At 64.8% G+C, this 111,863-nt stretch carries 109 protein-coding genes, 2 tRNA genes, 1 pseudogene and 1 riboswitch (2 of these 113 only partly in view); of the genes and pseudogenes, 50 read left to right on the plus strand and 62 right to left on the minus strand.

What is annotated here, in order from left to right:
• Positions 1–388, minus strand: partial view of a penicillin-binding protein activator gene (locus J4G43_RS01020; RefSeq protein ID WP_208083804.1) — the 5' end (the start) only. The gene continues 848 nt to the left of window position 1, outside the view; only the first 388 of its 1,236 coding nucleotides appear in the window; the start codon lies at positions 386–388; its stop codon lies beyond the left edge, outside the window.
• Positions 389–727: 339 nt separating this feature from the next.
• Here J4G43_RS01020 and rsmI point away from each other — a divergent pair, with 339 nt between their 5' ends.
• The 7 genes from rsmI to J4G43_RS01055 all read left to right on the plus strand — a co-directional run bounded on the left by rsmI (position 728) and on the right by J4G43_RS01055 (position 7,855).
• Positions 728–1,678 (plus strand): 16S rRNA (cytidine(1402)-2'-O)-methyltransferase, encoded by a 951-nt coding sequence (rsmI, locus tag J4G43_RS01025; RefSeq protein ID WP_208083805.1) that lies wholly within the window; start codon positions 728–730, stop codon positions 1,676–1,678.
• Positions 1,665–2,063, plus strand: coding sequence for a YraN family protein (locus tag J4G43_RS01030; RefSeq protein ID WP_071908793.1), 399 nt, complete (start codon positions 1,665–1,667; stop codon positions 2,061–2,063). The genes rsmI and J4G43_RS01030 overlap by 14 nt, the downstream gene beginning before the upstream one ends.
• Before the next feature lie 10 nt (positions 2,064–2,073).
• Entirely contained in the window at positions 2,074–3,018 is a 945-nt protein-coding gene (gene gshB / locus J4G43_RS01035; RefSeq protein ID WP_208083806.1) for a glutathione synthase, read from the plus strand.
• Between the two features lie 414 nt (positions 3,019–3,432).
• Positions 3,433–4,248 carry a Flp pilus assembly protein CpaB gene (gene cpaB, locus J4G43_RS01040; protein ID WP_014490823.1) on the plus strand — a complete coding sequence of 272 codons (816 nt, stop codon included), beginning with the start codon at positions 3,433–3,435 and terminating at the stop codon, positions 4,246–4,248.
• 13 nt (positions 4,249–4,261) lie between these two features.
• The gene (locus tag J4G43_RS01045) at positions 4,262–5,779 is read left to right on the plus strand and encodes a type II and III secretion system protein family protein (protein ID WP_208083807.1); all 1,518 of its coding nucleotides are present in this window, start codon (positions 4,262–4,264) and stop codon (positions 5,777–5,779) included.
• A gap of 52 nt (positions 5,780–5,831) precedes the next feature.
• On the plus strand, positions 5,832–6,566 hold the full coding sequence (locus tag J4G43_RS01050; RefSeq protein ID WP_208083808.1) for a CpaD family pilus assembly protein: 735 nt from the start codon (positions 5,832–5,834) through the stop codon (positions 6,564–6,566).
• Complete coding sequence (locus J4G43_RS01055) at positions 6,563–7,855, plus strand: CpaE/TadZ family protein (RefSeq protein ID WP_208083809.1); 1,293 nt, start codon at positions 6,563–6,565, stop codon at positions 7,853–7,855. The genes J4G43_RS01050 and J4G43_RS01055 overlap by 4 nt, the downstream gene beginning before the upstream one ends.
• Before the next feature lie 30 nt (positions 7,856–7,885).
• Here J4G43_RS01055 and J4G43_RS01060 read toward each other — a convergent pair whose 3' ends face one another.
• Positions 7,886–8,659, minus strand: a complete 774-nt coding sequence (locus J4G43_RS01060; protein ID WP_085404965.1) for a tetratricopeptide repeat protein — start codon at positions 8,657–8,659, stop codon at positions 7,886–7,888.
• Positions 8,660–8,738: 79 nt separating this feature from the next.
• Complete coding sequence (locus J4G43_RS01065; protein ID WP_027534981.1) at positions 8,739–8,984, minus strand: PilZ domain-containing protein; 246 nt, start codon at positions 8,982–8,984, stop codon at positions 8,739–8,741.
• 226 nt (positions 8,985–9,210) lie between these two features.
• On the opposite strand from J4G43_RS01065, the gene J4G43_RS01070 reads away from it, so the two are divergent.
• The 3 genes from J4G43_RS01070 (at position 9,211) to J4G43_RS01080 (ending at position 13,687) form a co-directional block, all read left to right on the plus strand.
• Positions 9,211–10,749, plus strand: coding sequence for a YifB family Mg chelatase-like AAA ATPase (locus tag J4G43_RS01070; RefSeq protein WP_208083810.1), 1,539 nt, complete (start codon positions 9,211–9,213; stop codon positions 10,747–10,749).
• Between the two features lie 110 nt (positions 10,750–10,859).
• Entirely contained in the window at positions 10,860–11,333 is a 474-nt protein-coding gene (locus J4G43_RS01075) for a hypothetical protein (RefSeq protein ID WP_208083811.1), read from the plus strand.
• Positions 11,334–11,452: 119 nt separating this feature from the next.
• The gene (locus J4G43_RS01080) at positions 11,453–13,687 is read left to right on the plus strand and encodes a PAS domain-containing hybrid sensor histidine kinase/response regulator (RefSeq protein ID WP_225004569.1); all 2,235 of its coding nucleotides are present in this window, start codon (positions 11,453–11,455) and stop codon (positions 13,685–13,687) included.
• 272 nt (positions 13,688–13,959) lie between these two features.
• Here the strand turns inward: J4G43_RS01080 and coaA are convergent, their stop codons facing one another.
• The 7 genes from coaA to hisB all read right to left on the minus strand — a co-directional run bounded on the left by coaA (position 13,960) and on the right by hisB (position 18,694).
• Positions 13,960–14,916, minus strand: coding sequence for a type I pantothenate kinase (gene coaA, locus J4G43_RS01085; protein WP_028150152.1), 957 nt, complete (start codon positions 14,914–14,916; stop codon positions 13,960–13,962).
• A 24-nt stretch (positions 14,917–14,940) separates the two neighbouring features.
• Entirely contained in the window at positions 14,941–15,261 is a 321-nt protein-coding gene (locus J4G43_RS01090; protein ID WP_028150153.1) for a phosphoribosyl-ATP diphosphatase, read from the minus strand.
• A gap of 78 nt (positions 15,262–15,339) precedes the next feature.
• The gene (hisF, locus tag J4G43_RS01095) at positions 15,340–16,113 is read right to left on the minus strand and encodes an imidazole glycerol phosphate synthase subunit HisF (RefSeq protein WP_028150154.1); all 774 of its coding nucleotides are present in this window, start codon (positions 16,111–16,113) and stop codon (positions 15,340–15,342) included.
• Positions 16,114–16,123: 10 nt separating this feature from the next.
• Positions 16,124–16,861, minus strand: a complete 738-nt coding sequence (hisA, locus tag J4G43_RS01100; RefSeq protein ID WP_208089223.1) for a 1-(5-phosphoribosyl)-5-[(5-phosphoribosylamino)methylideneamino]imidazole-4-carboxamide isomerase — start codon at positions 16,859–16,861, stop codon at positions 16,124–16,126.
• Entirely contained in the window at positions 16,858–17,508 is a 651-nt protein-coding gene (hisH, locus tag J4G43_RS01105; protein WP_208083812.1) for an imidazole glycerol phosphate synthase subunit HisH, read from the minus strand. The genes hisA and hisH overlap by 4 nt, the downstream gene beginning before the upstream one ends.
• Positions 17,505–18,035: a DUF2628 domain-containing protein gene (locus tag J4G43_RS01110; protein WP_028150157.1), complete on the minus strand. Its 531-nt coding sequence runs from the start codon at positions 18,033–18,035 to the stop codon at positions 17,505–17,507. The genes hisH and J4G43_RS01110 overlap by 4 nt, the downstream gene beginning before the upstream one ends.
• 65 nt (positions 18,036–18,100) lie before the next feature.
• On the minus strand, positions 18,101–18,694 hold the full coding sequence (hisB, locus tag J4G43_RS01115; RefSeq protein ID WP_208083813.1) for an imidazoleglycerol-phosphate dehydratase HisB: 594 nt from the start codon (positions 18,692–18,694) through the stop codon (positions 18,101–18,103).
• 190 nt (positions 18,695–18,884) lie between these two features.
• On the opposite strand from hisB, the gene hslV reads away from it, so the two are divergent.
• From hslV to J4G43_RS01140, 5 genes are all read left to right on the plus strand, one after another.
• On the plus strand, positions 18,885–19,445 hold the full coding sequence (hslV, locus tag J4G43_RS01120; RefSeq protein WP_028150159.1) for an ATP-dependent protease subunit HslV: 561 nt from the start codon (positions 18,885–18,887) through the stop codon (positions 19,443–19,445).
• Between the two features lie 17 nt (positions 19,446–19,462).
• Complete coding sequence (locus J4G43_RS01125) at positions 19,463–19,948, plus strand: GNAT family N-acetyltransferase (RefSeq protein ID WP_208083814.1); 486 nt, start codon at positions 19,463–19,465, stop codon at positions 19,946–19,948.
• Positions 19,945–20,562: a DUF2585 domain-containing protein gene (locus J4G43_RS01130; protein WP_208083815.1), complete on the plus strand. Its 618-nt coding sequence runs from the start codon at positions 19,945–19,947 to the stop codon at positions 20,560–20,562. Before J4G43_RS01125 ends, J4G43_RS01130 begins: the two co-directional genes overlap by 4 nt.
• A gap of 49 nt (positions 20,563–20,611) precedes the next feature.
• On the plus strand, positions 20,612–21,916 hold the full coding sequence (gene hslU, locus J4G43_RS01135) for an ATP-dependent protease ATPase subunit HslU (protein ID WP_208083816.1): 1,305 nt from the start codon (positions 20,612–20,614) through the stop codon (positions 21,914–21,916).
• Between the two features lie 189 nt (positions 21,917–22,105).
• Complete coding sequence (locus J4G43_RS01140) at positions 22,106–23,230, plus strand: hypothetical protein (protein WP_208083817.1); 1,125 nt, start codon at positions 22,106–22,108, stop codon at positions 23,228–23,230.
• Here J4G43_RS01140 and J4G43_RS01145 read toward each other — a convergent pair.
• Genes J4G43_RS01145 through J4G43_RS01155 form a run of 3 tightly spaced genes read right to left on the minus strand, consistent with a single transcriptional unit; the run spans position 23,227 to position 26,052 of the window.
• A complete protein-coding gene (locus J4G43_RS01145; protein WP_208083818.1) occupies positions 23,227–23,817 on the minus strand; it encodes a Smr/MutS family protein in 591 nt (196 codons plus the stop codon). The two genes, J4G43_RS01140 and J4G43_RS01145, sit on opposite strands and share 4 nt — an antisense overlap.
• On the minus strand, positions 23,814–25,367 hold the full coding sequence (mltA, locus tag J4G43_RS01150; protein ID WP_208083819.1) for a murein transglycosylase A: 1,554 nt from the start codon (positions 25,365–25,367) through the stop codon (positions 23,814–23,816). The genes J4G43_RS01145 and mltA overlap by 4 nt, the downstream gene beginning before the upstream one ends.
• Entirely contained in the window at positions 25,345–26,052 is a 708-nt protein-coding gene (locus J4G43_RS01155) for a Tim44/TimA family putative adaptor protein (RefSeq protein WP_063980275.1), read from the minus strand. Before J4G43_RS01155 ends, mltA begins: the two co-directional genes overlap by 23 nt.
• A gap of 413 nt (positions 26,053–26,465) precedes the next feature.
• On the opposite strand from J4G43_RS01155, the gene secB reads away from it, so the two are divergent.
• Entirely contained in the window at positions 26,466–26,951 is a 486-nt protein-coding gene (secB, locus tag J4G43_RS01160) for a protein-export chaperone SecB (RefSeq protein WP_028150166.1), read from the plus strand.
• Here secB and dnaQ read toward each other — a convergent pair.
• From dnaQ to J4G43_RS01180, 4 genes are read right to left on the minus strand one after another with little or no spacing between them, the layout of a single operon-like run.
• Positions 26,942–27,664, minus strand: coding sequence for a DNA polymerase III subunit epsilon (gene dnaQ, locus J4G43_RS01165; protein WP_208083820.1), 723 nt, complete (start codon positions 27,662–27,664; stop codon positions 26,942–26,944). The genes secB and dnaQ overlap by 10 nt on opposite strands.
• Positions 27,665–27,691: 27 nt before the next feature.
• Positions 27,692–28,291 carry a dephospho-CoA kinase gene (gene coaE / locus J4G43_RS01170; RefSeq protein ID WP_028150168.1) on the minus strand — a complete coding sequence of 200 codons (600 nt, stop codon included), beginning with the start codon at positions 28,289–28,291 and terminating at the stop codon, positions 27,692–27,694.
• A 23-nt stretch (positions 28,292–28,314) separates the two neighbouring features.
• Positions 28,315–28,923 (minus strand): Maf family protein, encoded by a 609-nt coding sequence (locus J4G43_RS01175; protein ID WP_208083821.1) that lies wholly within the window; start codon positions 28,921–28,923, stop codon positions 28,315–28,317.
• A gap of 8 nt (positions 28,924–28,931) precedes the next feature.
• Complete coding sequence (locus J4G43_RS01180) at positions 28,932–29,771, minus strand: pyruvate, water dikinase regulatory protein (protein WP_028150170.1); 840 nt, start codon at positions 29,769–29,771, stop codon at positions 28,932–28,934.
• 459 nt (positions 29,772–30,230) lie between these two features.
• Here J4G43_RS01180 and hemJ point away from each other — a divergent pair, with 459 nt between their 5' ends.
• The 7 genes from hemJ to J4G43_RS01215 all read left to right on the plus strand — a co-directional run bounded on the left by hemJ (position 30,231) and on the right by J4G43_RS01215 (position 39,123).
• Positions 30,231–30,665 (plus strand): protoporphyrinogen oxidase HemJ, encoded by a 435-nt coding sequence (gene hemJ, locus J4G43_RS01185; protein ID WP_028150172.1) that lies wholly within the window; start codon positions 30,231–30,233, stop codon positions 30,663–30,665.
• 247 nt (positions 30,666–30,912) lie between these two features.
• Positions 30,913–32,178 (plus strand): transcription termination factor Rho, encoded by a 1,266-nt coding sequence (gene rho / locus J4G43_RS01190; protein WP_045004625.1) that lies wholly within the window; start codon positions 30,913–30,915, stop codon positions 32,176–32,178.
• Between the two features lie 317 nt (positions 32,179–32,495).
• Positions 32,496–33,854 (plus strand): tRNA uridine-5-carboxymethylaminomethyl(34) synthesis GTPase MnmE, encoded by a 1,359-nt coding sequence (mnmE, locus tag J4G43_RS01195; RefSeq protein WP_208083822.1) that lies wholly within the window; start codon positions 32,496–32,498, stop codon positions 33,852–33,854.
• A 699-nt stretch (positions 33,855–34,553) separates the two neighbouring features.
• Positions 34,554–36,434: a tRNA uridine-5-carboxymethylaminomethyl(34) synthesis enzyme MnmG gene (mnmG, locus tag J4G43_RS01200; protein ID WP_208083823.1), complete on the plus strand. Its 1,881-nt coding sequence runs from the start codon at positions 34,554–34,556 to the stop codon at positions 36,432–36,434.
• 9 nt (positions 36,435–36,443) lie between these two features.
• A complete protein-coding gene (rsmG, locus tag J4G43_RS01205) occupies positions 36,444–37,214 on the plus strand; it encodes a 16S rRNA (guanine(527)-N(7))-methyltransferase RsmG (RefSeq protein WP_225004571.1) in 771 nt (256 codons plus the stop codon).
• A 30-nt stretch (positions 37,215–37,244) separates the two neighbouring features.
• A complete protein-coding gene (locus J4G43_RS01210; RefSeq protein WP_071908759.1) occupies positions 37,245–38,099 on the plus strand; it encodes a ParA family protein in 855 nt (284 codons plus the stop codon).
• Positions 38,100–38,235: 136 nt separating this feature from the next.
• The gene (locus J4G43_RS01215) at positions 38,236–39,123 is read left to right on the plus strand and encodes a ParB/RepB/Spo0J family partition protein (protein ID WP_208083824.1); all 888 of its coding nucleotides are present in this window, start codon (positions 38,236–38,238) and stop codon (positions 39,121–39,123) included.
• A 175-nt stretch (positions 39,124–39,298) separates the two neighbouring features.
• Here J4G43_RS01215 and holA read toward each other — a convergent pair whose 3' ends face one another.
• From holA to leuS, 3 genes are all read right to left on the minus strand, one after another.
• Positions 39,299–40,327 carry a DNA polymerase III subunit delta gene (gene holA, locus J4G43_RS01220; RefSeq protein ID WP_071908756.1) on the minus strand — a complete coding sequence of 343 codons (1,029 nt, stop codon included), beginning with the start codon at positions 40,325–40,327 and terminating at the stop codon, positions 39,299–39,301.
• 130 nt (positions 40,328–40,457) lie between these two features.
• A complete protein-coding gene (lptE, locus tag J4G43_RS01225) occupies positions 40,458–41,009 on the minus strand; it encodes an LPS assembly lipoprotein LptE (RefSeq protein WP_028150179.1) in 552 nt (183 codons plus the stop codon).
• Positions 40,996–43,620, minus strand: a complete 2,625-nt coding sequence (gene leuS, locus J4G43_RS01230; protein ID WP_208083825.1) for a leucine--tRNA ligase — start codon at positions 43,618–43,620, stop codon at positions 40,996–40,998. Before leuS ends, lptE begins: the two co-directional genes overlap by 14 nt.
• Before the next feature lie 192 nt (positions 43,621–43,812).
• Here leuS and J4G43_RS01235 point away from each other — a divergent pair, with 192 nt between their 5' ends.
• The gene (locus tag J4G43_RS01235) at positions 43,813–44,859 is read left to right on the plus strand and encodes a GGDEF domain-containing protein (RefSeq protein WP_208083826.1); all 1,047 of its coding nucleotides are present in this window, start codon (positions 43,813–43,815) and stop codon (positions 44,857–44,859) included.
• On the opposite strand, the gene J4G43_RS01240 is transcribed toward J4G43_RS01235, so the two are convergent.
• Positions 44,856–46,559: a diguanylate cyclase domain-containing protein gene (locus J4G43_RS01240; protein WP_208083827.1), complete on the minus strand. Its 1,704-nt coding sequence runs from the start codon at positions 46,557–46,559 to the stop codon at positions 44,856–44,858. The genes J4G43_RS01235 and J4G43_RS01240 overlap by 4 nt on opposite strands.
• A 109-nt stretch (positions 46,560–46,668) precedes the next feature.
• Here J4G43_RS01240 and J4G43_RS01245 point away from each other — a divergent pair, with 109 nt between their 5' ends.
• A complete protein-coding gene (locus J4G43_RS01245; protein WP_208083828.1) occupies positions 46,669–47,358 on the plus strand; it encodes a YggS family pyridoxal phosphate-dependent enzyme in 690 nt (229 codons plus the stop codon).
• A 182-nt stretch (positions 47,359–47,540) separates the two neighbouring features.
• Here J4G43_RS01245 and J4G43_RS01250 read toward each other — a convergent pair whose 3' ends face one another.
• Entirely contained in the window at positions 47,541–48,326 is a 786-nt protein-coding gene (locus J4G43_RS01250; protein WP_208083829.1) for a 2-keto-4-pentenoate hydratase, read from the minus strand.
• A 6-nt stretch (positions 48,327–48,332) separates the two neighbouring features.
• Complete coding sequence (locus J4G43_RS01255; RefSeq protein ID WP_208083830.1) at positions 48,333–48,902, minus strand: L,D-transpeptidase family protein; 570 nt, start codon at positions 48,900–48,902, stop codon at positions 48,333–48,335.
• Positions 48,903–49,106: 204 nt separating this feature from the next.
• Here J4G43_RS01255 and J4G43_RS01260 point away from each other — a divergent pair, with 204 nt between their 5' ends.
• Positions 49,107–49,793: a response regulator transcription factor gene (locus tag J4G43_RS01260; protein WP_007598630.1), complete on the plus strand. Its 687-nt coding sequence runs from the start codon at positions 49,107–49,109 to the stop codon at positions 49,791–49,793.
• A gap of 59 nt (positions 49,794–49,852) precedes the next feature.
• Positions 49,853–50,299: a cyclic nucleotide-binding domain-containing protein gene (locus J4G43_RS01265; protein WP_208083831.1), complete on the plus strand. Its 447-nt coding sequence runs from the start codon at positions 49,853–49,855 to the stop codon at positions 50,297–50,299.
• A gap of 14 nt (positions 50,300–50,313) precedes the next feature.
• On the opposite strand, the gene xth is transcribed toward J4G43_RS01265, so the two are convergent.
• The 14 genes from xth to J4G43_RS01335 all read right to left on the minus strand — a co-directional run bounded on the left by xth (position 50,314) and on the right by J4G43_RS01335 (position 64,009).
• Positions 50,314–51,129 (minus strand): exodeoxyribonuclease III, encoded by an 816-nt coding sequence (gene xth / locus J4G43_RS01270; protein ID WP_014490778.1) that lies wholly within the window; start codon positions 51,127–51,129, stop codon positions 50,314–50,316.
• Positions 51,130–51,330: 201 nt separating this feature from the next.
• Entirely contained in the window at positions 51,331–52,074 is a 744-nt protein-coding gene (locus J4G43_RS01275) for an outer membrane lipoprotein carrier protein LolA (RefSeq protein WP_028150187.1), read from the minus strand.
• A gap of 150 nt (positions 52,075–52,224) precedes the next feature.
• Positions 52,225–54,705, minus strand: a complete 2,481-nt coding sequence (locus tag J4G43_RS01280) for a DNA translocase FtsK (protein WP_208083832.1) — start codon at positions 54,703–54,705, stop codon at positions 52,225–52,227.
• Positions 54,706–54,714: 9 nt separating this feature from the next.
• Positions 54,715–55,929: an aminotransferase class I/II-fold pyridoxal phosphate-dependent enzyme gene (locus tag J4G43_RS01285; protein WP_208083833.1), complete on the minus strand. Its 1,215-nt coding sequence runs from the start codon at positions 55,927–55,929 to the stop codon at positions 54,715–54,717.
• 360 nt (positions 55,930–56,289) lie between these two features.
• Positions 56,290–56,694, minus strand: a complete 405-nt coding sequence (locus J4G43_RS01290; protein ID WP_208083834.1) for a GFA family protein — start codon at positions 56,692–56,694, stop codon at positions 56,290–56,292.
• A gap of 136 nt (positions 56,695–56,830) precedes the next feature.
• Positions 56,831–57,703 carry a hypothetical protein gene (locus J4G43_RS01295; protein ID WP_225004573.1) on the minus strand — a complete coding sequence of 291 codons (873 nt, stop codon included), beginning with the start codon at positions 57,701–57,703 and terminating at the stop codon, positions 56,831–56,833.
• Positions 57,627–58,430, minus strand: a complete 804-nt coding sequence (locus J4G43_RS01300; RefSeq protein ID WP_225004576.1) for a caspase family protein — start codon at positions 58,428–58,430, stop codon at positions 57,627–57,629. Before J4G43_RS01300 ends, J4G43_RS01295 begins: the two co-directional genes overlap by 77 nt.
• A gap of 217 nt (positions 58,431–58,647) precedes the next feature.
• Positions 58,648–60,096 (minus strand): ammonium transporter, encoded by a 1,449-nt coding sequence (locus J4G43_RS01305; RefSeq protein ID WP_208083835.1) that lies wholly within the window; start codon positions 60,094–60,096, stop codon positions 58,648–58,650.
• A gap of 37 nt (positions 60,097–60,133) precedes the next feature.
• Entirely contained in the window at positions 60,134–60,472 is a 339-nt protein-coding gene (locus J4G43_RS01310) for a P-II family nitrogen regulator (protein WP_008142813.1), read from the minus strand.
• A gap of 392 nt (positions 60,473–60,864) precedes the next feature.
• Complete coding sequence (locus tag J4G43_RS01315; protein ID WP_208083836.1) at positions 60,865–61,467, minus strand: ATP-dependent Clp protease proteolytic subunit; 603 nt, start codon at positions 61,465–61,467, stop codon at positions 60,865–60,867.
• Between the two features lie 42 nt (positions 61,468–61,509).
• Entirely contained in the window at positions 61,510–61,866 is a 357-nt protein-coding gene (locus J4G43_RS01320) for an SRPBCC family protein (protein ID WP_028150192.1), read from the minus strand.
• Between the two features lie 12 nt (positions 61,867–61,878).
• Complete coding sequence (locus J4G43_RS01325; RefSeq protein ID WP_014490770.1) at positions 61,879–62,193, minus strand: ArsR/SmtB family transcription factor; 315 nt, start codon at positions 62,191–62,193, stop codon at positions 61,879–61,881.
• 42 nt (positions 62,194–62,235) lie between these two features.
• Complete coding sequence (locus J4G43_RS01330) at positions 62,236–63,537, minus strand: ammonium transporter (RefSeq protein ID WP_208083837.1); 1,302 nt, start codon at positions 63,535–63,537, stop codon at positions 62,236–62,238.
• Positions 63,538–63,670: 133 nt separating this feature from the next.
• A complete protein-coding gene (locus tag J4G43_RS01335) occupies positions 63,671–64,009 on the minus strand; it encodes a P-II family nitrogen regulator (RefSeq protein WP_008142802.1) in 339 nt (112 codons plus the stop codon).
• A gap of 239 nt (positions 64,010–64,248) precedes the next feature.
• On the opposite strand from J4G43_RS01335, the gene J4G43_RS01340 reads away from it, so the two are divergent.
• Positions 64,249–65,160: a DUF4339 domain-containing protein gene (locus J4G43_RS01340; protein ID WP_208083838.1), complete on the plus strand. Its 912-nt coding sequence runs from the start codon at positions 64,249–64,251 to the stop codon at positions 65,158–65,160.
• 37 nt (positions 65,161–65,197) lie between these two features.
• Here the strand turns inward: J4G43_RS01340 and tesB are convergent, their stop codons facing one another.
• Positions 65,198–66,061, minus strand: coding sequence for an acyl-CoA thioesterase II (tesB, locus tag J4G43_RS01345; RefSeq protein ID WP_208083839.1), 864 nt, complete (start codon positions 66,059–66,061; stop codon positions 65,198–65,200).
• A gap of 216 nt (positions 66,062–66,277) precedes the next feature.
• On the opposite strand from tesB, the gene J4G43_RS01350 reads away from it, so the two are divergent.
• Positions 66,278–67,498: a ubiquinone biosynthesis hydroxylase gene (locus J4G43_RS01350; protein ID WP_208083840.1), complete on the plus strand. Its 1,221-nt coding sequence runs from the start codon at positions 66,278–66,280 to the stop codon at positions 67,496–67,498.
• Between the two features lie 138 nt (positions 67,499–67,636).
• Here the strand turns inward: J4G43_RS01350 and J4G43_RS01355 are convergent, their stop codons facing one another.
• Both J4G43_RS01355 and J4G43_RS01360 read right to left on the minus strand, forming a co-directional pair.
• Positions 67,637–67,834 carry a Trm112 family protein gene (locus J4G43_RS01355; RefSeq protein WP_011083431.1) on the minus strand — a complete coding sequence of 66 codons (198 nt, stop codon included), beginning with the start codon at positions 67,832–67,834 and terminating at the stop codon, positions 67,637–67,639.
• Between the two features lie 122 nt (positions 67,835–67,956).
• Positions 67,957–68,487, minus strand: a complete 531-nt coding sequence (locus tag J4G43_RS01360) for a TetR/AcrR family transcriptional regulator (RefSeq protein ID WP_208083841.1) — start codon at positions 68,485–68,487, stop codon at positions 67,957–67,959.
• A gap of 107 nt (positions 68,488–68,594) precedes the next feature.
• Here J4G43_RS01360 and J4G43_RS01365 point away from each other — a divergent pair, with 107 nt between their 5' ends.
• The 3 genes from J4G43_RS01365 (at position 68,595) to J4G43_RS01375 (ending at position 70,078) form a co-directional block, all read left to right on the plus strand.
• Positions 68,595–68,945, plus strand: a complete 351-nt coding sequence (locus tag J4G43_RS01365) for a hypothetical protein (protein ID WP_071908737.1) — start codon at positions 68,595–68,597, stop codon at positions 68,943–68,945.
• 216 nt (positions 68,946–69,161) lie between these two features.
• Positions 69,162–69,440, plus strand: coding sequence for a PepSY domain-containing protein (locus J4G43_RS01370; RefSeq protein WP_028150199.1), 279 nt, complete (start codon positions 69,162–69,164; stop codon positions 69,438–69,440).
• A gap of 44 nt (positions 69,441–69,484) precedes the next feature.
• Positions 69,485–70,078 (plus strand): cytochrome b/b6 domain-containing protein, encoded by a 594-nt coding sequence (locus tag J4G43_RS01375; protein WP_208083842.1) that lies wholly within the window; start codon positions 69,485–69,487, stop codon positions 70,076–70,078.
• A gap of 167 nt (positions 70,079–70,245) precedes the next feature.
• Here the strand turns inward: J4G43_RS01375 and J4G43_RS01380 are convergent, their stop codons facing one another.
• Complete coding sequence (locus J4G43_RS01380; RefSeq protein WP_063980301.1) at positions 70,246–70,923, minus strand: LON peptidase substrate-binding domain-containing protein; 678 nt, start codon at positions 70,921–70,923, stop codon at positions 70,246–70,248.
• A 104-nt stretch (positions 70,924–71,027) separates the two neighbouring features.
• Positions 71,028–71,951, minus strand: coding sequence for a thioredoxin (gene trxA, locus J4G43_RS01385; RefSeq protein WP_014490757.1), 924 nt, complete (start codon positions 71,949–71,951; stop codon positions 71,028–71,030).
• Positions 71,952–72,226: 275 nt separating this feature from the next.
• On the opposite strand from trxA, the gene J4G43_RS01390 reads away from it, so the two are divergent.
• The 4 genes from J4G43_RS01390 to J4G43_RS01405 all read left to right on the plus strand — a co-directional run bounded on the left by J4G43_RS01390 (position 72,227) and on the right by J4G43_RS01405 (position 75,820).
• Positions 72,227–72,301, plus strand: a tRNA-Gly gene (locus J4G43_RS01390).
• Between the two features lie 76 nt (positions 72,302–72,377).
• Positions 72,378–73,364 (plus strand): NAD-dependent epimerase/dehydratase family protein, encoded by a 987-nt coding sequence (locus J4G43_RS01395; protein ID WP_208083843.1) that lies wholly within the window; start codon positions 72,378–72,380, stop codon positions 73,362–73,364.
• A gap of 379 nt (positions 73,365–73,743) precedes the next feature.
• Entirely contained in the window at positions 73,744–75,024 is a 1,281-nt protein-coding gene (locus J4G43_RS01400; RefSeq protein WP_166104978.1) for a PQQ-dependent sugar dehydrogenase, read from the plus strand.
• Positions 75,025–75,226: 202 nt separating this feature from the next.
• Positions 75,227–75,820 carry a c-type cytochrome gene (locus J4G43_RS01405; protein WP_166104981.1) on the plus strand — a complete coding sequence of 198 codons (594 nt, stop codon included), beginning with the start codon at positions 75,227–75,229 and terminating at the stop codon, positions 75,818–75,820.
• Positions 75,821–76,029: 209 nt separating this feature from the next.
• On the opposite strand, the gene panE is transcribed toward J4G43_RS01405, so the two are convergent.
• From panE to J4G43_RS01425, 4 genes are all read right to left on the minus strand, one after another.
• A complete protein-coding gene (gene panE / locus J4G43_RS01410) occupies positions 76,030–76,953 on the minus strand; it encodes a 2-dehydropantoate 2-reductase (RefSeq protein ID WP_208083844.1) in 924 nt (307 codons plus the stop codon).
• A gap of 123 nt (positions 76,954–77,076) precedes the next feature.
• The gene (locus J4G43_RS01415; RefSeq protein ID WP_208083845.1) at positions 77,077–77,685 is read right to left on the minus strand and encodes a 2-hydroxychromene-2-carboxylate isomerase; all 609 of its coding nucleotides are present in this window, start codon (positions 77,683–77,685) and stop codon (positions 77,077–77,079) included.
• A 107-nt stretch (positions 77,686–77,792) separates the two neighbouring features.
• Positions 77,793–79,142, minus strand: coding sequence for an MATE family efflux transporter (locus tag J4G43_RS01420; protein ID WP_208083846.1), 1,350 nt, complete (start codon positions 79,140–79,142; stop codon positions 77,793–77,795).
• 88 nt (positions 79,143–79,230) lie between these two features.
• Positions 79,231–79,827 (minus strand): DUF2239 family protein, encoded by a 597-nt coding sequence (locus J4G43_RS01425; protein WP_208083847.1) that lies wholly within the window; start codon positions 79,825–79,827, stop codon positions 79,231–79,233.
• A 150-nt stretch (positions 79,828–79,977) separates the two neighbouring features.
• Here J4G43_RS01425 and J4G43_RS01430 point away from each other — a divergent pair, with 150 nt between their 5' ends.
• Positions 79,978–80,643 carry a glutathione S-transferase family protein gene (locus J4G43_RS01430; protein ID WP_028151097.1) on the plus strand — a complete coding sequence of 222 codons (666 nt, stop codon included), beginning with the start codon at positions 79,978–79,980 and terminating at the stop codon, positions 80,641–80,643.
• Between the two features lie 46 nt (positions 80,644–80,689).
• Here the strand turns inward: J4G43_RS01430 and J4G43_RS01435 are convergent, their stop codons facing one another.
• The 3 genes from J4G43_RS01435 to ggt all read right to left on the minus strand — a co-directional run bounded on the left by J4G43_RS01435 (position 80,690) and on the right by ggt (position 84,941).
• Complete coding sequence (locus tag J4G43_RS01435) at positions 80,690–81,754, minus strand: IS630-like element ISRj1 family transposase (protein ID WP_026192128.1); 1,065 nt, start codon at positions 81,752–81,754, stop codon at positions 80,690–80,692.
• A 42-nt stretch (positions 81,755–81,796) separates the two neighbouring features.
• Complete coding sequence (locus J4G43_RS01440; RefSeq protein WP_063980311.1) at positions 81,797–83,092, minus strand: MFS transporter; 1,296 nt, start codon at positions 83,090–83,092, stop codon at positions 81,797–81,799.
• Positions 83,093–83,189: 97 nt separating this feature from the next.
• On the minus strand, positions 83,190–84,941 hold the full coding sequence (gene ggt / locus J4G43_RS01445) for a gamma-glutamyltransferase (RefSeq protein WP_208083848.1): 1,752 nt from the start codon (positions 84,939–84,941) through the stop codon (positions 83,190–83,192).
• A gap of 100 nt (positions 84,942–85,041) precedes the next feature.
• Between ggt and J4G43_RS01450 the strand changes: the two genes are divergently transcribed.
• Positions 85,042–86,427 (plus strand): MFS transporter, encoded by a 1,386-nt coding sequence (locus J4G43_RS01450; protein WP_208083849.1) that lies wholly within the window; start codon positions 85,042–85,044, stop codon positions 86,425–86,427.
• A gap of 101 nt (positions 86,428–86,528) precedes the next feature.
• Here the strand turns inward: J4G43_RS01450 and purH are convergent, their stop codons facing one another.
• From purH to J4G43_RS01465, 3 genes are all read right to left on the minus strand, one after another.
• A complete protein-coding gene (purH, locus tag J4G43_RS01455; RefSeq protein WP_208083850.1) occupies positions 86,529–88,121 on the minus strand; it encodes a bifunctional phosphoribosylaminoimidazolecarboxamide formyltransferase/IMP cyclohydrolase in 1,593 nt (530 codons plus the stop codon).
• A 25-nt stretch (positions 88,122–88,146) separates the two neighbouring features.
• Positions 88,147–88,228, minus strand: a riboswitch (ZMP/ZTP riboswitch).
• A 59-nt stretch (positions 88,229–88,287) separates the two neighbouring features.
• Positions 88,288–90,006: a heparinase II/III family protein gene (locus J4G43_RS01460; RefSeq protein ID WP_208089225.1), complete on the minus strand. Its 1,719-nt coding sequence runs from the start codon at positions 90,004–90,006 to the stop codon at positions 88,288–88,290.
• Between the two features lie 155 nt (positions 90,007–90,161).
• The gene (locus J4G43_RS01465; RefSeq protein ID WP_208083851.1) at positions 90,162–91,508 is read right to left on the minus strand and encodes an RsmB/NOP family class I SAM-dependent RNA methyltransferase; all 1,347 of its coding nucleotides are present in this window, start codon (positions 91,506–91,508) and stop codon (positions 90,162–90,164) included.
• Between the two features lie 187 nt (positions 91,509–91,695).
• Between J4G43_RS01465 and J4G43_RS01470 the strand changes: the two genes are divergently transcribed.
• Complete coding sequence (locus J4G43_RS01470) at positions 91,696–91,893, plus strand: DUF1674 domain-containing protein (protein WP_208083852.1); 198 nt, start codon at positions 91,696–91,698, stop codon at positions 91,891–91,893.
• 56 nt (positions 91,894–91,949) lie between these two features.
• Positions 91,950–92,537, plus strand: coding sequence for a thermonuclease family protein (locus tag J4G43_RS01475; protein ID WP_208083853.1), 588 nt, complete (start codon positions 91,950–91,952; stop codon positions 92,535–92,537).
• 54 nt (positions 92,538–92,591) lie between these two features.
• Here the strand turns inward: J4G43_RS01475 and J4G43_RS01480 are convergent, their stop codons facing one another.
• The gene (locus J4G43_RS01480) at positions 92,592–93,107 is read right to left on the minus strand and encodes a L,D-transpeptidase (RefSeq protein ID WP_071917016.1); all 516 of its coding nucleotides are present in this window, start codon (positions 93,105–93,107) and stop codon (positions 92,592–92,594) included.
• Between the two features lie 412 nt (positions 93,108–93,519).
• Positions 93,520–95,466, minus strand: coding sequence for an acetate--CoA ligase (gene acs, locus J4G43_RS01485; protein ID WP_208083854.1), 1,947 nt, complete (start codon positions 95,464–95,466; stop codon positions 93,520–93,522).
• A 410-nt stretch (positions 95,467–95,876) separates the two neighbouring features.
• Between acs and J4G43_RS01490 the strand changes: the two genes are divergently transcribed.
• Positions 95,877–97,046: a DNA topoisomerase IB gene (locus J4G43_RS01490; RefSeq protein WP_063980320.1), complete on the plus strand. Its 1,170-nt coding sequence runs from the start codon at positions 95,877–95,879 to the stop codon at positions 97,044–97,046.
• A gap of 109 nt (positions 97,047–97,155) precedes the next feature.
• On the opposite strand, the gene J4G43_RS01495 is transcribed toward J4G43_RS01490, so the two are convergent.
• Positions 97,156–97,611 carry an SRPBCC family protein gene (locus J4G43_RS01495; RefSeq protein WP_208083855.1) on the minus strand — a complete coding sequence of 152 codons (456 nt, stop codon included), beginning with the start codon at positions 97,609–97,611 and terminating at the stop codon, positions 97,156–97,158.
• Between the two features lie 102 nt (positions 97,612–97,713).
• Here J4G43_RS01495 and J4G43_RS01500 point away from each other — a divergent pair, with 102 nt between their 5' ends.
• Complete coding sequence (locus J4G43_RS01500) at positions 97,714–98,808, plus strand: adenylate/guanylate cyclase domain-containing protein (protein WP_208089226.1); 1,095 nt, start codon at positions 97,714–97,716, stop codon at positions 98,806–98,808.
• A 115-nt stretch (positions 98,809–98,923) separates the two neighbouring features.
• Here J4G43_RS01500 and J4G43_RS01505 read toward each other — a convergent pair whose 3' ends face one another.
• The 3 genes from J4G43_RS01505 to tsaD form a co-directional block, all read right to left on the minus strand.
• Positions 98,924–99,337 (minus strand): EVE domain-containing protein, encoded by a 414-nt coding sequence (locus tag J4G43_RS01505; RefSeq protein ID WP_208089227.1) that lies wholly within the window; start codon positions 99,335–99,337, stop codon positions 98,924–98,926.
• Positions 99,338–99,453: 116 nt separating this feature from the next.
• Positions 99,454–100,434, minus strand: coding sequence for an NAD(P)H-dependent glycerol-3-phosphate dehydrogenase (locus J4G43_RS01510; RefSeq protein ID WP_208083856.1), 981 nt, complete (start codon positions 100,432–100,434; stop codon positions 99,454–99,456).
• 2 nt (positions 100,435–100,436) lie between these two features.
• Positions 100,437–101,510 (minus strand): tRNA (adenosine(37)-N6)-threonylcarbamoyltransferase complex transferase subunit TsaD, encoded by a 1,074-nt coding sequence (gene tsaD, locus J4G43_RS01515; RefSeq protein WP_208083857.1) that lies wholly within the window; start codon positions 101,508–101,510, stop codon positions 100,437–100,439.
• Positions 101,511–101,661: 151 nt separating this feature from the next.
• Between tsaD and J4G43_RS01520 the strand changes: the two genes are divergently transcribed.
• From J4G43_RS01520 to J4G43_RS01535, 4 genes are all read left to right on the plus strand, one after another.
• Positions 101,662–102,423: a uroporphyrinogen-III synthase gene (locus J4G43_RS01520; RefSeq protein WP_208083858.1), complete on the plus strand. Its 762-nt coding sequence runs from the start codon at positions 101,662–101,664 to the stop codon at positions 102,421–102,423.
• Positions 102,424–102,488: 65 nt separating this feature from the next.
• Complete coding sequence (locus tag J4G43_RS01525; protein ID WP_208083859.1) at positions 102,489–103,724, plus strand: COG4223 family protein; 1,236 nt, start codon at positions 102,489–102,491, stop codon at positions 103,722–103,724.
• A gap of 37 nt (positions 103,725–103,761) precedes the next feature.
• Positions 103,762–105,537 carry a heme biosynthesis protein HemY gene (locus J4G43_RS01530; RefSeq protein ID WP_208083860.1) on the plus strand — a complete coding sequence of 592 codons (1,776 nt, stop codon included), beginning with the start codon at positions 103,762–103,764 and terminating at the stop codon, positions 105,535–105,537.
• A gap of 100 nt (positions 105,538–105,637) precedes the next feature.
• Positions 105,638–105,713 (plus strand) — tRNA-Thr (locus J4G43_RS01535).
• Positions 105,714–105,797: 84 nt separating this feature from the next.
• On the opposite strand, the gene J4G43_RS01540 is transcribed toward J4G43_RS01535, so the two are convergent.
• Together J4G43_RS01540 and J4G43_RS01545 are read right to left on the minus strand one after the other, a co-directional pair.
• The gene (locus tag J4G43_RS01540) at positions 105,798–106,532 is read right to left on the minus strand and encodes a class I SAM-dependent methyltransferase (RefSeq protein WP_144030808.1); all 735 of its coding nucleotides are present in this window, start codon (positions 106,530–106,532) and stop codon (positions 105,798–105,800) included.
• A 22-nt stretch (positions 106,533–106,554) separates the two neighbouring features.
• Positions 106,555–107,211 carry a methyltransferase domain-containing protein gene (locus J4G43_RS01545; protein ID WP_208083861.1) on the minus strand — a complete coding sequence of 219 codons (657 nt, stop codon included), beginning with the start codon at positions 107,209–107,211 and terminating at the stop codon, positions 106,555–106,557.
• Between the two features lie 220 nt (positions 107,212–107,431).
• Between J4G43_RS01545 and J4G43_RS01550 the strand changes: the two are divergent.
• Positions 107,432–107,796: pseudogene (locus J4G43_RS01550) on the plus strand (hypothetical protein).
• A gap of 74 nt (positions 107,797–107,870) precedes the next feature.
• Here the strand turns inward: J4G43_RS01550 and J4G43_RS01555 are convergent.
• Positions 107,871–108,926 carry a polysaccharide deacetylase family protein gene (locus J4G43_RS01555; protein ID WP_208083862.1) on the minus strand — a complete coding sequence of 352 codons (1,056 nt, stop codon included), beginning with the start codon at positions 108,924–108,926 and terminating at the stop codon, positions 107,871–107,873.
• Positions 108,927–109,179: 253 nt separating this feature from the next.
• Between J4G43_RS01555 and J4G43_RS01560 the strand changes: the two genes are divergently transcribed.
• Positions 109,180–109,488: a hypothetical protein gene (locus J4G43_RS01560; RefSeq protein WP_208083863.1), complete on the plus strand. Its 309-nt coding sequence runs from the start codon at positions 109,180–109,182 to the stop codon at positions 109,486–109,488.
• Between the two features lie 162 nt (positions 109,489–109,650).
• Positions 109,651–109,866: a hypothetical protein gene (locus J4G43_RS01565; RefSeq protein WP_063980334.1), complete on the plus strand. Its 216-nt coding sequence runs from the start codon at positions 109,651–109,653 to the stop codon at positions 109,864–109,866.
• Between the two features lie 103 nt (positions 109,867–109,969).
• On the opposite strand, the gene J4G43_RS01570 is transcribed toward J4G43_RS01565, so the two are convergent.
• Complete coding sequence (locus J4G43_RS01570; RefSeq protein WP_208083864.1) at positions 109,970–111,643, minus strand: MFS transporter; 1,674 nt, start codon at positions 111,641–111,643, stop codon at positions 109,970–109,972.
• Positions 111,644–111,791: 148 nt separating this feature from the next.
• Here J4G43_RS01570 and J4G43_RS01575 point away from each other — a divergent pair, with 148 nt between their 5' ends.
• A protein-coding gene (locus J4G43_RS01575) for a hydrolase (protein ID WP_208083865.1) crosses the window boundary here: on the plus strand, positions 111,792–111,863 show its beginning. Its footprint extends 1,299 nt past the window's final position; only the first 72 of its 1,371 coding nucleotides appear in the window; it begins with the start codon at positions 111,792–111,794; its stop codon lies off the right edge, out of view.

The following is a 111,863-nucleotide window of genomic DNA, read 5'->3' on the forward strand; positions in this document are numbered from 1 at the left end:
CCGCCTGCGCGCCTTGCGGGCTGCCGTTGTCGTCCTTGATCAGGAGCTGGATGTTGGGATTCTGGAATTCGGCCAGCGCCATCTCGGCGGCGTTGCGCATCGACTGCGCGGCGAGGCCGGCATTGCCGGCGGCCGAGAGCGGCAGGATCACGGCAACCTTCACGCCGCCGCTGCCGGCGGTGGTGGCCTGTTGCGGCGGTCCGGCCGGCTGAGCCGGGGCCGGGGAGGAGCTGCTGAACGGGTTGGAGAACTGGCTGAGACTCTGCTGCACGCCGGCGCAGGCCGACAGCAAGGGGGCGCCGAGTAACAGGCCGAGTGCGCTCCGCCGGGTCGCCCCCGATAATCGGGAGCCCTGAACGGGAGATTTTGGATCGCGCGGGCCCAGCATCACAACTTCTCTTCTGACCGGCCGTCGGCCGGCTGGTCACAACATTCTTTCCACGACACAAGCCGCGGATTCAGGCATATTGTCGGCAAATAGTTAACTAAAACAAAAGGATAATAACCACTTAACGCGGCCACACCTCAAGCCCTGGCTAGCTGTCCACCATCCGTCACCCGCATCAAGGTGGTGTTTTCGCCGCGAATGTGGCGCCGACGCTTCATTCCCTCTGCAATGTGATGCCGGATGGATCACATTCCAGTCCTTCCTCACCCCTGACCTGGCGCGATCTTTTTCCGAGGACCGGTTCCCAGCCCCCGGGATCATGCCTAAGTTCGATTCATTATGCGCGTAAAGCCGAGCCCGATAAATACACCTGAAGCGACGGATCCCGCCTCGCGCGGTTTCTCCATCGACGCCCATCGGCTGACGGCGCCGAAGGCGGCGCCGGGCCTCCATCTGGTCGCCACCCCCATCGGCAATCTCGGCGACATCACGCTGCGCGCGCTTCAGACGCTCGCCGGCGTCGACGTCATCGCCTGCGAGGACACCCGCATCACGCGGCGCCTGACCGAGCGCTACGCGATCACGGCGCAGCTCAGGCAATATCACGAGCACAACGCGGAAGCGGCGCGTCCGAGGATCCTGGAGGCGCTGGGGCAGGGCGGCTCGATCGCGCTGGTGTCGGATGCCGGCACGCCGCTGATCTCCGACCCCGGTTTCAAGCTGGTGCGCGAGGTCTGCGCAGCCGGCCATGCGGTCTACGCGCTGCCCGGCCCGTCCTCGGTGCTGGCCGCGCTGTCGGTCGCCGCATTGCCGACCGACCGCTTCTTCTTCGAGGGCTTTCTGCCGGCGAAATCCGCCGCGCGAAAGTCGCGCCTTGCGGAGCTCGCCCGCATCGATGCGACGCTGGTGATGTTCGACTCCGGCAACCGCGTCCAGGACACGCTCGCCGAGCTTGCCGAGATCATGGGGACGCGCGAAGCCGCGATCTGCCGCGAATTGACGAAACTGCACGAGGAGATTTCGCGCGCGCCGCTGCAGGAGCTGGCACGCGGGGCGGACACGCTGGAGACGCGTGGCGAATTCGTGCTGGTGATCGCGCCGCCCGCGGCGGACGCGGAGCTGCTGACCTCGGATGCGCTCGACGGTCTGCTGCGCGAGCAGCTCGCCGCGCACAGCGTCAAGGATGCCGTCGCGCATGCGGTCGCACTCTCGGGCCGGCCGCGCCGCGAGGTCTATGCCCGCGCGCTCGAGCTCGCAAAGGACCTGAGGGACGGCGATGGCGAAGACTGAGGGCGCGGAACCGAAGGTCGCCTCGCCCGAGCGCGTCGCCGCGTTCCGCACCGGCATCTCCGCGGAGAGCCGCGCCGCCGCCTATCTCATGGCCAAGGGCTACCGCATCCTCGCCAAGCGCTACCGCACCCCACATGGCGAGATCGACATCGTGGCGCGCCGCCGCAACCTGATCGCCTTCGTCGAGGTCAAGGCCCGCGCGACGCTGGATGACGCCGCCTTCGCCGTGACCCCGCGCCAGCAGCAGCGCATCATCGACGCCGCGCAAGGCTGGCTCGTGGCGCATCCCGAGCATGCCGAATTCGAACTGCGATTCGACGCCATGCTGATTGCGCCGCGCTCACTTCCGCGCCATGTGTTGGCGGCATTCGACGCCTCGACCTGAAAGGCAGACCATGAAACTGAACGTCGCCGTCCAGATGGACCCCATCGCCCGTATCAACATCAAGGGCGATTCCACCTTTGCACTGCTCCTGGAGGCGCAGAAGCGCGGCCACGGCCTGTCCTATTACACGCCCGACAAGCTCTCGATGGTCGGCGAAGAGATCGTCGCGCCCATCCAGCTCCTGACCGTGCGCGACGAGCCCGGCGATCACTTCACGCTGGGCGAGCCCAGGCGCGAAGCGCTCAACGGCTTCGACGTCGTGCTGCTGCGCCAGGATCCGCCGTTCGATCTCGCCTACATCACCTCGACGCATTTCCTGGAGCGCATCCATCCGAAGACGCTGGTCGTCAACAACCCCGCCTCGGTGCGCAACGCGCCGGAAAAACTGTTCGTGATGAACTTTCCGCAGCTGATGCCGCCGACGCTGATCTCGCGCGACCTCGACGAGATCAATGCGTTCCGGGATAAGCACGGCGCCGTCGTCATGAAGCCGCTGCACGGTCATGGCGGCGCGGCGGTGTTCCGCGTGATGCCGCAGGACATGAATTTCGGCTCGCTGTTCGACATGTTCTCGGTGACCTTCAAGGAGCCGTGGGTGATCCAGCAGTTCATCCCCGAGGTGAAGCACGGCGACAAGCGCATCATCCTGGTCAACGGCGAGTTCGCCGGCGCGGTCAACCGCGTGCCGGCCGCCGACGACCTCCGCTCCAACATGGTGCGTGGCGGCGCCGCGCAGGAAACCGAGCTCACGCCACGCGAGCGCGAGATCTGCGCGACCGTCGGCCCGGCGCTGCGCGAGCACGGCCTGCTGTTCGTCGGCATCGACGTCATCAACGGCAACCTCACCGAGATCAACGTGACATCGCCGACGGGCATCCGCGCCATCGCGCGGCTCGGCGGCCCTGATGTCGCGGCGAAGGTCTGGGACACGATCGAGCAGAAGCGGGCGAACTAGGGCGCTCACTCGTAGCCCGGATGGAGCGCAGCGAAATCCGGGATCTCACAACGCGCTGCACGAGCCCGGATTGCGCTTCGCTCCATCCGGGCTACGGACATCAATTGAAACACGAGGAAGTACGCTCCTCACCCTGAGGAGCGACTACCGCGCACGCTGCGCGAAGCGCCGATGACTAACCACCCATTCACCATGACGTCGCGCGCATCGTTCGAACGAACGTCCCGCCCTGCGTGAATCTACGGGGCCATTGGCCGAGCGGATAACGCGACGTTCACCATCTGCCCAGAACGCGCATCGTCACGGGCCATCACACTCGGCCTCGCAACACCCCTTATACTTTTACTCCCTACTCATCGACGCAGGGGAACCCGCCACGTGCGGTTCGAGTGCCCCGCGTAAGAGTAGAAGCGTATGAACACCGCACGCATTGTCGTTCTCGTCATCGCGCTGGGCGCCGGCGGCGTCGCTGCGTATCTGGCGAGCGGCTTTGACAACAAGCCCGCGCCCGCCCTTCCCGTCGCCGAGAAGCTGCCGACGGTCGAGGTGCTGATCGCGAAGAACGACATTCAGCTCGGCCAGGCCGTCAAGCCCGAGGATCTGCAATGGCAGTCCTGGCCGGCGGCAACCGCGAGCAGCGCCTTCATCCGCCGCGACAGCAGGCCCGACGCCCAGACCCAGATCGCAGGCTCGATCGCGCGCGTGCCGTTGATGCAGGGCGAGCCGATCCGCGAGCAGAAGCTGGTGCGGGCCGAGGGCTCGGGCTTCATGGCCGCGATCCTGCCCTCCGGCATGCGGGCCGTCTCCACCGAGATTTCAGCCGAGACCGGCGCCGGCGGCTTCATCCTGCCGAACGACCGCGTAGACATCGTTCTGACGCGGCGCCTGAAGAATCCCGATGGCGCCAACGGCGCGACCGGCGGCAACGACCTGATCCTGTCCGAGGTCATCCTGAGCAACATCCGCGTGCTCGCGATCGACCAGGCGCCGAAAGAAAAAGACGGCCAGAACGCCGTGCTCGGCAAGACCGTCACGCTCGAGCTCAAGCCGGACCAGGTTGCGACGCTGTCGGCCTCGCGCCAGGGCGGCACGCTGACGCTCGCGTTGCGAAGCATCGCCGATGCCAACGCGTCGGAGATTTCGATCGAAGACCTGGCGGCCAAGCGGCCCGGCGGCGTGAACGTGATCCGCTACGGGGTGCAGGCACGGCAACTGACGTCACAGAAGTGATGATGGGGACACCATGAACTACGGGGATGATCGGACGGGCCTGCGCATTCGGGGGAAGCGCGCGCGCTCGTTCTGGACGGGGGCGGTGCTGATGCTGGGGCTGATCGCAGCCCCCGACGTCGTCAACGCGGCGGATGCGCCGGTCGGCGACCAGGCGCCGATGCAGGCGCCGGATCTCGGCGTGTCGCCGGTTTCGACCATCGCGCCTGCGCGCACGCGCTCGCTGTCGCTCGGCGTCGGCAAGTCCGTCGTCATCGATCTGCCGCGCGAGGTCAAGGACGTGCTGGTGGCCGATCCCAAGATCGCCAATGCAGTGATCCGCTCGTCGCAGCGCGCCTATATCATCGGCGGCCAGGTCGGCCAGACCAACGTCGTGTTCTTCACCGCCGACGGCCAGCAGGTTGCCGCCTACGACATCGCCGTGAAGCGCGATCTCAACGGCATGCGCACGGCGCTGCGCCAATCTCTGCCGGGCGTGCAGATCGAAGGCGTCGGCGACAGCGTGATGCTGACCGGCTCGGTGTCGAGCCCGATCGAGGCCCAGCAGGCCGGCGACGTCGCCGCAAAACTCGTTGGCGGCGCGGACAAGGTCGTCAACAACATCGTCGTGCGCGGCCGCGACCAGGTGATGCTCAAGGTCGTCGTCGGCGAAGTCCGCCGCGACATCGTCAAGCAGCTGGGCGTCGACCTCAGCGCCAGCCTGAATGCCGGCACCGCGGTCGTGAACTTCAACAATTCCAACCCGTTCTCGGTCAGCGGCGGACCGATCGTCGGCAGCAACGGGCTCGGCGTGGCCGGCCTCGCCAAGGGTGTCGCCACCGTCAGCGCCACGATGCGCGCAATGGAAAGCGCCGGCGTCATGCGCACGCTGGCCGAACCGAGCCTGACCGCGATCTCGGGCGAATCCGCCACCTTCATCGCCGGCGGCGAATTCCCGATCCCTGCAGGCTATTCCTGCGATCCGGTCACCCACGTCTGTACCACCCAGGTCACCTACAAGAAGTTCGGCATCTCGCTGAACTTCACCCCGCTCGTGCTCAGCGAAGGCCGTATCAGCCTGCGCGTGATGACCGAGGTCTCGGAGCTGTCGAACACCAACGCGATCACGCTGACGCAGGCGGTGTCCTCGACCTCGAGCAACTCGATCACGATCCCCTCGGTCCAGACCCGCCGCGCCGAGACCACGCTGGAAATTCCCTCCGGGGGCTCGATGGCGATGGCCGGCCTGATCCAGCAGAAGACCAAGCAGGCGATCAACGGCCTGCCCGGCGTCGACCAGGTGCCCATCATCGGTGCGCTGTTCCGCAGCCAGGACTTCGTCAACAACGAGACCGAGCTGATGGTGATCGTGACGCCCTATGTGGTGCGCGCGGTCGCCCAGAAGGAATTATCGCGGCCCGACGACGGCTTTGCGCCGGCCTCGGACGCGCAGACGGCGCTGCTCGGCCGCATGAACCGGCTCTACGGCATCGCGCGCAGCGTCGATCCGATCGAAAGCAGCCGCGGCGATTTCGGCTTCATCATCGACTGAGACGGACGGTTTGGGGACCGGGGCAAGAAACGGGGCAAGAGGGGACAAAGCGATGACGAAGACGATCGCCGATCGACGTCGCAAGCTGCGGATCGCGCTGGCGCTGACGGGGCTTTCCGTCATGCTCGGCGCCTGCAACACCACCGGTGACATCGTCACCCAGACGGTGCCGACCGACTATCGCCAGCGCCACCCGATCGCGGTGCAGGAAGCCAAGAAGTCGATCGTGATCTTCGTCGGCAAGGCGCGCGGCGGCCTCTCCACCGCGCAGCACGCGGACGTCGCGGGCATTGCGAGGGACTGGGTGCGCGAAGGCACCGGTTCCGTCGTCGTCGACGTGCCGAGCGACGCTGCGAATTCACGCGCCGCGGCGGCGAGCTACCACGAAATCCGGTCGGTGCTCGCATCCGGCGGCGTGCCGTCGCGCGCCATCGTCCAGCATCCCTATCGCCCCGAGGATCCCGGACTGCTGCCGACCATCCGCCTGAGCTATTCGAAGATCGCCGCGGTCGCCGGCCCCTGCGGGCTGTGGCCGGAAGACGTCGGTCCGAACATCCTCGACCCCGGCTACAACGAGAACCGGCCGTACTTCAATCTGGGCTGCGCCGGCCAGCGCAACCTCGCGGCCATGATCGACAACCCCGCCGACCTCGAGCAGCCGAGGGCGGAGACGCCTGCCTACACCGCACGGCGCGAGATCGCCTTCGAGCGCTACCGCAAGGGCATGGCGACCACGACCATGTATCCCGAGGCCGAAAAGGCCAAACTCAGCGACACCGGCAAATGACAAGTTTTCACGACGACGAAGAAGCGGACGACCCGCGGCACCCCGAGGACCACATTGCGCCGGTTCCTCGCATCTCGGTGCAGGCCTTTTGCGAGACCGAGCAGACGCTCGCCGCGATCACCGCGGCCGGGCAGGATCGCCGTCTCGCCAAGGCGCATCTCACCGCCAAGGGCGGCGGCCTTGCCGCGGCCATCGAAGTCTATGACACGATGCCGACGCCGAACGTCATCGTGATCGAATCCGACGGCACACGCGATATCCTCGAGGGCCTCGACGATCTCGCCGGCGTCTGCGATCCCGGCACCCGCGTGGTCGTGATCGGCAACCCGAACGACACCGCGCCCTATCGCGAGCTGGTCCGCCGCGGCGTCAACGACTACGTGGTGGGACCGGTCGAAACCCTCGACGTCGTCCGCTCGATCTGCAGCCTGTTCTCGGCGTCGGAAGCCATCATCACCGGCCGCGTCATCGCGGTGGTCGGCGCCAAGGGCGGCGTCGGTGCGTCCACGGTCGCGCACAACGTGGCCTGGACCATCGCGCGCGACCTCGCGCTCGATTCCGTCGTGATCGATCTCGACCTCGCCTTCGGCACCGCCGGCCTCGACTACAACCAGGACCCGGCGCAGGGCATCGCCAACGCGGTGCTCTCGCAGGACCGGCCGGACACGGCGCTGATGGAGCGCCTGCTCGCCAAATGCACCGAGCGCCTCAGTCTCCTCGCCGCGCCCGCAACGCTCGACCGCGTCTACGATTTCGGCGCCGAAGCCTTTGATGCGATCTTCGACACGCTGCGCATGACCACGCCCTGCATCGTGCTCGACGTTCCCCACCAATGGTCGGGCTGGACGCGCCGCGCGCTCGTCAATGCCGACGACATCGTGATCGTGGCCGAGCCAGATCTCGCCAATTTGCGCAACACCAGGAACATGCTGAGCGTGCTCAAGGCGGCACGGCCGAACGACCGTCCGCCGCTGTACTGCATCAACCAGGTCGGCATGCACAAGCGCGCGGAGATCGAGGTCAAGGCGTTCGCCAAGACCATGGAGAGCCAGCCGATCGCGGCGATCCCGTTCGACTCGAAACTGTTCTCGACCGCGGCCAATAACGGTCAGATGATCGCAGAGGTCTCCAAGAACCACCGCACCACCCTTCTGTTCCAGAACATGGCGAACCGCCTCGCCGGGCGTGGCGAGGTGAAGAAGCCGAAGCGCTCGCTGCTCGGGCCGCTCCTGAAAAGGCTCAAGGGCAGGGCGGGTCGCGGGTCAGCCCCACATCGCAAGGTGTCGTAAGCACCAACGCGAACGAGAAACGAGGGCGGGTTACTTGTCCGCCCGCTGCTGCTTCTTCGCCAGCAACTGCCGCAGCGCCGTGACCTTTGCCGCGGCCTGATCCGGCGGCAGGTCGGCCTTCACGATGGTCTCGGCCTCGGCCTGCTTCCCCTGCAGTCCCACGACGAGCGCCAGATTGGCGCGCACGCGGGAATCGGCGCGATTGCGCTCATAGGCGCGGCGCAGCGTTTCCTCGGCCCGCGGCAGATTGTTCTGGAGCATGTAGGACAGGCCGAGATTGGACAGAACCTGCGGCTCCTCGGGCACGATCTTCAGCGCTGCCGAATAATATTGCTGCGCCTCTTCGTTGCGGCCGAGCTGATCGAGCGCCGCGCCTTGCGCCGACAGGATGCGCCAGTCCGGATCCTCAGGCGTATGCGCGCGGCTGAGCACATCGAAAGCCTGCTGGAAATTGCCGCTGTCGGCGAGCGCGCGGCCGTAGCCGGCGAGCAGCGCCTTGTTGCTGGGATGGGCGAGCACGGCCTGCTCCATCACCGCAACGGCCTGGGCGCGCTGGCCGGTCTCGCGCAGCGCCATGCCATATTCGAGCGCGACGTTGGGATCGGAAGGCTTGGCGCGATAGCGCTCGCGAAGCGCGTCCATGTCCGGCTTCGGATCGGCCCTGCCGGCCGTTTCCGACTTGCCACCGAGCGCGCCGGTGATGTCCTCCAGACTCGTGGTCTGGCAGCCGCCGAGGGCAAGCATCACGAGCGCGGAAAGCAGGAATCTCGCCGGCGGAGAGGCAAGGGACGAACGCTTGGGCATACTCTGATCACTCGGCGACTGATCAGTGATGCTTACCGATTAACCCTAAAGTCCAGTTAAGGAACCTGGCCCGTCCGGCTCAATCGGTGAACTCGGCGCCGAATTCGCAGCCGATGCGCCAGCGCAGGCGGCATTGGCGGGAATAATCGGGCGCGAAGATGATGGTGAATTGCGGCGGCACTTCCAGAAACTCCGCCACCACTTTCACGCCCCCATCCGAGATATCCGTGATCGTGCAATCCCTCGGCAGCGAGCCCGCGCCAAAGTGAATCTTGGCGAGCCGAGTGCACACCCGTCGTTCGCTTCTGCGGCGATTTGCAAGCATTTGAATTGTTCCCCCGTTAGATCACGGCCCATCCCGCAGCTCTAGGAGTAGCGAACATTCGTTGGGATGTGCTGATGAGAGCCGCTCGCATTCGAGGCGTAGTGTCTGCGTGATGTTTACGACCGGTTAGGGTTTTCCGGGCCCTCGGGCTGTTCTCGTATTGTTCTTGCAAGAAAGATCGGGCTCTGCCACCCCTAATTGTACGAGAGGGCAGGCTGGTTCGAGCATGGTTCAGCGGGTTTCTACCGTCGCCTTTGAGGGGATCGAGGCCCGCGCGGTCGACGTGCAGGTGCAGGTCGCGCCCGGCCTGCCGGCTTTCGCGATCGTCGGCCTGCCGGACAAGGCGGTGTCGGAGGCACGGGAGCGCGTTCGTTCGGCGCTGATTGCCTCGGGGCTGGCGCTGCCGGCGCGGCGGATCATCGTCAATCTGGCGCCCGCCGACCTGCCCAAGGAGGGCAGCCATTACGACCTGCCGATCGCGCTCGGGCTGATGGCCGCGATCGGCGCGATCCCGCCCGATGCGCTGACCGGTTTTACCGTTCTCGGCGAGCTCGGTCTCGACGGCTCGATCGCGCCGGTGGCCGGCGTGCTTCCCGCCGCGATCGGCGCCAATGTGCGCGAGGAAGGCTTGATCTGTCCGGCAGCCTGCGGCTCGGAAGCGGCGTGGGCGAGCCCGGACATCCAGATCATCGCGGCACAATCGCTGATCCAGATCGCCAACCATTTCAAGGGCACGCAGGTGCTGTCGCGGCCCACGCCGCGCGTGCACGAGGTCGCCACCTCCCCGCTCGACCTGCGCGACATCAAGGGCCAGGAGAGCGCCAAGCGCGCGCTGGAGATCGCGGCCGCCGGCGGACATCACCTGCTCATGATCGGCGCGCCCGGCGCCGGCAAGTCGATGCTGGCGGCGCGCCTGCCCTCGATCCTGCCGCCGCTGTCACCGGGCGAATTGCTCGAAGTCTCCATGATCGCCTCCGTCGCCGGCGAGATCGAGGGCGGCGCGCTGACCGCGCGACGGCCGTTCCGCTCGCCGCATCATTCCGCCAGCATTGCCGCGCTCACCGGCGGCGGCATCCGCGCAAAGCCCGGCGAGATCTCGCTTGCGCATCAGGGCGTGCTGTTCCTCGACGAGCTGCCCGAATTCGATCCGCGCGTGCTGGATTCGCTGCGCCAGCCGCTGGAGAACGGCGAGGTCTCCGTCTCCCGCGCCAATCATCGCGTGACTTATCCTGCGCGCTTCATGCTGGTCGCGGCGATGAATCCGTGCCGCTGCGGCCATGCGTTCGAGCCCGGCTATGCCTGCAAGCGCGGCCGCATCGATCGCTGCACCGGCGACTACCAGGCGCGCATCTCCGGTCCGCTGATGGACCGCATCGATTTGCGCATCGAGGTTCCCGCGGTGACCGCCGCGGATCTGATCCTGCCGCCGCCGGCCGAGGGCTCGGCGGAAGTCGCCGCGCGCGTGGCAGCCGCGCGCGACATCCAGCTCGCGCGTTACGCGGATGCGGGCCTGCCGCATGTTCGCACCAATGCCGAGGCGCCGGCCTCGGTGTTGGAAGACGTCGCCAAGCCGGATGCGCAAGGCGCCAAATTGCTGCGCGATGCCGCCGAGACCATGCGGCTGTCGGCGCGCGGCTATCACCGCGTGCTGCGGGTGGCGCGCACGCTCGCCGATCTCGACGGCGCCGAGAAGATCGGCCGGCTGCATCTCGCCGAGGCGCTGTCCTACCGCGCACTCGCGGAGGATGTGCGGCAGATGGCCTGATCCTTCCGCGCATCAACCCGGCGGTAACGAGTTTCCTTTACGCTCTGCAAACCATAAGGCCCAAGCGTTCCCCTATGAGTTCCACACAGGGCCCGGGCGAGTAGCGTGTCATGTTGCGTTTCAAGATCCTGGCCTCGGTTGTTCCCCTGCTGGCGGCCGCGGTGTTCGCCCGCGGCGAGATCGGATCGGTCTCGCACCCCTGCATCGCGCTTGGCGAGACTTCAGTCGAGCTGACATCCCTGTTCTGGACGGCCGGCGTCCATGTCGCCTTCACCGACGATCTGTCGCGGGCCACGGTGCGGGTTCAGATCACCGACGATCCGGACGCGGCGGACTTCGCGGTCGTGGACGACGGTCTCGGCTCCGAACCGGATTCCTGTCAGGTCAATCCGGCGACGCGCCTCGTCACGATTGCCACGGAGCCGGTCGACGGCGGCCCGGTGATTTACCTGTCCACCGACGGGCCGGCCGATTACCGCATCTATGTGCGCTCGAAGTCCTTTTCGCAGCGCGAGGCCGCGGCGCTGATCGTCGGTGCCAATGGCGGCCACCGCCCGCTCCCGCTCCAGGCCGCCTCGCTCTGAAGCGTTAACACCTCGTCAACCCTGTTTGGAGGCCGAACCAAAGCCTCAAGCTGTTCGCAAGGTCGGCGAGACATCGTCGCAATTGGCGACGCGGGGTTTCGGAGCAAGAGTCGGGGTCGATGGCGATGGATCGGACGTTCCGGATCAAGGTGCGCATGCGCCGCTTCAGGCGACAGCATCCTCGCATCGCGTTCGCGATCCGCTCCTTCATGATCTTCTCGGCGACGTTCGGCGGCGCCTATGGCTTCGTCTCCGGCAGCCGCTCCGAGAACTCCGGCTACGATCCCAATACGTTTGCGGTCGGAGCAAGCTTCCTGTTCGCGCTCGCCTGCCTCGGCCTCGCCACGCTCAGCATGCGGCTGCGCTTCGTCAACAAGCGGATGCGGAAGCTGGCCGCCCACAACGAGACGCTGATCGACCGCAATTGGGAACTGAAGGAAGCGGAAGAGCGCGCGCGCAGCCTGTTCGAACAGCAGGGTGACCTGATCGTGCTGCGCGACCATCAGGGCCGCATCACCTTCGCCAACGACGCCTATTGCGCGCTCGCAGGACAGGCGCGCAACGTGCTGGTCGGCACGCGTTTCGATTTCGACGTCCTCGAGCAGGGCGACAGCGCCCGCGAAAGCAACGGCACGCGCATTCACGACCAGAGGATCACCACCCCGCACGGCGCGCGCTGGATCGCCTGGCGCGAGGGCTATGTCCGTCTCGATGCCGGCCAGCCCGCCGAATTGCAGAGCGTCGGACGCGACGTCACCGACCGCACCGAGACCGAGCGCGCGCTGTCGGACGCACGCGACCAGGCCGATGCCGCCAACCGCGCCAAGTCGCGCTTCCTGGCGATGGCCTCGCATGAGATCCGCACGCCACTCAACGGCATCATCGGCATGGGCGGCCTGTTGCTCGACACCGCGCTGACGCCGGAGCAGACGACCTATGCCAGGGCGGTGAAAACCTCCGGCGAAGCCTTGATGGCGCTGATCGAGGAACTGCTCGACTATTCCAAGATCGAGGCCGGCAAGCTCGATCTCGACCAGCGCCCGTTCGCGCTCTCGACCATGATCGAGGAGATCACCGAGCTGCTCGCACCGCGCGCGCAGGCAAAGACGCTCGAGATCGCCGCCTATGTCGACGAGCGCCTGCCGCTCGAGGTCGTCGGCGATGCCGCGCGGTTGCGCCAGGTGCTGCTCAACCTCGCCGGCAACGCCATCAAGTTCACCGCGACCGGCGGCGTCGCGCTGATCGTCGAACCCGGCATCTGGCCGAACGAGATCAGCTTTCTGGTGCGCGACACCGGCATCGGCATCGCACCCGAGGCGCGAACGCGCATCTTCCGCGAGTTCGAGCAGGCCGACGAGCGCGTCGCCCGCACCTATGGCGGCACCGGGCTCGGCCTTGCCATCAGCGAACGCATCGTCAAGCGCATGGGCGGCCGCATCACCCTGGAGAGCGAGCCGGGCAAGGGCTCGACCTTCGAGGTCGCGATCCCGCTTCCGCCATCGCAATCCGGCGCGGGACAGACGGCGTTCCCGAGCCCTGATCTCACCGGCAAGTCGATCCTCCTGATCGCCGACGGCATCGAGGCCTCGCTGATCGCGCGGCGGCTGGAGCGCTGGGGCGGACAGATCTGCCTCGTCTCGGATGGCGCCGTCGCAGAGGCGCTGCTGCCGGAGCGCTCATGGCATGCGGTGCTGGTCGATCGTGCGATCGGCGCCGCCATCGCCGACCATCTCGGCGAGGTCGCGCGCAAGCATGCGACGCAGCGGCTGGTGCTGCTGACGTCGAGCTCGCGTCACGAGAAATTTTCAGCTTCTTTCACCGGCTTCCTGATCAAGCCGTTGCGCGCCGCTTCGCTCGCGGCACGTCTCGCGCTGACGCCGGAGGTCGCCTCGCCCGAACTGGCGCCGGAGCCGCCGGCCGCCTCCCCCGCCGGCGTCGTAACGGCAAAGGGCCTGTCGATCCTCGTCGCCGAGGACAACGAGATCAACGCGCTGCTGATGCGCTCGCTACTGACCAAGCTCGGCCACCGCGTCGTCATCGCCGTGCATGGCGAGGCGGCGCTGGAATCCTGGCTCGCGGCGTCATCGGCCGGCACGCCCTACGATCTCGTGCTGATGGACATCCAGATGCCGCAGCTCGACGGCATCGAGGCGACGAAACGCATCCGCACGCATGAGGCCGCCAAGGGCGGCCACCACACGCCGATCCTCGCGCTCACCGCCAATACGCTGGTGGAGGATCGCTATGCCTGTTTCGAGGCGGGCATGAACGGATTTCTGATCAAGCCGCTCGACCGCGACAAGCTGGACGAGGCGCTGGCCGGGCTGGCGGCGGCGCGGCATCTGATGGTGTAGGAAGGTCTCTCCTCCGTCATTGCGAGGAGCCCTTGCGACGAAGCAATCCAGAATCCCTCCGCGGAAAGATTCTGGATTGCTTCGCTGCGCTCGCAATGACGCTGTGGCTGCAGGCGTGCGCCAAACACCGATGCCGTAGGGTGGGCAAAGCCAACGGGTCGCGCGAATGCGCGCCCGATGACAGGCTCCGCGTGCCCACCATTCACGTTCAAAATGGAGATAGACGGTGGGCACGGCGCTTCGCGCCTTTGCCCACCCTACGGCACCGCGGCCTATAGCCGTCGCAGCGCCACACTCGCAACCGTGTGGTCGGCGCCCTTCTTCAGGATCAGCGTCGCGCGGGGGCGGGTCGGCAGGATATTGTCCTCGAGATTGGCGAGGTTGGTGCGTTCCCAGATCGCGATCGCGGTGGCGGTGGCTTCCTCGTCCGACAACAGCGCGTAGCGGTTGAAGTAGGATTTTGGATTGGTGAACGCGGTGTCACGCAGCGCCAGGAAGCGCTTGATGTACCATTGCCGCAGCGCCGCCTCGTCGGCGTCGATATAGACCGAGAAATCGAAGAAGTCGGAGACCACGGGCACCGCCTTGCCGTCGCGTGGCAGCTTGCCGGTCTGCAGCACGTTGACGCCCTCGACGATCAGGATGTCGGGCTGGTCGATCTCGGCCCACTGGTTCGGCACGATGTCGTAGGTCAGATGCGAATAGACCGGCGCGCGCACGTGGCGGCGGCCGGCCTTGATGTCGGAGAGGAAGCTGAGCAGCAGCGGCAGGTCGTAGCTCTCCGGAAAACCCTTCTTCTGCATGATGCCCTGCCGCTCCAGCACGGCGTTGGGATACAGAAATCCGTCGGTGGTGATCAGTTCGACCTTTGGACGCGGCGACCAGCGCGCCAGCAGTGCCTGAAGCACGCGGGCCGTGGTGGATTTTCCGACCGCGACCGAACCGGCGACGCCGATGATGTAGGGCATCTTGCGGTCGCGGATGTTGAGGAACTGGCGCTCCGCGTAATACAGGCGCTGCATCGCATCGACATAGATCGACAGGAGGCGCGACAGCGGCAGGTAGATGTCCTCGACCTCCTGCAAGTCCAGGCGATCGTGCAGCGAGCGCAGCCGGTCGAACTCGCCGGGCTCCAGCGTCATCGGCGTGTCGTCGCGCAGTCGCGACCACTGCTCGCGCGTATAGACGCGGTACGGATTATACTGCTGCTCGGGTGCGCGGATATCCATGACGCGACCTTTCCGTTGGATCTACTAACCCTTGCGGGACGCCTTTTCTTCCAATCCGGACATATTCGTCCGCTTGTCCAGCGCGGCCTCGACCTCCTCCAGCTTTACGCCGCGGGCCTTGAGCAGCACAAGGAAGTGATAGAGCAGGTCGGCACTTTCAGCGATCAGATGCGCGCGATCGTTTTCGACTGCTGCGATTACGGTTTCGACTGCCTCCTCGCCGAACTTCTTGGCGCAATGCTCGGCGCCCTTGTCCAGGAGCTTGCGGGTATAGGACGCCTCGCCGCCGGCCGCCGCGCGGGCGTCGATGGTGTCGGCCAGATCGTGGATCGTGAAACGCGACATCGGAATTACTCAGAAACACACAAGGCTACGGAGGCCATTCCCCGCAGGCCTATGTAGCATTTTTATGATCGGGAGTCGTCAGGCATCGAGGCGCATGGCCAGCCCGCGCCGGGCCATGTGCTCCTTGGCTTCGCGAATGGTGAATTCCCCGAAATGGAAGATCGAGGCGGCCAGCACGGCCGTGGCGTGGCCGTCGCGGATCCCGTCGACGAGATGATCGAGATTGCCGACACCGCCCGAGGCGATCACGGGAACGGGAACGCTGTCGGCGATCGCCCGGGTCAGCGGGATGTCGAAGCCCTGCCGGGTGCCGTCGCGGTCCATGGAGGTGAGCAGGATTTCACCAGCACCGAGCGAGACCACTTCCTGGGCATATTCGATGGCATCGATGCCGGTCGAGTTGCGGCCACCATGGGTGAAGATCTCCCAGCGGTCGCCGCCCGGACGCTTGACCCGCTTGGCGTCGATCGCGACCACCACGCATTGTTCGCCGAATTTCTCGGCAGCTTCCTTGACGAACTCGCGCCGCGACACCGCGGCGCTGTTGATCGAGACCTTGTCGGCGCCGGCGCGCAGGAGCGTCTTGATGTCGTCAACCTTGCGCACGCCGCCACCGACAGTCACGGGCATGAAGCAGGCCTCCGCCGTACGCCGGACCACGTCCAGCATGATGCCGCGGTTCTCGTGGGTCGCGGTGATGTCGAGGAAGGTGAGCTCGTCGGCACCGGCGGCGTCATAGGCGATCGCGGCTTCGACAGGATCGCCGGCATCGCGCAGGTCGACGAAGTTGACGCCCTTGACGACCCGGCCGTCCTTGACGTCGAGGCAGGGGATCACGCGCACCTTGAACATGTGTCAGCTCCTAGGCGGTGCGCGCATTGCGGATCAAGGTGAGGGCGGCGGCGGGATCGAGCCGGCCGTCGTAAAGCGCGCGGCCGGCGATCGCGCCGGCGAGCTTCCTGGCGCGCGGCGTCAGCATCGCCTTGACGTCCTCGATCGAGGCGAGGCCGCCGGAGGCGATCACGGGAATCGAGATCGCATCTGCCAGCGCAATGGTCGCATCGTGGTTGAGGCCCTTGAGCAGGCCATCGCGCGCGATGTCGGTGAAGATGATGGCGGCGACGCCGGCATCCTCGAAACGCTGCGCGATTTCCAGCACCGTCACCTGCGAGGTCTCGGCCCAGCCTTCGACGGCGACCTTGCCGTCACGGGCATCGAGCCCGACCGCAACGCGGCCGGGGAATTTCCTTGCAGCCGCCTTCACCAGTTCAGGGTCGCGCACCGCGGCGGTGCCGATGATGACGCGGGTGATGCCCTTGTCGAGCCAGGCTTCGACGGTCGCGAGATCGCGAATGCCGCCGCCGAGCTGCACCGGGATCTTGATCGTCTTGAGCATCGCCTCGACCGCCTGCGCATTCACCGGCTTGCCGGCAAAGGCGCCGTCGAGATCGACGACGTGGAGATACTCGAAGCCCTGTTCGACAAAGCTCTGCGCCTGCGCCGCGGGATTGAGGTTGAACACGGTCGCGCGCGCCATGTCGCCTTGCTCGAGGCGCACGCACTGGCCGTTCTTGAGGTCAACAGCGGGAAAGAGAATCACGGTTTCCATCGCAAAAAGTTCGAGATCAGGGCCAAGCCGAAACGCTGGCTCTTCTCGGGGTGGAATTGGGTGCCGATGGCGGTGTCCTTCGCGACGATCGCGGTGACGGGTCCACCGTAATCGGCGCGCGCGAGCACGTCCGCCTCGTTGGCGGCGTTGAGGTGGTAGGAGTGCACGAAATAGGCGTGCTGGCCCTTGGGGCCGAGCGGCAGCCTGTCCAGCACCGGATGCTCCTGCAGCAGGTCGAGCGTGTTCCAGCCCATGTGCGGGATCTTCAGGCTCTCGTCGCGCGGCATGATCTTCTCGACGTCGCCGCCGACCCAGTTCAGGCCGTCGGTGATGACGTGTTCCTTGCCGCGGCTCGCCATCAGCTGCATGCCGACGCAAATACCAAAGAAGGGCCGCGCCTTGACGCGGACCGCTTCGGTGATCGCCTCGACCATGCCGTTGACGGCATCGAGCCCGCGCCGGCAATCGGCGAAGGCGCCGACACCCGGCAGCACCAGACGGTCGGCGCCGTAGGCCTGATCCGGATCGCTGGTGACGAAGACCTTTTGCGGAATCTCCAGGCTGCGCGCGGCGCGCTCGAACGCCTTGGCGGCGGAATGCAGATTGCCTGAACCGTAATCGATGATCGCGACGCTCATCTTGACCCTCCCGGTTCTGGAAACAATCCAATGATGCCGCCCGACGGCAGCGGTGGCGGATTCGAGAATTGCTGACCCGGCACGTTGCGGGTTGGCGGCGGGCCGCCGCGATCGACGGCCCATTGATCGTTGACGATGCCGCGCTGCTTCTGGCTCCAGCGCTCGAAGAACCGCCGCTCGGCGGTGTCCTCGTCGTCGGAGATGACGACGTCGAGCTGGCGCCACTTGCCGCGCGACAGCGTCCAGCGGCGCAGGCTCGAGGCCTCGAAACCCATCAGCACCGCGATGATCATATTGGCCAAGAAGATCGAGCTGCGGCCAACGCCGAGGCTATGCAGCCCTGCATCGAATGCAGCCAGGAAAATCACCCAGCCGATCAGCGCCAGCCAGAGCCTGTTCCAGAGCAGCCAGAACGGACCCAAAACCATCGCCCAGAAATGAAAACCGTCGCGCACGAACACGAACTTGTCGGTCGCGCGCAGATCGGCTCCGGCAGGGGAGGGAGCATGAACTGTGTAGACAGGCATGGTGATGCCCCGTTCCTAGGAATTCAGTGATACCGCAAGCGGCGCGTGCCGCGGGCCGAAAGACGTCAGCCGCCGAGCGAACCCTTGGTGGACGGGATTTCGCCCACGGCCTTCGGATCGATCGCGACGGCAGTGCGCAGCGCCCGCGCCAGGCCCTTGAAGCAGGACTCGGCGATATGGTGGCTGTTATCGCCATATAGGGTCTCGACGTGGAGAGTCACGCCGGCGTTCATGGCGAAGGCCTGGAACCACTCGCGCACCAGCTCGGTATCGAACTCGCCGATCTTGTCGCGGGAGAAGTCGGCCTTGAACACCAGGAACGGACGGCCCGAGATGTCGATGACCACGCGCGACAGCGTCTCGTCCATGGGCATGTGCACGCCGGCATAGCGGGTGATGCCCGCCATGTTGCCGAGCGCCTGCTTGACCGCCTGGCCGAGCGCGATGCCGGTGTCTTCGGTGGTATGGTGATGATCAATGTGCAAATCGCCGACCGCCTTGACCGTGAGGTCGATGCGGGAATGGCGGGCGAGGAGATCGAGCATATGGTCGAAAAAGCCGATGCCGGTCGCGATATTGGACACGCCGGTGCCATCGAGGTTCACGGTGACCTCGATGTCGGTTTCCTTGGTCTTGCGCTTGATCGTCGCGGTGCGCATTGAAAAGCGGTTTCCATTCTGGTTTTGGACCGAAAACGGCGGTCTTTTAACAGTCAAATGACGCCTTCGCTACTGCGGGAACGGCTGGCCGGGCCTCTACTTCTGCCTATGGTGAGCGAAATGGGCCCGGAGCGGCCCGTTGTATGGTCGGTCCCGACCGCCTAAATCAGGTCCGACAACGAGGTATTTGATGCAGGACTCCCAGAACAGCGCACCGGGCTGGCACGGCACCACGATTTTGACGGTCCGCAAGGGCGGCAAGGTGGTGATCGGCGGCGACGGCCAGGTCTCGATCGGCCAGACCGTGATCAAGTCCAACGCCAAAAAGGTGCGAAAACTCGGCAAGGGCGACGTCATCGGCGGCTTTGCCGGCGCCACGGCTGACGCCTTCACGCTGTTTGAGCGGCTGGAATCCAAGCTCGAGCAGTATCCGGGGCAGCTGACCCGGGCCGCGGTGGAGCTCGCCAAGGACTGGCGGACCGACCGCTATCTGCGCCGCCTGGAGGCCATGATGATCGTGGCCGACAAGGACGTCTCCCTGGTGCTAACAGGCACCGGCGACGTGCTGGAGCCCGAGGCCGGGGTCATGGCGATCGGCTCCGGCGGCAATTACGCCCTGGCCGCCGCGCGGGCCTTGATCGACACCGACAAGGATGCCGAGACCATCGTCCGCCGCTCCCTCGATATCGCCGCCGACATCTGCGTCTACACCAACCGCAATCTGACCATCGAAAGCCTGGCGACCGGCTAGGCCAGACCGAACAGGACATGGCGCCCGCCTACACCTTCCGCCCGATGAGCACGGCCGATTTGCCGCTGATCCGGCGGTGGCTGGGCGAGGCGCATGTGCGGGAATGGTGGGGCGATCCGGACGAGCAGTTTGCGCTCGTGGGCGGCGATCTCGATGAGCCGGCGATGGACCAGTTCATCGTGTTGGCTGGCACCCACCCGTTCGGCTATCTTCAATGCTATCGCCTGACAGCCTGGAATACCGGCTTCGGGCCGCAACCGGAGGGCACCCGTGGGATCGACCAGTTCATCGGCGAAAGCGACATGATCGCGCGCGGCCACGGCTCCGCGTTCATCCGCCAGTTCGTCGACGGCCAGTTGCGGCAGGGCCTGTCACGCATCGTCACCGATCCCGATCCGCTCAACGCACGTGCCGTGCGCGCCTATGAGAAGGCCGGCTTCGTCCGCGACCGCATGGTCGAGACGCCGGACGGGACGGCGCTGCTGATGGTGCGCGAGCCGTGACGCTGACCAGCACGCACGTGAGCAAGGTCGCCGTACCGCCATTGGCCTGGGTCGGCATCGCAATGCTGCTGCTGGCGCTGCAGGCCTCGATCCTGTTCGCGATGGGGCGGGTGCCGATCTGCACCTGCGGCTATGTAAAGCTCTGGCATGGCGTGGTGAACAGCTCCGAAAATTCGCAGCACATCACGGACTGGTACACCTTCTCTCACATCCTGCATGGCTTCCTGTTCTACGGCTTGACCTGGCTGCTGTTCGCGCGCCTGCCCTTCCTGCAACTGTCCTGGCCGGCACGGCTGATCGTCGCCATGCTGATCGAAGGCACCTGGGAGATCGTCGAGAACTCGCCCTTCATCATCGAGCGCTACCGTGCCGGCACGATCTCGCTGGATTATTTCGGCGACAGCATCGTCAATTCGATTTCTGACAATCTGGCCATGATGCTGGGGTTCCTCGCCGCGCGCGTGCTGCCAGTCTCGGTGACCGTCCTGCTCGGGCTCGCCTTCGAGATCATGCTGGCGCTTCACATTCGCGACAATCTGACGCTCAATATCCTGATGCTGATCCATCCGATCGACGCCGTGAAACAGTGGCAATCGGGCCCGCCCATCATCTGACGTAAAATGCGGCTTGTCCCGACCCGCATCTGATCCTAGCTAAGGTCCCATGACAGACTTCTCTCCCCGCGAAATCGTCTCCGAACTCGACCGTTTCATCGTCGGCCAGGCCGATGCCAAGCGCGCGGTCTCGATCGCGCTGCGCAACCGCTGGCGGCGGCAGCAGCTCTCCGGCTCATTGCGCGAAGAGGTACTCCCGAAGAACATCTTGATGATCGGCCCCACCGGCGTCGGCAAGACGGAGATCGCGCGACGGCTCGCCAAGCTCGCGAACGCGCCGTTCCTGAAGGTGGAAGCGACGAAATTCACCGAGGTCGGCTATGTCGGCCGCGACGTCGAGCAGATCGTGCGCGATCTCGTCGAGGTCGCGATCGCCCAGGTGCGTGAGCGCAAGCGCAAGGACGTGCAGGCACGCGCGCAACTCGCCGCCGAGGAGCGCGTGCTCGACGCGCTGGTCGGCGCCAATTCCAGCCAGGCAACGCGCGAATCGTTCCGCAAGAAGCTGCGCGCCGGCGAGCTCAACGACAAGGAAATCGAGATCGAGACGCAGTCCTCGGGCGGCGGCATGCCGATGTTCGAGATCCCGGGCATGCCCGGCGCGCAGATGGGCGCGGTGTCGCTCGGCGACATCTTCGGCAAGCTGGGTGGCCGCAGCAAGACGCGGCGCCTGACGGTGGAGAACTCGCACGAGATCCTCGTCAACGAAGAGTCCGACAAGCTGCTGGACACCGACCAATTGACGCAGGAAGCGATCAGCGCGGTCGAGAATAACGGCATCGTGTTCCTGGACGAGATCGACAAGATCTGCGCACGCGACGGCCGGGTCGGCGGCGACGTCTCGCGCGAGGGCGTGCAGCGTGACCTGCTGCCGTTGATCGAGGGCACCACGGTCTCGACCAAGCACGGCGCGGTGAAGACCGATCACATCCTGTTCATTGCGTCCGGCGCCTTCCACGTCGCGAAGCCGTCCGACCTGTTGCCGGAATTGCAGGGCCGCCTGCCGATCCGCGTCGAACTGCAGGCGCTGACCCGCGACGACATGCGCCGCATCCTGACCGAGCCCGAGGCGTCGCTGATCAAGCAATATGTCGCGCTGCTGCAGACCGAGGGCGTGACGCTCGACATCACCGCCGACGCCATCGACGCGCTCGCCGACGTCGCGGTCGCCGTCAATTCCACAGTCGAGAACATCGGCGCGCGGCGGCTCCAGACGGTGATGGAACGGGTGCTGGACGAAATCTCCTTCACCGCCCCCGACCGCAGCGGCGAGACCGTCAAGGTCGATGCGGATTTCGTCCAGAAGCACGTCGGCGACCTCGCCAAGAACGCGGATCTGAGCCGGTTCATTTTGTAATTCGGCTGCGGTCAGCTATCTATCCTGCCGTCGTCCCCGCGAAAGCGGGGACCCATACTCCCCGGCGGTTCTTGTTGGAAAAGATAGCGGCTCCAGCCTTGGTTCAAACGACATCCTGTGGTTATGGGTCCCGGGTCGCGCTTCGCTTGCCCGGGACGACAGCGGAGTTTGACGTGCCGCGGGTGCCACGTGCCCGCTAGTCTTTGGCAAAATCCCTGGCGTCTCCTGCTCGCGATCAACGCGGCGGTCATCGTCGGCGTGTTCGTCCACAAGATCCAGCTGCCGCCTTACGTCCCCTACATCCACCTCCTCGTCGACTATCATTTCGGCTTCATCAAGCGAGCGCTGATCGGCGCCATCGTCGCGCTGTTCACGGACAAGGTGCCGGTGTGGCTGGTGTTTGCGCTCGGCGGCGCGACGTGGCTGGTGACGCTGGGACTGTACGCCAGATTATTTCAGAAAACGTTCGGCTTCACCGCGAAGACGCTGCCGCTGTTCGTCTTCATCGCGGGCTCGCCGTTCTTTCTGAAGAACTTCATGCACACGCTCGGCCATTTCGACATCTATGGCTGCGCACTGGCGATCATCCTGCTGCTGATGCCAGCTGGCTCCTTGCTGTTCGTCGCAACGGCCGCGCTGTTCTCGATCATCCTCGTGCTGATCCACCACATTCATCTGCTGATGTATGTGCCGACGATCATCGCCATCGTCGTGATCAGGCACTACCTCATGCATGGCGTCACCAGAGCGAATGTCGTGTTCGGTTTGGTCGCGCTGCTTTGCGTGAGCGCGCTGTTCTTCGCGGCGCAATTCCTGGGAACGATGCCGATCCCGGAAGCGGATTTCGTCGCGTATCTGAAGACCCGGATGGCCGATCCGGCGCGGACCGACCTGCTGCAATTCGCCTACATCTGGTATCAGCCGCTGGCGAAGGAGGTTTCGGATACCTGGGGCCGCCTGCCGCACAACATCCTCGGCGTGCCGGTGTTTGCCCTGCTGATCTGGCTGCACACGCCACTCTGGCGCTATTTTGCCGGCGTGATCGGCGCGCTCGCGAACGACCTGCACCGGCGCCTCGTCATCGCGGCGCTGATCGGCATCAGCCTCGCCTATCTCGTGATGTTCGCGATGGTGTTCGACTATTCGCGCTGGATCTCGAACTGGGCGGTCTGCCTGTTCCTGATCCTGCATGCGGTGAAGATGCTGCCGGCCAAATACAATGCACCGCTGATCGCGTCGGAGGATCGGAAGACAAACATCTTCGGCCTGATCCTCACACTGATCCCGCGCGTCGGAATCGTCCGGCCGTTCTAATACCTCGCCCGGCGTATCCGTACATAGAGCGCGCCCTCGCCGCCGTGGCCGATATGCGCCTCCTCGAAGCCGACGACGAGGGCGCGGAATTCCGGAAGGCTCAGCCATTCCGGCACCTGGCGGCGGAGCACGCCGCTTTCGCCGCCGCTCCGTCCCTTGCCGGTGATGACGAGCACGAAGGTCAGGCCGTCGTGATGGGCGCGGTGCAGGAAGCCGGTCAGGGCCCGGTGGGCGCGTATCTGGGTCATGCCGTGCAGATCGAGCCGCGCCTCGATCTCGCTGCGGCCGCGCGACAATTTTGTGCGCTCGCGCTTGCCCAGCGGTGCCAGCGGCGGCATGGCCGGCTTTGCCACGCGCACAGCCGGCGCGGCAGCGATCGGCCGTGGCGACGGCGCAGATCGCGTGGCCGGCGCTGCCGGTGAAGGCTCGGTGCGCGGCGGGGCATGCGCCTTTGCCACGCGATGCTTCCGCAGCGGCTTGACCTGTTTTGCGACCGCATCCCACAGCGCGCGCTCCTCCTCGCTCAGCGCACGGCGGCGCGGCGAGGGACGAGGCTCCAGCACGGGCGGACGGGACGATCGCTTCATTGCTGTCGATGGGGACGATTCTTGACCGGCCGCCGCGGCTCCTGAACGGGCTCTATCACGGGACGCGGCACCGGCAACGGGACCGGATTGGCAACGGCGACTGTCTCACCCTTACCTTGTGCCACGGCTGCGGCCGGAGCCGCCGGCTTGGTCTGATCCTTGGGCGAATCCTTGGCAGGATCGGTCTGCGGAAACAGCTTTGCGATCTTCTCCGAGGGACGCGGGTCCGGCACCGGCAATTTCGCGGCGCGCACCGTGGGATCGAGGCCCTTCGGTACCAACATGACGAAGTGCATGGGATGGCGCAGCCGTCCCGAGACACGGCCGGCGTCCGCGCCGGCGCCGAAATAGAGATCGGCGCGCGCGGGGCCGATGATGGCCGAGCCGGTGTCCTGCGCGATCATAAGCCGGTGGAACGGCGTCTTGGAGCGTTCGGAATCGATCGGCAGCTCGCCCTCGATGAAGAACGGCGTGCCGTAGACGTGCAGCGCCTTGTCGACCGCGATCGAGCGGCCGGCGGTCAGCGGAATGCCCTGCGCACCCACCGCTTCTTCCTTGTCGGACAGATTGACCTCCCGGAAGAAGATGTAGGAGCGGTTCTGGCGGCGTAGATCCTTGGCGCCATCGGGGTTCTGCGCCATCCACTCCCTGATCTTCTGCATCGACATCTCCTCCTTCGGAATGATGCCGCGCTCGATCAGGACACGGCCGACGGCCGTGTAGGGATAGCCGTTATAGGCGTCGTAATTCAGCCGGACCGTGCCGCCGTCGTCGAACTTGATCCGCGCCGAGCCCTGGATCTGGGTGAACAGCAGATCGGTCGGGTCCTTCAGCCAGGCGATCTCCAACCCGCGGCCGGCGATCTTGCCGTCCTCGATCTCGCCGCGATCGTAATAGGGCACCAGCTTGCGGCGGCCGATCTTGCGATAGACCGGGCCCTTGTTGGGCAGGCTGACCGAGTCCTGCTTGTAGCCGCGCACGAACAGGTTCGACGGGCGACGATAGACCGGCACGTTGAAGATTTCGGTCTGCGTCCGCGATCCCTCCAACACCGGTTCGTAATAGCCGGTGACGAAGCCGTCGGGCTCGCCGAGGCGCGAGATCCGGAGCGGCGCAAAATTCTCCTCAAAGAACGTCCTGGCTTTGGCGTCGTCGGTAAGCTCGAGCGACTTGACGGCCCGGCAGGGCTCGCTCAGCGAGCCGCCAAGCGCCTTCGGTTCAGCCGCACCGGTCTGCGCGTTGATCGTCCGGCAGCTCGCGCGGAACGTCTTGTAGGCGGCCAGATGGTCGTCGTCGCTCCAGCCTTTCACGTCCGCCCAGGTCAGCGGCAGATATTGCGCACCGGGGATTTCGAACGGCAAAGGGAGCTGCGGATAGGGCAACGCGCGCGGTGGGGCGGCGGGCAGTGCCGGGAGATGATGGTGATGGCTGCGATAGTGACGCCGCGCCGCCTCGGCGCCGAGCGAAAACGACGACAGCACGACGGCACCTGCGCAAAGCGCCGTCGCGCTGTTCTTCAGGAAATTCTTAATTCGCGCTTCCGGTGCCAACCAGCTTCCAGTTTGGATCGCGAGAGGTGATATCGCGGGCGAAGGTCCAGATGTCGGTGATGTCGGCGACCGTGTCCGCACTACCGTCGACGATATTGCCACTCTTGTCGCGGGTGGCCGAGATCATCTGCGAGACGAATCGTATGGTGAGCTGAGCCGTGCGGTCGCGCAGCTCGGCGCCGACGAGCTCGGCCTTGTCGATCGAGACGAAACGCGTCTCGGTCTTCTGCTCATACTTCTCGCGTTCCTTGATGGCGGCGTCGAAGCTGTCATAGACCTCCGACGACAGCAGGTCGCGCAACGCGCGGCGGTCGCCATTGGCAAAGGCCAGCACGATCATCTCATAAGCGCCGCGGGCGCCCGAGATGAAATGGCGCGGATCGAAGGTGGAATCCTTGTCGACGATGGCGTCGAGACCCTGGGCGAGCGCGGTGCCCGGCTCGGTCAGGCCCTTCCAGCGATCGGAGGGCGGGGCCGGCTCGGCGGTCGGCGCCAGCGGGGCCTGGTCGATCACCTTGCCCGGCATGGTCACGACGTTCTTGTCCTGGGCACCCCCCAGCGCATTGCGGGCGGCGGTGCGGTCGAACGGCGGCCGCTCGTTACCCGTCCGCTGTCCCAGCACGCTGCGCAGCCTCAGAAAGATGAAGACCGCCAGCGCCAGGAAGATGATGGTGTAGATGTCCACGTCGTATTCGCTTTCTGGTCTTCGCTGAAAGGGGCCGTCTCGGGTCGTCGCCGGGAAAATCAATCCGGCCAGTAGACCGTTCCATACGGGAACGGCAAGTCTACATCACCATTTTAGGTCCGCGCGTCTGGTCCTCGGGATGTAGGCACGAAATCTTGCCCGGCCAATGGCGCCTTTTGGCACAGCGCCGAGTGTAGCGCGTTTTATGCTTAAGGGGAAACCCGATCCTGCCCGGAAATCGCGCATCTTCAATCGTTTAACGCGCGATTTCGTCAGGAGCGCCGGGTGAACGTCACAATTGCGGGGGCGGCGCGGATACCCGATCCGGGGCCGTTCGTCCTTGTGGAGTGAGGCGGCCCTATGTTAGCCAACCGCCGCGAAATTCAGCCCAAATCGGGTAAGGAGAGACTCTCATGACCAACGGCAACGGCACCCCTCCCGAGGCGGCCCAGGCTGCCCAGCTCAACGTTCTGGCGCAGTATATCAAGGACCTTTCGTTCGAGAATCCGAACGCACCGACCTCGCTCCAGCAGCAGGGCCAGCCGCCCCAGATCAACATCCAGATCAATGTCAGCGCCATCAATCTCAGCGAAACCGAGTTCGAGGTGACGCTGTCGGTCGAGGGCAAGGCCGAGACCGCCGGTAAGATCATGTTCTCGTTCGAGCTCGCCTATGCCGGCGTGTTCCGCATCACCAACGTGCCGAAGGAGAATTTGCATCCGCTGGTCATGATCGAATGCCCGCGCCTGCTGTTCCCATTCGCCCGCGAGATCATCGCGACCGCCGTGCGCGACGGCGGGTTCCCGCCCCTGATGCTCGATCCGGTCGATTTCGTCGGTCTCTATCGTCAGAATATGGAGCGGCAAATGGCCGCTCAGCAGACGAGCGGTCAGGCCTGACCAGCCGGAGAGGCGGCTGGAACGGGCAGGAACTCGTTCCAGATCGCCTTGTCGCCGAGCGTTGCGATGAAGGCCCGATGGGCCTCGCGCTCGGCATCGGAAATCCGCGGCGCGAGCGGCACGGTCCGCTGCCGCCGCGGCGCATCGCCAGCCGCATTGATTCGAATGTCCTCGCCTTCCGAAGCGAGGAGCAACTGCGATTGCCGCGCCCCGACCAGATCGACATAAACTTCGGCCAAGAGTTCGGCGTCGAGCAGCGCGCCGTGCTTGGTGCGGTGTGAATTGTCGATCGAATAACGCGAGCAGAGATCGTCGAGCCGGTTCGACACGCCCGGATGCTTGCGCCGCGCCAAGAGCAGCGTATCGACCAGCCGCTCGCGCGGGATCACGACGCGTTTGATCTTGTCGAGCTCGGCGTTGATGAAGCCGATGTCGAACGAAGCGTTGTGGATCACCAGCGGCGCATCGCCGATGAACTCCAGAAACGCATCGACGACCTCGTGGAACAGCGGCTTGGTCGACAGGAACTCGGCCGACAGTCCGTGCACCGCAAAGGCTTCCGCCGGCATGTCCCGTTCGGGATTGATGTAGACGTGATACGTCTGGCCCGTCGGCATGCGGTTGAAAATCTCGACGCAGCCGATTTCGACCAGGCGATCGCCGCGGAGCGGATCGAGGCCAGTGGTTTCGGTGTCGAGAACGATTTCACGCATGATCAAGAGGCCGTGTGAGGCAGCGAATCAGGCTCGCCGCTGCGGCATCTTAACGACCTCGGCCAGAATGTGCGTGATTTGGGCGCGCACGGGTTCAAGTCCGTGTGACGTATCCACTACGAAATCGGCCCGCTTGCGCTTCTCGGCATCCGGCGTCTGCTTGGCGATGATCGCGTCGAGCTTGGCCTCGTCCATCGTGCCGCGCTCCAGCACACGCTTGCGCTGGAGTTCCGGCGAGGTCGACACCACGACGACGGCGTCGACCCGCTTCTCGCCGCCGGTTTCGAACAGCAGCGGGATATCCAGGACCACGACGGGCGCCTTGGCTGCTTCCGCATCGGCGAAGAATTTTTGCCGGGAGGCGCCGAGCATCGGATGGACGATCTGCTCGAGCTGCTTGATCGCGGCCGGATCATGCACGACGCGCGCGGACAGTTTTGGGCGATCCACCTTGCCGTTCGCGGTGGTGCCGGGAAAGGCGGCCTCGATCGCGGGCGCAGCCTCGCCCTCATAGAGCTGATGGACGGCGGCATCGGCGTCGTAGACGGGAACGCCGGCCTCCGCGAACAATTTCGCGGTGGTGGATTTTCCCATCCCGATCGAGCCGGTCAGTCCAAGGATCCGCATCAGCAGGCAGCCGTTTCTGTCGTTCACACTGCAACTAGCCGTTCGCGCCGCAGGAACGCAAGCAACGGCAGCAGCGGCAGCCCGAGAATGGTGAAATGGTCACCTTCGATGCGCTCGAACAGATGGCTGCCGAGGCCTTCGAGCTGATAGGCGCCGACGCTGGTCGTCACCGCATCGCCGGCAGCGTCGAGATAGGCTGAAAGCTCCGTCTCGGTCATCGGCCGCATGGTCATGCGGGCCACCGAAACATCCTCGAAAACGATCTTGGCATCTCGCGCCACGGCCACCGCGGAATTCAGCGCGTGGCTTTTGCCGGCGAGGTCGAGCAGTTGCGTCATCGCCTGTGCGCGGCCTGCGGGCTTGTTGAAGAGACGCTCGCCGAGAGCCAGGGTCTGGTCGGCACCGATCACATAGCTCCCTGGATGACAGGCCGAGACCGCCTTGGCCTTCTCACGCGCCAGCAGCAGGGCGATGTCATGCGGGCCTGAAAGCTTCGAGGCGGCCTGAATGCCGCGCTCGTCGATATCGGCCGTAATCGCCTTGAACTCCAGTCCGGCACTCGCCAGCAGCATCTTTCGCGCGCTGCTCTGCGAGGCCAGTATCAACGGAGTTTCGCCGCGCCAGAGAGACATCGCCGAAACTATCCCGTGGGCCGGTTGCGCTGGCGATCGCTGTAGAGCTTCATGATCGCCGCGGCGGTTTCCTCGATCGATCGCCGCGTGACATCGAGCAGCGGCCAGTCGTGCTTGGCGCTCAGCTTGCGCGCGAACGCGACCTCGTCGGCGACCGCCTGCCTGTCGGTATAGGTGTCGCCGCTGGTATCGGCACCCATCGAGAGCAGGCGGTTCTGGCGCACCTGGATCAGGCGTTCCGGCGTGGCATGCAGGCTCACCACCAGCGGCCGCGTCAGGGTCTCCAATTGTGCCGGCACCGGAATGCCCGGAACCAATGGCACGTTGGCGGTGCGGATGCCGCGATTGGCCAGATAGATCGACGTCGGTGTCTTGGAGGTGCGTGAGACGCCGACGAGCACCACGTCGGCATCATCAAGGCCTTCGACATGCTGGCCGTCGTCGTGGATCATCGTGTAGTTCAGCGCGTCGATGCGCTTGAAATATTCCGCATTGAGGACGTGCTGGGCGCCGACGCGGCCCGTGGTCGCGGCGCCGAGATAGGCTTCGAACAACTGCATCACCGGCCCGATGATCGACAGGCTCGGAACGTTGATCTGCTTGCACTTGTCCTCGAGCCTGGAGACCAGATCCTTCTCCAGCAACGTGAACAGCACGATCCCCGGCGCCTCCTCGATCTCGTCGAGCACGCGATCGAGCTGCTTCTGGCTGCGCACCAGGGGATAGACATGCTCGACCGGGGTAACGTTGGCGTACTGCGCCGCGACGGCGCGCGCGACGGTGATCAGCGTCTCTCCGGTGGAGTCGGAGACCAGGTGGAGATGGAAATAATTGTTCGAGGTCGGCACAAAAGCCCTTTGTATGGAGGCGGTGTGGTTTGTGGATTTCTGTGGACCTTAACCCCTCGGAAAGGGTTGCGCGACACCAGGGGCGGGACAAGTGCCAATTTTCTTCACACCACTGCCCATCGGAACAAGTCCGGCGACCCGTTGAGAGGAAAACGGGATTGCGCGGACAACCCCCTTGATAAGCTGCCGACAGAAACGCGCAAGCCTTTGAAGCTGGCCGACTTATCGAAGGCCGCCGGAAGCATCAGGGATATGTTGATGGATGTGAACAAGCGCACGTGAACGTGCGGACGGAATTGTGTGAGTCCTATTCACGGTCACATAGACTCAAACCTTAAGAATCTAAGATTCTAGATTAGAGGAAGGCGCTACGGACGGATAAGTGTGTAGGGTGAGACCTTAACGAGTTCTTACTATCCCCAGCGTTCCCTGCGCTGGACAGAAAGCCGGGCGCAGAAAATGTTCGAAGACGTCTATCTCTGGATCAAGGCGCTGCACGTGATCGCCGTCATCTCCTGGATGGCGGGCATGCTGTATCTGCCGCGGCTGTTCGTTTATCACTCCGAGGCCGAGATCGGCTCGAAGCAGTCGGAAACGTTCAAAGTGATGGAACGCCGGCTGCTCAAGGCGATCATCAACCCCGCCATGATCGTCACATGGCTTGCCGGGCTCTATCTCGCCTGGTCCGGCCACTGGTTCTCGTTCGGCTGGCTGCACGTAAAACTGGCACTGGTCCTGGCGATGTCTGGGGTCCACGGCTTTTTTTCACGCTGGTGCAAGGATTTCGCCGCCGACCGGCGTCCGCGTAGCCAGAAATTCTATCGAATTATCAATGAGGTGCCGACTGCTCTGATGATTTTGATCGTCATCATGGTGATCGTGAAGCCGTTCTAGGCAAGGCTTGCGATGAATCGCTCAGCGCTTCGGCTTGCGGAGTGGAAAGCGATTTTCTATATTGGCGACATCCCACCCAACGCAGGCGGATGTGGTTTTGTCTGAGCTTTCCAGAGGCCGGACACCGCATCAGGTTTGAAGCCTCACCGGCGCTCTCCTTGCCAGACCTGCGGACCTTACCTTCTCGCGTCCGCATTTCAGAGCCTCCTCGCACCCCCTCCCAAGGTTACCCCACAGGACCACCCCAATGCGGGAAATTAAACTCCAGGACCTCAAGTCGAAGACGCCGGCCGAGCTTGTCTCGTTCGCGGAAGAGAATGGGGTCGAGAATGCCAGCACCATGCGCAAGCAGGAGCTGCTGTTCGCCATCCTCAAGCAGCTCGCGATTGCTGAAACCGACATCGTTGGCGAGGGCGTCGTCGAGGTGCTCTCCGACGGCTTCGGATTCCTCCGCTCGCCGGACGCCAATTATCTGCCGGGACCGGACGACATCTACGTTTCGCCCTCGCAGATCCGCCGCTTCGGCCTGCGCACCGGCGACACCATCGAAGGCCACATTCGCAGCCCGAAAGAGGGCGAACGCTATTTTGCGCTGCTGAAGGTCAACACGCTCAATTTCGAAGACCCGGAAAAGGCCAAGCACAAGGTCAATTTCGACAACCTCACGCCGCTGTTTCCGAATCAGCGTTTCCGTATGGAAATCGACGACCCGACGCGAAAAGACCTTTCTGCAAGGGTGATCGATATCGTCGCGCCGATCGGAAAGGGCCAGCGCGCGCTGATCGTCGCGCCGCCGCGCACGGGTAAAACCGTGCTGATGCAAAACATCGCGCATTCGATCGCGCACAATCACCCCGAATGCTATCTGATTGTGCTGCTGATCGACGAACGTCCGGAAGAAGTCACGGACATGCAGCGCTCGGTGAAGGGCGAGGTCGTTTCGTCGACCTTCGACGAGCCGGCGGTTCGTCACGTCCAGGTCGCCGAGATGGTGATCGAAAAAGCAAAACGGCTGGTCGAGCATGGCCGCGACGTCGTCATCCTGCTCGATTCGATCACGCGCCTGGGCCGCGCCTACAACACCGTGGTGCCGTCATCCGGCAAGGTCTTGACCGGTGGTGTCGACGCCAACGCGCTCCAGCGCCCGAAGCGCTTCTTTGGTGCCGCCCGCAATATCGAGGAGGGCGGCTCGCTGACGATCATTGCAACCGCGCTGGTCGATACTGGCAGCCGCATGGACGAAGTCATCTTCGAAGAGTTCAAGGGCACCGGTAACTCCGAACTGATCCTGGACCGCAAGGTCTCGGACAAGCGCACCTTCCCGGCGATCGACATCTCGCGCTCCGGCACCCGCAAGGAGGAGCTCATCACCGATCCGCAGGTGCTCAAGAAAATGTATGTGCTCCGCCGCATCCTGAACCCGATGGGCACCATGGATGGGATCGACTTCCTGCTCGACAAGCTGCGCTCGACCAAGAGCAATTCAGAGTTCTTCGACTCGATGAACACCTGAGTGCGATGCAGCATGAGATCAGAGGGCGCCTTCGGGCGCCCTTTTTCTTTTGTGCGGCTTTGCTGCGGAAGAAATGCAGCATGGCGATGGGACGAAAGGAAAATCCGGGTCTTCCGGAAGTTATTGATATCTTTACGTAATGCTTGACGCTGGCTGACCATTTGGTGCTTGGGCGAGGCTGCCTTCGCAGCGAAATGCTGCGCCTTATGTTGCATCGCAATAGAGCCGTTGCTGCGGGCCAGAGCGCAGCAAAAGGGGGCGTCGGCATCGCGAGAACGGGCCGTTTGCCTTTTCCCCGCCAGCCGGACAAATAGGCCATGCATCCGCGAGACCAGACCATCTTTGCGCTGTCGTCCGGCCGTGCGCCCAGCGCGATCGCCGTGGTGCGCGTCTCGGGCCCGCAGGCCGGCCTGGTCCTGATGAGGCTCGCGGGCAAGCCGCCGGCGCCGAGACAGGCCAGCCGCCGGCTGCTCCGCGATGGCGCGGGCCAGGCGATCGACGACGCGGTCGTGCTCTGGTTTCCGGGGCCGGCCAGCGCGACCGGCGAGGACGTCGCCGAATTTCACGTCCATGGCGGCCGCGCGGTGCTCGCGGCACTCCTCTCCGCTATTTCTTTTATTCCGAATACGCGCGCGGCCGAGCCCGGCGAATTCACGCGGCGCGCCTTCGAGAACGGCAAGCTCGATCTCACCGAAGCCGAAGGTCTCGACGATCTCATCCATGCCGATACCGATCGTCAGCGCCGCCAGGCACTGCGCCAGTTGCAGGGCCTGCTCGGCGATCGCGCGCGCGACTGGCGCGAGCGCATCATCGAGGCCTCGGCGCTGATCGAGGCCGGCATCGATTTTTCCGACGAGGGCGATGTGCCGGCCGAGTTGAGGGCGCCGGCGGTGAAAGCGATCAAAGCGCTGCATGACGAAATCGCAGAAGTCCTTGCGGCACAGGGACATTCTGAACGCCTGCGCGACGGCCTGGTGGTCGCGATCGCCGGCGAGCCGAATGTCGGCAAGTCGACGCTGATCAATCAGCTCGCGCGCCGCGAGGTCGCGATTGTCTCGCCCTATGCCGGCACCACGCGCGACGTGATCGAGGTGCAGCTCGATCTCGACGGCTACCCGGTCACGGTGATCGACACGGCTGGCATCCGGCAGACCGACGATCCCGTGGAGCAGGAAGGCGTGCGCCGGGCGCGAGCCCGAGCCGAAGATGCCGACCTCGTGCTGTGGCTGGTGGAGGGTGGGCGCACTGTCGATCCGGGCGCGATGCAATCGCTGGTGAAGTCCGGCTCCGGGCGTGATCAATCGGGCGGCTCGATCTGGATCGTCCGCAACAAGATCGATCTGGGCGAGGTGGGGGACGTCGGGCTGCGCGGCGAGTTCGGGATCTCGGCGAGCCGGGGGGACGGAGTTCCCGACCTGATCGACGCGCTCGTGAAATTCGCCGCCGAATTTTTCGGGGCAACCGAGGGCGCTTTGGTGACCCGCGCCCGCCAGCGAGATCTGTTGCGCCGGGCCTCAGACAGCTTGCGCCGAAGTCTGGAGCTTGTAGAAGACGGCGAAGAGCTTGCCGCCGAAGAGCTGCGTGCTGCGGCCTATGCCTTGGGTCGGCTGTTGGGCCGGGTCGACGTCGAGGACGTCCTCGGGGCCATCTTCCAGAAATTCTGCATCGGAAAGTAGACTAGTTCTTCATTGTAGAACTAGCGCTTGTTCCAGTCCTTGTGTTTCACGTGAAACGGCAATGGGATGGGTTCCGGGCCGTTTCACATGGAATAGGTGCTTGCAGTTTCGTAGCCCGGATGAAGTGAAGCGCAATCCGGACGGCTCCGCAGCCGGAACACCTTTCCCGGATTTCGCTGCGCTCCATCCGGGCTACAAGCTTCCTGCTGTTTCACTGAAACAGGTGGTGGGCGCTTCCGGCCTGTTTCACGTGAAACGCGAGCGGCCCTCATTGCGGCTTCTGGGCCCGCGGACTTGGGCGGGAGATTCGATTTCACTGCCCAAGCGGTCTTGGCCGTAAAAGACGCTCGTACCCCAATCTCGTCATTGCGAGGAGCTCTTGCGACGAAGCAATCCGGACTGCCGCCACGGAAGGATTCTGGATTGCTTCGCTCCGCTCACAATGACCGAGCAGACCCATCGCTTGGGTCCTCTCTACCTACGTCCAGAGCCGTGCGAGATGTCGCCGGGAGCTCTCTCCCGATTAGACCCATCTTGTTTCACGTGAAACGGCAGTCCTCTCAATGCCCCTTCTACTGTGCATGGGGTTGTTTTCGCGAAAATGCGCATCGCCTACTTGGCCGCACCGTTTCACGTGAAACAACCGACTCACTCAGTTTCTACTTCCGGCGTCTCCGCCTCTGCTATAGAAGTCCGCCCATGCGAACAGAGCGAGAGAGTTTCGACGTCATCGTGATTGGCGGCGGCCACGCCGGCTGTGAAGCCGCGGCCGCTTCCGCCCGGATGGGTGCGACGACCGCTCTGGTGACGCACCGTTTCTCCACCGTTGGCGCGATGTCCTGCAACCCCGCGATTGGCGGTCTCGGCAAGGGCCATCTGGTCCGCGAGGTCGATGCTCTCGATGGTCTGATGGGCCGGGTCGGCGATGCCGGCGGCATCCAGTTCCGCGTCCTCAATCGCCGCAAGGGACCGGCTGTCCGGGGCCCTCGGGCTCAGGCCGACCGGAAGCTCTATGCCGCAGCCATGCAGGCCGCGATCCGGGACACCGAAGGTCTTTCCGTCATCGAGGGCGAGGCAGACGAGCTGATCGTGGTCGAGGACCGGGTGACCGGACTACGCCTGGCGGACGGCCGCGAGCTTCGGGCAGGGGCCGTCGTCGTCACCACCGGCACGTTTCTCCGCGGTCTGATCCATCTCGGCGAGAAGAACTGGCCCGCCGGCCGGGTCGGCGAGGCGCCCGCGATGGGTCTTTCGAGCTCCTTTGAGCGGGCAGGCTTCACCCTTGGACGGCTCAAGACCGGCACTCCGCCGCGTCTGGATGGCACCACGATCGACTGGTCAGCGGTCGAGATGCAGCCCGGTGACGAGCCTCCGGAGCCGTTCTCGGTGATGACGGAGCGGATCACGACCCCGCAGATCCAGTGCGGGATCACCCGGACGACCTCCGCGACCCATGAGGTGATCCGCGCGAACGTCCATCGCTCGCCGATGTACTCCGGCCAGATCAAGAGCTCCGGACCGCGCTACTGTCCCTCGATCGAGGACAAGATCGTCCGCTTCGGCGACCGCGACGGCCATCAGATCTTCCTGGAGCCGGAAGGGCTCGACGATAGCACCGTCTATCCCAACGGCATCTCGACCTCGCTGCCGGAGGAGATCCAGCTCGCGATCCTCGCCAGCATTCCTGGCCTAGAGCAGGTGAAGATGGTCCGTCCGGGCTATGCCATCGAGTACGACCACATCGATCCCCGCGAGCTCGATCCGACCCTGCAGACCAAACGTCTGCGTGGTCTCTTCCTGGCTGGGCAGATCAACGGCACCACCGGATACGAAGAAGCTGCCGGGCAGGGTATCGTGGCCGGCCTGAACGCGGCTTTGGCGGCGAGCGGCGCCGCCCCGACCGTGTTCGACCGTGCCGATGGCTATCTCGGTGTGATGATCGACGACCTCGTCACCCGCGGGATCAGCGAACCCTATCGGATGTTCACCTCACGCGCCGAGTACCGGCTGACCCTGCGCGCCGACAATGCCGATCAGCGCCTCACCGAGAAGGGGATTGCGCTTGGATGCGTCGGGAGCGCCCGGACGCAGCATCACCGCGCCAAGATGGACGCCCTGAATGCGGCCAGGGCGCTGTCGAAGTCCCTGACCATCACCCCGAACGAGGCGATCAAGCACGGCCTGTCCCTGAACCGGGACGGCCAGCGTCGTTCGGCGTTCGAGTTGATGGCCTATCCGGATATCGGCTGGAGTCAGGTCCGGACCATCTGGCCGGAGCTGTCGGCGATCGACCCGGTCATCGCCACCCATCTGGAGATCGACGCGAAGTACGACGTCTATCTCGAGCGCCAGAGCGCTGACGTCGAAGCTTTCAGGCGAGACGAGGGGATGGTGCTGTCGGACGTCGATTACCAGCAGGTCCCGGGTCTTTCCAACGAGGTGCGGGCCAAGCTTGAGAAGGCGCGGCCGTTCACCGTCGGCCAGGCTGGCCGGATCGACGGCATGACGCCGGCGGCGCTCGGCATCCTCGCGGCCTACCTCCGGCGCGAGGCACGGAAGACCTCAAAGGCGATCGCATAGGCGTTTCACGTGAAACAGCGCGGGCCGGGCGGCAGATCGTCATCAGGGAAACCAGCGGCAGGTGAGGGCGCGAGCCGTCGATCCGAGCCGACGCCGATCAAACCGAAGATCGACAAGGCCAGCGCCAACGATCGGTCGCTGGACTCCATCATCGCGGCGGACAAGCTCACGGCGCTCAGGCTCGCCCCCGTTTCACGTGAAACCGAAGAACGACTCGATCGCTACATCGCGCTGCTCCGCGAGTGGCAGGCCAAGACCAATCTGGTCGCGCCCTCGACCCTGCCGCAGCTCTGGACCCGGCATATCGCCGACTCGCTCCAGCTCGTCGATCTCGCTCCTTCGGCCAAACGCTGGGCCGACCTCGGCAGCGGCGGTGGCTTTCCCGGAATCGTCCTCGCCTGTGCCATGGCCGGGACGCCTGGCGCCAGCGTCCATCTCGTCGAGCGAATCGCCAAGAAGGCGGCCTTTCTGCGCGAAGCAGTTCGCGTCACCGCATCGCCGGGGCTCGTACATCTCGCGGAGATCGGGGATAATGTGGATAGAATCACCGGCCCCGTGGATTGCGTCACCGCGCGTGCGCTGGCTCCGCTACATCAACTCATCGGCTTTGCGGAGCCGCTGATGCGCCAAGGTGCAAAAGCGCTGTTTCCGAAGGGTCAAGATGTAGAGGCTGAATTGACCGAAGCCGCTAAATATTGGAATATCCAGCCGCAGCTTCACCAAAGCCGTACCGGCGACGGTTGGATCGTCGAGCTGACGTCCGTCGAGCAGCGCGGCTGAGGCGTTCAGGGGTCGAGTGGGGAATTTGCGATGAGCGTGATTGACGAACCGCAGCAGCAACAGACCGGCGAAGTGCCGCAGGGCCACCCGCGCATCCTGGCGCTGGCGAATCAGAAGGGCGGCGTGGGAAAAACAACCACGGCGATCAATCTTGGCACGGCACTCGCTGCGATCGGCGAGCGCGTCCTGATCGTCGATCTCGATCCGCAGGGCAACGCCTCGACCGGCCTCGGCATCGATCGCCGCAACCGCTCCTGCTCGACCTATGACGTGCTGATCGGCGAAGCCGCTCTGCGCGAGGCGGTGGTCTCGACCGCGGTGCCGCGGCTGCACATCGCACCCTCGACCATGGACCTCTCCGGCCTCGAGCTCGAGCTCGGCACCACGCCCGGCCGCGCCTTCAAGCTGCGCGACGCCATCGGCGCGCTCAACAACAACGTCTCGCCGGACGCCGATTACACCTATGTGCTGATCGACTGCCCGCCCTCGCTCAACCTGCTCACGGTGAACGCGATGGCGGCCTCCGATGCGATCCTGGTGCCGCTCCAGTGCGAGTTCTTCGCGCTCGAGGGTCTGTCGCAATTGCTCCAGACGGTGGAGCAGGTGCGCTCGACGCTCAATCCGAACCTGTCGATCCACGGCATCGTGCTGACCATGTTCGACTCGCGCAACAACCTCTCGAACCAGGTCGTCGCCGACGTCCGTCAGTTCATGGGCGAGAAGGTCTACAAGACCATGATCCCGCGCAACGTGCGCATCTCGGAAGCGCCGTCCTACGGCAAGCCGGTCCTGGTCTACGATCTCAAATGCGTCGGCAGCGAAGCGTATCTGCGGCTCGCCACCGAAGTGATCCAGCGCGAGCGCGAGCTGCGCACCACGCATTGACGATGCCGTAGGGTGGGCAAAGGCCTCTTCGCCGTGCCCACCATCTTCCGCGCAAACTGGTGGGCACGCTTTGCTTTGCCCACCCTACGATAATTCAGTTCTGGAGTGTTGCACCGTGAATCCAAGGGAGCTGGCGATGGCCGACGAAGCGCGTTCGCGACTGGGCCGGGGTCTTGCGAGTCTGATCGGTGATGTCGGCGGCGAGGCTCAGCATGTCGATCGTCCGCGCGCGCAGCGCAAGGTGCCGATCGAATTCATCAAGCCCAATCCGCGCAACCCGCGCCGCGCCTTTTCGGAAACGGAGCTCAAGGAGCTCTCTGATTCGATCAGGCAGCACGGCGTGATCCAGCCGATCGTCGTGCGTCCGGTGAAGGGCGCGCAGGATCGCTTCGAGATCATCGCCGGCGAACGGCGCTGGCGCGCGTCGCAGATAGCCGGCCTGCACGAAGTGCCGATCGTGCCGGTCGACATCAGCGACAGCGATGCTCTGGAGTTCGCGATCGTCGAGAACGTGCAGCGCGAAGACCTCAACCCGATGGAAGAGGCGCTCGGCTATCACGCGCTCGCCAACGAGTTCAAACGCAGCCAGGACGACATCGCAAAGGTCGTCGGCAAGAGCCGCAGCCACATCGCCAACATGATGCGGCTGACGAAACTGCCGGCCGAAGTGCAGGCCTTGATCACGAGCGGCGAGCTGACCGCCGGCCACGCCCGCGCGCTGATCGGCGTGCCCGATCCGCTCGCATCGGCCAGGCGCATCGTCGCGGAAGGCCTCAACGTCCGCCAGGCCGAAGCCCTCGCGCACGAAGAGGGTGTGCCGGAGCGCAAGCCGCAGAAGGCGCGCAGCACCGGGGGCAAGGAAAAAGACCCCGACACGATCGATCTCGAAAAGCGCGTCAGCGATGCGCTTGGCCTCAAGGTCACGGTCAATCACCGCGACCCCGGCGGCTCCGTCCAGATCAACTATCGTAACCTCGATCAGCTCGACGAGGTGATGAGGCGGCTCGCGAAGGGCGCGCTGTAGACCTAGCCCTCAGTGTCGTCCCCGCGAACGCGGGGACGACACCGGGTATTTGGCGCGCATCTGTTTCCACATCGTCATTGCGAGCGAAGCGAAGCAATCCAGATTCTTTCCGCGGAGAGACTCCGGATTGCTTCGTCGCTTGCGCTCTTCGCAATGACGTGGAGAGAGCGGTGCCTTACCCCCGCCGCTTCGCATTCGCGGCGATAGCCATCAACGTGCGCTGGGCGATGGCGGCGGCGAGCGTGGATTGCTTGCGGGTGTCGAGCGCGGCGGTCGCGAGCTGCTCGATGATTGCGGCGAGCCGCGCCACGCTGAAATTGCGCAGCGCCGTTTCCACCGCGGGCTTTCGCGAAAAATGCAGGCGCGGATAGCCGCCCTCGAGCACCGCGGAGGCAGGCTGGCCGTCGGCGATCGCGAGCGCAGATTTGTGCAGCCACGCGGCCTGGCGCTGCGCGGCGGAGATGATCACGCCGGGATAGGTGCCGGCGATCATGGCCTTTGCAAATTCCGTCTCGACGATGTCGGGCCGGCCGGCGAAGGCGCCGTCGACGATGGGGTCGAGTTTCAGCTCGGACGCATCGGCAACGACGGACATCACGTCATCCAGCGTGATCTCGCCTTTGCCGTGCGCATAGAGCGTCAGCTTGCGCAGCTCATTGCGCGAGGCCTGGCGGTCGCCGCCGAGGAATGACATCAGCGCCGCGCGGGCATCCTGCGCGATGCGCAGATTGGCGATGCGGAGCTCGTCGTCCATCAGCTTGGCAAGATCACGCTCGGTGTCGGGATAGCAGCCGATCGCCACGGCCGTCTTGGCGCGCTCGCAGGCTTTGCGCAGGGGCGATTCCGGGCGCAGCTCGCCGGCCTCGATCACGATCCGGCAATCCTTCACGCCCATCTCCGCCAGCGTATCGATACCGCTGGCAAAGCTGCGCGAGCCGGCACGGACACGGATGGCGCGGCGGCCGCCGAACAACGGCACCGTCATGGCTTCATCGACGAGCCGCGACGGCTCGGCGGAGAGTTCGTCGCCGTCGAGCTTGACGAGCGAGAAGGGATCGTTGGGGTCGTCGACAGCCGAGGCAATCAGCGCATCGGCGCGCTCGCGCACGAGGCCGGCATCGGGACCGTAGAGCAGGATGATCGGTCGGCCCCCGTCGGGACGGGCGAGGAAGGCGTCGATCTCTTTTCCGCGCAGCGCGACCATCGGACCTGACTGTCATTCCAGGGCGCACGAAGCGCGAACTACGGCGCGCAATTGCGCGCCTGAGAATCTCGATCAATAATCTCTGGATTCCGGATCCGCCCTGCGGGCGCTCCGGAATGACGGGGATGACTTAAGTGCCGGCGATGAAGAACGAGGCCAGGCGAGTGTTGATGTTCTCGGCGATCTCGTTGGCGGCACGATCCTCGGCATCGCGAAGGGCCCGGTTGCGGGCAAAGCGCTGGTAGGAGCCGGGCATGTCATAGGACACGCGCGCGAACGTCGTGCCGGTCATGACCGACTTGCCGCTGACGACCTCGATCAAATTGTACTGGGCGTCGATGCCGTAGTTTTCACTGTTCGGCAGGCCGGTATTGGGATCGACGATCAGCGACGTTTTGCTGCTCGCGAAGCGAATCTCCAGGCGATGGGTCGGCGGCATGCCCGTGGCCGTGCCATAGAGCTTGAAGGCCAGGGCGTTGCGGACCTCGACGCCGACACGGGCCTCGCGGGAGGCATTGGCCTTGTTGATCGGCGGAAGGTCGACCCCCATCAGCTTCTCGCGCAGGCCGGGGGTGCCGTCACCACGCTCGGCATACATCGGCTGGAAGCAGCCAGCCGTCAGCGCCGCCAATGCGGCGACCGCCAGCAAGCGGGCAGCGATCCGGATCCTAGCCGACAACATTCACGATCCTCTTGGGGACGATGATCACCTTGCGGACGGGCTTGCCGTCCAGGGCCAGTTTTACCGCATCGAGGGCCAAAACGGCAGCCTCGATTTCCGGATTCTGGGCCACTGTTGCAACTGTGACCTCACCCCGCTTCTTGCCATTGACCTGGACCACCAGGGTCACGGCGTCTTCAACCAGCAAATCGCGTTCGATTTGGGGCCAATCGGCCTCGGAAACCAGCCCGCTATGGCCCAGAACCTGCCAACACTCCTCGGCCAGATGCGGCATCATCGGGGAGAACAGCTGAACCAGGATCTGGCTGGCCTCCCGGACCGCCCAGGCGAGGTCAGCTGTGGGCTGGCCGGGGCGCTGGAGCACCTCCGAAAACGCATTGGCGAATTCGCGGATATGGGCAAGGCAGACATTGAAGTGCAGCCGCTCGATGCCGGTGGTGACCTTGTCCAGCGCGCCATGGGCGGCCTTGCGCAAGGCGGTCGCATCCGGGCCGAACGAGCCCGGACGATCTGCCGGCGCGGCCTGGCCGAGCTCCACTGCATCGTTCACCAGCCGCCACAGCCGCTGCACGAAGCGCGAGGCGCCCTGGACGCGCTCGTCGCTCCAGATCACGTCGCGGTCGGGCGGGGAGTCCGACAGCATGAACCAGCGGGCGACATCGGCGCCGTAGGTCTCGATGATGTCGTCGGGGTCGACCGTGTTCTTCTTCGACTTCGACATCTTCTCGATCGGACCGATCTGGATGTCTTCGCCTGACGTCAGCAGCGTCGCGCGCCGGCCGTTGCCGCCGACCTCGATCTTCACCTCGGCCGGCTGCACATAACTGCCGTCGGCCTTCTGGTAGGTCTCGTGCACCACCATGCCCTGCGTGAACATGCCGGCGAACGGCTCGTCCAGCGCAATGTGCCCGGTCGCCTTCATCGCGCGGGTGAAGAAGCGGCTGTAGAGCAGATGCAGGATCGCGTGCTCGACGCCGCCGATATACTGGTCGACCGGCAGCATCCGGTTGGCGACGGCTGGTGTGGTCGGCGCGTTCTCGTTCCAGGGATCGGTGAACCGCGCAAAATACCAGGACGAATCCACGAAGGTGTCCATGGTGTCGGTTTCGCGCTGGGCCTTGCCGCCGCATTTGGGGCAGGTGACGTGCTTCCAGGTCGGGTGATGGTCGAGCGCATTGCCCGGTCTGTCGAAGGTCGCGTCATCCGGCAGCGTCACCGGCAGGTCGGCGTCCGGCACCGGCACCACATCGCACTTTGGACAATGGATGACGGGAATCGGGCAGCCCCAATAGCGCTGCCGTGAAATACCCCAGTCGCGCAGGCGGAAATTGACCTGACGCTCGCCGACCGGCGCGTTGCCGCGCAGTTCGCCTTCCAGGCGCTTTGCGACCTCGTCCTTGGCCTGCTCGATGGTCATGCCGTCGAGGAAGCGCGAATTGATCATGCGGCCATCACCGTCATAGGCGGTGTCGGTGATGACGAAGGTCTTCGGGTCCTGGCCCTCGGGGCAAACGACCGGCGTGTTGCCGAGATTGTACTTGTTGACGAAGTCGAGGTCGCGCTGGTCGTGCGCGGGGCAGCCGAAGATCGCGCCCGTGCCGTATTCCATCAGCACGAAGTTCGCGACATAGACCGGCAGCTTCCAGCTCGGGTCGAACGGGTGCACCGCGCGGATGCCGGTGTCAAAACCCTGCTTTTCCGCGGTGTCGATGATCTCTTGCGCGGTGCCGATCTTCTTGATGTCGGCGATGAACTGGGCAAGCTTCGGGTTCTTCGCGGCTGCCGCTTGAGCCAGCGGATGATCCGACGAGATCGCCATGAATTTGGCGCCGAACAGGGTGTCCGGGCGCGTCGTAAAGATCTTCAGCTCGCTCTCGCCGGCGGGCGTCGTCGCCTGATCCAGCGCGAAGCGGACCAGCAGGCCCTCGGAGCGGCCGATCCAGTTGCGCTGCATCAGCCGCACCTTGTCGGGCCAGCGGTCGAGCCCATCCAGCGCGGACAGCAGTTCCTGCGAGTACTTCGTGATCTTGAAGACCCACTGGCTCATTTCCCGTTGTTCGACAACGGCACCCGAGCGCCAGCCGCGGCCGTCGATCACCTGCTCGTTGGCGAGCACGGTCATGTCGACCGGATCCCAGTTGAGCTTGCGCTTCTCACGCTCGGCGAGGCCGGCGGCGAGCATGTCCAAAAACATCTTCTGCTGATGCTTGTAGTAGCTGGGGTCGCAGGTCGCGAATTCGCGCGACCAGTCCAGCGACAGCCCGATCGAGCGGAGCTGCTTCTTCATCGCGGCGATGTTGTCGTAGGTCCAAGCCTTCGGCGCGACCTTGCGCTCGATGGCGGCGTTCTCGGCCGGCAGGCCGAACGCGTCCCAGCCCATCGGGTGCAGCACGTTGAACCCCTTGGCGCGCATGAAGCGGGCCAGCACGTCGCCGAGCGTGTAATTGCGGACATGGCCGATATGGATGCGCCCGGACGGGTAGGGGAACATCTCCAGCACGTAGTATTTCGGCCGCGAATCGTCGTTCTTGGAGACGAAGATCGCCTGTTGGTCCCAGGCGGCTTGCCAGCGCGGTTCGGCGTCGCGGGCGTTGTAGCGTTCGGAGGTCATGGAATCGTTGGGTTTTCGTGGATTCGGCCGTCTAAAGACGGCGGACTAGGCCATAGAAGTCCTTAGGGGGTCAATGGGTTGCCGCTGGCGGCGGCCCCCCCGCAAGGCTGCTCCGCTAAAGTACGGACGGCCCATTGGGATCGGATTAAGGGGTCGGTGCGAGGTTGGCCGCCGACAGCACCCCGCCAGGCGATGGAATCAGGCTTCGACGATCTCGATTACGACTATGCCGCGTCCGTCGCCGGACGGGCGGTGCGGAGCATGGCCGAGCAGCGGATTCCGCCGACGCCGACCAATTTTGCCGTCTGGTTCCACTATTTCGCAGGCAGCCATGACGACCTGCGCAATGCCATCGATCTCCTGATCGACCACAATCGTCCCTTCGACGCCAGGACCAACCAGGATCTGTTCGAGACCTATGTCGCGCCCAGGGCGGGCGCCATCGCCTCCGAGACGTCCGATAGGCTGCATGCCCTCATGGGGACGGCGAAGGAGTTTCTGGCGACGGCCATGGCCGACAATCGTTCCCAGATGCAGGCGATCAGCGAGGTCGCGGATCGGGGCAGGGCCGGCGTCGATCCGAAGGCGCTGGTCGCCCAGCTCATGAATGAGCTGGCGCGGGCCGCCACGAGGGCGACCCGGCTCGAGGCCGGTTTTGCGGAAAAGACCCGCGAGCTCGACGTGATCCGCGACTCGCTCTCCAAGTCCGAAGAGCGCGCCCGGACCGATACGCTGACGGGGCTGGCAAACCGGCGGGCGCTCGATGAATTCCTGCGCAAGGCGCAGACGACCGCGGATTGGGGCGAGCCGCTTGGCGTGCTGATGCTCGACATCGACCACTTCAAGACCTTCAACGACAATTTCGGCCATGGTGTCGGCGACCAGGTGCTGCGCCTGATTGCGAAAGTGCTGCGCGAAAAAGTTCGCGAGCAGGATCTGTCGGCCCGCTATGGCGGCGAGGAGCTGATTGCCGTGCTGCCGGATGCCGATCTCGCCACTTGCGCCGAGATCGCCGAGCGCATCAGGCGCGCGATCGCCGAATGCACGATCACGCGCCGCTCGACCGGCGAGACCCTGCCCGGCATCAGCGTGTCGATCGGCGTAGCGCAGTATCGTGCGGGCGAGGCGATCACCGATCTGATCGAGCGCTGCGACCGCGCGCTCTATCTCGCCAAGGGCGGCGGCCGCAATCGCGTGGTGACGGAGGTCGAGCTCGATCGCGCCGCGGCCGCAGGCTAGGCGCTCGCCGCCAGCATCATGTCGGCCGCGCCGTTCTCGATCACCTGGATGCCGTGCTCCATGACATTGTTGCGACCGCGGTGTTTTGCGGCGTAGAGCGCGGCGTCGGCGGCTTCGATGAGATCGCCGGGGCGCAGCGTCTCGTTCGGCTTCGTTGCGGCAACGCCGATCGAGACGGTGACGATCATGTGGGCGGAGGTGATGTGCGGCAGGCACAGCTTCAGCACGGCCGCGCGCACCTGCTCGCCGATCTCGACGGCGCGGTTCACGTCGGTGTTCGGCAGCAGCAGGCAGAATTCCTCGCCGCCATAGCGGGCCGCAAAGCCCATCGTGTCGGCGGCGATGCCGGACAAGGATTCGCCGAGCCGGGTCAGGCAGGAATCGCCTTCAAGATGGCCATAGGTGTCGTTGAACAGCTTGAAGTGATCGACGTCGATCATCAGCAGCGCAAGCTCGCTGTCATATTGCTGCGCGCGCATCCATTCGAAGTCGAGCCGGCTCTGGAAGCCGCGGCGATTGGCCAGCCCCGACAGCATGTCGATCGAGGCCATCACGGTCAGGCGGTCGTTGCTCGCGATCAGCTCGCGCTCGCGCTGGCTGAGCTGCGCGGCCATCGCGTTGAAGGCGCGGGCCAGCGGCACGAACTCGGCCGGCAGACGGTTGCGCGCGGCGCGGGCCGAGAGGTCGCCCTCGCCGAGGCGTTTGGCCATGTCGGCCAGCATCTCGATCGGCTTGATCACGAGCTTCTCGGCAGCGATCAGCGCGCCGAGCAGCACGAACAGGACGACGAACGCGAGCTGCAGATAGGCAGTGCGGATGTCGCGGCTGACCGCCGCGGACACCTTGTCCTCGTCGATGCTGGCAATCAGGCGGGCATTGGTGCCGGCGATGCGGATATAGCTCACCGCGCGGCGGGAGCCGTCGGCGGCGAGGAAAGAGAGTGAGCCCTCGTCCTGGTCCGAACGCAGCGCCCTGTCGGCGATCGCCGACATCAGCGGCATGTTGTCGAGCGGACGGCCGATCGCGCTGTGCTGGTCAGCCGGCGCGGCGAGCACGGTGCCGGCGCTGTCGACCAGCACGGCAGTGATCCCGGCACGGCCGCCGAGATTGCTCATGACCTTCGACATCCAGTCGAGGTTCACGGTGGCGAGAACGACGGCATCCGCCACACCGCTGAAGGCCGACACCGGATAAACCGCCATGACGGTCGGCGACGGCACGGGCCGCGACAGGATGAAGTCGCTCAGCACGAAGCGGCCGGTTTCCTGCGCCTGCTGGAAGTATGGCCGGTCGCTGAGGTCGAGGCCGACATACATGTTGTTGGTGGCGCACTGGATGCGTCCGTCCTGGCCGGCGATCAACAGCGTGCGGATCCAGGGAAGGTTCGACGGCAGGCTCGCGCGCAGCACGTCGCAGCTCTTGCTGATGCCGCCGGCGGAGGCGCGGATGAAGGCTTCAGATTTCAGGATGGTTTCGACCGACGAGATCACTTCGCGCTGCGCATCGGCGCTGTGTCTTGCAATGGTGGTGAATTCGGTCGCGGCCTGCGCGATCTGACGCGCGCGCGTGTCCTCGAGCGAACGGATGCGCTCGAACATCAAAGGTGTCACCAGAATCACCGCGAGCAACGCAAGCCGTGCCCGGATTCCGAGAACCTGCTTGAGTTTCGCTCGTTTGCGGTTGAAACTGACGTTTGCCATCTTCGCTGCCCACCCCATCGGCCAAGGTAAAGCGAAGGGTTCAAAAACTCTTTCTTGAACTCGGTAAAATTAGAACTAGCTCCGCAACAATCCAGTCCGAACCGACGTCATGACCGAAACCAACGCCGCGCCGGTAACCGGCCATTCACCAAACGCGCTCACTGCGGTCGAAGCCGAAATTGTCCGCGCCTGCAAGGAAGCGCGGCGCGATCGCGCCTCCGTGACGCTGATCGCGGTGTCCAAGACGTTCGCCGCGGATGCAATTATCCCGGTCATCGACGCCGGACAGCGCGTATTTGGCGAAAATCGGGTGCAGGAGGCCAAAGGCAAGTGGCCCGCGTTAACGTCCGCCTATTCCGGCATCGCGCTGCATCTGATCGGGCCGCTGCAGTCCAACAAGGCGAAGGAGGCGGTGGCGCTGTTCGATGCCATCCATTCGGTCGACCGCCCGAGCATTTGCCAGGCGTTAGCCAAGGAAATCGAATCCCAGAACAGGCACCCGGAGCTGTTCGTCCAGATCAACATCGGCGAGGAGCCGCAGAAGGCCGGCATCGCTCCCGGCGAGGCCGATGCCTTCATCGCGAGCTGCCGCGACAGCTATGGGCTGACGATCTCCGGCCTGATGTGCATCCCGCCGGTCGACGAGCCGCCGGCGGCGCATTTCGCGCTGACCGCCAAGATCGCAGCGCGCAATGGATTGAAGAATCTCTCGATGGGCATGAGCGCGGACTTCGCCACCGCAATCATGCTCGGCGCCACCCATGTGCGCGTCGGGAGCGCGATCTTCGGGCATCGGTAGTTGCTGTCGTCCCTGCCTAGTGCGCAATTGCGCACGGGGCGCAGGGACCCATACCGCGTGATCTCTGATTGGTGGGTGGTCTTCGTACCGGCGAAAGTGAGGTAACTGCCAGTCTTAGCCAAACTTCTCCCTGGGGTTATGGGTCCCTGCGTCCGCAGGGACGACCGCGGTGTGTGCGGTGGTCATGCAAACCCCACCGACACCTGCCCCAGCACACCAAAATCCACCGTGAAATGATCGCCGGCCTGGATCGGCAGCGGTGGATGGCACGTGCCTGTCGTCACCACCTCCCCTGCTCGCAAGGTGATGCCGAGCCCGCGCAGCTCGTTGGCAAGCCAGGCCAAGGCAACACGGGGATCGCCGAGCACGTTCTTGCCGTGGCCGAGATAGCGCTGGCCGCGCAGCGTGATCTGCGGCCGCTCCTCGACGAGATCCATGGCGCGCCAGTTCGCAGTCGTCGCTGCGCCCAGCACGAACAGATGCGCGCAGGCATTGTCGGCGATCAGCTGCGCCTCGCCGGCGCTGGCGAAATCGCCAAAGCGCGAGTCGGGAATCTCGATCGCGGGATGCAAGGTGCCGACGGCGGCGAGCACGTCGTCGACACTGTACGGCGTCGCGCACGGCGGCAGATCGCGGCCCATGACGAAGGCGAACTCCGGCTCGCCGACGCGCATCTCGTTGCCCTTCATCGACGCCGTGCCGCCGTCGGCGATCACGGTGTCGCTCATGATGCGGCCGGCCAGCGGTCCTGCGACGTTGATGTGCTTCTGTCCGGCCTCGCTTGTCGCCGCGATCTTCCAACCGAACAGCTTTCCAAGCGATTGGTTTTCGAGGACGGCCTGGATGGCATAGCCATCGGCGCGGCTCAGCGGCCGCAACCGCGGCTCCAGCGCGTCAAACTTGGTGCCGTCGCGCCAATGGTTGACCAGGACCTGCGATGCGGCGGCGATCTGATCCTTGTCGAGCATGTGCCCTCACCCGATGATGATTCTTGTTCTTGGTCCCAGTTGCCGCAGCAATTGCAGCATCGCCGCTTTGGTCATCGAGACGCAGCCTGCGGTCGGCCCGAAACTGTCGCGCGCCAGATGCAAAAATACCGCACTGCCGCGGCCGGCGATGCGCGGTCTGGTGTTGTGGTCGATTTCGATGATGAAGTCATAGAGATGGTCGGTCCGCTTGAGACGGTCACCGCCCTGCTCCGGTCCGAGCCGGATCGCCTGATTGTAGTGGCGATCCCCGGCGTCCTCGCACCAGGCGTCCGTGTCGCCGATGGCCCGGGCCGGAAGAAAGGTCCGCGGACGGCTGTGGCGGTCGCCCCGCCACCATAATTGCCTGGGACGGAAGCTGCCCCGCGGGGTGCCGCCATCGCCCTCGCGCTTGTTTGCCAGGATTCCGCCCCGCCCCAGCGCCACCGGGATCGTCAGCGCGCCGGCCGTCAGCCAGCCCCGGCGCGGATTCCCGGCAGCAGGTTTAACGCGGATCGCTCGAAGCGGTCCGGAGCTTCGATTCTTTGGGTAACTAACTGAATTCGCTTTGTTTTTCATGTGAACGTGCGATGTCGAATTCATTACAGGACATTCATCAAAACGGGCTGAGATTTTGAGTTAGAGTGCTTCTGGCTTGTGAATCGGTAACAGCCCACTACTTCAACACGAACAACAATAATAACGGCGACCCCCCTAACTTTCCCTCGCGGCTGGGTGCAGCATGCATGCGCGCCGAGCCGGACTCCAAAAGGATGACCCCCTATGGCCAATGCCCGCAAGATCCTCATCGTGGATGACGATACCGATCTGCGCGATACGTTGGTGGAGCAATTATCGCTGCACGAAGAATTTGAGGCCTCCGCCGTCGATACCGGCGCCAAGGGCGCGAGCGCCGCGAAGGCCAATGCCCCCGATCTCGTCCTGATGGATGTCGGCCTGCCCGACACCGATGGCCGCGAGGTGGTTCGTTCCTTGCGCAAGGGCGGCTTCAAGGCTCCGATCATCATGCTCACCGGGCATGACACCGATTCCGACACGATTTTGGGGCTGGAATCCGGCGCCAACGACTACGTCGCAAAACCCTTCCGTTTCGCCGTGCTGCTGGCTCGCATCCGCGCCCAGCTCCGCCAGCACGAGGCGAGCGAGGACGCGGTGTTCTCGGTCGGCCCCTACTCCTTCCGCCCGGGCTCGAAGATGCTGACCGCGGCCAATGCCCGCAAGGTCCGGCTCACCGAGAAGGAAACCGCCATCCTCCGCTTCCTCTACCGGGCCGGCCAGATGCCGGTCTCGCGCGAGACCCTGCTCCAGGAGGTCTGGGGCTATAATTCCGGCGTCACCACCCACACGCTGGAAACCCACATCTATCGCCTCCGCCAGAAGATCGAGAAGGACGCCGCCAATCCGGAGATCCTGGTCACGGAAGCCGGTGGCTACAAGCTGGTGCCGTGATACGCTTTAGGGGCGTGCGAATCGTTTTAGATCGCATGCCCTTTGAGCCCCGGACCTAAATGTCAATCGACGACGACGTAACGCTTCTCGAGCGTGTCCCGACACTGCGCTTGTTGGGAGACGCGTCGTTGCGCATGCTGGCGATCGGCTCCGAGCAGCGTAATTTCGTCCGCGGCGACGTCCTGTTCAATCTCGGCGACGAAGCCGATGCCGGATACGTGGTTCAACGCGGCGCCTTTCGGGTCGACGACGGCGCCGGCGCGGAGATGATCGCAGGTCCCGGCGCGCTGATCGGCGAGCTCGCGCTGGTGGTGCCGATGAAGCGGCCGTCGAGCGCGGTCGCGCTGGAGCACGCCTCCGTCATCCGCGTCGCCCGCAGTCTGTTTCAACGCGTGCTCGAGAGTGACCCCGCGGCTGCGGTGCGCCTGCGTGACGAATTCGCGGTGCGCTCCAGCCAGATCGCGAGCGATATCCTGATGGCGGGCGCGAAGCTGACGTCGTCGTAGCCCAGACGGCGCCGTCAAACCTCCAGTGTCACCGTCACCGGCACGTGGTCCGACGGGCGCTCCCAGCTCCGCGCGTCGCGCAGGATCTTGAAATCGCTGACCGCGTCCTTCAATGCGCGCGAGACCCAGATGTGGTCGAGCCTGCGGCCGCGATCACCGACGGTCCAGTCGGCGGAGCGATAACTCCACCACGTATAGACCTTCTCCGACATCGGAAAACGCTCGCGCGCGACGTCGACCCACTCACCGGCTGCCAGCGCGGCTTGCAGCTTCTCGGTCTCCACAGGTGTATGCGAAACCACTTTGAGAAGCTGCTTGTGCGACCAGACGTCGTTCTCGTGCGGCGCGACGTTGAGATCGCCGACCAGGATGTGGCGATCCTCCCCGCGCGGATGCAGCGGCTCGCAGGCCTTCATCTCGTCGAGGAAGCGCAGCTTGTGGTCGAATTTCTCGTTCAGCGCGGGATCGGGAATGTCGCCGCCGGCGGGCACGTAGAAATTATGCAGCACCAGCGGCTTTGCGATGCTGGCCTTCTCGCCGAACGAGACCGAGATGTGGCGCGAATCCACCTTGTCGCAGAAGGTGCGGATGTCTTTCGATTCGAACGGAATCTTTGAGACGATGGCGACGCCGTGATAGCCCTTCTGCCCGTTCAGCGCGACATGCTCATAGCCGAGCCGCTTGAAGCGCTTCAGCGGAAAGGCATCGTCGATGCACTTGGTCTCCTGGAGGCACAGCACGTCCGGCCGCGCGCTCTTGAGAAACTTCGCGACCAGGTCGATGCGCAGCCGCACCGAGTTGATGTTCCAGGTTGTCAGGGAAAGACGCATGAGGGATGCGTCTTAGCAAGCTCTCGTAGGGCGGGCAAAGGCGCAAAGCGCCGTGCCCACGTCTTTTAGGGGATGGGTGCAAGGTTCGTAGCAAGCCCTCGTAGGGTGGGCAAAGCGAAGCGTGCCCACCATGCCTGCCGCAAGGAGAGATGGTGGGCACGGCGCTAATGCGCCTTTGCCCACCCTACGGCAGTAGAGCTTTCAACCCGGCGATGGGCCGTAATTGGTGAAATCGATCTTGAACATGGCAGGATCGAGCTTCTTGCCCGCATCGAGATTGTAGACCGCGATCGTGGTGTCGTAGCCCTGCGGGTCGGTGACGGTCCACTGCTTCAACTGGCCGTCCTTGGCGCCGAACATCAGCAGCAGGCGGCTGGTGCCGACCAGCGCCTGCTTCTCCTCGATGGTGACGCTGACGAACACGTCGTCAGCCGAGACGTTGACGACATTGGTGTCCTTCATCAGGTCGATGCGGTCGGACAGCAGGAAGCGCAGCGGCGTCTGCGACAGCGGATAGACGTCCTGGGTCGCGAGCTTGCGGTCGCGCACCACCAGCGACGATCCGTCGGCGACGATGTCGATCGGGCTTGGCGCGTCATATTCGAAGCGCACCTTGCCGGGCTTCTGGATGTAGAAGTCGCCCTGCGTCTTGCTGCCGTCGGGGCCGACCTGGACGAAATTTCCAACCAGTGTCGACAGCGAGGACAGATAGGCGCTGACCTTGGCCGCCTGCGCCTTCTGGTTGGCGTCAAACGTCTGGAAGATGCTGGTCGGCACGTTGCGGCGCGGATCCGGGATGACCGGGTTCGGCGGCGTCTGGGTCGCGCCGGTGACGGCGGGGCCTCCGCCATCGCGGCCCTTCGGCGCGGGCTTCGGCACAGGCACGGTCTGCGCAAACGACGCCGCGGTCACCATCGCGGCGGTGACGAGAAGCACGCCGGCCATGCGCGCGCTTCGCGCAGCGATGGTGGCAGCGAATCGAATGTCCGGATGTCTGATCAACGCGTCGTCCTGTGTGGCTGGGCGCCCTTTTAGCGTGATTTCGCTACTGCAGATATCGATTTTGCGTGAAATTATGTTCAGAGGCGGCTCGCCTCACATATGGCTGTCTTCTTCCTCGACCAGAATCTCGCGCTTTCCGGCGTGGTTGGCGGGTCCGACGATGCCTTCCAGTTCCATGCGCTCCATCAAGGAGGCGGCACGGTTATAGCCGATCTGGAGCCGGCGCTGGATATAGCTGGTCGAGGCCTTGCGGTCGCGTTTGACGATGGCCACGGCCTGTTGGAAGAGATCGCCGCCGCCATCCGCGCCCATGCCGCTGGCGTCGAACACGGCGCCACCGTCCTCGTCCTCGGTCGGCTCTTCGGCCGTGACGGCCTCGAGGTATTCGGGCTGGCCCTGCGTCTTGAGGTGACGCACCACCTTTTCGACTTCCTCGTCCGACGCGAAAGGTCCGTGCACGCGGCTGATGCGGCCGCCGCCCGCCATGTAGAGCATGTCGCCCTGCCCGAGCAGCTGCTCGGCGCCCATCTCGCCCAAAATGGTGCGGCTGTCGATCTTGGACGTCACCTGGAAGGCGATGCGGGTCGGGAAGTTCGCTTTGATGGTGCCGGTGATGACGTCGACCGACGGGCGCTGCGTCGCGAGGATCACATGCAGGCCGGCGGCGCGCGCCATCTGCGCGAGACGCTGCACCGCGCCTTCGATGTCCTTGCCGGCGACCATCATCAGGTCGGCCATTTCGTCGACGATGATGACGATGTAGGGCAGCGGGTCGAGCGAGAGCTTCTCTTCCTCGTAGATCGCCTTGCCGGTTTCCTTGTCGAAGCCGGTGTGCACAGTGCGCGTCGGTTCCTCGCCCTTGGCTTTCAATTCGAGCAGGCGCGTATTGTAGCCGTCGATGTTGCGCACACCGAGCTTGGCCATGTTCTTGTAGCGCTCTTCCATCTCGCGCACGGCCCATTTCAGCGCGACCACCGCCTTCTTCGGGTCGGTCACAACAGGCGTGAGTAGATGGGGAATGCCGTCATAGACGGAGAGTTCGAGCATCTTCGGATCGACCATGATCAGGCGGCACTGGTCCGGGCGCAGCCGGTAGACCAGGCTGAGGATCATGGTGTTGATGGCGACCGACTTGCCGGACCCGGTGGTGCCGGCGATCAGCATGTGCGGCGTGCGCGCGAGGTCGATGATCACGGGGTCGCCGCCGATGGTCTTGCCGAGGCAGAGCGGCAGCTTCGCAACCGAATCGACAGTCTCCTTGGCGACCAGCAGCTCGCGCAGATAGACCTTTTCGCGATGCGCATTCGGTAGCTCGATGCCGATGGCGTTACGGCCGGGTACGACGGCGACGCGTGCCGACAGCGCGCTCATCGAACGGGCGATGTCGTCGGCGAGACCGATCACGCGCGATGACTTGATGCCGGGCGCCGGCTCCAGCTCGTACAGTGTGACCACGGGACCCGGATTGGCTTTCACGATCTCGCCGCGCACGCCGAAATCCTGCAGCACGCCTTCCAGCGAACGCGAATTGGCTTCCAGCTCAGCCTTGCTGAGCGGTTGGCGATCGCCCGCCTTGGGCGCGGCCAGCACGGACACGGACGGAAGCTCGAACTTGTCGGAGGATTTCTTGGAAGCGGCCTTTGGTGCAGCCTTCTTGCGCGGGGCGCGCGCGGCCGGCTCCTCCTCTTCCTCCTCCTCGTCTTCCTCTTCTTCGTGCTCGTCCTCGTCAATTTCGTCTTCGGACTGCGGCGAGATCGACGGCGCGGCGCGGCCGGCGCCGAGATTCGGCTCCTGGCGGCTGAACGCAACGGCTTTGGTCTTCGGTCCGCTCGAGACCAGCGAGCGGTAAGCGGTGCCGAGCAGCCAGATCAGCCGCGCCTTCGTGCTCATCAATGCGTGGAACAGCCACCCCAGCGACACCGAGCCGCGATCGCTCTCCTCGTCTTCGTCGAGCGGCTTGTCGTCGTCCTCGATCTCCGCGAACTCGTCGTCATGCGCGCGCGCGCCGAGGCCGCAGGCGATCAGGAAGGTCGCGCCCATCGCGGCGAACAGGATCGTGCCCAGCACCATGCGATAGATCGTGCCCGCCGGTCCGAAAATCACCGCGGGCGCGCGTACGAGCGCATCGCCGACCACGCCGCCGAGGCCGGTCGGCAGCGGCCAGGCGCCGCCATGCGGCCAGCAGCTGGCAAAGCCCGCAGCGATCACGGTGCAGAGAATCCAGGAACCGAGCCGCAGCGCCTCGCGGTCGAACGGGCGATGGGTCATCATGCGCCAGCCCCAGACCGCGACCGTCAGGACCAGCATGATCGCGCCGAGCCCGAGGATCTGCATCGCAAGGTCGGCGCCGATCGCGCCGGCATAGCCGAGAATGTTGCGGATCGGCCGCGAGGTCGCGTGGCTGAGGCTTGGATCCTGCACCGACCATGTCATCAGCGCGGCCGAGGCGACGCCGGACAATGCAATCAGGCCGAAACCGGTGAGCTCGCGCATACGCCGCGCCAGCCCCTCGCGGATCGACGGTGGCAGATGGCCGACCAGTGGAATGACACGTTCGATTGCTGACATGCTCATGGGCCCCGCCTAACCCAGAGTCTCGACCAGGCGGTGCAGCGCCTGCGCCGTGGTCTCGCCATCCTGCACCAGCGCAAGGCGAATGAAACCTGCGCCCGGATTGAAGCCGTCGGGCTGGAGCCGCGCCAGATAGCTGCCGGGCACCACGCGTACGCCTGCTTCCTTGAAGAGCCTGAGCGTGATCGACACGTCGTCGCCGAGCGCGGACGTGTTGAGCCAGACGCAGAAGCCGGCGTCAGGCCGGCGATAGCCGTAACGATCGCCGATGATCTGGTCGGCGAGATCGAACTTGATCCGGTAGAGCCTGCGGTTCTCCTCGACATGCGCCTCGTCGCCGTAGGCAACGGTCGCGACATGCTGGAGCGGCACCGGCACCTGCGGCGCCGCGATGTTGCGCAGCTCGAGGAACATGCTGATGAATCGCTTGTCGCCGGCGGCGTAACCGACGCGCAGGCCCGGCAGGTTGGAGCGTTTCGACAGCGACTGGAACGCAACCACGCGGGTGAAATCAGGGCCGGCGCATTCGAGCGCGCTCCCCGGGGCCTCGCGGGTGTAGATTTCGGAATAGCACTCGTCGCTGAGGATCACGAAGCCGTAGCGGTCGGCGAGCTGCTTCAACCGCCTGAAATAGTCGGGTTTGGCGACCGAGCCCTGCGGATTGGCGGGCGAGGCCAGATAGAACGCCACCGTGCGCGCCAGCGTCGCTTCGTCGATGGCATCGAGATCGGGCAGAAAGCCGTTTTCCACGGTGGTCGGCAGGTAGACCGGCTCGCAGGCCGCGGCTCGGGCGCCGGCGCCATAGACCGGATAGAACGGGTTCGGCATCAGGATGGCGGGCTTGCCGGGGCGCGGGCCGACATAGCGCGCGGCCGCGATCGCGGCGAGGAACAGCCCCTCGCGGCTGCCATTGAGGACGAGAATCTCGTTCTCGGGGTCGAGCGGCCGCGGCAGCTTGAAGCGCGACGACAGCCAGGCGCCCGCTGCCGTGCGAAACGGGTCGGTGCCCTTGTTCGCGGGGTAACGGCCAAAATCGGCGATGTGCTTGGCCAGCACCGGGCCGACGAAGTCAGGCACGGGATGCTGGGGCTCTCCGACTGCAAGCGTAATCAAGGGCTTACCCGGTTGATGGGGTGCCAGCAGCTCGTTCAGCCGGACGAAGGGCGAGCGTTCGCTATCGGAGCTTCCACTGTCCTGCGGCGCACGGGATGAAGCGGTTATAGCCATTCTGGACGCCAGCACTCTTGGAACAGCCGGTCGCACCAAGGCGCCGGCGGGAAGCGGTTCACTTCACCATAGATAGGGCGAGGTTAAGACGCGATTAACCATCGGCTTTCCGCGCCATCAAGAGTCATTTCCGTGACCCGGATTTGAGGTTCGGCCCGACCGGAGCGGGACTAATGAGGCCGGATACAGTGGACGATGGCGGGCCCGGGTCTCGTCAAGGCCGGGCCTGTCTCGGCCATCCCCGGCCTTCCTGCCACGCTCCAGGAACGTTCATGCCCGGGCCTTCGCCTCGCCGAAGCGGGCTTCGGCCGCGCAGGCGGGGCAAGCCCGGGCATGGCGAGTTTCCGGATATGGGCGCGCCTAGTGCCCCGGCAGCTTCTCGAACGTCGCCATGCCAGCGGGGATCGCGTGAAACTCCTGCTTGTCGCAGGTGTAGATCGCCATTTGCGGATGGAACTGCTTTGGCTCGTCCAGGGTGCCGACCTTCAGGATCGCCGCTGGCAGTCCCGGAACCTTGGTCACCAGATGGGTGCCGCATTCGGCGCAGAATTCGCGCGTGACGGCGCGTTCGAGATCCTTGCGCGTGAACTGCTTGGGCTGCCCGGTGATGTAGCTGAAGCCGGACACCGGCATCGCGATGAAGGTGTTGGGCGCGCCGCCCGAGATGTACTGGCACTCGCGGCAATGGCACTGGGCCTGCATCATCGGATCGCCTTCGGCCACGTAGCGCACTTCGCCGCAATAGCATCCGCCTTCCAAACGCATGACGACCTCCCGATTTGTTTTTCGTTGTGGTCGATATTTCTGCGCCGCAATCTGAAATGGCAATCTATTTCTTTTGCGCAACGGTCAAAAAGACCATGGCGTTCTCGATGGGAAGGCTGCGGAGAATGCCTTGCGCCTATCGCTTGGCGATGCCGCAGCCGTTGAAAGCTCGACTTCTCCAGCATCCGCTGCTCATGCATTCCGCTTCTTGCCGCACGCAGAAGGTTGAGCCACAGTTGGGCTGGCCGCCAAAACTGACGCAAGCCACCGCGCAATTTCTGCGCATCGTGGAGCAGCTCATCCCGTTGCCGCCCGGCGCGGCCTGTCCGCCGTCGCGCCGATCGGAAGGCGCAGCAGCCGCATTGTCATTGCGCTTTGCGGCGCGCTTCGGGTCGGGCTGCCTCCGCTCGGATTCTCCGCTTGGCGCTGATACCTTTGAAAAGTCGTAGCGACACGGCCAATAGGTTTCCGTGCGGACCCCAGCCCCTTTGGAAGCCTTCAGTTCGAGCACGATCTTGTATCGATAGGACGAGCCCGCGGCGCGATTCAGCGGATCCTTGTCGCCAATGATACCGTTGACGGAGATGGTGCTGTTGCCGTCCGCTTCGATCTTGCCGTCATAACTCACAGAGCCGGGCTTGCCCTCGTCCCCGAGCACCGTGTGCAGCACTCCCTCCTTGATGCGAAAGACATATTGGCGATGGGCTTCCGGAAAAGGCGGTTTGCTCTCGCAGCTTTCGTTGGCGATCCAGGTTCCGTCGAAAGTCGTCGGGCGCTTTGCGCTGTCGATGGATTTCGACAGCAGCTCGATGCGGTATTTCGCCAGGTCTGCAAAGGCGCAGGACGGGAAGCGAAGCAGATGATCCTTGAAGGCCGTGATGGTCCCGAGCGCGTCCGCACCGCGCCAATGGTCGGCGGCCTCTGCGCAAGGGTCAGTCCGAGGTGAAGATGGTGTCAGCGCCGCGGGTTCGGCTTTGCCATTGAGGTAAAACTCGCCGAAGAACGACAACGACAGCTCCGGGACCTGTGATCCCTTGGTGCGACTTGTAGACGCCGGCGCCGATGGTCTGGAACACTGTATTGATGTTGTCCCTGTCGCTGATGTGCTCCAGGAACGAGCTGGTATAGGGACTGTTGCGGCCGTTGCCGTCGTCGGCCGTGCGACCGGCCTGGGTCGCATAGGAGATGATGGTGCCCTCCGGGCTCTCCATCTTGGCCAGCCCGCGGCTGACGGTTACGCCGCGCCCCTGCCCGATGTTTCGCCGGAGCTCGTCCGCGAAGGGATTGTCGCGGCAGGCGTCGAGCACGAGGATGCGCAGGTTCTTGGCCTGCTGCAAATCCGCCAGGATCTCGTCGGCGCGCACCAGGCGCCGCAGATCAACCTCGTCGCGCACGACGGCATCGACGGGCACCAGATAGTTGACTCCTGCGAATTGCAGCGCGTGTCCGCTGTAATAGAACAGGGCGACGTCGGCGCCGCGGGCCTCGCGCGCAAAGCGAAGAACGGTGTCCTGCATGGCGGCCTGATCGAGATCGGTCGCGACCAGGGGCTCGAATCCCGATCGCTTCAGCGCCGCGCCGATGTCGGCCGCATCATTGGTCGGATTGGCGAGCGTGGGAACGTTCCGGTAGGCGCCGTTGCCAATCACCAGCGCAACGCGCTTGTCGGCCTTGGCGTCGAGGGCAGACAGGGCAAGCGACAGCAAACACAAAGCCACGAAACGCAACAGGCTCATGAGACCGTGCTCCGGACGGGAGCATGATATTCACCAGTTTCGGGACAATGCAATTTGGGCTTGGTGCAGGCGTGGCCGCTGCGACGATGCGGCGCGCCAAAAAGAAAGGGGCTCCAGCTTGCGCTGGAGCCCCTCAACGGTCGGGACATTGCCGGGTATGTGCCCCAAACCGTAGTTGTGGGCACGGCCCCCGCGGAGGCCGCGCCCGGGAGAAGAGTTACATGTTGTAGGCGCGCTCGGTGTGCTCGGTGATGTCGAGGCCTTCACGCTCGGTCTCGACATTGGCGCGGAGGCCAACGATCACATCGACGACCTTGTAGAGGATCGCCGAACCGATGCCCGACCACACCAGCGTGGTGCTGACGCCCCAGAGCTGGGAGATCATCTGCGCCGCGAAGTCGTAATCGGCAACCTTCGGCGGGATCGCCGTGTAGTCGATGATGCCCGCACCACCCAGCGCCGGATTGACGAGGATGCCGGTGCCGAGGGCGCCGACGATGCCGCCGACGCAGTGCACGCCGAACACATCGAGGCTGTCATCGTAGCCGAGCGCGTTCTTCACGACGGTGCAGAAGAACAGGCAGACCACGCCGACCACGAGGCCGAGGACGATCGCACCCATCACGCCGGCGAAGCCGGCGGCAGGCGTGACGGCCACGAGGCCCGCGACAGCACCGGAGATGACGCCGAGCACCGACGGGTGACCCTTCACGATCCACTCCGCGAACATCCACGACAGCGCGGCGGCTGCGGTGGCGACGAAGGAGTTGGTCATGGCGAGGGCTGCGCCGCCGTTGGCCTCGAGGTTGGAGCCGGCGTTGAAGCCGAACCAGCCGACCCAGAGCAGCGAGGCGCCGATCATCGACATGGTCAGCGAGTGCGGAGCCATCAGCTCCTTGCCGTAGCCGACGCGCTTGCCGATCAGCAGAGCGCCGACGAGACCTGCGATGCCGGCGTTGATGTGCACCACGGTGCCGCCAGCGAAGTCGATCGCGCCCTTCTTGAAGATCCAGCCGGCGTCGGCGTTGATCTCGTCGAGCTTGGCCTGCGCCGCCGTCTTCGCAGCCGCATCAGTGGCAGCAGCGAGTGCCTTGGCAGCGTCCTGGATCATGTCCGGGCCGGGCCAGTACCAGACCATGTGCGCGATCGGGAAGTAGATCAGCGTGACCCAGAGCGGGATGAAGAGCGCGATGGCCGCGAACTTCATGCGCTCGGCGAAGGCGCCGACGATGAGGGCCGGCGTGATCGCCGCGAAGGTCATCTGGAAGCACATATAGATGAGCTCCGAGATGTTGGCGTCGACCGAGAAGGTCGCGGCCTTCGAGTCGGTGGTGACGCCCATCATGAAGGCCTTGGAGAAGCCGCCGATGAAGTCGGAGCCGCCGGTGAAGGTGAGGCTGTAGCCGTACACGGCCCAGATTACGGTGACGACGCAGACGGTGTAGAACACCTGCATCAGCACGGAGAGCATGTTCTTGGAACGGACGAGACCGCCGTAGAACAGCGCGAGGCCGGGGATCGTCATCAACAGCACGAGCACTGTCGATGTCAGCATCCAGGCGTTGTCTCCCTTGTTGACCGTTGGCTCGGCATAGGCCGCGGTCGCAGCGAACATGCCGACTGCGAGAGCCGCCAATCCCGCGCCATAGGGACGCTTAAACGTCATTTTATTCACTCCTGATTGGTAAAGGTTGAGCGCGAAATCAAAGGGCCGCGGCATCGGCCTCGCCGGTGCGGATGCGAACCGCATGGTCGAGGTTGATGACGAAGATCTTGCCGTCGCCGATCTGCCCGGTTTTCGCGGCGGACGTGATGGCGTCGATGGTCTTGTCAACCTGGTCGGAGGCGACAGCGACCTCGATCTTGATCTTGGGCAGGAAGCTCACGGCGTATTCGGCACCGCGATAGATTTCCGTATGGCCTTTCTGGCGGCCATATCCCTTGACTTCCGTCACCGTGAGACCGTGAACGCCGATGGCGGTCAGGGCGTCACGGACTTCTTCCAGCTTGAATGGCTTGATAATCGCCATAACAATTTTCATGGGTCCTATCCCCGCTTGGCCCGGTCCGGACGTGGCCGGGCGTTTCTCGACTGGTTCGCCACGAGGGAGAAGTTCACTACGCGGGCACAGCCAGCACCCTTAGAATCAAATGCCGTGCCAGATCGGGCGCGTTGCCTAACGGACTATGAAAACGGGTGTTTTCGCGTTTGACGCGTGCTGCGGTGCAGTGCGCTAATACGTCGCGCTCAAAACGTGGTCACGCCTGATCAAAAAGCGGGCACGACAGGCTGTCGACACAATTGCTGCTCACGTGTCGGGCAGCAAGAAGGTATTTTATTACAGAAGGGGCCCGACAAAGGGGCCCGCCGCCCTGCGAAATATCGAACCGGCCCTCGGCGTGCTCACGGGATGCGCGCAACCGGCCTGAATCGTCAGGCGGCCTCGCGCTCCGCAAAGACCCGGTCGATCAATCCCCACTCGACCCCCTGCTGCGCGGTCATGAAGTGGTCGCGGTCCAGGGTCCGTTCCACCTCCGCCTCGGTGCGCCCGCAATGCAGCGCGTAGAGCCGGGTGATGCGCCGCTTGGTCTCCTGCATTTCGTTGGCATGGATCAGGATGTCGGACGCCTGGCCCTGGAAGCCGCCGAGCGGCTGATGCACGTGAAGGCTCGCATTGGGCAGCGCGGCGCGGTGACCCGGCTCGCCGGCCATCAGCAGGAACGAGCCCATCGAGCGCGCGGTGCCCATGCACAGCGTATGAACCGGCGCCTTGATGAACTGCATGGTGTCGTACATGGCGAGACCAGAGGTGACCACGCCGCCATAGGAGTTGATGTAGAGATTGATCGGCCTGTTCGGATTCTCCGCCTCCAGGAACAACAATTGCGCGCACACCAGTCCGGACATCGCATCATTGACCTCGCCGTTGAGGAAGATGATGCGCTCGCGCAGGAGCCGCGAATAGATGTCGAAGGACCGCTCGCCGCGGGCGGATTGTTCGACAACCATAGGGACGAGCTGAAGCATGTCGCGCATTGGCGACCTCCATGTTTGCAGGTGACGAAGTCTTGTTGGTGTTTAAGCCGCCGCGCGCATCAGGCAGCAATTGCTGTTGGCCGGCTGCGGCAGCTTTGTTCGCTCTTCGCAGGCTTGCTGGATGATGCGGAAGCGCGTGCCGCCGTCCTCGTTCGGCTCGATCCGGAAGATGACGTGGCTCTCGCGAAACGGCGGCTCTGAATCGCGAAGCCGGTAGCGCACCTCTTCGCCTGCGATCGTTGATTCAGGCTCGGCGCCTGCGAGGTCGCAATCCGGCAGCCAGCGCTCGCGCAAGGCCGGAATGGTCACGGCGCGCCAGACCTTCGCTGGCGGCGCATCGAAATCATATTCAAGTACCAGGGCTTCGTCGGGACGATCAGGCTTCGCGGCGTCGCTCATTGATCCCAGTCCTTATTGATCCATGTCCTTGAGGAGATCGGCGAGTGCTTCCATGCGCTTCGGCCAGTAGGCGCGGTAGCGCGCAAGCCATGTGCCGATGGCCACGATTCCGTCCGGGTCGACTTCGTAGTTCACGAACCGGCCCTGCCGCTGTTCGCGCACGAGGCCTGCCGCGCGCAGCACCGAAAGATGCTGCGACATCGCCGGCTGGCTGATCTCCAAACCGTCGCGCAAAGCGCTGGCATTCAGGCTTCCGCCAGCGAGCTTCTCAAAGACTTTTCGGCGCGTCGGGTCGGCCAATGCCTTGAAGATGTCGGCTTCGATCATGCCAACACATAAGCATTTACTTATGTGTTGCGCAAGCCCCGATTACTGAAGCGCTTCTCCGTGCTGCGAAATATCCAGCCCCTCCAGCTCGTGCTCACGGGATACGCGCAAGGGCACGAACAGGGAGACCAGCTTGAGCAGGACAAAACTCACGCCGGCCGCCCAGACGAAGGTGACGGCGACCCCGTAGAGCTGGATCAGCAATTGCTGCGGATGGCCCTCGATCAGGCCGGCGGTGCCGCCGATCGCGCTGGTCGCGAACACGCCGGCCAGCAGCGTGCCGGTCAGGCCGCCGATGCCGTGGACGCCGAACACGTCGAGGGAATCGTCATAGTTGAAGCGGTGCTTGAGCCAGGTGCAGGCCCAGTAGCAGACCGCGCCGGCGACGATGCCGATGACGATGCCATGCCAGGGCGCGACGAAGCCCGAGGCCGGCGTGATCGTGCCGAGCCCGGCGACCGCGCCGGAGATCATGCCGAGCACCGAAGGCTTGCGCCGGGTCGACCATTCGATCGCGCCCCATGTCAGCGCGCCGGAGCAGGCCGCAAGATGCGTCGCGATGATCGCCAGCACCGCGCGCGAATTGGCTGCCCCTGCCGAGCCGCCGTTGAAGCCGAACCAGCCGACCCACAACAGGCCGGTGCCCATCACCGCGAGCGACAGATCGAACGGCGACAGATTTTCAGTGCCGTAGCCGTGGCGGCGGCCCATCACCTTGGCGGCGACGAGGCCGGCGGTGCCGGCCGACAGATGCACGACGAGGCCGCCGGCGAAATCCAGCACGCCCATGCTGGCGAGGAAGCCGCCACCCCACACCCAATGCGCCAGCGGAATGTAGACGAAGATGAACCAGGCGACCGAGAACACCAGATAAGCGGAGAATCTCATCCGGTCGGCGACCGAGCCCGCGACCAGCGCCACCGTGATGATGGCAAAGGTCATCTGGTACAGCATGAACAGCGCTTCCGGGATCGTCTTCGCCGCCGGGTTGACGCTGTCCATCGTCATGCCCGCGAGGAACCAGCGGTCGAGCGTTCCGATCCACGGCCCGTCGCCGACGAAGCAGAGCGAATAGCCGAACGCCACCCAGAGGATCGAGATCATCGTCACCGCGGCGAGGCTCTGCGCCATGGTGGCGAGCACGTTCTTCTTGCGCACCATGCCGGAATAGAACAGCGCCAAGCCGGGGATCGTCATCATCAGCACCAGCGCGGTGGCGACGATCATCCAGGCGGTGTCGGCTGTGTTGATCTCGGAGCCCGCGGCGTATGCGGGCGCCGCAACGAACGTCACAAATCCGAGCGGCGCAGCCATAGCAGCTGCGCGGCGCGACAATCCCGCCATGTCATTCCCCCCGGCATCAATTGGCGTCGCACGCTGTGGCGTCGTTGCCCGGTGCGATCGAAGAAGGATCAAAGCGTTTTCGAGCGAAGTGGATACCGGTTCGCGTGAAGAAAACGCGTCAAAACGAAAAGCCTTAAAGCGCGTCGCTGTCGGTTTCGCCGGTGCGGATGCGCAGCGCGTGGTCGATCGGCGTGACGAAGATCTTGCCGTCGCCGATCTGTCCGGTGCGCGCCGTCGCGGTGATCACGGCGACGGCCTTGTCGGCGACGTCGGAGGCGACCGCGATCTCGATCCGCAGCTTCGGCAGGAAGTTCACGACATATTCCGCGCCGCGATAGATCTCGGTATGACCCTTCTGGCGGCCGTAGCCTTTCACCTCGGTCACGGTCATGCCGTGGACGCCGATCGCGGTCAGCGCCTGGCGGACTTCATCGAGCTTGAAGGGTTTGATGATCGCGACGACGAGTTTCATGGTCAGGCCTATTCCCCGGGGATGCGCCACGCCGTATGTCCCCGGCGCAGCGTCAATCTGGCATCTTTCCGGGCAAATGGCATAAAAAACTTGCAGACTGAAGCGGAAAAACGTTTGGCCATGTGAACCGCCGCCTCTGTACAGGGCATCCGTTCATCCTTCACAATGCGTTTTTGGCATGGATGCGGTGAACCGAAGCGTCCCGGCCGGTACAAAAGTATGTTTGAGGGGGACGCTTCATGGCGAGTTGGTTCTACGCATCCGAGGGCAAGCAACAGGGACCCTATCCGGAAGGGCAATTCCGCGACCTGGTCGCGCAGGGAGTTGTGCGCCCGGATACGCTGGTGTGGTCCGAGGGCATGGCCGGCTGGCAGAAGGCCGCCGAAATTCCCGGCCTGATCGGCGGTGGCGGTGCGCCCCCGATGATGCCGGCCGGCGGTCCGCCGATGATGGGCTCCGGTGGTTACGCTGGCGCCGGCTACGCTGGTGGTGGCGGTGGCAGCGGAGGAGCGCTGTCGGTCGATTTCGGCATCCTCGAGTTCACCTGGCGCAGCATCGTGATGCTGATCGGCATGTGCCTCATCATTCCGGTGCCGTGGGTGTTCGTCTGGTACACGAAATGGATCGTGTCCTGCGTGAAGGTGCCCGGCCGGCCCAATCTCAGCTTCACCGGCAATGCGATGACGCTGGTGCCCTGGTTCTTCGGCTTCATCGTTCTGGCGATCGCGATCGGCGTCATCGGCAGTGCGCTGCTCAGCAATCTGCTGTTCATCGCGCAGATCGTGCTCTACTGGCTGCTGATCAAATGGATGGTCGCGAACCTCGCCTCCAACGGGCAGCCGCTCGGGCTCAGCTTCTCCGGCTCAGCTTGGGCCTATATCGGCTGGAATCTGTTGTTCGCGATCTCGATCATCACGATCATCGGCTGGGCCTGGGTCGCCGCGGCGCAGATGCGCTGGTTCTGCCGCAGCATCGAAGGCACGCGCCGTGAGATCGTGTTCAAGGGCAGCGGTCTCGGCATTCTCTGGCGCGGCATCGTCGCCGCGATCCTGTCCAGCCTCATCATCCCGATCCCGTGGGTGTATCGCTGGATCATGAACTGGTTTGCATCGCAGACCGAGCTCGCTCCGCGCGGGTCGCTCGGAGCTTGATCGCAAATCCCAGGCGCGACGAACTCGCGCCTGGGCTCTAGGACTTGCGCTCGCGCACAGAACCTTCTTGCGCGACGGAGGCGACCAGCGTGCCGTCGGGCTTGAAGATCGAGCCGCGGGTCAAGCCGCGGCCGCCGCGTGCGTTCGGCGAATCCTGCGCGTAGAGCAGCCATTCGTCGGCGCGGAACGGGCGGTGAAACCACATCGCGTGGTCGAGGCTCGCGGGCATCATGCGCTTGTCGAACAGCGTGCGGCCGTAGCGCGCCATGATCGCGTCGAGCAGCGAAAAATCCGAGGCATAGGCCAGCGCGCACATGTGCAGCGCCGGATCGTCCGGCAGCTTTGCCGCGGTCCTGATCCAGACGTGAATGCGGCCGTCCTCGATCTTCTGGCCGAAATAACGGCCGAGCTCGACCGGGCGCAGCTCGATCGGACGATCGGACTCGTAGTAGCGGCGGATGAACTCCGGCATCTCCTTGAACATCGGCTGCTTCGCTATCTCCTCCGCCGTGAGCTTTTCCGGCGGCGGCACGTCGGGCATCTTGTCCTGATGATCGAACGCGCTCTCCTCGTCGGCGTGGAACGACACCATGATCGAGAAGATCGCGTTGCCGTGCTGGATCGCGGTGACGCGGCGGGTCGAATAGCTCTTGCCGTCGCGCAGGCGCTCGACCTGGTAGATGATCGGGATCTGCGGATCGCCAGGCAGGATGAAATAGCAATGCAGCGAATGCGGCAGCCGGCCCTCGACCGTGCGGCAGGCCGCAACCATCGCCTGCCCGATCACCTGGCCGCCGAACACCCGCTGCCAGCTCGTCTTCGGGCTGTTGCCGCGGAACAGATTCACCTCGAGCTGTTCGAGGTCGAGAATCGAGATCAGGTCGATCAGGCCTTTGGACATGATGGTGCTTTCGCAGCGTCTCGTCATTCCCGGGCATCGCGACAGCGATGACCCCGGAATCCCGAGCCGATAACCTCTGGATTCCGGGTTCGCGCTTGTGCGCGGCCCGGAACGACGGAATGAGGCAGTTCCGCCCTTGTTTCACCGCACTGTTTCGCCCACCTCAAGTCTGCTAGCAAGGCCTGGAAAAGCCGAAGTGTGAGCCAGGAATTTGGTATGCCGGTACAGGGTAGCATTGTCATTGGTGGCGGCGCGTTTGCCGGCCTCGCGCTGGCCCTGGCGTTGCGCCAGGGGCTCGGGCCCGAGATTCCCGTCACCGTCGCCGACCCCGCGCTCGCGACCCGTCCGAGCCGCGACCCGCGCGCGACCGCGATCGTGGCCGCCTGCCGCCGCCTGTTCGAGGCCATCGGCGCCTGGGACGCCGTCAGGGGCGAGGCGCAGCCGATCCTCGACATGGTCGTCACCGATTCAAAGCTTGAAGACGCCACCCGTCCGGTTTTTCTGAACTTTGCCGGCGATGTCGCGCCCGGCGAGCCGTTTGCGCATATGATCGAGAACCGCCGTTTGATCGACGCGCTGGTGGTGCGGGCCGAGGCCGAGGGCATCGATCTCCGCGCCACGACGGTCGCGTCCTATGACGCGCGCCCGGAAGGCGTCGACGTGACGCTTGGCGACGGCAGCGTGATTGCGGCAAGCCTGCTGGTCGCCGCCGATGGCGCGCGGTCGAAACTGCGCGAGCGTGCCGGCATCGTCACCCATGGCTGGGAGTATGATCAATCCGGCATCGTCGTCACCGTCGGCCATGAGCGCGATCACGACGGCCGCGCCGAGGAGCACTTCCTGCCCGCGGGTCCCTTCGCCATCCTGCCTCTCTCCGGAAAACGATCCTCGCTGGTGTGGACCGACCGCCGCAGCGAAGCCGCGCGCATCATCGCGTTGAGCGACGAGGAGTTCCACGGCGAGCTCGAGCGCCGGTTCGGCCTGCATCTCGGCGAGGTCAAGGCGCTCGACAAGCCGCGTGCGTTCCCGCTGTCCTATTTCGTGGCGCGCTCCTTCATCGCCGAGCGTCTCGCGCTTGTCGGCGATTCCGCGCATGTCATCCATCCGATCGCGGGCCAGGGCCTCAACATGGGGCTGAAGGATGTCGCAGCACTGGCCGAAGTCGTGGTCGATGCCGCGCGGCTCGGCATGGATCTCGGCGGCGTCGACGTGCTCGAACGTTATCAGCGCTGGCGCCGCTTCGACACCATGGCGATGGGCGTTGCCACCAACTCGCTGAACTTCCTGTTCTCCAACCAGTCGACGCTGCTGCGCACGGTGCGCGACATCGGCCTCGGCCTCGTCGACCGCGCCCCGCCGCTGAAGAACCTCTTCATCCGCCAGGCCGCCGGTTTGACCGGTGAGATCCCGCGGTTGCTGAAGGGTGAGGCGTTGTAGCAATCGCGCAAGCTCTAACTCCTCATCCTGAGGAGCGCGCTTGCGCGCGTCTCGAAGGATGAAGGCCGAGGTGAGAGAGCCGGGCTTTCATGGTTCGAGACGGCGCTATCGCGCCTCCTCACCATGAGGGCCGCCTGATCAATCGATCTTGCGCGCCTCTTCCGGCAGCATGATCGGGATGCCGTCCCGGATCGGGTAGGCCAGCTTGGCGCTGCGCGAGATCAGCTCCTGCTTTGCGGAATCGAACTCCAGCGGACCCTTGGTCAGCGGGCAGACCAGGATCTCCAGCAATTTGGGATCGACGCTGGTTTCGGGGCGTTCGGTGGGAGCGTTCATTGGGGTCTCCGAAGATCGCTTGCCTCTAGCACAGAAAATCGCGGTCGCCCATTGCGCCAACAGAGCGTTTTCGAGCGAAGTGGATACCGGTTCGCATAAAGAAAACGCGTCAAAACAAGAATCTAGGCGGAGACCATCCGCATGATCTCGTCGAGCAGGCCCTGGAGCCGTGCCGCCGGCACCGGCGTGCCCGACAAGGCAAAGCCCAGGAATGTCCAGTACAGGATCTGCGCGCGCGCCTGCGCCTTCGCCGGCTCGAGCCCCCGCATCGCAAGCAGCGTCTCGATATAGTCGATCCTGCGGCGGTCGATCGCGCGGACCGCGCCTTGCGCGGCCGTATCGAACGCCGCCCAGCTGCGCACGGCGCGCTCCAGGTCGAGCCGCGCGCCAAAGGATCTCCGCAGCAGCGCCTTCAGCGGCTCGTCGCCGGCAGCCTCGACGTCGGCGATGATCTGTTCGGCCGCGATCTCGCGCCAGCGCTTCAGGACAGCGGCGTGGAACGCGCCGAGATCGGCGAAGTGCCAATAGAAGCTGCCGCGCGAGACGCCCATGGCCCTTGCGAGCGGATCGGCTTTCAGGGCCGTGAAGCCGTTCTTGGCCAGCGCCTTCAGGCCCTGCTTGATCCAGTCGTCGGCGGAGAGTTGTTCGGTCATGACCGGTTCCGGAAAATTGGCCATACACTAGTGTATTGACAGGCGGCGGGCCAGCGCCTATCTCACCATACACAACTGTACGGACGAAGCTTCAGGGAGCTGTGCCGATGCGTGATCTCTTGCTCCAGTGCTCCGGCGTGGTGGCCATTGCCGTGGCCCTCATCCATGGCGTTCTCGGCGAGACCAAGGTCTTTGCCCGGGCCCGCATCGAGCCGGAACGGCTCCGCACCCTGATTCGCCTGGTCTGGCAGGCCTCGACCGTCGCCTGGATCGGTGGTGGTGTGCTCCTGATCGCGGCGCCCTGGATGGACTCGGAGCTGGCGCGCCGCTGGATCGTCGTCACCATGGTCTGTGTGTTCGGTTTCTCGGCTGTCGCCAACGCGTGGGCCACGCGCGGCCGGCATTTCGGCTGGATGGCGCTCAGTGCCGTCGTTGCGATGGCGGTTGCCGGCTATTGAGGTGCCGCGCCCAGAATGCCGGCCGTCAAACCGTGAGGCGTAAGGCCGCAGCGGCCGCTCAAATGCCTGCTGCCTACGGAGCCAACTGATCTTTTCCGGATCGTTAGAATAACTCTAAAGCCATCCGCGTCCAAACCGGATTGACTTCATCATCGCCTTTGCTTCCCTCGCTCCCGCTTCGCGCCGCGCGCGCACACGACAGAGGAGGAGACGTTCGTGAAGGTCATTCGTGTTGTTGCAATTGCACTGACGGTCGGCATGGGTATGAGCTCGGCGGCCATGGCCGACGGGTTCAAGGATTGCACCAAGCTCGACAAGGCGTCGTGGAAGCCGGCCGCCGAAGCCGAAGCCAAGGCCAAGGCGCTGGGTTACGAAGTGCGGCGCTCCAAGATCGAAGGCTCGTGCTATGAGGTCTACGGCGTCAAGGAAGGCAAGCTCTACGAGCTGTTCTACAGCCCGGAAGATCTTAGCCTGAAGAAGACGGTTGCCAAGTAAGGTTTCAAGCAAGGTCTTGAGCAAGGCTTGAGGATAGTCACGGCTTGATCGACGAAGCGGTGTCAGAAACGCGCGGGGCGTCCGACGGGACCCCCGCGGATCGAACGGCTTCGCGGACGGTCGCAGTCTGGGACCTCCCGCTACGCCTCTGGCACTGGGCCCTCGCGGTCAGCATCTTGGCCGCGTGGTTCACGCCCACCGTCTACGACACCCTTCACCGCATCGTCGGCTATACGGTGCTCGGGCTTCTCGCCTTCCGCCTGGTCTGGGGTTTTTGGGGAAGCCGCTATTCGCGCTTCCGCATGGTCGGCATCCGGCTTCGGGCCGCGCCACACTATCTCTGGAATCTACGCCGCGGCATGACCGGCCGCTATATCGGCCTCAATCCAGCCGGCACCTTGATGCTGGTGGCGCTGCTGCTGGCGATCGCCATCTCGGCCATCACGGGGGCGATGTCGGTGACCGTCACCTTCTTCGGCCTGTGGTGGGTCGAGGACACCCACGCGATAGCATCCGACGCCGTCATCGTGCTGGCCGTGGTACACGTGCTGGGCGTCGTGCTGATGGGGCTTCTCCAGCGTGAGAACCTGATCCGCGCGATGTTCACCGGACGCAAGCGCATCCGCCATCATCAATAGGGTTTTTGAGGCGGCGCTCTCTCCTCGTCATGGCCGGGGTTGTCCCGGCCATCCCGTTCCTTTGTGCCTCTCAGACGTGGATGCCCGGGTCATAGGCGAGCGAAGCGACGCCGTCCTTCGGACGGCTATGCCCGGGCATGACGGAGCGTGACGCGGCAGCGCGCCCCTCACTGCAACGGCGGATCGCCGCTGGTGCGCTTCTTGGCGAGATCCATCTCGGTAACCGCGATCAGGATTTCGGCGCGGGTCTTCAAATCCGGCGCCTCCAGCATGGCCTGCTTTTCCGCGGGGCCATAGGGCGACATCATCGCCAGCGCGTTGACGAGCGCCTCATTGGGCGCGCTCTCGACGCCTTCCCAGTCGACCTTGAGATTGTTGGCCTTCAAGAAATCCGCCAGCACGGTCAGCAGCGCCTCGCGATCGACCTCGTCCTCGCCCATGCGCGCGGTGAAGTCGTCGACGAAGGTGAAGAAGTCCACCTTGCACTGGCGGTAGGCGGTCAGCACTTCGAGCTCCTTGACCACCTTGAAGCGCGAGACGCCGGTGAGCTCGAGGAGGTAGCGGCCGTCGCCGGATTCGGCGAGTTGGGTGATGCGGCCGACGCAGCCGACGCGGAACAGCGCCGGCCTGTCGGAATTCTTCGGCGAGTGGGCGATGTCGGGCTGGATCATGCCGATCAGGCGATGGCCGTCGCGCAAGGAATCGTCGACCATCGAAAGGTAACGCGGCTCGAAGATGTTGAGCGGCATCTGGCCGCGCGGCAGCAAAAGCGCGCCCGGCAGCGGAAATACCGGAATGATCTCCGGCAGGTCGGCGGGGCCGCGATATTCGATGTTGATCGGCATCTGGACCCCGCTAGACTCGCTAGAGCATGATCCGGACCCGGAGGGCCGCGTTAGCGCAAAGTGTGAAGCGGCTTTCCGACAAGATCATGCTCCAACAATAACCCTTACGAAAACAGGATCGTCGACAAGCGCTTTCGTCCCTCGACGGTAGCATCATCCGTGCCACCCCAGGCCTCGAAGAATTGCACGAGCTGCTTGCGGGCGCCGTCGTCGTTCCACTTGCGGTCGCGCTTGATGATCGCCAGCAACTGCTCGGTGGCCGCCGCCCGGTTGCCTTGCGCATTCAGCGCGGTCGCAAGGTCGAAGCGAGCCTGATGATCGAGCGGGTTTGCGGCGACTTTCTGTTCCAGCTCGGCCACCGGCCCCAGCTGCTCCGCCTGCTCGGCGAGATCGATCGCGGTCTGCACGGCTTTCACGGCGGGGTCGTTGCGCTTGGATTCCGGCACCATCGCCAGCGTCTGCTTGGCCTGCTCCATCGCGCCGGAGACGGCGTAGCATTTCGCGAGTCCGGCAAGGGCCGCGATGTTGGTCGAATCGTGCTGCAGCACCTCGGCATAGATCTGCGCGGCGGCGGCGGCGTCCCCCTCGGCGAGCACCGCCTCGGCCTCTTGCAGGATCTCGGCGATATTGGGCTCGCCCGGCGCCGTCACGCCCTTGGTCACCTTTTCGATGAAGGCGTTGACCTGGCTCTCCGGCACGGCGCCCATGAAGCCGTCGGCCGGCTGGCCGTTGACGAAGGCGATCACGGCCGGGATCGACTGGATGCCCATCTGGCCCGGGATCGCCGGATGCTGGTCGATGTTCATCTTGACCAGCTTGACCTTGCCCTTGGCCGCCTTGACCGCCTTTTCCAGCACGGGCGTGAGCTGCTTGCAGGGGCCGCACCACTCCGCCCAGAAGTCGATCAGAACCGGCTGGCGCTTCGATTCCTCGATGACGTCCTTCACGAAGGTCTGGGTGGTGGTGTCCTTGATCAGATCGGCCGCAGCCGGGCCCGCCGCTCCGTTACCTTGGTCGATGATCGTCACGGGATCCCCTCGTCTGATGTCTGGAATGGCGGCTCTTTAGCACGTCGCCAATTCATATGCTTCGTTGTCGGCTCCTAGATTGGGCCGAATGGGCCGAATTTCAATCCATCAGGGCCGATTCGCCGGTTCCGGCGCGCTTTCGGGCGATTTGGCCGCATTCGGGGTCCATATAGGGCCTTCGAAACCGAATCTATTCTGCCGGTAGCTGTTGCATTCGCCGTCCGCTTTTGGCATACGACAGCCGTTGCCGGCGCGTCATGCGACCGACACAGGATGCGGGTGTAGCTCAGTGGTAGAGCACGACCTTGCCAAGGTCGGGGTCGAGGGTTCGAGCCCCTTCGCCCGCTCCAATTTTTCCCAAAGCATCCAGCCAAACCGGGTCGGGCCGTGGTTTTCCACGCCGCTGGCGGCTGTATTGGGTCTCAAATGACAATACTGGTCACGGGCAGCGCGGGCCACCTTGGGGAGGCCGTTCTCCGTATGCTCCGGGGACGCAGTTTCCCCGCGCGTGGGATCGATCTGAAGCCATCGCCCTTCACCGATGCCGTCGGCTCGATCGTCGATTCCGACTTCGTGCGGCGCCAGATGGAGGGCGTCACCGCCGTGGTCCACTCCGCGACGCTGCACAAGCCGCATGTGGCGACCCACAGCAAACAGGATTTTGTCGACACCAACGTCACCGGCACGTTCAATCTGCTCGAGGCGGCCATAGCCGCCGGCGTGCGCAGCTTCGTCTTCACCAGCACCACCAGCGCATTCGGTTCGCAGCTTCGACCCGGGGCCGGACAGGCTGCGGTGTGGGTCACCGAGGATCTGGCGCCGGTGCCGAAGAACATCTACGGCACGACGAAGCTGATGGCCGAGACGCTGTGCGAGCTGTTCTTTCGCGAGCGCGGCCTGCCCGTCGTGATCTTGAGGACCTCGCGCTTCTTCCCTGAGGACGATGACGATCCGGCGATGCGCTCGGCTTACCCGCTGGACAACGCACAGGCCAATGAGCTGCTCTATAGACGGCTGGATATAGCGGACGCGGTGAGCGCCCATCTGCTCGCCGTCGAGCGCGCGCCGAAGATCGGTTTTGCCCGTTACATCATCTCCGCCACGAGCCCGTTCGAACCCCGTCATCTCGCGGCGCTCGCGCGCGACGCGGCCGGTGTCGTGCGCGAGCTCTACACGGATTGCGCGCAGCTCTATGCGGCGCGCGGATGGCGGCTATTCCCCGAGATCGACCGCGTCTATGTCAACGATCGTGCGCGGCACGAGCTAGGCTGGCGGCCCGAATTCGACTTCGCGCATGTCCTGAACAGCCTGCGCGACGGCCGCGATTTTCGCAGCACGCTGGCGCGCGAGATCGGGTCGAAAGGCTATCACGACACGGTATTCGACGACGGACCCTATCCCGTCGCCTCGTAATCGCCGTCTTTGCCGTTTTGCTCGACGCATCAAATGTCTGCCCGGCATCACCGGGAGCAGACCGGGCTGAGCCGTTCTACTGTGCATGGGGTTGTTTTCGCAATTTTGTGCGACCGCCCCGCCTGCTGCCTGCAAATCAGTCACACGCCATTTTGATTCCGCGTTGCAGCGAGACCGCGATCGTCGCCGTGCAAATCTTCGTAGCATTCAGTCTCAATTTCTATTGAGTCTGACTGCAGTGCTCCCGACGCGCTTCTCACCGTCCGCAGATGTGCTAACATTTTTGCGTCTGTCGTCCTGACAGAGTCCGAACTTCGCCTCTCGACTAGCAAAACAAAATAACGTGCAGCCCTGACGGCTGCCTTAGGGGAGTGACGTGATGAAATTCCATCAATCCGTCTTTCAATCCGTCCTGGCGCTTGCAGCGGTTGCCCTTCTCGCGGGGACAAGCGCAGTCAGCGCACAACAGCAGGACAAGAACCGCCAGCTGAAGAAATACGAATCCGGCACCAAGGAGTTCTGGACCCATCCGCCGGACGACTGGTTCCTCGGCGACGAGACCGAGGCGCAGAAGGGCCTCGCACCGCCGTCGGGCCCGCCGACCGGCGCGTCGGAGGCCGAGCTCGCCGCGATGATGAAGAAGATCAAGCTGCCGGCCGGCTTCAAGATCGAAGTCTATGCGCCCGGCGTTCTCGCCGCGCGGCAGATGGCCTGGGGTGACAAGGGCACGCTGTTCGTTGGCTCGTTCGGCCTCGGCAACGTCTATGCCATCAAGGACAACAACGGAAAGAAAGAGGTCAAGACCATCCTCAAAGGGCTGAACATGCCCACCGGTCTCGCCTTTAGGGATGGCGCGCTCTACGTCATCGCGGTCGACAAGCTGATCCGTTACGATAACGCCGAAGCCAATCTCGACAAGCTCGGTGACGGCAAGGTCGTCTATGACGACATGCCCTCCTATGCCGCGCATGGCTGGAAGTACATCGCGGTCGACAAGGAAGGCTGGTTCTACCTGCCGTTCGGACCGCCCTTCAACGTCGGCGTGCCCCCGACCAGTGTCTCGCAGATCCGCCGCGTCGATCCCAAGACCGGCAACGCCGAGATCTACGCGCTCGGCGTTCGCAACTCGGTCGGCGGCGACGTCGATCCGCGCACCGGCAAATATTGGTTCACCGAGAACGCGCGCGACTGGATCAGCGACGATCTGCCCTCAGACAAGCTGAACATGATCTCGAAGATCGGCGAGCATTTCGGCTATCCCTACTGCCACCAGGGCGACCTGCTGGATACGAAGTTCGCGATGGGTCACAAGTGCTCCGAGTTCACGCCGCCCGTGCTGAACCTCGGCGCGCATGTCGCTCCGCTCGGTATGAAGTTCTATACCGGCGACCAATTCCCCGCCGAGTACAAGAACAACATCCTGATCGCCGAGCACGGCTCCTGGAATCGTCACAAGTACCAGGGCGGCAATATCACACGCGTGATCGTCGGCCCCGACGGCAAGAACGCCAAGAAGGAGGTGTTCGCCTCCGGCTGGATCGAGGGCGACCAGGGCTATCTCGGCCGTCCCAACGACATCATCCTCGCCAAGGATGGCTCGATCCTCGTCGCCGACGACTGGGCCGGCGCGATCTATCGCATCAGCTACAGCAAGAAGTAGCGCAAGACGACACGAGGCTGCGACCGGATGACGGTCGCAGCCTCTTTTGTTTGTGACAGGCTTGCAGCGGAACGCGTTCGTCATGCCCGGACTTGATCCGGGCATCCATCAAACGAGAAACCTCTTTGCAAACGGGATGGATTGCCGGGCCTACGCCAAGCAGGCGGGTCAAGCCCGGCAATGACAGTCGGAGAAATCAGCCATGCGAGCCGTTCGGTTTGGAATTCTGTCTGTGACGCTATCGCTCGCAGCACTTGCATTCGTCCGAGCTCAGGCCGCCGATAATGCCGCGATCCAGGAGAAGGCCGCCGTCTGCTCCGGCTGTCACGGCGAGAACGGCATTTCGCAGACGGAGAACATCCCCTCGCTGGCCGGCCAGCCTGATCAATTCATCCAGTGGCAGCTCGTGTTCTTCCGCGCCGGCTCGCGCAAGAACGACCAGATGCAGCCGATCGCCGAGGAGATCACCAACGAGGACATCCGCAATTTCGGCGCCTATTTCGCGCAGATGACGCCGCCGAAGGCAGCGGAAGACGGGGATCCGGACCTGTCGAAAAAAGGCGCGCAAGTTGCCGTCGGCCGCCGCTGCGCCTCGTGCCATACGGATAGCTTTGCCGGCACCAAGGCCGTCGCGCGGCTCGCGGGCCAACGCGAGGAATACCTGGTCAAGGCGTTGCACGACTACAAGAGCAGCCAGCGCGTCGGCGGCGGTGGCGCTGCGATGGCCGATGTCGCCTATCACATGAGCGATGAGGAAATCACCGCCGTCTCGCACTATCTCGCGTATTTCAAGTAACGCGGAGTCGTTGCGGCAAACGCCGCTGTCGTCCCGGGGCGCGACGAAGTCGCGAGCTACGATGCGCAATTGCGTATCTGAGGACCCATAGCCACAGGATCAAGTTTGGCGAAGACTCGTGGTGACCAGCTCGCGTCATAACCACTCCCTGTGGTTATGGGTCCCGGGCTCGCGCTCTGCGCGCCCCGGGACGACAGCGAAGTTTGGAGCTACCCCGCCCGCTGCCTCTCATACGCCTTCAGATGCGTATACGCGATGCGCAGCTTCGGCACCGGCACCTTGGCGGCGTCGGCGCGCGCGATGAGGTCGCCGATGACGTGATCGGCCTCGACCGGCAGGCCCGCCTTGATGTCGCGGAACATGGATGCCGTCATCGGCGATCCCTCGGTGGTGAGGTTGCCCTTCACGCGCTCGAAGAACGGGCCGCCCGGCGTGTAGCCCGACGCGGTGGCGATCGCGCTGGTCTCGTCCAGCATGCCGAGCAAAAAGTCCCGGCCGCCGGGGGCCGCGAGGATGTTGCCGACGGAGGTGCGCATCAGGCTGGTGCTTGCGGCGAGCGAAGACAGGAACACCCACTTCTCCCACATGTCCTGCATGATGTTCTGGCTGGCGGCGGCGCCATTGATGCCGCTCTTGAAGGCCTCGTCGATCGCCTTGACCCGGTCCGAGAGCTTGCCGTCGCGCTCGCCGTAACTGAGCGACTGCATCGGCTGGAGCTGCACCACTTCGCGCTTCTCGTTCAGGGTTGCCGCGATGGCGCAGAGGCCGCCGAGCACGCGCTCCTTGCCGAATTTTTCGTCGAGCGTGTCGAGATGCTTCATGCCGTTGAGCATGGGGATGATCGCCGTATCAGGCCCGACGGCGGCCGCGAACGATTTGATGGCGTCGTCGAGGTCGAACGCCTTGCAGCTCAAGAGCACGACGTCGAACTTTTCCTTGAGCGCGTCGGCTTGAACGGTCGGCGGATTCTTCAGCGTCACGTCGCCGTTCGGGCTCTTGATGACGAGGCCCGCGCTAGCGAGCTCGCTGGCGCGGCGCGGCCGGACCAGGAAGGTGACGTCGCGGCCGACCTGTAACAGCCTGCCACCAAAATAGCCGCCGATGGCGCCGGCGCCGACCACGAGGATACGCATGAGAGAACTCCGTCTTTATTCTTGGCTTTGTACTAGGCTTTATTTTTGGCGGATGGCGAATAGGAAGTAGCGAATAGCAGGCGCGATTTCCACTCGCTATTCGCTACGCGCCATTCGCGCGCTTCACTTTCCCGACACCATCTCCTCGACCTCGCGCAGCTGCTCCTTGCCGAAGAGCATCTCGTTACCGACGAAGAAGGTGGGCGAGCCGAACGCACCGCGGGCAACGGCGTCCTCGGTGTTCTTGATCAGCTTGCCCTTGACCTCGGGCTCCTGGGCGCGCGCGAACAGTTTATGGGCATCGAGGCCGGAGGATGCCAGTGCCTTCGCCGCGACTTCCGGGTCGTCCATCTTCTTCGGCTCGCGCCACATGTGGTGGAAGGCGGCCTCGACATATTTTTCGAACACGCCCTCGGCCTGTGCCGCGATCGCGGTACGCATCAGGTTCAGCGTGTTGACCGGGAAGAACGGATTCATGACATAGGGCTGGACCTTGAAGCGCTTGACGAAGCGCTCGGTCTCGACCGCCTGGAATTCGCGCTTGTTCTTGATGCCGGCGAGCGTCTCGGCCGGCGACTTGTTGTTGGTCGACTTGAAGATGCCGCCGAGCAGGATCGGCACGTACTCGAATTTGACGCCGATGCGCTGCTCGATCGCCGGGATCGCGAGATGACTGAGATAGGCGTTCGGGCTGCCGAAATCGAACAGGAATTGCGGGGCTATGCGGGTCAAAATCGTTCTCCCTGACCTGGCTTTTGATCTGGCTTTTCATCCATTGTGGCGCAGGGCGCGCCACGGGTCCACCGTTTAATGATGGTCATAATATCTTGATGATCCGGTCAGATCAGACGCCGGATCGCGCGCCTGCGCCACACCGTGAGGTAATAGCCCATCTGCAAAACGAACATGGCGCAGAACACGATCGGATAGGCAGCCCACACACCTTTCAGGCCGATCGTGCGGCTCAGGATCACCGCGGCCGGCAGCTCGATCGCGACAATGGCGAGGATCGACAGCAGCATCGGCGTCAAGGCGACGCCGGCCGCGCGCATGGCTCCGGAAAACACGGTAGCCAAGCCGAACGGCACCGAGCTCCACAGTGCGATGTGAAGCAGTCCCCCGGCGAGGTCGAGTACGGCACTGTCGGTGATGAAGAGGCCGAGCACGGCCCGCGGCGCCAGATAGATCAGCCCCACCAGCCCGCCGGTCAGGACAATGTTGAACAGGAGGCCGGTGCGCACGATGCCATCGAGCAGCGCCCTGTTGCCGCCGCCGATGGCCTGTGCGCCGAGGATCGAGACCGCGATCGAAATCGACATGGCCGTGAACTGCGTGTAGCCCATCACCTGGTTGACCGCGCCATACGCGGCGGTGGCATCCGATCCAAAGCCGTTGACGAGCCCGAGCAGCACCAGCTCGGCGATTGCCATCACCACCATGCCGACCGCGCTCGGCAGTCCGATGCCGAGAATGTTTCCGAGCACGGCACGATTGAGCCGCAGATGACGCAGCAGCGCGGCATCCGGTGCCAGTGCATGCTTCGTCCGCAGCAGATAGACGGCCAGCGCGAGCAGCGTCAGCGCGTTGGCAATCGCGGCCGCCCAGGCCGGACTGGTGATTCCGGCGGCAGGTATCCCGAACGCGCCGCGGATCAGCATCGGCGTCAGGATCAGTCCGATGGTGGTCGACAAGGCCAGCGCCAGCAGCGGCGTCACGGCGTCACCGACGCCGCGGATCATCGCCGTCATCAGCAGGAAGACGAAGCCGAGCGGCATGGTGAGCAGCATGATGCGCGCATAGGCACTGGCCTGGTCGAGGATGTCCGGAGGCGTCGCGAGCATCGTCATTAATTGCCGGCTGAAGAAGCCGCCGACCAATGCAACCGAAAGCGAGAGCAGCAGGCCGATCGCGAGCGTCGTGCCGACGACGATCCTGATCCTGTCGTGCTCGCCGGCGCCAAAGGCCTGGCCGATCAGCACAGTGGCGCCGGTGCTCAGGCCCATGACGAAGGCGAACAGGAAGAACATCACCGGGAAGAATGCCGACACCGCTGCGAGCGCGTCGACGCCGATCATCTGGCCGAGATAGACGTTGCTGACGGTCCCGAACAGCGATTGCAGCGCGTTGCTCAGCACCAGCGGTGCGAGGAAGCGGAGGAATGTCGTCCAGAGCGGCTTTGGAGTGGGCATGGATAGGCCTTTCATCGGGGCGTGCGAAGCCGTTGCCGCGCGATGCACGCGCGGCTTGGCCGTCGATGGGTGAGAGAAAGTGCTGCGCCTAAGCGCGGTCGCTGTAGGCGAGCTTGACGATGTGGTCGCGGACGTCGACCGGCCAGTCGGCGATCAGTCCGGTGAAGCGCCGCCGGTCATCCGCGAACAGGGCGCGCGAAGCTTCCTCGAACTGCGGCAGATTACCCGCCATGGTCGACATGAAGTGATAGGCCGCATCACGCGCCTGCCGCTCGCGGTCCTTGTCGCCGCTTGCGCGTCTCGCCTCGTCGACGAGTTTCCGCAGCGCGACCGAGGCGCCGCCCGGCTGGGCTCCGAGCCACTCCCAGTGCCGCGGCAGCAGCGTCACCTCGCGCGCGACCACGCCGAGCTTCGGCCGGCCGCGCCCGCGGGGCTCGCTCGGTGGCGCGGTCTCCTCGACCGGCGGCGGGACAAGCTTCGCCACCCGCGCCAGCACCTCGCGATCCCCGCCGCGCAGATCGAAGTCGATCGGTCGGCCCGTGCTGTCCTCGAAGATGATGATGGGCTCGTCCGGCGGTGGCGCTATCCGTTTGACGACCAGCGCGACCTCTCCCGCTGGCCCGGACGCCAGGCGGCGATGGCCCTGGAAGGCTGTGAAAGTCCGTTGCATTGAAATCATTGCCATATTGATGATGTTGGCCTTTTAATATCCGGGTAAATTGCGGACGTCAATATACCCGGGTTAAATTGTCCGTCTGGATGGCTCGACATTGCGTTCCCGGGCTGGCACGAACAGCGCGGCCGACCGACCACGCCTAGCCTGGGGACCTCCACGATGCTGACCGTTCACCACCTCAACAATTCCCGCTCACAGCGGGTGCTGTGGCTGCTCGAGGAGTTGGGCGTGCCCTACGAGATCGTGCGCTATCAGCGCCAGCCGGACATGCGCGCGCCGAAGGAGCTGCGCGCCATCCATCCGCTCGGCAAGTCGCCCGTCATCACCGACAACGGCAACACCATCGCCGAGTCAGGCGCGATCATCGAATACCTCATCGCCACCTACGGCAACGGCCGGCTGATTCCGCCGCCGAATACGCCTGAGCGGCTGCGCTTCACCTATTGGCTGCACTATGCGGAGGGCTCGGCGATGCAGCCGCTGCTGCTCAAGCTGCTGTTCACGCTGATGCCGAAGCGCGCACCCGCGCTGCTTCGCCCGCTGGTGCGCAAGGTCTCGAACCAGGCGCTCACCGCGCTGGTCAATCCGCAGCTCAAGCAGCACATGGATTATTGGGAAGGCGAGCTCGGCAAGAGCGAGTGGTTTGCCGGCAGCGAGTTCACCGCCGCCGATATCCAGATGAGCTTCCCGCTCGAAGCCGCGCAAGCGCGTGGCGGGCTCGAGCTCGGCCATCCCAAGGCGATGGCATTCCTGGAGCGCATTCACGCGCGGCCGGCGTACGCCAGAGCGCTGGAAAAGGGCGGGCCGTACCAAGTGGGGCGGTAAAATTTCCTCACCGCCCCGGGTGATAACGCCGGACTAGTACCCGGAATCAGAGCTGAGTGATACGGCGGCCTTTGAAACGGCGTTGACGGACCTTTTTCTTGGTCCAGACGAAGGGCTCGGCTCTGTCGTTGTATGCGTTGACGTAGGCATCGATGTGTTCCTGAAGCTGCTTGAGGCTCGTGAAGGAGGTGCCGCTGAGCGACTGCCCCTGCAAGATGGAAAACCATACTTCGACCTGATTGAGCCATGACGCACTTGTCGGCGTGAAATGAAATTGCACGTTGGGGTGGGCCTTGAGCCAGTCCTCGTTCTTTTTATGGGTGTTGAGGTTGTCGAGGATGACGTGAAGCTTGCGGTTCGGAAAAGCCGCGGTGACGCTGTTCATGAAATCGAGAAACTCGACGCGGCGCCGGCGTTTTGAATGGGTCGCGATGATCTTTCCGGTGGCGACTTCGAGCGCCGCAAACAATGTTGTGGTGCCATGCCGCTTGTAATCGTGGCTTTGGCCGGTCAAGGCGCGGCCATTGGGCAACTTCAGATAACCCTGCGCTCGCTCCAAAGCCTGGATCGAGGGCTTCTCGTCCACGCACAGCACAATGGCCTTCGCCGGCGGCGCGACATAGAGGCCGACAACATCGGCGGCTTTGGCCGTAAAGTTCGGGTCGTTGCTCTCGCACCAGGACTTGCGAGCCACCAGGTCAATCTTGTGGCTGCGCAGGAACCGCCAGACATATTGGACATCGACATCGCCCAGCGCCTCGGCCAGCAGGGGGCCGGTCCAGCGCGCAAACCCTTGCGGTGGCGGCTTATCCAGCAGCTTCAGAATCCGCTTGTCGGTCGTCTTCGTATAGATCGGCTGCTTGCCAGGCCGCGGCTTGTCTTGCAGCCCTTCAAGGCCATGGTCGGCATAGCGATGCCGCCAAAGGCTGACAATCCGCGGCTGGACCCCAACTTCCTTGGCGATCGACCGGGTGCTGCGCCCATCCGCCGCCAACAGAACTATCCGCGCCCGCTTCAAATCGCGCTGCAACGTCACCGGTGAGCGACAGCACGCCTCAAGCACCTTGCGATCTTTCCTCGAAAGGTGGACTTCTCTTGCTTCGGGTATCATCCCGACCTTGAATCACGACTCACGTTCCAAGAAAAGTGGGTACTAGTCCGCGTGCAGCACGCGCCCGCGCGTCTCCGGCAGCGCGAAGGCGGCAATGAAGAACAGCACGTAAGCCACCACCGCGAACATCGCGATCGCATTCGCGAGCGAGGTCGTCGCCGAGAGCGCGCCGACTAGGAACGGAAACAGCGCGCCGATGCCGCGGCCGAAATTGTAGCAGAAGCCCTGGCCGGAGCCGCGCAGCCGCGTCGGATAGAGCTCGGTCAGGAACGCGCCGATCCCCGAGAAATAGCCCGAGGCGAAGAAGCCCAGCGGGAAGCCGAGCACCCACAGGATCTCGTTGGTGAGCGGCAGCTGCGTGTAGAGCAGCACCACGGCCATGGCGCCGATCGAGAAGATCAGGAACAGATTGCGCCTGCCGATGCGATCCGCGAGCCAGGCCCCGACGAGATAGCCGATGAAAGAGCCGATGATCAGCGTCGAGAGATAACCGGTCGAACCGACGATCGACAGGTGCCGCTCCTTGGTCAGGAACTGCGGCACCCAGAAGGTGACGGCGTAGTAGCCGCCCTGGCAGCCGGTCGCCATCAGCGAGGCCAGGATCGTGGTCTTCAGGATCGGGCCGGAGAAGATTTCCCAGAGCGCCGGACGATCGCCGCTCGCGGCCTGTTTTGCGCGGGCCTCGGCCGCGATCTCCGGCTCGGTGACGGAGCGGCGGATGTAGAACACCAGCAGCGCCGGCAGCGCGCCGATCACGAACATCCAGCGCCACGCCGTCTCCGGCGGCAAAGCCGAGAACAGGATCGCCTGCGACAGCACGGCGAGACCCCAGCCGACCGCCCAGCCCGACTGCACCGAGCCGACTGCGCGTCCGCGATATTGCGGCCGGATCGCCTCGCCCATCAGCACGGCGCCCGCCGCCCACTCGCCGCCGAAGCCGAGGCCGAGCACGGCGCGTGCGATCAGGAGCTGGTCGAAATTCTGCACGACCGCGCAGACCAGCGAGAAGAACGAGAACCAGATGATGGTGATCTGGAGTGTCCTGACACGTCCGATATGATCGGAGAGATAGCCGCCGAGCCAGCCGCCGATCGCGGAGGCCAGCAGCGTCACGGTGCCGGCGAGTCCGGCCGAGGCCGCATCGACCTTCCACAGCGCGATGATGGTGCCGATCACCAGCGGATAGATCATGAAGTCCATGCCGTCGAGCGCCCAGCCCGCGGCGCAGGCCCAGAACGTCCGCCGCTCCGGCGCGTTCATGTCGCGATAGAAGGCGAGAAGGCTGGTGTCTTCGATCTCCGCGCGCTCAATGCGCTGGGTCGGATCGGCTGTGCTCATGTGCGTTTCCCCGGCGGTCCCTTAAAGCTGCGCGGTGGTAGCACGCACGGCAGCCCGCGCAAGCAGGCGCGCGCTGCCGTGCCATGCAACGGCAAGACTACTGTCCCGCGGCTTCCGCGCCGCGGGTACGCGGATCGGGCGCGCCGAGTGGACCGTTCGGCGTCACGAGAATCGAATTGGCCGAGGTCTGTCCCATCGGCTCGACGATGAGGTGATCCATCGCCTTCAGCTCGAACAGCACATCGCCGGGAAAGCCGCTCTCGACGCGCACCTCGTCCGGCAGCCATTGGTGATGCAGCCGTGGCGCAGCGACGGCGGCGGCCACATCCATCTTGTAGTCGAGCACGTTGACGATGACCTGGAGCACGGTCGAAATGATGCGGCTGCCGCCGGGCGAGCCCGTCACCAGCACCGGCTTGCCGTTCTTGAGCACGATGGTCGGGGACATCGAGGACAACGGCCGCTTGCCGGGCCCCGGCAGATTGGGCTCGAAACCGACGAGGCCATAGGCGTTGGAAGCCCCGACCGCCGCGGTGAAATCGTCAAGCTCGTTGTTGAGCAGCACGCCGGTTCCGTCGGCAACGAGGCCGACGCCATAGCTGAAATTCAGCGTGGTGGTGTTGCTGACGGCATTGCCGCCGGCGTCGACGACGGAAAAGTGCGTGGTGTTGGTGCCCTCGTGCGGCGCGGGAGGGGCGGAGACGAGCTGCTTCGACGGCGTGGCGCGCTCCGTGGAGATGCCGGCGCGCAGCTTGGCGGCGTAGTCCTTTGCAGTGAGCGTGTCGATCGGCGCATTGACGAAGGCGGGATCGCCGAGATAGCGCGCACGATCCGCATAGGCGCGCTTCATGGCTTCGATCAGCAGATGCAGCGAAGCGGGCGACCCCTGTTTCAGATCGGCCAGCTGAAAGCCCTCGAGGATGTTGAGCGTCTCCACCAGCACCACGCCGCCGGAGGAAGGCAGCGGCATCGAGACGATGTCGTAGCCGCGATAGGTGCCGCGCACCGGGGCACGGATCACGGCCTGATAGGATTTCAGATCGGCCGGCGTCATGATGCCGCCGGCGTCAGTCACGGCCTTGGCGAGCTTGTCCGCGATCGGTCCCTCATAGAAGCCGCGTGGCCCCTGTGCGGCGACGGCCGACAGCGTTTCGGCGAGATCACTCTGCACCAGCCTGTCGCCTTCGCCGAGCGGTGTGCCGTCGGGGCGCGAGAAGATCTTGGCCGACGACGGCCAGCGCGCCAGCCGCCGGTGCCAACCCGGCAGCGTGTCGGCAAGGTCGTCGGTGACGACAAAACCGTCGCGGGCGAGCCCAATCGCGGGCTCGAGCAGCTGTGCCAGCGTGAACCGGCCCGAGCCGTATTTTTCCAAGGCCAGCACAAGACCTGCGACGGTGCCGGGCACGCCGACGCCGAGCGCGGAATCCCGCGACTTCGCGGCATCGGGCTTGCCGTCAGCACCGAGGAATATCTGCGGGGTGGTCGCAGCCGGCGCGGTCTCGCGATAGTCGATCGTGATGTCTTCGTTGCGCTCGGCCGAATGGATCACCATGAATCCGCCGCCGCCGATATTGCCGGCGCGCGGATACGTCACGGCCATCGCAAAGCCGGTGGCGACCGCGGCATCGACCGCGTTGCCGCCGCGGCGCAGGATGTCGGCGCCGACTTGCGCCGATATCTTTTCCTGCGCCACCACCATGCCGTGCTCGGACGGAACGGCGTGCACCGTGTCGAGCGCGGGTGGGACATAGGCTCGCCGCGCATCCTGTGCGGTGGCAGACGAAAAACCAAACGCCAGAGTGGCAATGAAGGCGAAAAATGTCCGCCGTGTCGGATATGACGACATCATCAAGCTTCCGTCGCGGCCTCAGGCCAGTTCCCACGCGTCGCTTCAATGCTATACGCTTTGCCCCAACAGAGGCAAAACTGTTCGTGATGGGGACTGGAATATGACGACGATCGCCTCGGATGCGCGCTTGGCCGGCGCGCAGCGGACCTATCCGCCGCGCGCCGCCGTTATCAGCTGGATCTTCTTCGATTGGGCCGCGCAGCCTTATTTCACGCTGATCACGACCTTTGTTTTCGCACCCTATTTCGCCACCAGCATTGCGCCAGATGCCGCCACCGGCCAGTCGTTGTGGGGCTTTGCGATGGCGGCCGCAGGCCTCGCGATCGCGCTGATGTCGCCGGTGCTCGGCGCCATTGCCGATGCCTCGGGCCGCAGGAAGCCGTGGATCGCGGGATTCGGCGCACTGCTGGTGCTGGCGGCCTGCACGCTGTGGATCGGCAAGCCCGGCGATCCCACCATCATTGCGCCGCTGCTCACCGCGGTCGCGCTCGCCAGCGTCGGCGCGGAATTCGCCACCGTCTTCAACAACGCGATGATGCCGACCCTGGTGCCGCCTGAGCGGATCGGCCGGCTCTCCGGCACCGGCTGGGCTACGGGTTACATCGGCGGCATCGTCAGCCTCGTCATCGTGCTCGGCTTCCTCGCCGCCAATCCCGAAACCGGCCGCACGCTGCTCGGCTTCAAGCCGCTGTTCGGGCTCGATCCGGTCAGCCATCAGGGCGATCGCATCGTGGGACCGCTGACCGGGCTGTGGTTCATCATCTTCGTGACACCGTTATTCCTGTTCACGCCGGATTATCCGGCGAAGCATCCGGTGCGCGAGGCGCTGCACGAGGGATTGTCGGATCTCAAGCAATCGATTAAGGGCCTGCCGCAGCGGAAATCGCTCGCGGCATTCCTGCTCGCCAACATGATCTACACCGACGGCCTGGTGTCGCTGTTCGCGTTCGGCGGCATCTATGCCGCCGGCACCTTCGGCTGGCACACGATCCAGATCGGCACCTTCGGCATCATGCTCGCGATTGCCGGCGCCCTTGGCGCATGGCTTGGGGGCAAGCTCGACGATGGTCTCGGGCCGAAGCGCGTCATCGCCGGCAGCCTGCTTGTTCTGTTGCTGGCGGTGGCGGCGATTCTTCTGGTCGACAAGGACAGCGTCCTGTTCGTCAAGGTCGCGCCGCCTCTTCCGGGCGCGCCCCTGTTCTCGAGCGCTGCCGAGCGCGCTTATCTCGTTTTGGGTTGTCTCATCGGCGCTGCCGGCGGCCCGCTTCAGGCCGCCTCGCGGACGCTGCTGATCCGCCTCGCGCCGAAGGATCGCATCGCGCAGTATTTCGGCCTATTCGCGCTGACGGGGAAGGTAACGTCCTTCATCGGCCCGCTGCTGATCGGCATGATCACCGCGGTGACGGCGAGCCAGAAGGCCGGCATGGCCGTGCTGGTGGTGTTCTTCGTCGCGGGGCTTGGGTTGTTGATGCGGGTACGGGATTAGTGGCGTAGCCCGGATGGACCGAAGCGCAATCCGGGGCCGCTGTTGCTGAGACGTGAAACCCGGATTTCGCTGCGCTCCATCCGGGCTACGCTCGCGGTGAGTTAGTGCCTGAAGTGCCGCGTGCCCGTGAATACCATGGCGATGCCGTGCTCATCGGCGGCCTTGATCACCTCGTCGTCGCGCATGGAGCCGCCGGGCTGCACCACGGCGGTGGCGCCGGCCTCAATGCAGGCGAGCATGCCGTCGGCGAACGGGAAGAACGCATCCGACGCCACCACCGAGCCCTTGGTGAGCGGCTCGGCGAGCTTGAGCTCATTGGCCGCGTCCTGCGCCTTGCGCGCTGCGATCCGCGCTGAATCCACCCGGCTCATCTGGCCCGCGCCGATGCCGACGGTGGCGAGATCCTTGGCGTAGATGATGGTGTTGGACTTGACGTGCTTTGCGACCCGGAACGCGAATTTCAGATCGCGCATCTCGGCGTCGGTGGGCGCACGTTTGGTCACGACCTTGAAGGTCATGTCGTCGACCACCGCGTTGTCGCGGCTTTGCACGAGGAGGCCGCCGGCCACCGTCTTGGCGGTGAGGCCAGGCGCGCGCGGATCGGGCAGGCTGCCGACGAGCAGCAGGCGCAGATTCTTGCGCGCGCCGATGATCGCGATCGCCTCCTCGCTGGCGTCGGGCGCGATGATCACCTCGGTGAAGATCTTTGTGATCTCGCGCGCGGTGTCGGCGTCGAGCGCGCGGTTCATCGCGATGATGCCGCCGAACGCCGAGGTGGAATCGCATGCGAGCGCCTTGCGATAGGCGCTGACGAGATCGGAGCCTTCGGCAACGCCGCATGGATTGGCGTGCTTGACGATGACGCAGGCCGCGGTGCGCTTGGCGTCGAACTCGCCGATGCACTCATAGGCCGCATCGGTGTCGTTGATGTTGTTGTAGGAGAGCTCCTTGCCCTGGAGCTGGCGTGCGGTCGAGACGCCTGGCCGCTTGTCGGGCGTCGCATAGAACGCCGCGGTCTGGTGCGGGTTCTCGCCATAGCGCAGCGACTGGATCAGTCTGCCGCCGAAGGCGCGGAAATCGGGCGCGTCGATTTCGAGCTGGCGGTTGAACCAGTTCGAGATCGCGGCGTCATACGCGCCGGTGCGCGCATAGGCCTTTGCGGCAAGCCGCCGGCGCAGTTTCAACGTCGTCGATCCGTTGTTGGCGGCGAGCTCGTCGAGCACGGCCTTGTAGTCCTCGGCCTCGACCACGACGGCGACGTCGTCATGGTTCTTCGCCGCGGCGCGGATCATTGCGGGGCCGCCGATGTCGATGTTCTCGATGCAGTCCTCGAAGCCCGCGCCCTTGTCGACGGTCGCTTCGAACGGATACAGGTTGACGACCAGGAGATCGATCGGCGCGATGCCGTGTGCCTTCATCGCTTCCGCATGTTCCTTGTTGTCGCGGATCGCGAGCAGGCCGCCATGCACCTTCGGATGCAGCGTCTTGACGCGGCCGTCCATCATCTCGGGGAAGCCGGTGAGGTCGGAAACGTCCTTCACCTTGAGGCCGGCCGCGGCGATCGCCTTGGCGGTGCCGCCGGTCGAGACCAGCTCGACATCGTGCGCGGCAAGCGCCTTTGCGAACTCGATCAGGCCGGTCTTGTCGGAAACGGAGAGAAGAGCACGGGTGACGCGGCGGGGATGGTCAGTCATGAGCAAGATCCTCTGTCTTAAGGAGTGTCTATGCCCAGGCGCGCGGCGTCTCTGTCCCGCGCTTCCCGATGGTGCTCCATCCAAGGTCGCCAGTCGCGCGAGCGAGGGCTCGATAGCAGCTTTCGGCCGTTTTCACAACGATGAGATGGGGCCGAATCGTGCGCGTTTACAGCGGAAGTTCCGGCTCGCGCCGGGCGTTGCGGCGGGCATTGGTGACCGCCGGCGAAGCGGTCGAGCGAACGAAGCTCCAGCGGATCGACGGCGCCTGTCGCGCATCCTGCCGGATCACGATCTGCGCGGTGCGGCGCGGGCCGTCATTGCCGGCCAGGAACACGCTGTCCTCGAGATCGACCTTGTCGTCGAGCGCCTCGAAGGTCCAGACGTCGCGGTTCGGCAGCACCAGCATGACGCCACGGGCATCCGACAACCGGCTCGCCTTCACCGCCGGATGCAGATGGAAGCGCAGCGCGAAGTCGGCGTCGGCGCCCTTGAAGCGTCCGCCCTGCGGCGGCGACAGCGTGTCCTCGCCATCGATGCGTGCGCCGTCATTGGCGACCATCAGCACGCGGCGATGGATCGCGCCGAATTTCGCGAGGTAGCCGTCATGCGAGGTCGTGAGCAGCGTGCCGTTCTGAACGATCTCGCGATAGCTCTCGACCTCGACGGGGCCGCTGGTGACCGGCGAGCCGTGCAGGAGGCGCTTCATCGCCGACATCTCGACGAACTGGCATGAGGACGTCGCGTGATAGGTCAGCGTCGAATGCGCCGCGGTGCCGCGTGCGAACGGCCGCCAATTGTCGCGGCCCGTGGTCGGCATGCCGCAATTGGTGACGATGCGGCTGATGCCGGAAGACAATTCGAACGACAGGCAGCCGGCATGGGCGTCGTGGCTGACGCCGGCCGGCGGCGGCGGGCCGGTGTCGATGATCAGCGTGGTCTGGCCGGCGTCGAGACGCTGGAAGCCGGTATGCGGCATGTTCGCCATCGGCGCGCCGTGGGTGTCGTCATAGGCGAGCAGCGTGGCGAGCAGGTCCGAGGGCGTCGCGCTCATGCCGTTGAACAGCGCGAAATTGCCGTCGCCGTGCCGGAAGAAGCGCAGCATCGGCATCATGCGGTCGATCGCGTTGAGCAGCGCCGGCGGCGGCGCGATGTTGCGCGCGGCAAAGGTCTGCCGCAGCGGCAACAGGTCGATCAGGAGCTCGATCAGCGCGCCCGGATTGCGGGAGATGTGGCCGCCGTCGGGCAGGATCTGCCGCTGCAACTCGTCCGAGAGCTTTTTCGAGGCACTGCGGATCTGTCCCGCCTGGTTGGCAAGGCACAGCGCCGCGTAGCACAGCGCGATCAGCACCTGGAGCTTCGGCACCCCGTCGGGCATGTTGACCATGGTGTAGCGCAGGAGGCGGATCTCCCGCGCCAGCGCCCGCAGATAGCGGCGGTAGAATTTGTTGTCGGTGTCGTTGAGCACCAGCGGCGCCTGCGACAGCAGCGAGATCACACGCCGCGCCAGCACGTCGGCACGCCGCGCGACGGCGCGGCGCTTGTTGGCGGGGTTGGCGATCCAGTCCTCGACCAGCGCGCGCGCATTGGCCCGCGTCAGTGCAGTGTCGGCGGCGCGCAGATGGCGCAGCCAGCCGAAGCCGAGCAGCGCGACCTCCCAGTCTTCCGACGGCGGTTCGAGATCGAAGATCGAGCGGCCGTGGCAATTGACGATCTTGCCGGCGAAGACGAAGCGGCCGGCATAGATCTCTGCCGCGCGGGTCGCATCCGCGGTGCGCAGGTCATGCGGCGCAATGATCAGCCGGTCGGTACGGCCGGGCCAGACCCGCGACAGCGCAACGGAACCGCCGCTCGCGCGCGCGAGCATGTTCCGCGCGAAGCGGTTCATCACCAGCGTCGAGATACGTCTGCGTTGAGCGACCGACACGCCTTGCCTTGAAGGGGGAGAGGATGAACGACGAATCCTTCTTAATCCCAAAATCGGACGTCTGACACCATCTTGAAGCGTCGCGAATCAGCGCTGGCGCAAAAACCGGTGCAAAATCAGGATTTAACGAGCCGGGCTGCGTAGAAACCGTCGAGCCCGCCGAGCTTGGGATCGGCGTTCGGCAGGTGGCTGGGCAGAGTGCGCAGGTCGCCTTCCGTGGTGATGATCTCGCTGAGCCCCGAGACCTCGGAAGCTTCGATCGGCACGCGGCGCAGGCCGCCCTCCGTGGCAAGTAGCGCCGCGATCGCCTGCTCGCCCTCTTCGGGTTCCAGCGAACAGGTGCAGTAGACCAGCGTCCCGCCCGGCTTGAGCAGCGAGACGGATTTCTTCAGCAGCCGCTGCTGGAGCGCGGTCAGGGCGGCGACGTCGGATTCCTGCCGGAGCCAGGCAACGTCGGGATGGCGCCGGATCGTTCCGGTCGATGTGCAGGGCGCATCGATCAGGATGCCGTCAAAACCTTCGGCAGGGCCGGCCCATTCCACGGCATCGGCGACGCCGGTTTCGGCCTGGAGCGACAGCCGCGTCAGATTCTCGCGCAGGCGCGCCACCCGGGCGGGTGAGCGGTCGATCGCCGTGACATGCGCGCCGGCCTGGGCCAGTTGCGCGGTCTTGCCGCCCGGGGCGGCGCAGAGATCGGCAATGGACTTGCCTTTGATGTCGCCAAATAGCCGAGCCGGCAACGCAGCGGCGGCATCCTGCACCCACCATTGCCCCTCGGTGAAGCCGGGCAGCATGGTCACGGCGCCGTGCAGCACCGTGCGCACCGATCCGGTCGGCAGCACTTCACCGTGCAGCCGGCTCGCCCATTGCGCGGCGTCCGATTTCACGGTGAGGTCGAGCGAGGGCTCGTGGCCGAGCGCCAGCGCCATGTCTCTTGCGGTCGCCTCGCCGTAATGCGCGCTCCAGCGCGCGAGCAGCCAGGGCGGCAAGTCCAGCGATTGGGTGGCAACTTCATCCACCAGCGCCTTGCCCTCGCGCGCGCAGCGGCGCAGCACGGCATTGACGAGGCCGGCATAACGCGCGGCACGCCGGTCGGATTGAACGAGGCGGACGGAGAGATCGACCGCGGCGTGATCGGGCACGTCCATCCAGAGGATCTGGGCGGCGCCGATCAGGAGTGCGCTCTGCGCGCGCGGCGCTTCGGAGGGAATGCCCTTGTCGAGCAAGCGGGACAGCACGTGGCCGAGCGTGCCGAGCCGACGCAGTACGGTCGCGACCAGGCGGCGCATCAGCGCGCGGTCGCGGTCGGCGAGCGTCTTCAATCCGGGATGGGCACCGCTGCCGTCGAGCTGATCGTCAAGCGTGCGGTGCTTGTGCAGCACGCCGTCGACGATGTCAGCGGCGATCCGCCGCGCCGCGAGACCAGGCACTTCGGACGGAGGAGCGAAACGTTGAGATGGCATGCGGCTTAAGGTTCTTGGCGAGCGGCAGTTCCGCCGCAATGGGCGCATGCCTCGAGAGACGTATCTCTGGCATGCGAATATGCCAAATGTAAGAATGGCCTCTCGCGTTTACAGCCCGCCATGACCATCTCAGCAATGCGTTATTGGACGTCGCACACCCCGTGATCCTGCGCTAGGAACCGCCGAGATGAGTGACCAGCCCCCCGTTCCCGATCGCAAGCTGCTCCCGCCGGCCGCCCAGCGCGCGCTGGCCGAGGCCGAAGCGCGCCGGCAGGCTGCTGCTGCCCACGCCGCGGCGGCGCCGAAGGAATTGCAGGGACCGAAGGGACCTGAGCCCACCCGCTACGGCGATTGGGAGCGCAAAGGTATCGCCTCGGACTTTTGAGGCTGTCGTTTGAGGCTATCTTGCCGGATCGCCCGACTCAGCCCTAGCGTGCGCGGATGCCGCGCTTCGATCCTAGCCATCCATACCGGCCCTCATACAGTGGTTCGCCGTTCGGCCGTCACTTCTCGGGGCTGTTGCCGTGGATGTTCGTGGTCGCAATCGTGGTGGCCGTCGTGCTTACCTTCCGGCACGGGATGAACTGGCCCTTCCCGCATGCGATCGACGGTCAATCGCGAGATGCCCAGATCATTTTGCAGCAGGCCAATCCGGACATCCGTCAGCCGGTCGACGTCATTCGCACGATCGACGGCGATACTTTTCTTGCTCGCGTGCGCCAGCGCGACGGACGCGTTCTCGTTGCGCGCGTTCGCCTGCGCGGTATCGATGCGCCGGAGATGAAAGCATCCTGCCAGGATGAATTGGACAAGGCTCAAGCGGCGACCGGCGCGCTGCGCGATCTGCTCGGCCAGGGCGGCGTGACGATCACCAATCTCGGCCCCGACCAATACGGCCGTGTTCTCGCCAATGTCGCGACAAGGCGAACTGCGGACGTATCTGCCGCGTTGCTCGCGGGCGGTTACGCGCGGAGCTACAACGGTGGCCATCGCGACGGCTGGTGCGCGCGCGGCTGGCGCTTCTGGTAACAAAAAGCCGCGTCGATGGACGCGGCTCTTTCAATTCTGTTACGAGTTTAGAGATCAGCGCGTCACGACCACCGTCGTGCCGACCGAGACGCGGCCGTAGAGATCGGTGATGTCGTCGTTGAGCATGCGGATGCAGCCATAGGAGACGAAGCCGCCGACCGAGCCCGGCACGTTGGTGCCGTGGATGGCGTATTCGCCGCCGGCCAGCGTCATCGCCGCAACGCCCATCGGGTTGCGCGGCGAGCCGCCCGGAATGACGTCCGGGATGCTGGGCTTGTCGCGCTTCACTTCCGCAGGCGGCGACCAAGCCGGGTTGATATATTTGCCGTCGATGCGGGTGGTGCCGGCCCATTGCTTGCCGGACTTGCCGACGCCGACCGGATAGCGCACGGCGTGGCCGTTATCGAGGATGAGATAGAGCCGCCGCTCGTTGGTTTTGACCACGATGGTGCCCGGCGAATAGTCGGCCAGGTGCGTCCCCACCATTTCCGGCCGCGCCTCTGCGGCCGTCGACGTCAAGACCCCTGCCCCGATGGTGGCGGCGAGCGCCACAGCAATCCTTACCGACATCAATTTTTCCTCTGCCCCGAACGGATCGTCCAAAACTACGCAGCACCGGCAATTGCCCGCTTGCCCGGATATTCTTAACCGCGCCTGTTAACCGGATGGTTTCCACGCGCGGCCGCCAAGGGCCCGCCAGCACGCGGAACAAAGAAAATGTTCGAAATAAAGTAAATGACAAGAAAACAACACTTGGCTGGAAAGACGCGGGCGCGGCGCCGCGCGCCCTGACAAGTGCGTGAGGGTGTGAATGGCTGTTGTTTCGGGGGGCGCTCTGTGTCCCGGACGCGCTGCAGCGCCTTGGCGCTGCTGCGCAGAGCCGGGACCCGGGAGGCCACACGCTCTGCCATTGGATCGGCCCCGGCTCTGCAGCGCACCGCTGAAGAAGCGCTGCGCCGCGTCCGGGGCACGAGAGCGTGCCTTACGCCGACTTCTTGTTCTGCCGGTTCTTGACGAGGTCGTCGACCACGGCCGGATCGGCGAGCGTCGAGGTGTCGCCGAGGCTGCCCGGCTCGTCCTCGGCGATCTTGCGCAGGATGCGGCGCATGATCTTGCCGGAGCGGGTCTTGGGCAGGCCGGGCGAGAACTGGATCTGGTCAGGCGCGGCGATCGGGCCGATCTCCTTGCGCACCCAGGTGACGAGCTCCTTGCGCAATTCGTCGGTCGGCTCGACGCCGGCCATCAGGGTGACATAGGCGTAGATGCCCTGGCCCTTGATGTCGTGCGGGTAACCGACCACGGCGGCTTCCGACACCTTCTCATGCGCGACCAGCGCGCTCTCGACTTCCGCGGTGCCCATGCGGTGGCCGGAGACGTTGATGACGTCGTCGACGCGGCCGGTGATCCAGTAATAGCCGTCGGCGTCGCGCCGGCAGCCGTCGCCGGTGAAATACTTGCCCTTGTAGGTCGAGAAATAGGTCTGCTCGAAGCGGGCGTGATCGCCATAGACCGTGCGCATCTGGCCCGGCCATGACCGCGTCAGGCAGAGATTGCCTGATGTCTCGCCGTCCAGCACCTTGCCGTCGGCATCGACGATCTCAGGCACGACGCCGAAGAACGGCTGCGTCGCCGAGCCCGGCTTCAGCTTGGTCGCGCCCGGCAGCGGGGTGATCAAAATGCCGCCGGTCTCGGTCTGCCACCAGGTGTCGACGATCGGGCAGCGATCGTCGCCGACGACGCGGTGATACCACTCCCAGGCTTCCGGATTGATCGGCTCGCCGACCGAGCCGAGCAGCCGGAGGCTTGCACGCGACGTCTTCTTCACGGGCTCGTCGCCGCTCTGCATCAGCGCGCGGATCGCGGTCGGCGCGGTGTAGAAGATGTTGACCTTGTGCTTGTCGATGACGTTCCAGAAACGGGAATTGTCCGGATAATTCGGCACGCCTTCGAACATCAGCGTGGTCGCGCCGTTCGCCAGCGGCCCATAAAGGATGTAGCTGTGTCCGGTGACCCAGCCGACGTCGGCGGTGCACCAGTAGATGTCGCCGTCGTGATAGTCGAAGACGTATTGATGCGTCATCGCGGCGAATACGAGATAGCCGCCGGAGGTGTGCAACACGCCCTTGGGCTGGCCGGTCGAGCCCGACGTATAGAGGATGAACAGCGGATCCTCGGCGTGCATGTGCTCGGCCCGGCATTCCGTCGTCACCATCTTGGCGGCGTCGTGATACCAGAGATCGCGCGACGGATTCATCTCGACCGTGCCGCCGGTGCGCTTGACAACGACGACCCAGTCGACGCCGTCGGCCTTGGCGAGCGCTGCGTCGACATTGGCCTTCAGCGGCACCTTCTTGCCGCCGCGCAGACCTTCGTCCGCGGTGATGATCACCTTGGACTGGCAGTCGTTGATACGCTGGGCGAGGCTGTCGGGCGAGAAGCCCGCGAACACCACGGAGTGGATCGCGCCGATCCGCGCGCAGGCCAGCATCGCGTAGGCCGCTTCCGGAATCATCGGCAGGTAGATGGTGACGCGGTCGCCCTTCTTGACGTTGCGGGTGCGCAGGATGTTGGCCATCCGGCAGACCTCGTCGTGCAGCTCCTTGTAGGTGATGTGCCGGGATTGCGAGGGATCGTCGCCTTCCCAGATGATCGCGGTCTGGTTGGCGCGCGTGTGAAGATGCCGGTCGATGCAGTTCCATGCGACGTTGAGGATTCCGTCCTCGAACCATTTGATCGAGATGTTGCCGGGCGCGAAGGAGACGTTCTCGATCTTCGTCGGCGCGTGCATCCAGTCGATACGCTTGGCCTGCTCCGCCCAGAACGCGTTCGGGTCCGCGATCGAGCGGGCATACATGTCCTTGTACTTGGCTTGGTCGATCCAGGCGCGCTTGGCCCATTCCGCGGGGACGTCGTAGGTCTTCTCGGACATGCTTCCCTCCAGATACGGCAAGCCGAGCCCAGGCGACTGGCGAGCCGACGTCATCGTTGAACCGATTATGCGTCCGCCTAACCGGACCCGACAAGGAGCACAAGCTGGACCTTCGGCGAGCGGCCAGCCATGTGGAAGATCAACGCCGCCTGGCGCGACTGTCGCAGATCTGAAACAGGCCGGCGCGGCTTTCCAGGTCTTTACCAAAGCGCCGGAATAGCTCCATGCAGGGCGCCCATGCGCCGCAGGAGGTATTTAGAAACCGTCTGTCACTGATTCGGGACTCGCAATGCGGTTCGGAACACCCTAAATGGCCAACCCGGGTCCAACGAGACCGTCCAAGAGACCCTTGGAACAAAAATCAGAACAGCGGCATTGACCGATAACAGACAGGGCTAAGGCTTAAGACTATGATGGATCAGCAGAATCTCGGGACGATGCGGCTCGCTTCGGCCGATCCTGCTGCTGTCGCGCTGGCCAAAGCCCTCGGACAATGGCCGAAACCGGCCGGTTCCGCCCGTCTCAGCCCGAAAAAGGTCTTCGACACCGCGCCTGCGACCTCGGTTGAGGCGATCGCGAAGGAGCTGGGCCTGCGGCTCGGCGACCAGAACGAGCTGACCATCCGGCGCATCAAGCGCGGCAAGGGCTATTCCTTCGTCCGTCCCAACGGCGCGCATATCCGCGACGCCCGCACCATCCGCCGGCTGCACGCCATGGCGGTGCCGCCGGCCTATCGCCAGGTGCGCTACTCGGCCGATCCGAGCTCGCATCTCCAGGCGGTGGGACGCGATGCCGCGGGCCGGCTGCAATACCGCTACCACGCCGATTGGGAAAAGGTCCGCGAGCACCGCAAGGCGCATCGGCTGGAAAAGCTCGTCGGCGCGCTGCCAAAGATCCGGCGCAAGGTCTCCGCGTTCCTGTCGGGCGACGAGCCGACGCGTGAATTCGCGCTCTCTGCGGTGATCGAGCTGATCGCGCGCACAGCGATCCGCCCCGGCAATGAATCCTATGCCCGCCTCAACGGCACCCGCGGTGCCACCACGATGCTGAAGTCGAACGTTACGCTCGAGGACGATTCCTTCGTGCTGACCTTCAAGGCCAAGGGCGGCAAGGCGGTGCGCAAGGAGTGCGACGCTGCGAAGCTGGTGCGCGCCATCGGCATTCTGAACGGCGTTCCCGGCAAGCGCATGTTCCAGTATCGCGACGCCTACGGCATCGTGCGCGCGGTCAGCACCACGCAGGTGAACGCGTTTCTGCGCGAGATCGCCGGCATCAAGATTTCGCTGAAGGATTTTCGCACGCTGATGGCGTCCGCGGTCGTGGTGGAATCGCTGTCGCGGATCACGCCGGCGACCAGCCAGCGCGGCCGCAAGAAGCAGGTGTTGGACGCCATCCGCGCCGCAGCCGACAAGCTCTCCAACACGCCGGCGATCTGCCGCAAGAGCTACGTCCACGACACCATCGTCACCGCCTTCGAGGACGGTATCCTCGAACGCTTCGCCGCGACCATGAAGGGCCAGCGTTCGCAGGCCAGGCGCGAGCAACTTTTGCAGCAGGTGGTTGCGACCGCGGCAGTTTAAGCGGCGGTGCCGTAGGGTGGGCAAAGGCGCGAAGCGCCGTGCCCACCATTCTTCACGACATTGTTGATAGGCCGCGTGGGCACGCTTCGCTTTGCCCACCCTACGAGATCTACATCTTGTCTGAGATACCCTTATCCGGACCGGGATCGCTGCCCCCGGCTGCGCTCGTGAGCCGGCCCAGATAATGCGCCCATCCTTTCGCGTGCGCGGCGGCCTGTTCCTCGGTCGGGAGCCCGCTATGGGTCATGCGCAGCAGCGTGCCGCCGTCGCGCTCGATCAGGTCGATCTCGATCAGGCTCGAGCCGGGCGGCACTTCCTGACCGCCCTCCCAGCCGAACGTGTAGGCCAGACGATGCACCGGCACGACCTCGCGGAAGGTGCCGCGGCCGACGCCGCCACGCGGGCCGATGCCCTTGAGGAGATAGAGCCCGCCGGGATGCGGCTCCGTGGTCGCGTCGGAGCCCATCCAGCTCAGGATTTTCTCTGGGTCGGTCAAATAGGCGAAGACGGTGGCGCGGGGGGCGGCGATCTGGGTTTCGCGTCGCACTACGAACGGCTCGGTCATCGGCGATCATCCCTGGGCTGACACTGGCCACATGGCGGCGGTGGAGCGGTGCGTCAAGGATTGCCCGTGACAAAGATGGCCGACCTTCGCCATCATCGGGCCATGCAACTCTCCCGGACGCTCGCCTGGCTCGTCGATGCCGCCTCGGATTGCTCCGGGGCCGACCGTCTGCTCGCGGAACTCGGCGCTCATCTGGTCGCCGACGGTGTGCCGCTTGCGGCAGGCAGCCTGACATTGGAGGTGCCGCATCCGCTGATCGCGAAGCGGACCTGGCTGTGGCGCGCGGAGAACGGCCGGGTCATCGAGGCGCTCGGCTTCGCACCAAGTGGGCTGGCGCCCGACCCGCCCAATGATGCCGGCCGCCGCTGGCTGCGCGACATCGCGGGCGGCGAGGTGCACGAAGAGGTGGTCGGACGACCAGATGGGCCGCAGCTCGGCTGGATCGGGCCGCGTCCGTTCACCGCAGACGAGATCGAGCAATTGCGCCAGGCTGCGCGTTTCGCCGCGACGCCGCTGGCCGTGCTCGCTGCGCGCGCCACGTTGCGCGCGACGCTCGATGCCTATCTCGGCAAGCGCAGCGCGGAGCGGGTGCTGGCGGCGCCGTTGCGGCGCGATCTCGGCGAGACCATTCAAGCCGCGCTGCTCTATGCGGATCTGCGCAACTTCACGACCTTGTCGGAGACCACACCGCCGGCCGACGTCATCGCAGCGCTCGACGCCTGGTTCGATCGCATTGCCGGTGCTGTTCATGCCTTCGGCGGCGAGGTGCTGAAATTCATCGGCGACGGCGTGCTCGCGATCTTCCCGGTGGTCGAGGCCTCGCCGCGCCGCGCCTGCGACGCCGCGCTGCGTGCCGCAGGCGCAGCCGAAGCCGGCATGGCGTATCTCAACGGGGAGCGCGGCGCTCAAGGACTGCCGCCGCTTGCGTTCGGCGCGGCCCTTCATCTCGGCGAAATACTCTGGGGCAATATCGGCGCCGCCAACAGGCTCGATTTCACGGCGATCGGTCCCGCCGTGAATCTCGCCAGCCGGCTCGAGGGATTGTGCAAGCCCCTGGAACGGACCGTGCTGGTATCGGGGGCGCTGGCCGCGGAGACGGACACGCCTCTCGTCGCGCTCGGATCGCATCCGCTGCGCGGCATCGCTTCGCCATGCGAGGTGTTTACGCTGCCGGAGACGCAAGCCCGGATATCGTAGCCCCGACGGAGCGAAGCGCAGTGCGCTCTTGCGCGCCGTGCCCACCCTCTAACGGCAAGCTCCGGTCTCGATTGGTGGGCACGCTACGCTTTGCCCGCCCTACCGTTGAAGTCGCTTACATCCCGCCCATCTTGCAGACGAGCTTCCACTCTTCCGCCGTCACCGGCTGCACCGACAGGCGCGAATATTTCACCAGCGCCATATCAGCGAGCTTCTTGTCCGCCTTGATCGCGGCCATCGTCACCGGCGTCTTCAAGGGCTTGTCGGCCTTGATGTCGACGCAGACGAATTTTTCGGTCTTGTCGGTCGGGTCAGGGTAGGCCTCCTTGATGACCTCCGCGATGCCGACGATCTCCTTGCCCTCGTTGGAATGATAGAAGAACGCCTTGTCGCCCTTCTTCATGTTCACGAGGTTTATGCGCGCGGTGTAATTGCGCACGCCGGTCCAGGCCTCGCCCTTGGCACCTTTCGCCACCTGCTGGTCCCAGGACCATACCGACGGTTCGGATTTCACCAGCCAGTAGTTCATCGCGCGTCCTATCCGTTCGTCATGGCCGGGCTTGTCCCGGCCATCCACGTCTCTGCCACCAATTCAATATCAAGACGTGGATGCCCGCGACAAGCGCGCGCATGACGAGAAAGACGTCATTCCTCTGCCTTGAAGGGGCGCGTCAACAGCCCCGAGATCGCAGCGTCGATCGTGCTCCGGCCGCTCAGGATCGAAGCGACCGCTTCTGATACCGGCATCTCGATGTTGTGCGAAGCTGCGAGTTCGATCAACACAGGCGCGGTGAACTCGCCTTCGGCAAGCTTGCCCGCGGGCGGCTGCTCGCCGCGGCCCAGCGCAAGGCCGTGCGCGAGATTGCGCGATTGCGGGCTCGAGCAGGTCAGGATCAGATCGCCGAGGCCGGACAGGCCCGTGAGCGTCTCGCCGCGCGCGCCGAGGGCACGGCCGAGGCGCGTGAGTTCGGCAAAGCCGCGGGTCGTCAGCGCGGCCTGGGCGGAGGCGCCGAGCTTGCGCCCGGCCGCGATGCCAACCGCGATCGCCAACACGTTCTTGGCCGCACCACCGATCTCGACGCCGCGAACATCTGTCGTGTGATAGGGCCGGAAGGTCGCCGAGCCCAGTGCCTGCACCAGCGCGCTCGCCAGCACTTCGTCCTTCGCTGCCAGCGTCACCGCGGTCGGCAAGCCGCGCGCGACGTCGTCGGCAAAGCTCGGGCCCGACAGGATCGCCGGCTGCGCGTGAGGTGCGGCTTCCGCGATGACGTCGGTCATGAATTTATGGGTGCCGTGCTCGATGCCTTTGGCGCAGGCGACGATCGGCACCGGCTTTGCCAGATGCGAGGCCAGCATGTTGACCGCGCCGCGCAAATGCTGTGCGGGCGTCGCGATCAGCACCATGTCCGCGCGCGCGGCCTCCGCAAGCTCGTGCGTCACGACGATCTCCGGCGCCAGCCGCACGCCGGGCAGTCGCGGATTGTCGCGGGTCCAGGCGATTCGCGCGGCATGTTCGCTGTTGCGCGCCCAGAGCGTTACGTTCCGTCCGGCGCGCGCGGCTACCGTCGCCAGCGCCGTGCCCCATGCGCCCGCACCAATCACCGCGACGGACCGGAACGCCGTCATGGCTAGAATCCCGCCCGCGTGTTGCCGTAACCGGCCGGCGCCGTGGCGTTGGCATCGAGCAGCCAGCGTGCGCGGGGTTGGGCTTCCATCGTGTCGATCATGCCGAGCGCCAGGCGCTCGGCGCCGGCCCAGGCGATCATCGCGCCGTTGTCGGTGCAGAGCGCGGGCGGCGGCATGATCAGTTGCGTCCCGGCCCGCCGCGCGACGTCATGCAGGGCGCCGCGGATCGCCTGATTGGCCGCGACGCCGCCGGCGGCGACGAGGGCATGCGGAGCGCCGAACTGCTCGCGAAAAAGCCTCAGGCCGACGCTCAACCGGTCGGCCGTCGAGTCGAGCACTGCGGCCTGAAAACTCGCGCAGAGATCGCTGATATCCTGCGGCGCGATCTCGGTTAACCGGCTCGCCTCGTTGCGCACCGCCGTCTTCAATCCCGACAGCGAGAAATTGGCATCGGGCCGTCCCTGCATTGGGCGCGGGAAGGCGAAGCGCGTGGCATCGCCGCTTGCCGCGGCGCGTTCGACCTGCGGCCCGCCCGGATAGGGCAGGCCCAGCATCTTCGCGACCTTGTCGAAGGCTTCGCCCATCGCGTCGTCGACGGTGGTGCCGAGCCGCACATATTGGCCGACACCGGTGACGGCGACGATCTGGGTATGCCCGCCCGAGGCGAGGAACAGGCAGTAGGGAAATTCAATTCCGTTGGTGAGGCGCGGCGTCAGTGCATGCGCCTCGAGGTGGTTGACCGCGACCAGCGGCGTGTCGTGCACCATCGCGATCGCCTTGGCGGTGGTGAGGCCGACGATGACGCCGCCGATCAGCCCCGGCCCTGCCGCGGCTGCGACACCGTTGAGCTGCGCATAGTCGATGCCGGCCTCGTGCATGGCCCGGTCGATGATGCCGTCGAGCACGTCGACATGCGCGCGCGCGGCGATCTCCGGCACCACGCCGCCGAAGCGGGCATGCTCCTCGATCTGGGACCGCACGATGTTGGACAGGATCTTGCCGCTGCCGTCGGGCGCGCGCTCAATCACGGCCGCGGCGGTCTCGTCGCAGGTGGTTTCGATGCCCAGTACCAGCATTGGCGAATTGTTATCCAATTTGCGCCCTTGCGCTCATCCGTAAAGCAGAGTTCTGGTACGTCCGGTAGCATTCCGGGGTCCACTTGCGCAATCGTCACGCGCAGCCGCCTTCGTGAATGCGTCACCGCCACGTGGTTCGGGAACACAAGCGATGTCCATTCTTGTCACACGGCCGCATCCCGACAATGAGGCGACGGCGAAAAATTTGCGGGCGCGGGGTCATGTGGTGCTGCTCGCCCCGATGCTCAAGTTCGAGCCGGTCGCCTTCCATGACGAGAGTGAGGCCGACTACGGCGCCATCATCGTCACGTCGGCCAATGCGATCCGCGCCGTCGCGCCGCAATTGCAAGATCTTGGCTTAAAGAATCTTGGCCTCCTGGAGCTGCCGCTGTTCGCGGTCGGGGAGCACACGGCTGCCGCGGCGCGCGACGCCGGCTTCGCCGAGGTGATCGTCGCCGGCGGCGATGCCGCGGCCCTGCGCGACAAGGTGATGCAGAGCGCGCGCGACAAGGTGCTGAAGAAGAAAAGCACGCTGCTCTATCTCGCGGGCGCGGATCTGTCGCGCGATCTCGGCGGCGAGCTTGGCGCGGAGGGCTTCAGCGTGGTGACGCAGACCACCTATCGCATGACTCCGGTCAAGATCCTGCCGCGTGATGTCTGCGATGGCTTTGCTGCGCATGGGATCGAGGCGGTGCTGCACTACTCCCGTCGCAGCGCACGGGCCTTCCTGGATGCGGCACGGGACGAAGGCGTCGAAATCTCGGCGCTGGCGATCCCGCAATGCTGCCTGTCCGAGACGGTCGCCAGCGTCCTGCGCGATGCCGGCGCGTCGCAGGTTCTGGGGGCCGCGACGCCGGACGAAAATGCCCTATTTGATACCTTGGAGCGTGCTTTGCGGACCCGTTTGGCGTAAGAGGTCGGGCCGAATCCGACGCGATCGGGTCCGTTCAGGGCATTTGAGTGGGAGGAACCGTCACGATGGCCGATGACAAGCCTGAAGACGCAGGATTGGCTCCCGAGTCAGGCCGTGCCAAGCGCACCCCGCCCACCATCGACCTTGAGGCGACCGAAGTCTCGACCCAGCCGCAGCCAACGGCGGCCGCCGAAGCGGAGGTTCAGCCGACGCCGGAGCAGGCCACGCCAGAGCAGGCCACGGTCGAAGAGTCCAAATCCGAAGAGGCCAGGCCTGACCCGGAGCCCGCGCACGCGGAGGCCGCGGTTGCTTCCGCTCCCGCGTCGGCGCCGGTTTCGCCCTGGGTCATTGCGCCGTTCTCTGGCGCGGTCGCAGCCGCGATCGTGATTGCCGTCGGCTGGATGCTGGGCTGGCCCGCCGTGCAGGCGCCGCCGGCCGTGCCGCAGGTCACGAGCGCGACGGTCGACGCGCTCAGCGGACGTGTCGCCGCGGTCGAAGCCAAGGCGGGCAAGCCCGCCGCCGATCCGGCCACGGTGGCGCGGATCGATGCACTGGAGAAATCCGCAAGTGCCTTGCGCAGTGACATCGCCAATCTGCGCGCACAGTCAGACAAGACCGCCAACGACGTGAAATCGGCACCGCGCGCTGCCGCGCCTGATCTTGCCGCTCTCAGCGACCGCATTGCGCAGCTGGAGCGTGCCAGCAAGACGGAGCGCGCCGAGCTCGCACAGCAGGGCGAGAAGATTGCCGACAACAAGGCGACGAATGACAAGCCCCTGCGCCATGTCGTGGCGGCGGCTCTGCTCGACGTCGCGGTTCGGCATGGCGATCCTTACGAATCGCAATTGGCCGCGGCGCGGTCGCTCGCGGCCAAGCCCGATATGCTGAAGCCGCTCGACACCTTTGCATCGTCAGGCATTCCGACGCCGGTCGCGCTGAGCCGCGAGCTGCTCAACATCGTGCCAAAGCTGTCTCCGCCGGCGGAAGCCCCGGCCGCCGGTGCCGGTATCGTCGAGCGTCTCCAGGCGGGGGCCTCGAAACTCGTTCGTATCGAGCGCACCGACGGCGGCGGCAATGATCGCGGTGCCATCGTCGCACGGGTGACGGCGGCGGCGCTTCGCAACGATTTCGTGGAAGCGCGGCGTAAGCTGAAGACGCTGCCCGAGGCCGATCGTGCACCGGCACAGGCCTGGCTCGACAAGGCCGATGCGCGCGACGCCGCGCTCGGCGCCTCCCGCAAATTCGCCGACGATGCCATGGCGGATCTCGCCAAGCCCGATCTGGTCAAGCCTGCTCAGTAAAGGTTCGCGCAACAATCAGCGCGTAATAGGGATCGCCATGCTTCGCATCGTCCTCTTCCTCGTCCTGATCGCGCTGGCGGCGGCCGGCGCGGCCTGGGTTGCCGATCAACCCGGCGATCTCGTCCTGACCGCGGGCGGCTTTCGCGCGTCAACGACGCTTCCGAGGTTCGTGTTTCTGCTCGGCGTCTTTGCAGCGGCGGTCGTGCTGGTCTGGAGCATCGTGACGATGATCTGGCGCGCGCCGGGACGCCTGCGCCGCCGCCGCCATGAGAAACGCCACGCGCGCGGCCGCCATGCCATCACCCACGGTCTGCTCGCGATCGGTCATGGCGATACCGCCCTCGCCCGCCGTCACGCCGAAACCGCGCGGCGGCTGGCCGCGAACGATCCGCTCGCACTGCTGCTGCACGCGCAGTCGGCCCAGCTCGAAGGCAATCGCGACGAGGCCCAGCGCGTCTTCCGCGTCATGGCCGAGCGCGAGGATACCCGGCTGCTCGGCCTGCGCGGCCTGTTCATCGAGGCGCAGCGCGCCGACGATGCGGTCGGCGCCGTGATGATCGCGGAGGAAACGATCAAGCTGTCGCCGTCCTCGACCTGGGCCTCGCACGCGGTGCTCGGCTTCCGCTGCGCGCGCGGCGACTGGAGCGGCGCACTCGCGATCCTCGATTCGAATCTGTCCGCGGGTCTGATCGACAAGGCGGCCTATCGCCGCCAGCGCGGCGTGCTGCTCACGGCCCGCGCGCTGGAATTGGAAACCATGGACCGCGACGTGGCGCGCGAGAGCGTGATGGAGGCCATCAAGCTCGCGCCGACTCTGGTGCCCGCCGCGGTGCTCGCGGCCAAGTTCGAGAGCGAAGCGCATCAGGTGCGCCGCTCCATGAAGCTCGTCGAGGCCGCGTGGCTCGCCAATCCGCATCCGGATCTCGCCGACGCCTACGCGCATGTGAAGCTCGGCGATTCCGCGCGGCAGCGCTTGCAGCGGGTCGAGACGCTGGCGGCCAAGACGCCGGCCGACAAAGCGGGCCATGTCGAGGGCCAGCTCGCGATCGCGCGCGCCGCGATCGATGCCTCCGAGTTCGCGCGTGCGCGTGCGGTGCTGGCCCCTTACGTCAATGATCCCACCCAGCGCGTCGCGCTGCTGATGGCCGAGCTCGAACGCACCGAGCATGGCGACGGCGGCCGTGCCCGCGCCTGGACCTTGCGCGCGGTGCGCGCCCGCCACGATCCGGCCTGGACCGCGGACGGCTATGTCAGCGACCGCTGGCGTCCGGTGTCGCCGGTCACCGGCCGTCTCGATGCCTTCCAGTGGCAAACGCCGGTCGCGAGCCTGCCCTCCGACAAGGGCGCCACGATCGAATCCTCGGCCTTCGAGGAAGCCATGCTGGCCGCCCCGCCGCCGAAGCGGGTGACGGCAGCCCCGAGCGAAGCCCCGGTGGAACCGCCCGTGGCTGCGCCGGATCCGGTCCCCGCCGCACAGGACAATTCGCCCCCTGAGGCCAAGGAGACGACCGGGGAGGCCGCCAAGGAAGAGCCTGCGGTCACGCCGGCCGCCGAGCCGGTCAATCCCGCCCCTGAGACGGCCGAATCATCGCCGGAGGCGGCAACGCCGGTGTTCCGGACCCGCGCCGACCTCGGCAAGCCTGCTCCGGCCCCGATCCAGGCCGTCATCCCGATCGTCCGCGCCCCCGATGATCCCGGGATCGATGACGAGGGTCCGAGCGATGAATTTGCGGAACAAATCGGCACGCCCAGAACCCATGCAAAGGCCCAGGCCGGCGGCTGGCGCGGATTCTGGTCCCGCTGGGGCGCGTGAGGCACATTTCGAAGCCCGCTCCACCTTGCCAATTCGGGCCATGCCCGATATCAGGAGCGCGCGTATCGGGACCTGCACTGCGCGGGTCCCGGCAGGGTTCGCCGCAATAGCTCAGTTGGTAGAGCACGTCATTCGTAATGACGGGGTCGGGGGTTCGAGTCCCTCTTGCGGCACCATTTATCGCTCTGATTTTTCGTTGTTTTCCGCGCCGTTGTTTCGTCCTCCGATGCAGCCTCGCCGCGAGACGGCATACCATCGCCTCAGACTTTGCGCAGGCTTTCGATTTCCCACAGCGCCAGTTGCCGCCGGTCGAACGGTGGGACGTAATCGTCCAGCACCTTGATCGGCGGCGGGAAGTTGTAGGGCGGAGCGCTCAGATCGATGGAGAAGAAGTCACCCGTGCGGATCGCACGATTTCGGCCCGCCGGGTAAGTGGTCGTCAGGAGATACTTGATGTTGGATCGACGAATGTTGTCGATTGCTTGAAAAATCATCTCTTCGGAAAGATGAATGAAGCAATCGCGGCAGAGCAGCAGGTCAGCTTCCGGGAGCGGATCGTTGCAGAGATCGATCCGGAGGAACGTGCGATCTGGGCGACTGTATTGGTCACCCGTTCGCGCAATCAGTTCCGGAACGATGTCTCCTCCAATGTAGCGAGAAATTGGAAGTTCGATCTTCGACAACCAATGAAAATCACCACAAGGCAAATCGAGCAGGGTACGGATCCCGAGGTCGCCAACCAGACCAGGAAGGCTTTCTCGCACCCTTTGGGTATTGTGCAGCGTGGATCCGCCGCCGGAAGCGGTTTCCTTGTAACCCCAGACGTTACGACGATAGATCTCGCTGAACACTTCGCCAGGCGTTCCACGGAGATTGCGCACCATCTGCGTACGCAACCAGATCAGCGCGGGCTCTGGTAACGTCTGGCGCGCGATGTCGATAGCGGTCGAGAAAAAGGCCGTCTGACGTAACCAGTCTGCAAACTTGTCGAACACATCGCCCCCATATTGTCGCAAGCTAGACGCGCGCGAACCTGAATTGTTGCGTGCCGCGCTCGGTGGGATCCGGGCTCCGCTCAGTGATGCGAAATCCCTCGTGAGCCTGGATGAATGCTTGCTCGGAGATCCAATTGCGCTCGTATCTGACGAGCTTCTCCCTGGAGGCGAGCAACGACCCTGGACCGTTGTCGCTCAGGTACGATGTCTGAACCTCTCGCCGGGTCTCTTCGCTGATCGGAACGCGGTACCATGCCAACGTTGCCGGCCGAACCGTGCACAGCGTTCTGACGGTTTCCAATGCATCCGGGACGTACTGTATGGCCCCATTCGAGTGGATGAGATCGACAGTGCCGAGCCAGTCGGCGGCCTGGTCGATGCGCTCGAAAAACATCAGCCTATCGGTGCCAAGCTCCTTGGCGCGCTGCACCATTGCAGGCGTCTCAACCACCGCCCATCGAATGTCCGGGCGTTGCCGGCGCGCCACCTTGTAATGCAGGCCAGCGCCTCCGCCGAAATCCAGAACCGTGTTCATGCCCGCGACCAGCGGCCGGTCGCTGTCCGGGTTGTAGTTGATTGTCTTTAGGAAAATCGTTTCGACCAGTTCCGGATTCTCGTACCCCTGAACAACCTCTCGCGGCGGCAGCAGCTTACGCTTCACTCGCTTGATGAAGGTCATAACGGGCGGACTCGGCACGCCTTGTGATACGTGTCGAGCGTCTACCACAATCAGAAACATTTGGAAACAATCGCGAAACGCGACATGACGTTGCGGGTCGATCGCCGCGAATGCTGATCGCGGGTTCAAGACCGAGCGCGCAGTCTACGTGATGACAGTCACATAATGCAGATCCCATCTCCCCTAGTCTCCTGGTCACGCAAACACGGCGAGATTTCACATGCGCAAGATCATTCTCGTCGCCGCCATGGTCCTGGCTATTGTATCTGCCCATGCTGGCGACGCAGCCTGTCGCTGGCCATGGCGACGGCCGCTCCGCAAGCCACCACGACCACCGCTCCGACGACGCAAGTCAGCGAAGTCGCGCCAGCCGCGGGAGCTCCGAAATACGTCGATCGTCCGCCGGCAGTCTCGGCCCCTGCTCCCGCCGTGGCGACGGCTCCTGCCGTGACCGCGACAACGACGACCTCAGCGCCGGCGGCGACTGCCACGAAGACCGCAAAGGCGGGCAAGCCGAAGCACAAGCGCAGCTGGACCGAAGGCCGCATCATCAGCGAGCTTAACCGCCACGGCATCTACTGGTAAGGCCGCGACCCGCTCCAAAAGCAAATGGCCAGGCAAGAGCCCGGCCATGCGCGTATTGAGGAAGCGTTGCGGGCTTACTGCGACACCGTCTGCACCACGCTCGTTATCGGACGCGCGCTCGACGTCGGCACCTTCAGGTCCTTCAGCAGCGCCTCGTCATATTCCGGCAGCGTCTGGAGCGTTGCCTTGGCCTTCATCTGCACGACCTTGTAGCCGCCAGCCTTCAGCCGCGCGAGCAGCGCCGGCATCGCTTCGCCGGTGTGCTTCTGGAAGTCGTGCATCAGGATGATGCCCTTGCCGAGCTTGTCGAGCTTGGTCATCACGTTGTCGACGATCTTCTCCGGCGTGGCACCCTTCCTGAAGTCGAAGGAGTCGATGTCGGTCGAGAACATCGCGACATTGCGGGTGCCGAAATAGCTCACCATCGCCGGATTGTGCTGAAGCTGCGGGAAGCGGAAGAACGGCGCCGGGTTGGTGCCGAGCGCGAACCTCACCGCGCTGAAGCCCTTCTCGACCTCGTCCTTGACCTGTTGCTCCGTCATCTTCTTGCTGTTCAGGTTGACATGCGACCACGTGTGCGTGCCGACCGTGTGGCCCTGGGCCAGCACCTGGCGCAGGATTTCCGGATGATAGGTCGCGTGCTTGCCGACCGAGAAGAACAGACCCTTGGTGCATTCATCCCCGAGCGCCTTCAGGACCGCGGGCGTGTTGACCGGCCACGGGCCGTCGTCGAAGGTCAGCACGACCTCCTTGTCGGTGAGGAAGTCGAACTGCTTGAAATGCTCGAAGCCGAAGCCGGGTCCGCCGGTGGTGTCGATCTCGACCACGCGGGCAACGCCCAGCGCGTTCGGATTGGCGCAGGCCTGCTTCGGCTGCACCGGCATGGCCGGAGCGGGCGCAGGCGCCGCTGCCTGAGCAACTGCCGTCGGCCTGGCCCCGATCGCCGCGGTGGTCTCGACGTCATCCTTGGCGGCGAGCTTCGCCTGTGCCGGCAATTGATCGGCGGCACGGGCGGCCGTTGTTTTGGGGGCGCCCTGATCGGCGCGCGCGGAATAATAAAACCAACCGCCGACGGCGATCACGACCGCCGCAACTACACTGGCCAGCATCAGGCCCAACGCATTACGCATCGCTATTCTTTCCAATTGCGCAACCAACCCGGCGGAATCTCCCGCGCGACGAGCCATTAATGCGAAGGAACAGTTAACGTGACACCAACACGACGGCGTTTGCGCCGGATTTTCAGCGAGGTGCGCCATGTGACGGAGGTCACAGATGGGCGGCCACCCGTGACCGTCATCACAGTGGAAACTGTTTTGCCGGAGCATCGTAGTTCCCACCAACAACGGGCCCCGCTTCCAGCGGCGCCCATGGGAGCTTCAAATGACCAAGTCTTTTTCTGCCGAATCGCTGACGAGTAGGATCCGCGACACCAGCCTGGCTCTGGGCTTTGCCGCCATAGTCTCGATCGTCGCGACGACCGCGAGCTTCGCCTTCTCGGCCGAGGCGCAGCAGCAGTGCACCGGCGATGCCTTCCGCCTGTGCTCCTCGGAAATCCCCAACGTCCCGAAGATCACGGCGTGCATGATGAAGCATCGCTCCGACCTGAGCGCCGGCTGCCGCGCGGTGATGGACAAGGACCTCGCAAAGGGCGCCTCACGCAAGGTCGCTGACGCCCAGGACAAGCAGTAGGACAACGCGCAACGGCGATCGTTGTTGGCTCCCCTCGCGATGTGCCCCCGGCGTCAAGCCGGGGCCACGCGCGCCAGTCCCGCTCGGCAATAAAGCCGTTGCGGCCCCGGGATCGTCGCACTAGCTTCGCCCGCACTTCCTTGGGGTAAGAGGCATTACGCGATGACCAGATTTCTTTTCATTGTTTCTTTGATTCTGTGCGCATCGAGCGCCTCAGCGCAACAGCAGCCTGGCCACGATGCCTGCGCGCGCGATGTGACGCGCTTCTGCCGTGCCGTGATGAATAATGGCGATGGCGCCGTGCTCGCTTGCCTCAAGCAGAACCGCACCCGCCTCAGCAAAGCCTGCGACAAGGTGCTGACGGATCACGGGCAGTAAGACGTGCCGTCGCAGCCCGGATGAGCGAAATCCGGGGTCTGCCCGCGCGGTGAGATCGTCCCGGATTGCGCTTCGCGCCATCCGGGCTACCTTCCGAGAGAATCTACGTGCTGCTTCCCGCCGCGCTCGCGACCACCGGCAGCACCTCGGCGCCGGCACGATCCGGCGTCTCTTCCTTCCAGCGCACCGAGCCGAATGGACGCTCCAGCATGCGGCGGATCCGCACCGGATCGGGGCCGATGTGGAAATCGATCGCCTGCTGATGCAACGCGCGCTCGGACTGCGTCGAGCGGTTGCGCTGGCGCAAGTAATCGAGCCAGGTCGGACAGTGGTAGCGCTCGGTCCACAATTCGGGGTCGGCAATGTCGCGCGCGATCGACCAGCCATAGGCGCCGTTGCGCTGCCGGGAGAGCTGCACGTCCTGCATTACATTGTGGAAGGCGCGCGCGTTTTCCTGGCTCACCCTGTATTCGATCTCGACCACCAGCGGCCCGCTGCGCGCCGTGAGCGACAGTTTGACTTCCGGATCGGCGAGCACGTCCGCGTCCTCGTTGCGGGCGCCGACGCGCGGCATCGCCAGCCAAATGCCCAGCACCGGCGAGACCAGCATCAGGCTGGCGGCCGTCAGCAGCGCGACCTCGACGCCGGCATAATCGGTGAGATGGCCCCAGCCCCAGGCGCCGATCGCGATGCCGCCGGATATCGAGGCCTGGAACGCCGCGAGCGAACGGCCCGCGACCCAGCGCGGCGCCGAGAGCTGCACGCCGATGTTGAACAGCGCGACGGCCGCCATCCAGACCGCACCGGCGAGCACAAGCGCCGCTGCCGTCAACACCGGCTCCGTGCTCACGGCAAGCGCGGCCATCGCAAATGCCATCGAGATGGTGCAGGCGCGGATCGCGGCCTCGCCGCTCATGCGCTTGCGCAATTCATGGATGTTGAGCGCACCGACGACGGCGCCCATGCCGAAGGCACCCAGCATGATGCCGTAGGTCTGCGCGCCGCCATGCAGCAGGTCGCGCGCGATCAGCGGCATCAGCGCCATGATGGCACCGCCGATCAGGCCCATCACCAGCGTGCGCAACAGCACGATCTTGATCGGCGGCGAATTGGTGATGTAGCGGAAGCCCGAGACCATCGCGCGGTTGAGCTTCTCCCGCGGCAGGCGCGAGGGCTCGGTGTTGCGCCGCCAGAGCAGCAGCACCACCAGCAGCGGTAGATAGAGGATCGCGTTGCAGGCAAAGGCGGCCACCGCGCCGAGCGAGGCGACGATGACGCCGCCGACCGCGGGACCGAAGCTGCGTGCAATATTGTAGCTGATGCCGTTCAGTGCGACGGCTGACGGCAGTGATTCGGGCGGCACCTGCTCGCTGACCGAGGATTGCCACGCCGGCCCGAACAGCGCATTGCCGCTGCCCACCACGAAGCAGAAGACGAGCAGCGTTTCCGGGGTGATCAGCTTGAGCCAGGCCAGCACCGTCAGCGCAGTCGCGCCGATCAGCGCGATCGCGAGCGAAATCAAGGTCACGATGCGCCGGTCATACATGTCGGCGATGGCGCCGGCCGGCATCGAGATCAGCATGATCGGCAGCATCAGCGCCACCTTGTCGGCCGAGGCCGCCATCTGCGTCATCGCCCAGGCCGCGCCCACGCCCTGGATCAAGAGGCCAAGATTGGAGAGCAGGCTGGCGAGCCAGATGCGCCGGAACACGGTGTACCGCAGGGGTGCGGCGATGCCGTCGCCGGCGAATTTCTGACGGTTCGGCTGCTCGGTCATATCCCCTTCCATATGGGCTGGCAGAAGTGGTCTTGGAATGGTCTTTGGGTGATTCCGGCAGGTTCAGTGATGCCTGCGAAAGTCCTTCGCTGTCCAGTGGTTAGGCCGGTATAAGCGGTCCAAAGACGTGGTTTTTCCGGAGAAACATATGAAGCTGTCGCGACGGTCGATCCTGCTGGGGGCAGGCAGCTTGCCTTTCGCGGTTGCGAGCTTGCGGACA

This window comes from Bradyrhizobium barranii subsp. barranii (genome assembly GCF_017565645.3).
GTDB lineage: Bacteria > Pseudomonadota > Alphaproteobacteria > Rhizobiales > Xanthobacteraceae > Bradyrhizobium > Bradyrhizobium barranii.

What these genes read in the sequence shown, in the direction of transcription:
- rsmI (WP_208083805.1), top strand. Translation starts at nt 728, where the DNA reads ATGCGCGTAAAGCCGAGCCCGATAAATACACCTGAAGCGACGGATCCC.
- J4G43_RS01030 (WP_071908793.1), top strand. Translation starts at nt 1,665, where the DNA reads ATGGCGAAGACTGAGGGCGCGGAACCGAAGGTCGCCTCGCCCGAGCGC.
- gshB (WP_208083806.1), top strand. Translation starts at nt 2,074, where the DNA reads ATGAAACTGAACGTCGCCGTCCAGATGGACCCCATCGCCCGTATCAAC.
- cpaB (WP_014490823.1), top strand. Translation starts at nt 3,433, where the DNA reads ATGAACACCGCACGCATTGTCGTTCTCGTCATCGCGCTGGGCGCCGGC.
- J4G43_RS01045 (WP_208083807.1), top strand. Translation starts at nt 4,262, where the DNA reads ATGAACTACGGGGATGATCGGACGGGCCTGCGCATTCGGGGGAAGCGC.
- J4G43_RS01050 (WP_208083808.1), top strand. Translation starts at nt 5,832, where the DNA reads ATGACGAAGACGATCGCCGATCGACGTCGCAAGCTGCGGATCGCGCTG.
- J4G43_RS01055 (WP_208083809.1), top strand. Translation starts at nt 6,563, where the DNA reads ATGACAAGTTTTCACGACGACGAAGAAGCGGACGACCCGCGGCACCCC.
- J4G43_RS01060 (WP_085404965.1), bottom strand. Translation starts at nt 8,659, where the DNA reads ATGCCCAAGCGTTCGTCCCTTGCCTCTCCGCCGGCGAGATTCCTGCTT.
- J4G43_RS01065 (WP_027534981.1), bottom strand. Translation starts at nt 8,984, where the DNA reads ATGCTTGCAAATCGCCGCAGAAGCGAACGACGGGTGTGCACTCGGCTC.
- J4G43_RS01070 (WP_208083810.1), top strand. Translation starts at nt 9,211, where the DNA reads ATGGTTCAGCGGGTTTCTACCGTCGCCTTTGAGGGGATCGAGGCCCGC.
- J4G43_RS01075 (WP_208083811.1), top strand. Translation starts at nt 10,860, where the DNA reads ATGTTGCGTTTCAAGATCCTGGCCTCGGTTGTTCCCCTGCTGGCGGCC.
- J4G43_RS01080 (WP_225004569.1), top strand. Translation starts at nt 11,453, where the DNA reads ATGGCGATGGATCGGACGTTCCGGATCAAGGTGCGCATGCGCCGCTTC.
- coaA (WP_028150152.1), bottom strand. Translation starts at nt 14,916, where the DNA reads ATGGATATCCGCGCACCCGAGCAGCAGTATAATCCGTACCGCGTCTAT.
- J4G43_RS01090 (WP_028150153.1), bottom strand. Translation starts at nt 15,261, where the DNA reads ATGTCGCGTTTCACGATCCACGATCTGGCCGACACCATCGACGCCCGC.
- hisF (WP_028150154.1), bottom strand. Translation starts at nt 16,113, where the DNA reads ATGTTCAAGGTGCGCGTGATCCCCTGCCTCGACGTCAAGGACGGCCGG.
- hisH (WP_208083812.1), bottom strand. Translation starts at nt 17,508, where the DNA reads ATGAGCGTCGCGATCATCGATTACGGTTCAGGCAATCTGCATTCCGCC.
- J4G43_RS01110 (WP_028150157.1), bottom strand. Translation starts at nt 18,035, where the DNA reads ATGCCTGTCTACACAGTTCATGCTCCCTCCCCTGCCGGAGCCGATCTG.
- hisB (WP_208083813.1), bottom strand. Translation starts at nt 18,694, where the DNA reads ATGCGCACCGCGACGATCAAGCGCAAGACCAAGGAAACCGACATCGAG.
- hslV (WP_028150159.1), top strand. Translation starts at nt 18,885, where the DNA reads ATGCAGGACTCCCAGAACAGCGCACCGGGCTGGCACGGCACCACGATT.
- J4G43_RS01125 (WP_208083814.1), top strand. Translation starts at nt 19,463, where the DNA reads ATGGCGCCCGCCTACACCTTCCGCCCGATGAGCACGGCCGATTTGCCG.
- hslU (WP_208083816.1), top strand. Translation starts at nt 20,612, where the DNA reads ATGACAGACTTCTCTCCCCGCGAAATCGTCTCCGAACTCGACCGTTTC.
- J4G43_RS01145 (WP_208083818.1), bottom strand. Translation starts at nt 23,817, where the DNA reads ATGAAGCGATCGTCCCGTCCGCCCGTGCTGGAGCCTCGTCCCTCGCCG.
- secB (WP_028150166.1), top strand. Translation starts at nt 26,466, where the DNA reads ATGACCAACGGCAACGGCACCCCTCCCGAGGCGGCCCAGGCTGCCCAG.
- dnaQ (WP_208083820.1), bottom strand. Translation starts at nt 27,664, where the DNA reads ATGCGTGAAATCGTTCTCGACACCGAAACCACTGGCCTCGATCCGCTC.
- coaE (WP_028150168.1), bottom strand. Translation starts at nt 28,291, where the DNA reads ATGCGGATCCTTGGACTGACCGGCTCGATCGGGATGGGAAAATCCACC.
- J4G43_RS01175 (WP_208083821.1), bottom strand. Translation starts at nt 28,923, where the DNA reads ATGTCTCTCTGGCGCGGCGAAACTCCGTTGATACTGGCCTCGCAGAGC.
- hemJ (WP_028150172.1), top strand. Translation starts at nt 30,231, where the DNA reads ATGTTCGAAGACGTCTATCTCTGGATCAAGGCGCTGCACGTGATCGCC.
- rho (WP_045004625.1), top strand. Translation starts at nt 30,913, where the DNA reads ATGCGGGAAATTAAACTCCAGGACCTCAAGTCGAAGACGCCGGCCGAG.
- mnmE (WP_208083822.1), top strand. Translation starts at nt 32,496, where the DNA reads ATGCATCCGCGAGACCAGACCATCTTTGCGCTGTCGTCCGGCCGTGCG.
- mnmG (WP_208083823.1), top strand. Translation starts at nt 34,554, where the DNA reads ATGCGAACAGAGCGAGAGAGTTTCGACGTCATCGTGATTGGCGGCGGC.
- J4G43_RS01210 (WP_071908759.1), top strand. Translation starts at nt 37,245, where the DNA reads ATGAGCGTGATTGACGAACCGCAGCAGCAACAGACCGGCGAAGTGCCG.
- J4G43_RS01215 (WP_208083824.1), top strand. Translation starts at nt 38,236, where the DNA reads ATGGCCGACGAAGCGCGTTCGCGACTGGGCCGGGGTCTTGCGAGTCTG.
- holA (WP_071908756.1), bottom strand. Translation starts at nt 40,327, where the DNA reads ATGGTCGCGCTGCGCGGAAAAGAGATCGACGCCTTCCTCGCCCGTCCC.
- lptE (WP_028150179.1), bottom strand. Translation starts at nt 41,009, where the DNA reads ATGTTGTCGGCTAGGATCCGGATCGCTGCCCGCTTGCTGGCGGTCGCC.
- leuS (WP_208083825.1), bottom strand. Translation starts at nt 43,620, where the DNA reads ATGACCTCCGAACGCTACAACGCCCGCGACGCCGAACCGCGCTGGCAA.
- J4G43_RS01235 (WP_208083826.1), top strand. Translation starts at nt 43,813, where the DNA reads ATGGAATCAGGCTTCGACGATCTCGATTACGACTATGCCGCGTCCGTC.
- J4G43_RS01240 (WP_208083827.1), bottom strand. Translation starts at nt 46,559, where the DNA reads ATGGCAAACGTCAGTTTCAACCGCAAACGAGCGAAACTCAAGCAGGTT.
- J4G43_RS01245 (WP_208083828.1), top strand. Translation starts at nt 46,669, where the DNA reads ATGACCGAAACCAACGCCGCGCCGGTAACCGGCCATTCACCAAACGCG.
- J4G43_RS01250 (WP_208083829.1), bottom strand. Translation starts at nt 48,326, where the DNA reads ATGCTCGACAAGGATCAGATCGCCGCCGCATCGCAGGTCCTGGTCAAC.
- J4G43_RS01255 (WP_208083830.1), bottom strand. Translation starts at nt 48,902, where the DNA reads ATGAAAAACAAAGCGAATTCAGTTAGTTACCCAAAGAATCGAAGCTCC.
- J4G43_RS01260 (WP_007598630.1), top strand. Translation starts at nt 49,107, where the DNA reads ATGGCCAATGCCCGCAAGATCCTCATCGTGGATGACGATACCGATCTG.
- J4G43_RS01265 (WP_208083831.1), top strand. Translation starts at nt 49,853, where the DNA reads ATGTCAATCGACGACGACGTAACGCTTCTCGAGCGTGTCCCGACACTG.
- xth (WP_014490778.1), bottom strand. Translation starts at nt 51,129, where the DNA reads ATGCGTCTTTCCCTGACAACCTGGAACATCAACTCGGTGCGGCTGCGC.
- J4G43_RS01275 (WP_028150187.1), bottom strand. Translation starts at nt 52,074, where the DNA reads ATGGCCGGCGTGCTTCTCGTCACCGCCGCGATGGTGACCGCGGCGTCG.
- J4G43_RS01280 (WP_208083832.1), bottom strand. Translation starts at nt 54,705, where the DNA reads ATGAGCATGTCAGCAATCGAACGTGTCATTCCACTGGTCGGCCATCTG.
- J4G43_RS01285 (WP_208083833.1), bottom strand. Translation starts at nt 55,929, where the DNA reads ATGGCTATAACCGCTTCATCCCGTGCGCCGCAGGACAGTGGAAGCTCC.
- J4G43_RS01290 (WP_208083834.1), bottom strand. Translation starts at nt 56,694, where the DNA reads ATGCGTTTGGAAGGCGGATGCTATTGCGGCGAAGTGCGCTACGTGGCC.
- J4G43_RS01300 (WP_225004576.1), bottom strand. Translation starts at nt 58,430, where the DNA reads ATGAGCCTGTTGCGTTTCGTGGCTTTGTGTTTGCTGTCGCTTGCCCTG.
- J4G43_RS01305 (WP_208083835.1), bottom strand. Translation starts at nt 60,096, where the DNA reads ATGACGTTTAAGCGTCCCTATGGCGCGGGATTGGCGGCTCTCGCAGTC.
- J4G43_RS01310 (WP_008142813.1), bottom strand. Translation starts at nt 60,472, where the DNA reads ATGAAAATTGTTATGGCGATTATCAAGCCATTCAAGCTGGAAGAAGTC.
- J4G43_RS01315 (WP_208083836.1), bottom strand. Translation starts at nt 61,467, where the DNA reads ATGCGCGACATGCTTCAGCTCGTCCCTATGGTTGTCGAACAATCCGCC.
- J4G43_RS01320 (WP_028150192.1), bottom strand. Translation starts at nt 61,866, where the DNA reads ATGAGCGACGCCGCGAAGCCTGATCGTCCCGACGAAGCCCTGGTACTT.
- J4G43_RS01325 (WP_014490770.1), bottom strand. Translation starts at nt 62,193, where the DNA reads ATGATCGAAGCCGACATCTTCAAGGCATTGGCCGACCCGACGCGCCGA.
- J4G43_RS01330 (WP_208083837.1), bottom strand. Translation starts at nt 63,537, where the DNA reads ATGGCGGGATTGTCGCGCCGCGCAGCTGCTATGGCTGCGCCGCTCGGA.
- J4G43_RS01335 (WP_008142802.1), bottom strand. Translation starts at nt 64,009, where the DNA reads ATGAAACTCGTCGTCGCGATCATCAAACCCTTCAAGCTCGATGAAGTC.
- J4G43_RS01340 (WP_208083838.1), top strand. Translation starts at nt 64,249, where the DNA reads ATGGCGAGTTGGTTCTACGCATCCGAGGGCAAGCAACAGGGACCCTAT.
- tesB (WP_208083839.1), bottom strand. Translation starts at nt 66,061, where the DNA reads ATGTCCAAAGGCCTGATCGACCTGATCTCGATTCTCGACCTCGAACAG.
- J4G43_RS01350 (WP_208083840.1), top strand. Translation starts at nt 66,278, where the DNA reads ATGCCGGTACAGGGTAGCATTGTCATTGGTGGCGGCGCGTTTGCCGGC.
- J4G43_RS01355 (WP_011083431.1), bottom strand. Translation starts at nt 67,834, where the DNA reads ATGAACGCTCCCACCGAACGCCCCGAAACCAGCGTCGATCCCAAATTG.
- J4G43_RS01360 (WP_208083841.1), bottom strand. Translation starts at nt 68,487, where the DNA reads ATGACCGAACAACTCTCCGCCGACGACTGGATCAAGCAGGGCCTGAAG.
- J4G43_RS01365 (WP_071908737.1), top strand. Translation starts at nt 68,595, where the DNA reads ATGCGTGATCTCTTGCTCCAGTGCTCCGGCGTGGTGGCCATTGCCGTG.
- J4G43_RS01380 (WP_063980301.1), bottom strand. Translation starts at nt 70,923, where the DNA reads ATGCCGATCAACATCGAATATCGCGGCCCCGCCGACCTGCCGGAGATC.
- J4G43_RS01395 (WP_208083843.1), top strand. Translation starts at nt 72,378, where the DNA reads ATGACAATACTGGTCACGGGCAGCGCGGGCCACCTTGGGGAGGCCGTT.
- J4G43_RS01400 (WP_166104978.1), top strand. Translation starts at nt 73,744, where the DNA reads ATGAAATTCCATCAATCCGTCTTTCAATCCGTCCTGGCGCTTGCAGCG.
- J4G43_RS01405 (WP_166104981.1), top strand. Translation starts at nt 75,227, where the DNA reads ATGCGAGCCGTTCGGTTTGGAATTCTGTCTGTGACGCTATCGCTCGCA.
- panE (WP_208083844.1), bottom strand. Translation starts at nt 76,953, where the DNA reads ATGCGTATCCTCGTGGTCGGCGCCGGCGCCATCGGCGGCTATTTTGGT.
- J4G43_RS01420 (WP_208083846.1), bottom strand. Translation starts at nt 79,142, where the DNA reads ATGCCCACTCCAAAGCCGCTCTGGACGACATTCCTCCGCTTCCTCGCA.
- J4G43_RS01425 (WP_208083847.1), bottom strand. Translation starts at nt 79,827, where the DNA reads ATGGCAATGATTTCAATGCAACGGACTTTCACAGCCTTCCAGGGCCAT.
- J4G43_RS01430 (WP_028151097.1), top strand. Translation starts at nt 79,978, where the DNA reads ATGCTGACCGTTCACCACCTCAACAATTCCCGCTCACAGCGGGTGCTG.
- J4G43_RS01435 (WP_026192128.1), bottom strand. Translation starts at nt 81,754, where the DNA reads ATGATACCCGAAGCAAGAGAAGTCCACCTTTCGAGGAAAGATCGCAAG.
- J4G43_RS01440 (WP_063980311.1), bottom strand. Translation starts at nt 83,092, where the DNA reads ATGAGCACAGCCGATCCGACCCAGCGCATTGAGCGCGCGGAGATCGAA.
- ggt (WP_208083848.1), bottom strand. Translation starts at nt 84,941, where the DNA reads ATGATGTCGTCATATCCGACACGGCGGACATTTTTCGCCTTCATTGCC.
- J4G43_RS01450 (WP_208083849.1), top strand. Translation starts at nt 85,042, where the DNA reads ATGACGACGATCGCCTCGGATGCGCGCTTGGCCGGCGCGCAGCGGACC.
- purH (WP_208083850.1), bottom strand. Translation starts at nt 88,121, where the DNA reads ATGACTGACCATCCCCGCCGCGTCACCCGTGCTCTTCTCTCCGTTTCC.
- J4G43_RS01460 (WP_208089225.1), bottom strand. Translation starts at nt 90,006, where the DNA reads ATGAACCGCTTCGCGCGGAACATGCTCGCGCGCGCGAGCGGCGGTTCC.
- J4G43_RS01465 (WP_208083851.1), bottom strand. Translation starts at nt 91,508, where the DNA reads ATGCCATCTCAACGTTTCGCTCCTCCGTCCGAAGTGCCTGGTCTCGCG.
- J4G43_RS01470 (WP_208083852.1), top strand. Translation starts at nt 91,696, where the DNA reads ATGAGTGACCAGCCCCCCGTTCCCGATCGCAAGCTGCTCCCGCCGGCC.
- J4G43_RS01475 (WP_208083853.1), top strand. Translation starts at nt 91,950, where the DNA reads ATGCCGCGCTTCGATCCTAGCCATCCATACCGGCCCTCATACAGTGGT.
- J4G43_RS01480 (WP_071917016.1), bottom strand. Translation starts at nt 93,107, where the DNA reads ATGTCGGTAAGGATTGCTGTGGCGCTCGCCGCCACCATCGGGGCAGGG.
- acs (WP_208083854.1), bottom strand. Translation starts at nt 95,466, where the DNA reads ATGTCCGAGAAGACCTACGACGTCCCCGCGGAATGGGCCAAGCGCGCC.
- J4G43_RS01490 (WP_063980320.1), top strand. Translation starts at nt 95,877, where the DNA reads ATGATGGATCAGCAGAATCTCGGGACGATGCGGCTCGCTTCGGCCGAT.
- J4G43_RS01495 (WP_208083855.1), bottom strand. Translation starts at nt 97,611, where the DNA reads ATGACCGAGCCGTTCGTAGTGCGACGCGAAACCCAGATCGCCGCCCCC.
- J4G43_RS01500 (WP_208089226.1), top strand. Translation starts at nt 97,714, where the DNA reads ATGCAACTCTCCCGGACGCTCGCCTGGCTCGTCGATGCCGCCTCGGAT.
- J4G43_RS01505 (WP_208089227.1), bottom strand. Translation starts at nt 99,337, where the DNA reads ATGAACTACTGGCTGGTGAAATCCGAACCGTCGGTATGGTCCTGGGAC.
- J4G43_RS01510 (WP_208083856.1), bottom strand. Translation starts at nt 100,434, where the DNA reads ATGACGGCGTTCCGGTCCGTCGCGGTGATTGGTGCGGGCGCATGGGGC.
- tsaD (WP_208083857.1), bottom strand. Translation starts at nt 101,510, where the DNA reads ATGCTGGTACTGGGCATCGAAACCACCTGCGACGAGACCGCCGCGGCC.
- J4G43_RS01520 (WP_208083858.1), top strand. Translation starts at nt 101,662, where the DNA reads ATGTCCATTCTTGTCACACGGCCGCATCCCGACAATGAGGCGACGGCG.
- J4G43_RS01525 (WP_208083859.1), top strand. Translation starts at nt 102,489, where the DNA reads ATGGCCGATGACAAGCCTGAAGACGCAGGATTGGCTCCCGAGTCAGGC.
- J4G43_RS01530 (WP_208083860.1), top strand. Translation starts at nt 103,762, where the DNA reads ATGCTTCGCATCGTCCTCTTCCTCGTCCTGATCGCGCTGGCGGCGGCC.
- J4G43_RS01545 (WP_208083861.1), bottom strand. Translation starts at nt 107,211, where the DNA reads ATGACCTTCATCAAGCGAGTGAAGCGTAAGCTGCTGCCGCCGCGAGAG.
- J4G43_RS01555 (WP_208083862.1), bottom strand. Translation starts at nt 108,926, where the DNA reads ATGCGTAATGCGTTGGGCCTGATGCTGGCCAGTGTAGTTGCGGCGGTC.
- J4G43_RS01560 (WP_208083863.1), top strand. Translation starts at nt 109,180, where the DNA reads ATGACCAAGTCTTTTTCTGCCGAATCGCTGACGAGTAGGATCCGCGAC.
- J4G43_RS01565 (WP_063980334.1), top strand. Translation starts at nt 109,651, where the DNA reads ATGACCAGATTTCTTTTCATTGTTTCTTTGATTCTGTGCGCATCGAGC.
- J4G43_RS01570 (WP_208083864.1), bottom strand. Translation starts at nt 111,643, where the DNA reads ATGACCGAGCAGCCGAACCGTCAGAAATTCGCCGGCGACGGCATCGCC.